At 70.5% G+C, this 111579-nt stretch carries 105 protein-coding genes, 5 tRNA genes, 3 rRNA genes, 1 other RNA gene and 1 pseudogene (2 of these 115 cut by a window edge); 60 read left to right on the top strand and 55 right to left on the bottom strand.

What is annotated here, in order from left to right:
* Positions 1 to 1475, top strand: the 3' portion of a protein-coding gene (locus GA0070604_RS30005) for a carboxypeptidase-like regulatory domain-containing protein (RefSeq protein WP_091126229.1). Its footprint begins 571 nt before the window's first position; 1475 of the gene's 2046 nt are visible here — the last part of the coding sequence; its start codon lies beyond the left edge, outside the window; the stop codon is at positions 1473 to 1475.
* Positions 1476 to 1545: 70 nt separating this feature from the next.
* Here GA0070604_RS30005 and GA0070604_RS32835 read toward each other — a convergent pair whose 3' ends face one another.
* Positions 1546 to 1695 (bottom strand): hypothetical protein, encoded by a 150-nt coding sequence (locus tag GA0070604_RS32835; protein ID WP_167363596.1) that lies wholly within the window; start codon positions 1693 to 1695, stop codon positions 1546 to 1548.
* A gap of 112 nt (positions 1696 to 1807) precedes the next feature.
* Between GA0070604_RS32835 and GA0070604_RS30010 the strand changes: the two genes are divergently transcribed.
* Positions 1808 to 2920 (top strand): calcium:cation antiporter, encoded by a 1113-nt coding sequence (locus tag GA0070604_RS30010; protein ID WP_091126233.1) that lies wholly within the window; start codon positions 1808 to 1810, stop codon positions 2918 to 2920.
* A gap of 72 nt (positions 2921 to 2992) precedes the next feature.
* On the opposite strand, the gene GA0070604_RS30015 is transcribed toward GA0070604_RS30010, so the two are convergent.
* On the bottom strand, positions 2993 to 3466 hold the full coding sequence (locus GA0070604_RS30015) for a hypothetical protein (RefSeq protein WP_208602196.1): 474 nt from the start codon (positions 3464 to 3466) through the stop codon (positions 2993 to 2995).
* 110 nt (positions 3467 to 3576) lie between these two features.
* On the opposite strand from GA0070604_RS30015, the gene GA0070604_RS30020 reads away from it, so the two are divergent.
* Positions 3577 to 4860 carry an MFS transporter gene (locus GA0070604_RS30020; protein WP_091126236.1) on the top strand — a complete coding sequence of 428 codons (1284 nt, stop codon included), beginning with the start codon at positions 3577 to 3579 and terminating at the stop codon, positions 4858 to 4860.
* A 130-nt stretch (positions 4861 to 4990) separates the two neighbouring features.
* On the opposite strand, the gene GA0070604_RS30025 is transcribed toward GA0070604_RS30020, so the two are convergent.
* Entirely contained in the window at positions 4991 to 6733 is a 1743-nt protein-coding gene (locus GA0070604_RS30025) for a bifunctional metallophosphatase/5'-nucleotidase (RefSeq protein ID WP_091126239.1), read from the bottom strand.
* A 281-nt stretch (positions 6734 to 7014) separates the two neighbouring features.
* Here GA0070604_RS30025 and GA0070604_RS30030 point away from each other — a divergent pair, with 281 nt between their 5' ends.
* Positions 7015 to 7818: an alpha/beta fold hydrolase gene (locus GA0070604_RS30030; RefSeq protein ID WP_091126243.1), complete on the top strand. Its 804-nt coding sequence runs from the start codon at positions 7015 to 7017 to the stop codon at positions 7816 to 7818.
* Between the two features lie 50 nt (positions 7819 to 7868).
* Here the strand turns inward: GA0070604_RS30030 and GA0070604_RS30035 are convergent, their stop codons facing one another.
* Positions 7869 to 8648 carry a phosphodiesterase gene (locus tag GA0070604_RS30035; RefSeq protein WP_091126246.1) on the bottom strand — a complete coding sequence of 260 codons (780 nt, stop codon included), beginning with the start codon at positions 8646 to 8648 and terminating at the stop codon, positions 7869 to 7871.
* Between the two features lie 161 nt (positions 8649 to 8809).
* Between GA0070604_RS30035 and GA0070604_RS30040 the strand changes: the two genes are divergently transcribed.
* A complete protein-coding gene (locus GA0070604_RS30040) occupies positions 8810 to 10270 on the top strand; it encodes a sensor domain-containing diguanylate cyclase (protein ID WP_091126248.1) in 1461 nt (486 codons plus the stop codon).
* A gap of 85 nt (positions 10271 to 10355) precedes the next feature.
* Here GA0070604_RS30040 and GA0070604_RS30045 read toward each other — a convergent pair whose 3' ends face one another.
* Positions 10356 to 11414 (bottom strand): aspartate-semialdehyde dehydrogenase, encoded by a 1059-nt coding sequence (locus tag GA0070604_RS30045; RefSeq protein WP_091126253.1) that lies wholly within the window; start codon positions 11412 to 11414, stop codon positions 10356 to 10358.
* Positions 11415 to 11420: 6 nt separating this feature from the next.
* Positions 11421 to 12686, bottom strand: a complete 1266-nt coding sequence (locus GA0070604_RS30050; protein WP_091126257.1) for an aspartate kinase — start codon at positions 12684 to 12686, stop codon at positions 11421 to 11423.
* 249 nt (positions 12687 to 12935) lie between these two features.
* Here GA0070604_RS30050 and GA0070604_RS30055 point away from each other — a divergent pair, with 249 nt between their 5' ends.
* From GA0070604_RS30055 to leuA, 3 genes are all read left to right on the top strand, one after another.
* The gene (locus tag GA0070604_RS30055; protein WP_244162122.1) at positions 12936 to 13718 is read left to right on the top strand and encodes a hypothetical protein; all 783 of its coding nucleotides are present in this window, start codon (positions 12936 to 12938) and stop codon (positions 13716 to 13718) included.
* Between the two features lie 83 nt (positions 13719 to 13801).
* Entirely contained in the window at positions 13802 to 14365 is a 564-nt protein-coding gene (locus GA0070604_RS30060) for a nitroreductase family protein (RefSeq protein WP_091126260.1), read from the top strand.
* A 237-nt stretch (positions 14366 to 14602) separates the two neighbouring features.
* Positions 14603 to 16363 (top strand): 2-isopropylmalate synthase, encoded by a 1761-nt coding sequence (gene leuA / locus GA0070604_RS30065; RefSeq protein ID WP_091126263.1) that lies wholly within the window; start codon positions 14603 to 14605, stop codon positions 16361 to 16363.
* 77 nt (positions 16364 to 16440) lie between these two features.
* Here the strand turns inward: leuA and GA0070604_RS30070 are convergent, their stop codons facing one another.
* Complete coding sequence (locus GA0070604_RS30070; protein WP_091126266.1) at positions 16441 to 17874, bottom strand: MFS transporter; 1434 nt, start codon at positions 17872 to 17874, stop codon at positions 16441 to 16443.
* Positions 17875 to 17982: 108 nt separating this feature from the next.
* On the opposite strand from GA0070604_RS30070, the gene GA0070604_RS30075 reads away from it, so the two are divergent.
* Positions 17983 to 18627 carry an HNH endonuclease family protein gene (locus GA0070604_RS30075; RefSeq protein WP_091126270.1) on the top strand — a complete coding sequence of 215 codons (645 nt, stop codon included), beginning with the start codon at positions 17983 to 17985 and terminating at the stop codon, positions 18625 to 18627.
* A gap of 17 nt (positions 18628 to 18644) precedes the next feature.
* Positions 18645 to 19031: a hypothetical protein gene (locus GA0070604_RS30080; RefSeq protein ID WP_091127515.1), complete on the top strand. Its 387-nt coding sequence runs from the start codon at positions 18645 to 18647 to the stop codon at positions 19029 to 19031.
* A 221-nt stretch (positions 19032 to 19252) separates the two neighbouring features.
* Here the strand turns inward: GA0070604_RS30080 and GA0070604_RS32840 are convergent, their stop codons facing one another.
* Positions 19253 to 19426: a hypothetical protein gene (locus GA0070604_RS32840; protein ID WP_167363375.1), complete on the bottom strand. Its 174-nt coding sequence runs from the start codon at positions 19424 to 19426 to the stop codon at positions 19253 to 19255.
* On the opposite strand from GA0070604_RS32840, the gene GA0070604_RS30085 reads away from it, so the two are divergent.
* Positions 19401 to 19730 carry an RNHCP domain-containing protein gene (locus GA0070604_RS30085; protein ID WP_091127516.1) on the top strand — a complete coding sequence of 110 codons (330 nt, stop codon included), beginning with the start codon at positions 19401 to 19403 and terminating at the stop codon, positions 19728 to 19730. The genes GA0070604_RS32840 and GA0070604_RS30085 overlap by 26 nt on opposite strands.
* A gap of 83 nt (positions 19731 to 19813) precedes the next feature.
* Positions 19814 to 20185 (top strand): RNHCP domain-containing protein, encoded by a 372-nt coding sequence (locus GA0070604_RS30090; RefSeq protein ID WP_279615711.1) that lies wholly within the window; start codon positions 19814 to 19816, stop codon positions 20183 to 20185.
* A gap of 110 nt (positions 20186 to 20295) precedes the next feature.
* Here the strand turns inward: GA0070604_RS30090 and GA0070604_RS30095 are convergent, their stop codons facing one another.
* From GA0070604_RS30095 to ffs, 9 genes are all read right to left on the bottom strand, one after another.
* Positions 20296 to 21393 carry an ABC transporter ATP-binding protein gene (locus GA0070604_RS30095; RefSeq protein WP_091126277.1) on the bottom strand — a complete coding sequence of 366 codons (1098 nt, stop codon included), beginning with the start codon at positions 21391 to 21393 and terminating at the stop codon, positions 20296 to 20298.
* On the bottom strand, positions 21390 to 22376 hold the full coding sequence (locus tag GA0070604_RS30100; protein WP_091126280.1) for an ABC transporter ATP-binding protein: 987 nt from the start codon (positions 22374 to 22376) through the stop codon (positions 21390 to 21392). The genes GA0070604_RS30095 and GA0070604_RS30100 overlap by 4 nt, the downstream gene beginning before the upstream one ends.
* Positions 22377 to 22599: 223 nt before the next feature.
* Entirely contained in the window at positions 22600 to 23640 is a 1041-nt protein-coding gene (locus tag GA0070604_RS30110; protein WP_091126287.1) for an ABC transporter permease, read from the bottom strand.
* A 61-nt stretch (positions 23641 to 23701) separates the two neighbouring features.
* A complete protein-coding gene (locus tag GA0070604_RS30115) occupies positions 23702 to 24709 on the bottom strand; it encodes an ABC transporter permease (protein ID WP_091126290.1) in 1008 nt (335 codons plus the stop codon).
* A gap of 90 nt (positions 24710 to 24799) precedes the next feature.
* Positions 24800 to 26470 (bottom strand): ABC transporter substrate-binding protein, encoded by a 1671-nt coding sequence (locus GA0070604_RS30120; RefSeq protein ID WP_091126291.1) that lies wholly within the window; start codon positions 26468 to 26470, stop codon positions 24800 to 24802.
* Positions 26471 to 26813: 343 nt separating this feature from the next.
* On the bottom strand, positions 26814 to 27407 hold the full coding sequence (recR, locus tag GA0070604_RS30125) for a recombination mediator RecR (RefSeq protein ID WP_091126294.1): 594 nt from the start codon (positions 27405 to 27407) through the stop codon (positions 26814 to 26816).
* An 8-nt stretch (positions 27408 to 27415) separates the two neighbouring features.
* Positions 27416 to 27724, bottom strand: coding sequence for a YbaB/EbfC family nucleoid-associated protein (locus tag GA0070604_RS30130; RefSeq protein ID WP_030502117.1), 309 nt, complete (start codon positions 27722 to 27724; stop codon positions 27416 to 27418).
* A gap of 108 nt (positions 27725 to 27832) precedes the next feature.
* A complete protein-coding gene (locus GA0070604_RS30135; RefSeq protein ID WP_091126296.1) occupies positions 27833 to 30451 on the bottom strand; it encodes a DNA polymerase III subunit gamma and tau in 2619 nt (872 codons plus the stop codon).
* 107 nt (positions 30452 to 30558) lie between these two features.
* An RNA gene (ffs, locus tag GA0070604_RS30140) (signal recognition particle sRNA small type) lies at positions 30559 to 30648 on the bottom strand.
* 82 nt (positions 30649 to 30730) lie between these two features.
* Here ffs and GA0070604_RS30145 point away from each other — a divergent pair.
* A tRNA-Ser gene (locus GA0070604_RS30145) sits at positions 30731 to 30815 on the top strand.
* A gap of 65 nt (positions 30816 to 30880) precedes the next feature.
* On the opposite strand, the gene GA0070604_RS30150 is transcribed toward GA0070604_RS30145, so the two are convergent.
* Positions 30881 to 32194 (bottom strand): right-handed parallel beta-helix repeat-containing protein, encoded by a 1314-nt coding sequence (locus tag GA0070604_RS30150; protein ID WP_091126298.1) that lies wholly within the window; start codon positions 32192 to 32194, stop codon positions 30881 to 30883.
* 176 nt (positions 32195 to 32370) lie between these two features.
* Between GA0070604_RS30150 and GA0070604_RS30155 the strand changes: the two genes are divergently transcribed.
* Entirely contained in the window at positions 32371 to 32985 is a 615-nt protein-coding gene (locus GA0070604_RS30155; RefSeq protein WP_091126301.1) for a hypothetical protein, read from the top strand.
* Positions 32982 to 33512, top strand: coding sequence for a hypothetical protein (locus GA0070604_RS30160; RefSeq protein ID WP_091126304.1), 531 nt, complete (start codon positions 32982 to 32984; stop codon positions 33510 to 33512). Before GA0070604_RS30155 ends, GA0070604_RS30160 begins: the two co-directional genes overlap by 4 nt.
* A gap of 103 nt (positions 33513 to 33615) precedes the next feature.
* On the opposite strand, the gene GA0070604_RS30165 is transcribed toward GA0070604_RS30160, so the two are convergent.
* From GA0070604_RS30165 to GA0070604_RS30180, 4 genes are all read right to left on the bottom strand, one after another.
* Entirely contained in the window at positions 33616 to 34065 is a 450-nt protein-coding gene (locus GA0070604_RS30165) for a pyridoxamine 5'-phosphate oxidase family protein (RefSeq protein WP_091127517.1), read from the bottom strand.
* 127 nt (positions 34066 to 34192) lie between these two features.
* Entirely contained in the window at positions 34193 to 35131 is a 939-nt protein-coding gene (locus tag GA0070604_RS30170) for a hypothetical protein (protein ID WP_091126306.1), read from the bottom strand.
* Positions 35131 to 35445: a PadR family transcriptional regulator gene (locus GA0070604_RS30175; protein ID WP_244162123.1), complete on the bottom strand. Its 315-nt coding sequence runs from the start codon at positions 35443 to 35445 to the stop codon at positions 35131 to 35133. The genes GA0070604_RS30170 and GA0070604_RS30175 overlap by 1 nt, the downstream gene beginning before the upstream one ends.
* A gap of 182 nt (positions 35446 to 35627) precedes the next feature.
* Positions 35628 to 35714: transfer RNA gene (locus GA0070604_RS30180), tRNA-Ser, on the bottom strand.
* Between the two features lie 75 nt (positions 35715 to 35789).
* Between GA0070604_RS30180 and deoD the strand changes: the two genes are divergently transcribed.
* The 3 genes from deoD (at position 35790) to GA0070604_RS30195 (ending at position 37696) form a co-directional block, all read left to right on the top strand.
* Entirely contained in the window at positions 35790 to 36497 is a 708-nt protein-coding gene (gene deoD, locus GA0070604_RS30185) for a purine-nucleoside phosphorylase (protein WP_091126308.1), read from the top strand.
* A 111-nt stretch (positions 36498 to 36608) separates the two neighbouring features.
* Positions 36609 to 37247 (top strand): TetR/AcrR family transcriptional regulator, encoded by a 639-nt coding sequence (locus GA0070604_RS30190; protein WP_091126311.1) that lies wholly within the window; start codon positions 36609 to 36611, stop codon positions 37245 to 37247.
* Positions 37244 to 37696: an acyl-CoA thioesterase gene (locus GA0070604_RS30195; RefSeq protein WP_091126314.1), complete on the top strand. Its 453-nt coding sequence runs from the start codon at positions 37244 to 37246 to the stop codon at positions 37694 to 37696. Before GA0070604_RS30190 ends, GA0070604_RS30195 begins: the two co-directional genes overlap by 4 nt.
* A 64-nt stretch (positions 37697 to 37760) precedes the next feature.
* Here the strand turns inward: GA0070604_RS30195 and GA0070604_RS30200 are convergent, their stop codons facing one another.
* The 4 genes from GA0070604_RS30200 to GA0070604_RS30210 form a co-directional block, all read right to left on the bottom strand.
* Positions 37761 to 38213 (bottom strand): nucleoside deaminase, encoded by a 453-nt coding sequence (locus GA0070604_RS30200; protein WP_208602367.1) that lies wholly within the window; start codon positions 38211 to 38213, stop codon positions 37761 to 37763.
* Between the two features lie 178 nt (positions 38214 to 38391).
* Positions 38392 to 38919: a tRNA adenosine deaminase-associated protein gene (locus GA0070604_RS30205; protein WP_091126320.1), complete on the bottom strand. Its 528-nt coding sequence runs from the start codon at positions 38917 to 38919 to the stop codon at positions 38392 to 38394.
* A 118-nt stretch (positions 38920 to 39037) separates the two neighbouring features.
* Positions 39038 to 39208, bottom strand: a complete 171-nt coding sequence (locus tag GA0070604_RS32845) for a hypothetical protein (protein WP_167363597.1) — start codon at positions 39206 to 39208, stop codon at positions 39038 to 39040.
* A gap of 73 nt (positions 39209 to 39281) precedes the next feature.
* Positions 39282 to 39665, bottom strand: a complete 384-nt coding sequence (locus tag GA0070604_RS30210) for a hypothetical protein (protein WP_091126323.1) — start codon at positions 39663 to 39665, stop codon at positions 39282 to 39284.
* A 123-nt stretch (positions 39666 to 39788) separates the two neighbouring features.
* Here GA0070604_RS30210 and GA0070604_RS30215 point away from each other — a divergent pair, with 123 nt between their 5' ends.
* Together GA0070604_RS30215 and GA0070604_RS30220 are read left to right on the top strand one after the other, a co-directional pair.
* Positions 39789 to 40532 carry a M23 family metallopeptidase gene (locus GA0070604_RS30215; RefSeq protein ID WP_091126325.1) on the top strand — a complete coding sequence of 248 codons (744 nt, stop codon included), beginning with the start codon at positions 39789 to 39791 and terminating at the stop codon, positions 40530 to 40532.
* Positions 40533 to 40601: 69 nt separating this feature from the next.
* A complete protein-coding gene (locus tag GA0070604_RS30220; protein ID WP_091126329.1) occupies positions 40602 to 41672 on the top strand; it encodes a PHP domain-containing protein in 1071 nt (356 codons plus the stop codon).
* Between the two features lie 34 nt (positions 41673 to 41706).
* Here GA0070604_RS30220 and GA0070604_RS30225 read toward each other — a convergent pair whose 3' ends face one another.
* The gene (locus tag GA0070604_RS30225; protein WP_208602197.1) at positions 41707 to 42684 is read right to left on the bottom strand and encodes a DMT family transporter; all 978 of its coding nucleotides are present in this window, start codon (positions 42682 to 42684) and stop codon (positions 41707 to 41709) included.
* A gap of 165 nt (positions 42685 to 42849) precedes the next feature.
* Here GA0070604_RS30225 and GA0070604_RS30230 point away from each other — a divergent pair, with 165 nt between their 5' ends.
* Positions 42850 to 44520: a DUF885 domain-containing protein gene (locus tag GA0070604_RS30230; RefSeq protein ID WP_091126331.1), complete on the top strand. Its 1671-nt coding sequence runs from the start codon at positions 42850 to 42852 to the stop codon at positions 44518 to 44520.
* Positions 44521 to 44587: 67 nt separating this feature from the next.
* Here the strand turns inward: GA0070604_RS30230 and GA0070604_RS34055 are convergent, their stop codons facing one another.
* The 3 genes from GA0070604_RS34055 to nudC form a co-directional block, all read right to left on the bottom strand.
* Positions 44588 to 46138, bottom strand: coding sequence for a DUF6114 domain-containing protein (locus GA0070604_RS34055; RefSeq protein WP_091126334.1), 1551 nt, complete (start codon positions 46136 to 46138; stop codon positions 44588 to 44590).
* Positions 46139 to 46230: 92 nt separating this feature from the next.
* Complete coding sequence (locus tag GA0070604_RS30240) at positions 46231 to 46848, bottom strand: DUF6230 family protein (protein ID WP_244162124.1); 618 nt, start codon at positions 46846 to 46848, stop codon at positions 46231 to 46233.
* Between the two features lie 393 nt (positions 46849 to 47241).
* Positions 47242 to 48165 (bottom strand): NAD(+) diphosphatase, encoded by a 924-nt coding sequence (gene nudC / locus GA0070604_RS30245; RefSeq protein ID WP_091126338.1) that lies wholly within the window; start codon positions 48163 to 48165, stop codon positions 47242 to 47244.
* Positions 48166 to 48364: 199 nt separating this feature from the next.
* Between nudC and GA0070604_RS30250 the strand changes: the two genes are divergently transcribed.
* Positions 48365 to 50182, top strand: a complete 1818-nt coding sequence (locus GA0070604_RS30250; protein WP_091126340.1) for a VanW family protein — start codon at positions 48365 to 48367, stop codon at positions 50180 to 50182.
* Positions 50183 to 50255: 73 nt separating this feature from the next.
* On the opposite strand, the gene GA0070604_RS30255 is transcribed toward GA0070604_RS30250, so the two are convergent.
* The 5 genes from GA0070604_RS30255 to GA0070604_RS30275 form a co-directional block, all read right to left on the bottom strand.
* The gene (locus tag GA0070604_RS30255) at positions 50256 to 50882 is read right to left on the bottom strand and encodes an NADPH-dependent F420 reductase (protein ID WP_091127521.1); all 627 of its coding nucleotides are present in this window, start codon (positions 50880 to 50882) and stop codon (positions 50256 to 50258) included.
* Positions 50883 to 51058: 176 nt separating this feature from the next.
* Positions 51059 to 51175, bottom strand: a 5S ribosomal RNA gene (gene rrf, locus GA0070604_RS30260).
* 94 nt (positions 51176 to 51269) lie between these two features.
* Positions 51270 to 54378 (bottom strand): 23S ribosomal RNA (locus tag GA0070604_RS30265).
* 373 nt (positions 54379 to 54751) lie between these two features.
* Positions 54752 to 56266, bottom strand: a 16S ribosomal RNA gene (locus GA0070604_RS30270).
* The 16S, 23S and 5S rRNA genes sit together here, the layout of an rRNA operon.
* 693 nt (positions 56267 to 56959) lie before the next feature.
* Positions 56960 to 57214 carry an SCO4848 family membrane protein gene (locus GA0070604_RS30275; protein ID WP_091126343.1) on the bottom strand — a complete coding sequence of 85 codons (255 nt, stop codon included), beginning with the start codon at positions 57212 to 57214 and terminating at the stop codon, positions 56960 to 56962.
* 246 nt (positions 57215 to 57460) lie between these two features.
* On the opposite strand from GA0070604_RS30275, the gene GA0070604_RS30280 reads away from it, so the two are divergent.
* From GA0070604_RS30280 to argS, 4 genes are all read left to right on the top strand, one after another.
* Positions 57461 to 57907 carry a PRC-barrel domain-containing protein gene (locus GA0070604_RS30280; RefSeq protein ID WP_091126346.1) on the top strand — a complete coding sequence of 149 codons (447 nt, stop codon included), beginning with the start codon at positions 57461 to 57463 and terminating at the stop codon, positions 57905 to 57907.
* Between the two features lie 60 nt (positions 57908 to 57967).
* Positions 57968 to 58135 (top strand): hypothetical protein, encoded by a 168-nt coding sequence (locus tag GA0070604_RS32850; protein ID WP_167363598.1) that lies wholly within the window; start codon positions 57968 to 57970, stop codon positions 58133 to 58135.
* 89 nt (positions 58136 to 58224) lie between these two features.
* A complete protein-coding gene (gene trpS, locus GA0070604_RS30285; RefSeq protein ID WP_091126348.1) occupies positions 58225 to 59283 on the top strand; it encodes a tryptophan--tRNA ligase in 1059 nt (352 codons plus the stop codon).
* 282 nt (positions 59284 to 59565) lie between these two features.
* On the top strand, positions 59566 to 61284 hold the full coding sequence (argS, locus tag GA0070604_RS30290) for an arginine--tRNA ligase (RefSeq protein WP_091126351.1): 1719 nt from the start codon (positions 59566 to 59568) through the stop codon (positions 61282 to 61284).
* Positions 61285 to 61384: 100 nt separating this feature from the next.
* Here argS and GA0070604_RS30295 read toward each other — a convergent pair whose 3' ends face one another.
* Positions 61385 to 62512: an amidohydrolase family protein gene (locus tag GA0070604_RS30295; RefSeq protein WP_091126355.1), complete on the bottom strand. Its 1128-nt coding sequence runs from the start codon at positions 62510 to 62512 to the stop codon at positions 61385 to 61387.
* 171 nt (positions 62513 to 62683) lie between these two features.
* On the opposite strand from GA0070604_RS30295, the gene sigJ reads away from it, so the two are divergent.
* Complete coding sequence (sigJ, locus tag GA0070604_RS30300) at positions 62684 to 63565, top strand: RNA polymerase sigma factor SigJ (protein ID WP_091126358.1); 882 nt, start codon at positions 62684 to 62686, stop codon at positions 63563 to 63565.
* Between the two features lie 163 nt (positions 63566 to 63728).
* Here sigJ and GA0070604_RS30305 read toward each other — a convergent pair whose 3' ends face one another.
* Positions 63729 to 65582: a S8 family serine peptidase gene (locus GA0070604_RS30305; RefSeq protein WP_167363599.1), complete on the bottom strand. Its 1854-nt coding sequence runs from the start codon at positions 65580 to 65582 to the stop codon at positions 63729 to 63731.
* 618 nt (positions 65583 to 66200) lie between these two features.
* On the opposite strand from GA0070604_RS30305, the gene GA0070604_RS30310 reads away from it, so the two are divergent.
* On the top strand, positions 66201 to 66632 hold the full coding sequence (locus GA0070604_RS30310) for a DUF4190 domain-containing protein (protein ID WP_091126362.1): 432 nt from the start codon (positions 66201 to 66203) through the stop codon (positions 66630 to 66632).
* A gap of 318 nt (positions 66633 to 66950) precedes the next feature.
* Here GA0070604_RS30310 and GA0070604_RS30315 read toward each other — a convergent pair.
* Together GA0070604_RS30315 and GA0070604_RS30320 are read right to left on the bottom strand one after the other, a co-directional pair.
* Positions 66951 to 67023, bottom strand: a tRNA-Arg gene (locus tag GA0070604_RS30315).
* Positions 67024 to 67059: 36 nt separating this feature from the next.
* Positions 67060 to 67150: transfer RNA gene (locus GA0070604_RS30320), tRNA-Ser, on the bottom strand.
* A 920-nt stretch (positions 67151 to 68070) separates the two neighbouring features.
* On the opposite strand from GA0070604_RS30320, the gene GA0070604_RS30325 reads away from it, so the two are divergent.
* Positions 68071 to 68847, top strand: coding sequence for a hypothetical protein (locus GA0070604_RS30325; protein WP_244162125.1), 777 nt, complete (start codon positions 68071 to 68073; stop codon positions 68845 to 68847).
* 66 nt (positions 68848 to 68913) lie between these two features.
* On the opposite strand, the gene GA0070604_RS30330 is transcribed toward GA0070604_RS30325, so the two are convergent.
* Positions 68914 to 69687, bottom strand: coding sequence for a CPBP family intramembrane glutamic endopeptidase (locus GA0070604_RS30330; RefSeq protein ID WP_091126365.1), 774 nt, complete (start codon positions 69685 to 69687; stop codon positions 68914 to 68916).
* Between the two features lie 144 nt (positions 69688 to 69831).
* On the opposite strand from GA0070604_RS30330, the gene GA0070604_RS30335 reads away from it, so the two are divergent.
* Complete coding sequence (locus GA0070604_RS30335; RefSeq protein ID WP_091126368.1) at positions 69832 to 70953, top strand: globin domain-containing protein; 1122 nt, start codon at positions 69832 to 69834, stop codon at positions 70951 to 70953.
* A gap of 135 nt (positions 70954 to 71088) precedes the next feature.
* Here GA0070604_RS30335 and GA0070604_RS30340 read toward each other — a convergent pair whose 3' ends face one another.
* The gene (locus GA0070604_RS30340) at positions 71089 to 72615 is read right to left on the bottom strand and encodes a peptide deformylase (protein ID WP_091126370.1); all 1527 of its coding nucleotides are present in this window, start codon (positions 72613 to 72615) and stop codon (positions 71089 to 71091) included.
* Between the two features lie 327 nt (positions 72616 to 72942).
* On the opposite strand from GA0070604_RS30340, the gene GA0070604_RS30345 reads away from it, so the two are divergent.
* On the top strand, positions 72943 to 73722 hold the full coding sequence (locus GA0070604_RS30345) for a hypothetical protein (RefSeq protein ID WP_091127522.1): 780 nt from the start codon (positions 72943 to 72945) through the stop codon (positions 73720 to 73722).
* A gap of 27 nt (positions 73723 to 73749) precedes the next feature.
* Here the strand turns inward: GA0070604_RS30345 and GA0070604_RS30350 are convergent, their stop codons facing one another.
* Positions 73750 to 75552 (bottom strand): DUF6311 domain-containing protein, encoded by a 1803-nt coding sequence (locus GA0070604_RS30350; RefSeq protein ID WP_091126373.1) that lies wholly within the window; start codon positions 75550 to 75552, stop codon positions 73750 to 73752.
* A gap of 210 nt (positions 75553 to 75762) precedes the next feature.
* Here GA0070604_RS30350 and GA0070604_RS30355 point away from each other — a divergent pair, with 210 nt between their 5' ends.
* Positions 75763 to 76473 carry a class I SAM-dependent methyltransferase gene (locus tag GA0070604_RS30355; RefSeq protein ID WP_091126375.1) on the top strand — a complete coding sequence of 237 codons (711 nt, stop codon included), beginning with the start codon at positions 75763 to 75765 and terminating at the stop codon, positions 76471 to 76473.
* Positions 76474 to 76536: 63 nt separating this feature from the next.
* Here GA0070604_RS30355 and GA0070604_RS30360 read toward each other — a convergent pair whose 3' ends face one another.
* The gene (locus GA0070604_RS30360) at positions 76537 to 77070 is read right to left on the bottom strand and encodes a YbhB/YbcL family Raf kinase inhibitor-like protein (RefSeq protein WP_091126378.1); all 534 of its coding nucleotides are present in this window, start codon (positions 77068 to 77070) and stop codon (positions 76537 to 76539) included.
* Between the two features lie 169 nt (positions 77071 to 77239).
* Here GA0070604_RS30360 and GA0070604_RS30365 point away from each other — a divergent pair, with 169 nt between their 5' ends.
* The 3 genes from GA0070604_RS30365 to GA0070604_RS32175 all read left to right on the top strand — a co-directional run bounded on the left by GA0070604_RS30365 (position 77240) and on the right by GA0070604_RS32175 (position 80049).
* Entirely contained in the window at positions 77240 to 77722 is a 483-nt protein-coding gene (locus tag GA0070604_RS30365) for a hypothetical protein (RefSeq protein ID WP_091126381.1), read from the top strand.
* 446 nt (positions 77723 to 78168) lie between these two features.
* Positions 78169 to 79101 (top strand): SRA domain-containing endonuclease, encoded by a 933-nt coding sequence (locus GA0070604_RS30370; protein WP_091126383.1) that lies wholly within the window; start codon positions 78169 to 78171, stop codon positions 79099 to 79101.
* 126 nt (positions 79102 to 79227) lie between these two features.
* Positions 79228 to 80049, top strand: a complete 822-nt coding sequence (locus tag GA0070604_RS32175; protein ID WP_141721412.1) for a DUF6414 family protein — start codon at positions 79228 to 79230, stop codon at positions 80047 to 80049.
* A 152-nt stretch (positions 80050 to 80201) separates the two neighbouring features.
* Here GA0070604_RS32175 and GA0070604_RS30375 read toward each other — a convergent pair whose 3' ends face one another.
* Both GA0070604_RS30375 and GA0070604_RS30380 read right to left on the bottom strand, forming a co-directional pair.
* Positions 80202 to 81008 (bottom strand): integrase, encoded by an 807-nt coding sequence (locus GA0070604_RS30375; protein WP_141721413.1) that lies wholly within the window; start codon positions 81006 to 81008, stop codon positions 80202 to 80204.
* Between the two features lie 18 nt (positions 81009 to 81026).
* The gene (locus tag GA0070604_RS30380) at positions 81027 to 82235 is read right to left on the bottom strand and encodes a helix-turn-helix domain-containing protein (RefSeq protein ID WP_091126388.1); all 1209 of its coding nucleotides are present in this window, start codon (positions 82233 to 82235) and stop codon (positions 81027 to 81029) included.
* 1119 nt (positions 82236 to 83354) lie between these two features.
* On the opposite strand from GA0070604_RS30380, the gene GA0070604_RS30385 reads away from it, so the two are divergent.
* The 14 genes from GA0070604_RS30385 to GA0070604_RS30445 all read left to right on the top strand — a co-directional run bounded on the left by GA0070604_RS30385 (position 83355) and on the right by GA0070604_RS30445 (position 93827).
* Positions 83355 to 83534 carry a DUF6284 family protein gene (locus GA0070604_RS30385; protein ID WP_244162263.1) on the top strand — a complete coding sequence of 60 codons (180 nt, stop codon included), beginning with the start codon at positions 83355 to 83357 and terminating at the stop codon, positions 83532 to 83534.
* Complete coding sequence (locus GA0070604_RS30390; protein WP_091126394.1) at positions 83534 to 83902, top strand: RRQRL motif-containing zinc-binding protein; 369 nt, start codon at positions 83534 to 83536, stop codon at positions 83900 to 83902. Before GA0070604_RS30385 ends, GA0070604_RS30390 begins: the two co-directional genes overlap by 1 nt.
* 142 nt (positions 83903 to 84044) lie before the next feature.
* A complete protein-coding gene (locus GA0070604_RS30395; protein WP_091127523.1) occupies positions 84045 to 84359 on the top strand; it encodes a hypothetical protein in 315 nt (104 codons plus the stop codon).
* A complete protein-coding gene (locus GA0070604_RS30400) occupies positions 84356 to 85630 on the top strand; it encodes a hypothetical protein (protein ID WP_208602198.1) in 1275 nt (424 codons plus the stop codon). Before GA0070604_RS30395 ends, GA0070604_RS30400 begins: the two co-directional genes overlap by 4 nt.
* Before the next feature lie 90 nt (positions 85631 to 85720).
* The gene (locus GA0070604_RS30405; protein WP_091126397.1) at positions 85721 to 86188 is read left to right on the top strand and encodes a Pycsar system effector family protein; all 468 of its coding nucleotides are present in this window, start codon (positions 85721 to 85723) and stop codon (positions 86186 to 86188) included.
* Positions 86189 to 86208: 20 nt separating this feature from the next.
* A complete protein-coding gene (locus GA0070604_RS30410) occupies positions 86209 to 86589 on the top strand; it encodes a hypothetical protein (RefSeq protein ID WP_091124306.1) in 381 nt (126 codons plus the stop codon).
* Between the two features lie 1334 nt (positions 86590 to 87923).
* Complete coding sequence (locus GA0070604_RS30415) at positions 87924 to 88559, top strand: hypothetical protein (RefSeq protein ID WP_091126399.1); 636 nt, start codon at positions 87924 to 87926, stop codon at positions 88557 to 88559.
* Between the two features lie 179 nt (positions 88560 to 88738).
* Positions 88739 to 88960, top strand: a complete 222-nt coding sequence (locus GA0070604_RS30420; protein ID WP_091126401.1) for a hypothetical protein — start codon at positions 88739 to 88741, stop codon at positions 88958 to 88960.
* A gap of 93 nt (positions 88961 to 89053) precedes the next feature.
* Positions 89054 to 89533 (top strand): DUF6197 family protein, encoded by a 480-nt coding sequence (locus tag GA0070604_RS30425; RefSeq protein WP_141721414.1) that lies wholly within the window; start codon positions 89054 to 89056, stop codon positions 89531 to 89533.
* Positions 89534 to 89635: 102 nt separating this feature from the next.
* Positions 89636 to 90538, top strand: coding sequence for a bifunctional DNA primase/polymerase (locus GA0070604_RS30430; protein ID WP_091126406.1), 903 nt, complete (start codon positions 89636 to 89638; stop codon positions 90536 to 90538).
* Complete coding sequence (locus GA0070604_RS30435) at positions 90535 to 91764, top strand: DUF3631 domain-containing protein (protein ID WP_091126408.1); 1230 nt, start codon at positions 90535 to 90537, stop codon at positions 91762 to 91764. The genes GA0070604_RS30430 and GA0070604_RS30435 overlap by 4 nt, the downstream gene beginning before the upstream one ends.
* Before the next feature lie 280 nt (positions 91765 to 92044).
* Entirely contained in the window at positions 92045 to 92212 is a 168-nt protein-coding gene (locus GA0070604_RS32855) for a hypothetical protein (RefSeq protein ID WP_167363600.1), read from the top strand.
* Positions 92209 to 92418: a helix-turn-helix transcriptional regulator gene (locus GA0070604_RS30440; RefSeq protein ID WP_091126411.1), complete on the top strand. Its 210-nt coding sequence runs from the start codon at positions 92209 to 92211 to the stop codon at positions 92416 to 92418. The genes GA0070604_RS32855 and GA0070604_RS30440 overlap by 4 nt, the downstream gene beginning before the upstream one ends.
* Positions 92415 to 93827: a tyrosine-type recombinase/integrase gene (locus GA0070604_RS30445; protein ID WP_091126413.1), complete on the top strand. Its 1413-nt coding sequence runs from the start codon at positions 92415 to 92417 to the stop codon at positions 93825 to 93827. Before GA0070604_RS30440 ends, GA0070604_RS30445 begins: the two co-directional genes overlap by 4 nt.
* A 121-nt stretch (positions 93828 to 93948) precedes the next feature.
* Here the strand turns inward: GA0070604_RS30445 and GA0070604_RS30450 are convergent.
* Positions 93949 to 94038, bottom strand: a tRNA-Ser gene (locus GA0070604_RS30450).
* A gap of 97 nt (positions 94039 to 94135) precedes the next feature.
* Between GA0070604_RS30450 and GA0070604_RS30455 the strand changes: the two genes are divergently transcribed.
* Entirely contained in the window at positions 94136 to 94675 is a 540-nt protein-coding gene (locus tag GA0070604_RS30455) for an AAA family ATPase (RefSeq protein ID WP_244162126.1), read from the top strand.
* A gap of 9 nt (positions 94676 to 94684) precedes the next feature.
* The gene (locus GA0070604_RS30460; protein ID WP_091126417.1) at positions 94685 to 95659 is read left to right on the top strand and encodes an NAD(P)H-quinone oxidoreductase; all 975 of its coding nucleotides are present in this window, start codon (positions 94685 to 94687) and stop codon (positions 95657 to 95659) included.
* Positions 95660 to 95663: 4 nt separating this feature from the next.
* Here GA0070604_RS30460 and soxR read toward each other — a convergent pair whose 3' ends face one another.
* On the bottom strand, positions 95664 to 96125 hold the full coding sequence (gene soxR / locus GA0070604_RS30465) for a redox-sensitive transcriptional activator SoxR (RefSeq protein WP_091126420.1): 462 nt from the start codon (positions 96123 to 96125) through the stop codon (positions 95664 to 95666).
* 46 nt (positions 96126 to 96171) lie between these two features.
* Here soxR and GA0070604_RS30470 point away from each other — a divergent pair, with 46 nt between their 5' ends.
* Together GA0070604_RS30470 and GA0070604_RS30475 are read left to right on the top strand one after the other, a co-directional pair.
* Entirely contained in the window at positions 96172 to 96864 is a 693-nt protein-coding gene (locus tag GA0070604_RS30470; RefSeq protein WP_091126422.1) for a transketolase, read from the top strand.
* 2 nt (positions 96865 to 96866) lie between these two features.
* The gene (locus GA0070604_RS30475; RefSeq protein WP_091126425.1) at positions 96867 to 97760 is read left to right on the top strand and encodes a transketolase family protein; all 894 of its coding nucleotides are present in this window, start codon (positions 96867 to 96869) and stop codon (positions 97758 to 97760) included.
* Positions 97761 to 97837: 77 nt separating this feature from the next.
* Here GA0070604_RS30475 and GA0070604_RS30480 read toward each other — a convergent pair whose 3' ends face one another.
* Positions 97838 to 98545 (bottom strand): glycosyltransferase family 2 protein, encoded by a 708-nt coding sequence (locus GA0070604_RS30480; protein ID WP_091126428.1) that lies wholly within the window; start codon positions 98543 to 98545, stop codon positions 97838 to 97840.
* A gap of 262 nt (positions 98546 to 98807) precedes the next feature.
* Between GA0070604_RS30480 and GA0070604_RS30485 the strand changes: the two genes are divergently transcribed.
* Positions 98808 to 100406, top strand: a complete 1599-nt coding sequence (locus GA0070604_RS30485; RefSeq protein WP_091126431.1) for a ricin-type beta-trefoil lectin domain protein — start codon at positions 98808 to 98810, stop codon at positions 100404 to 100406.
* 68 nt (positions 100407 to 100474) lie between these two features.
* Here the strand turns inward: GA0070604_RS30485 and GA0070604_RS30490 are convergent, their stop codons facing one another.
* The 3 genes from GA0070604_RS30490 to GA0070604_RS30500 all read right to left on the bottom strand — a co-directional run bounded on the left by GA0070604_RS30490 (position 100475) and on the right by GA0070604_RS30500 (position 102764).
* Positions 100475 to 100906, bottom strand: a complete 432-nt coding sequence (locus tag GA0070604_RS30490) for an ASCH domain-containing protein (protein WP_091126433.1) — start codon at positions 100904 to 100906, stop codon at positions 100475 to 100477.
* A 54-nt stretch (positions 100907 to 100960) separates the two neighbouring features.
* On the bottom strand, positions 100961 to 101473 hold the full coding sequence (locus GA0070604_RS30495; protein ID WP_091126436.1) for a hypothetical protein: 513 nt from the start codon (positions 101471 to 101473) through the stop codon (positions 100961 to 100963).
* Positions 101474 to 101591: 118 nt separating this feature from the next.
* A complete protein-coding gene (locus GA0070604_RS30500; RefSeq protein ID WP_091126439.1) occupies positions 101592 to 102764 on the bottom strand; it encodes a thiolase family protein in 1173 nt (390 codons plus the stop codon).
* Between the two features lie 114 nt (positions 102765 to 102878).
* Between GA0070604_RS30500 and GA0070604_RS32860 the strand changes: the two genes are divergently transcribed.
* On the top strand, positions 102879 to 103313 hold the full coding sequence (locus GA0070604_RS32860; protein ID WP_244162127.1) for a PH domain-containing protein: 435 nt from the start codon (positions 102879 to 102881) through the stop codon (positions 103311 to 103313).
* A gap of 86 nt (positions 103314 to 103399) precedes the next feature.
* Here GA0070604_RS32860 and GA0070604_RS30510 read toward each other — a convergent pair whose 3' ends face one another.
* Together GA0070604_RS30510 and GA0070604_RS30515 are read right to left on the bottom strand one after the other, a co-directional pair.
* Positions 103400 to 104347 (bottom strand): rhomboid family intramembrane serine protease, encoded by a 948-nt coding sequence (locus GA0070604_RS30510; protein WP_091126440.1) that lies wholly within the window; start codon positions 104345 to 104347, stop codon positions 103400 to 103402.
* Positions 104348 to 104372: 25 nt separating this feature from the next.
* Entirely contained in the window at positions 104373 to 104903 is a 531-nt protein-coding gene (locus GA0070604_RS30515; RefSeq protein ID WP_091126443.1) for a peptidylprolyl isomerase, read from the bottom strand.
* Positions 104904 to 104987: 84 nt separating this feature from the next.
* On the opposite strand from GA0070604_RS30515, the pseudogene GA0070604_RS30520 reads away from it, so the two are divergent.
* Positions 104988 to 105789 (top strand): annotated as a pseudogene (locus GA0070604_RS30520) (hypothetical protein).
* Positions 105790 to 105878: 89 nt separating this feature from the next.
* On the opposite strand, the gene corA reads toward GA0070604_RS30520, so the two are convergent.
* Positions 105879 to 107027, bottom strand: coding sequence for a magnesium/cobalt transporter CorA (corA, locus tag GA0070604_RS30525; protein ID WP_091126448.1), 1149 nt, complete (start codon positions 107025 to 107027; stop codon positions 105879 to 105881).
* Between the two features lie 383 nt (positions 107028 to 107410).
* Positions 107411 to 108505: an aminotransferase-like domain-containing protein gene (locus tag GA0070604_RS30530; protein WP_091126451.1), complete on the bottom strand. Its 1095-nt coding sequence runs from the start codon at positions 108503 to 108505 to the stop codon at positions 107411 to 107413.
* A gap of 218 nt (positions 108506 to 108723) precedes the next feature.
* On the opposite strand from GA0070604_RS30530, the gene GA0070604_RS30535 reads away from it, so the two are divergent.
* The 4 genes from GA0070604_RS30535 to GA0070604_RS30550 all read left to right on the top strand — a co-directional run.
* A complete protein-coding gene (locus GA0070604_RS30535) occupies positions 108724 to 109605 on the top strand; it encodes a 3'(2'),5'-bisphosphate nucleotidase CysQ (RefSeq protein ID WP_091126454.1) in 882 nt (293 codons plus the stop codon).
* A 46-nt stretch (positions 109606 to 109651) separates the two neighbouring features.
* Complete coding sequence (locus tag GA0070604_RS30540) at positions 109652 to 110101, top strand: NUDIX hydrolase (protein ID WP_208602199.1); 450 nt, start codon at positions 109652 to 109654, stop codon at positions 110099 to 110101.
* The gene (locus GA0070604_RS30545; RefSeq protein WP_244162128.1) at positions 110098 to 110910 is read left to right on the top strand and encodes a hypothetical protein; all 813 of its coding nucleotides are present in this window, start codon (positions 110098 to 110100) and stop codon (positions 110908 to 110910) included. Before GA0070604_RS30540 ends, GA0070604_RS30545 begins: the two co-directional genes overlap by 4 nt.
* 81 nt (positions 110911 to 110991) lie before the next feature.
* Positions 110992 to 111579 carry the 5' portion of a phosphocholine cytidylyltransferase family protein gene (locus GA0070604_RS30550; RefSeq protein WP_091126456.1) on the top strand. The gene runs 144 nt beyond the window's last position, so 588 of the gene's 732 nt are visible here — the first part of the coding sequence; the start codon lies at positions 110992 to 110994; its stop codon lies beyond the right edge, outside the window.

Here is a 111579-nt window from a genome sequence, read left to right on the forward strand (position 1 = left end):
CGTTGGACAGCGCCGCCGCAGCGGTCTTCGCGGTCACGGCGGGCGGCACGGTGACGGTCAACGACACCCTGGTCGCCACCGGCACCGTGGCGGGCCGATTCACCGACACGTCCGGCGCGCCGCTCTCCGGCGTGGACGTCTACGTCAGCAACGGCCAGTTCTTCGGCAGCGCCGAGACCGACGAGGATGGCCGATACCGGCTCGACGCGGTCCCCGTGGGCACCGGCTACACGGTCCATTTCTACAGCTCGGCGCTGTTCCTGCAGCAGTACGCCTACGGCGCGGTGGACGAGTCGAAGGCGACCCGGTTCGCCGTCACCGAGGGCGGAACCACCACGGTCGACGACCAGCGGTTGCCGACGGGCAGCGTCCGCCTCACCGCGGTGGACTCGCGTACGGGCCAGCCGATCCTGAACTTCACTTCCGGCCTCGGCCTCGACTCGCGTGACTCGAAGAACGGCGAGGTCATCTACCCCACCGTCCCCGTCGGCACCCACGAGATCTGGGCCAACGCCTCGGGCTACTCCTTCGGCGGGGCGTCGGTAACGGTCGTCGCCGGCGAACAGGCCGACGTCAGGCTGGTCATGGAGCCGCTGGCCCGCATCACCGCCACCGTGGTGGACGCCGCGACGGGCGCTCCGCTGCCCGGCGTGTGCATCGTTCCGGTGCTCGTCGACGAGGTCCGGATGCCGGACGGCTGTGACGAGGTGACCGACGCGAACGGCAAGATCACCCAGATGTTCTGGAGGGGCGCGGGTACCTACCAGCTGCTGGCCTGGCCGGAGCGGGCCAAGGGCTACGGCGCCCAGTGGCTCGGTCCGCGCGGTGGCACGGGCGACCTGCGCCGCGCCACGACGTTCACCGTGAAGCCCGGCGAGGCGGTCACGCCGCCGGTCATCCGGATGGATCGCGCGGGGGTCATCACCGGTCAGGTGTTCGGAACGGACGGAGCCGCGCTGTCCCAGGGCAGCGTCCGGATCGCCGGCTCGCACCCCGGCCTGGGCAGCAGCTTCGGTGCCTTCGCCATCGGCGACGGCGGCCGCTACCGGATCGACAAGCTCGGCCCGTACGAGTGGCCGCTGCTGTTCGACGTGTACGGGCAGCAGGCCACGCAGTGGAGTGGCGGCGAGGCCAACCGCGACCGGGCCGACCGGATCGCGGTGGTCGCGGGCGGCACCACCACCTACGACTACCGGCTCGAAGCCGGGGTCAGCGTGACGGTGTCGAGCACCACGCCGTTCCAGGGGTACGTGCTCGCCCGCAACGCCGACACCGGTGACATCGTCGGCACGTGGTGGCTCGACGAACCGAACGTCGGTGCGACCAGGCAGCTCATCGGCGGGCAGCACATCCGGTTCGAATACGACCCGAGCGAGGGCGGCCGCCGGTTCGTCGGCGGTGACAGCTTCGCCTCGGCGACCAAGTACAAGGTCCACAAGCACAAGGACGGGGCGTTCGCGCTCACGCTCGGCTGATCATGTCGACGAGGGCCGGGCACGCTCGCCGTGTCCGGCCCTCGTGTTGTTTCTCGCTCAGTGCCGCGGCTCACACCCGTCGCCGGACCCAGCCGATGATCGCGGTCACGACGAACAGGATCGCCCCGACCACGAAGAGCCAGAACAGGCCCTTTACCACAAGCCCGACGATCACCAGAACCAGCCAGACCAGCAACAGCGTAACGATCAGTGCGATCATGGGACACGGCGTACCCGCAGGTGGGCCGCACAAACCAGGCGGGCTGGGGTTCGACTCGGTCCGGGTGCCGTCTCCCTGGGCAGATGATCAAAATTCCTGGCATCGTTGACAGATGGCCGCGCAGATCCGATCCCGCCTGACCGATTGGACCACCCTCGTACCCCTGATCGCGATCTTGGTACTCGCGGCCTCCTGGGGGCGCGAACTGCCCGCCACGGTGATCGCGGTGGTGGCCGCGCTGCTGGCCGGCGCGGTGCTGGCGGCCGTGCACCACGCCGAGGTGGTGGCCCACAAAGTAGGTGAGCCGTTCGGCTCGCTGCTGCTCGCGGTGGCGGTGACGGTGATCGAAGTCGGACTCATCGTCACGCTCATGATCAACGGCGGGGAGAAGACCCAGTCGCTGGCCCGGGACACCGTCTTCGCCGCCGTGATGATCACGTGCAACGGCATCTTCGGGTTGTCCCTGCTGATCGGCGCACTACGACGACGGGTGGCGGTCTTCAATCCGGAGGGCACCGGCGGAGCCCTGGCCACCGTGGCCACCCTCGCCACCCTCAGCCTGGTGGTGCCCACCTTCACCACCAGCCGGCCGGGTCCGCAGTTCTCCCCCGCACAGCTCACCTTCGCGGCGGCCGCCTCGCTCGCCCTCTACGTGCTCTTCGTGATGGTGCAGACCGGCCGGCACCGCGACTACTTCCTCCCGGTAACCGAGGAGGGCAGCGTGCTGGCCGTCGACGCCGACGGGGACGGCCACGCCGATCCGCCGCCGGCGCGTACCGCGTGGGCCAGCCTGGCGCTGCTGGTCGTGGCCCTGGTCGCGGTGGTCGGCAACGCCAAGCTCATCTCCCCGGCGATCGAGCGCGGCGTCTCGGCGGCGAACCTGCCACAGGCGTTCGTCGGGGTGATCATCGCCCTGCTGGTGCTGCTGCCGGAGACCCTCGCCGCGTCCCGGGCCGCCCGCCGGAACCGCGTGCAGATCAGCCTCAATCTGGCGCTCGGCTCGGCGATGGCCAGCATCGGCCTGACCATTCCGGCCATAGCGCTCGCCTCGATCTGGCTGGAGGGCCCGCTGGTTCTCGGCCTCGGCGGCACCCAGCTGACCCTGCTCGCGCTCACCGCGGTGACCGGCGTGCTCACCGTGGTGCCCGGACGGGCGACCGTGCTCCAGGGCGGCGTCCACCTGGTGCTGCTCGCCGCCTTCGTCTTCCTCGCCGCGAGCCCGTGAGCGGATTCCCCGCCGCGAGCCCGTGAGCGGGCCGAGGACGAAAGGCCGGCCTGGCCCGGGGTCCACGATCCGTCAGTCGTGCAGCTCGGTGCGGGCGACCTCGGCGAACGCGGCGGTCAGGTAGCCCTCCAGGGGTTGTCCGGCCGCCGCCAGCAGGTCGGCGACGAGCAGCGGGGCGTGCCGGGCGATCGCGGCCGGGTCGGGCGGCGCGTCGTCGTCGCCCGGGTCGTAGACGCCGAGGGCGCCGGCCAGCAGGACCAACAGCACGTGCGGGTCGACGTCCGGCCGCCACTGCGCGGCCGACCGCACACAGCGCTCCAGCACCTGGCGTACGTCGTCGCCGGCCAACCCGTCGGGGTGGGTCTCCTCCAGCAGCAGCCGGACCACCCCGCCGAGCACCAGACCGGCCCGGTCGGCGGCGGTGAGCCGGTCGACCGCCGGCCCGTACGCCTCGACGTCCCGGTCGCGGGCGGCGGCGACGGCCTCCGTGGCGGCCCCCGCGATCTCCCGGGCCGAGGCGGGCAGGTGTCGCCAGGTCGTGGTCACCGGGCCAGCATGGCAGACGACGTGTGCTTGCTCACGCGCCGGCTCTGCCCAGCGCAGAACCGGCGGTAATCGGCTCGCGGGTCGTCGTACCCGCCGCACAGAATCCAGCCATGCTGCGCCGCGCCCTGCCCGCCCGCCCGGAAGCCCGTCGAATCATGCTCGGCACCCTGCTGTCGGCCATCGGGCGCGGGCTGACCCTGCCGTTCCTGTTCATCTACCTCACCAACGTACGCGGCCTGACCGACAACCAGGCCGGCCTGGTGATCGGTTGGTTCGGCGCGGTGACCCTGGCCCTGTCCCCGCTGGGCGGGACGCTGATCGACCGGTTCGGCGCCCGCCGGGTGCTGCTGCCCTGCCTGGTGATCGAGGCGATCGGCACCGGCTCGCTGGCGCTGGTCCACTCGGTCGGTTCGGCGTTCGCGGTCAGCACGCTGATCGCGGTGGGCGGTTCGGCCGTCTGGTCCGGGCAGACCACCATCCTCGCCTCGCTCACCGACGACGGCGAGCGGCAACGGGTCTTCGGCCTCCAGTTCGCCCTGCTGAACCTCGGCATCGGGGTGGGCGGCCTGATCTCGGGCGCGGTCATCGACATCGCCCGTCCGGTCACCTTCCAGGCCATCTACCTGCTGGACGCGCTGAGCTACCTGATGCCGTGCCTGATCCTGCTGACCCTGCCGCACGTCGGGCACCGGCTGGCGCAGGCGCCGACGGCGGGCACCAGCCGGTCGAGCGGGGGCTATCTCACCGTGCTGCGGGACCGGCCGTTCCGGCGGCTGGTCATCTTCGGGCTGGTGCTCACCACCTGCGGCTACGCCCAGATCGAGGTGGGTTTCGCCGCGTACTCGGTCCGGGTGGTGGAGGTGACGCCGAGGGTGGTGGCCTGGGCGCTCGCCGCCAACACCATGATGATCGTGTTCTCTCAGCTCCTGGTGATCCGCCGGATGGAGGGACGCAGCCGGACCCGCGGGCTCGCCGCGGTGGGCGCGGTCTTCGCGGCCGCCTGGCTGGTGCTCGGCGCGGCCGGCCTGATCAGCACGAGCAACGCCCTGATCGCGGCGCTCGGCGTGGTGGCCTGCTCGGCGATCTTCGGGTTCGGCGAGACGATGCTCTCGCCGGTGATGCCGGCGTTGACCAACGCGCTCGCCACCGACGAACTGCGCGGACGATACAACGCGATGAGCTCGATGATCTTCGGTATCAGCGGGATCATCGGCCCGGTCACCGCCGGCCCGCTGCTCGGCGTGGCGCACGGCCGGCTCTGGGTGGCGGTCGTGGTGGGCGGCTGCCTGGTCGCGTCGGCGCTGGCCCTGTCGCTGCACCGGCTGCTCACCGCCGCCCAGGACGGCCGCGCCACCGGCACCCCGATCCAGGACCTGGAACCCGTCACCGCCTGAGGGCACCCCTCGGGGTCGCGCTGCCTCCCCGGCGCGACAGCACGCCCAGCCGCCCCCGATCGCTGCCCCCGCGTGACGCGAACGGGCCCCGGAGCCGATGCTCCGGGGCCCGTTCGTCGCAGGGTCCGCGTCAGGCGGCGGAAACCTCCGCGGTGGTCTGGATCCGGTCCAGCGTCGGCGGGGACACCGGCGACTTCTCGGTCAGGTACGCCACGAAGGCGTCCAGGTCGATCATGCCGGTGACCTGGTTCGTGCCGTCGACGAGGACGCTGAAGCCGTCACCGCCGCCGGAGAGGAAGTTGTTCACCGTGACCCGGTAGGTCGCGGTGTCGGTGACCGGGGCACCGCCGATGGTGAGGCTGCCCCGGACCACCCGGGTGCCGCTGCACGGGGCACCGACGGGTGCCGTGGTGCCGTTGGTGTCGACGACGTAGTGCACGGTCGAGGACGCGTACAGCACGCGGGCGGCGGTGAACTGCTGCTCCAGCATGCAGTAGAGCTGCGCGCCGGTCAGATCCAGCGTCACCAGGTTGTTGGCGAACGGCTGGACGGTGAACGCGTCGGAGTAGGTGACCGGGCCGGCGCCGAGGTCGGCGCGGACACCACCGGGGTTCATGAACGCGGCGACCGCGTTCTGCTCGTCGTCGGTGGCGGCGAGCTGGGCGTCGGCGATCAGGTTGCCCAGCGCCGACTCACCGGTCTGGTACGTGGGCTTGCCGTTGGCGTCGACCCCGGTCTGGTACAGGTTCTCCTGGGTACGGGTGATCGCGCCGGTGGTCTCGCCGACCACCCGGTCGGCGACCGGTCCGAGAGCGGTCTTGTAGTGGGTGATCAGGTCGCTCGTGGGACGGTCCGGGGTCACGTCCCGGGTGACCACCACGTTGTTCGCCCTGGCGCTGATCACGTCGCCGCTGCGCCGGTCGATCTTCAGGTCGATGTCGGTGACCAGGCGGCCGAAGGAGCTGGCGCTGGTGACCAGCTTGCCGTTGATGTTGCAGTTGTACGCCTGGTGGGTGTGCCCGCTGACGATCACGTCGATGGACGGGTCCATCCGGTTGGCGATGTCGACGATCGGGCCGCTGAACCCGGTGCAGTCGTTGATGCCGCCGCCGTTCTGCGCGCCACCCTCGTGCACCAGCACGACGATGGCCTCCACGCCCTGGGCGCGCAGGATGCGGGCGTACCTGTTGGCGGTCTCCGCCTCGTCGGCGAAGGACAGGCCGGCGACGCCCTGCTGGCTGACGATCTGCGGGGTGCCCTCCAGGGTCATCCCGATGAAGCCGATGCTGGTCCCCTCGATCTTCTTGATGCCGTACGGCGGCAGCAGCGGCTGGCCGGTCTCGGTCTTGAAGGCGTTCGCGGAGAGGTACTGGAACTTGGCACCCTTGAACGGGGTGCCGTCGGCGCAGCCGTCGACCGGGTGGCATCCGCCGTTCTGCATGCGGAGCAGTTCGGTGGCGCCCTCGTCGAACTCGTGGTTGCCGACGCTGGTGAAGTCGAGCCCGGCGAGGTTCATCGCCTCGATCGTCGGCTCGTCGTGGAAGGCCGCGCTGAGCAGCGGGGAGGCGCCGATCAGGTCACCCGCGGCGACGGTGACCGTGTGGTCCTGCTCCTTCTTGGTCTTGCCGCGCAGCTTGGCGAGCTGGGTGGCCAGGTATTCCGCGCCACCGGCGGTCTGCCCGTCGATGGTGGCGCTGGACCCGGTCGGCGGCTCCAGGTTGCCGTGGAAGTCGTTGATGGCGAGCAGCTTGACGTCGACCGGCTTCGGATCGGCCGTGGCCTGCTCGGGCTGGAGGGCGACCGTGGTGAAGGCGGTCGCGGCGAGCGCGGCCAGGCCGACAGCGGCCCGGCGACGCATCCCGGGGACGGACATGGAACTCCTCGTGAGATTCGGCGCGTACGGTCCGGACGATGGTTCGCCCGGCGACCCTGGTCCGTGCCGTGACGGGGTCGGTCTCGGATGGCGCAGTCGGGGGATGCCACCCGGCGTGGGCAAGCTTCTCATCCACCGGTCGATCAGTCGACCGGGCGGCACATCAGGATGCTGGATACGGACGGCGACCTGCGCCGGTCCGACCGCCGAGTCCGACATGGCGGGCAGGTGAATTTCTTCACCGCCGTTCGGTGTCAGCCGGGTGCGGTAGGAAGGTAGCCATGACGTCGAACGGGATCATCTGGACAACGGACGAGGTGCGGTCCGCCGACGGCACCACGATCGCGTACGAGACGGCCGGTGACGGGCCGCCGATCATCCTCGTCGGCGGTGCCTTCAACGACCGGAGCACCACCCGCCCGCTCGCCACCGAGCTGGCCGCCGACTTCTCCGTCTACGGCTACGACCGGCGCGGCCGTGGCGGCAGCGGCGACACCGCCCCGTACGCGGTGCAGCGGGAGATCGAGGACGTGGCGGCCCTGATCGACCGGGCGGGCGGAGCGGCCTACCTCTACGGCCTCTCCTCCGGCGCGATCCTCGCCGCGTACGTGGCGGCCGAGGGGCTGCCGGTGACCGGGCTGGCACTCTTCGAGCCCCCGTTCCAGGTCGGCCCGCACGACGGCGCCGAGCCGGGGCTGGCCAAGCGGCTGGCCGAGCTGGTCTCGGCGGGCCGGCGCGGGGACGCCGTGGCGCTCTTCCTGACCGAGGCGGTCAGGGTGCCGGCCGAGGCGGTCGCCGGGATGCGCGGCGGGCCGGAGTGGTCCTGGATGGAAGGGCTGGCGCACACCCTGGCGTACGACACCACGGTGACCGGCGAGGCCGGCCTGCCCGCCGCCCGGCTCGCCACGGTCGCCGTCCCGACCGTCGTGGTGGACAGCACGGGCAGCCCGGACCGGTTGCGGGACGCCGCCGCCGCGACGGCCGGGGCGATCCCCCACGCCACCCACCTGAGCCTGCCGGGCGGGTTCCACGAGGTGCCGCCGGAGGTGCTGGCCCCCGCGCTGCGCGACGCCCTGCTCGGCTGAGCCGATTGCGGTGCCGACTCCCCGGGTCCGGGGAGACGGCACCGCGGCGGTCAGAACCAGCAGGTCTGCCCGGCGGCGTGGCTCACCTGGACGGTGTGCGTGACGCAGCCGTCGTCGGCCACCCGGTGCAGCAGAAACGCGGTCGGTTCGGCGACCAGCCCGATCTCCTCGTCCTCGGCCATGGTCAGGCTCGCCTGCACCCAGGTGCTCGGCGCGGTGGTCAGCACCGTGCCGGCGAAGGCGCTGGTCACCGCGCGGTGCAGGTGACCGGCGGTGACGCGTACGACATGGGGGTGGCGCGCGATCACCTCGGCGAACGCGTCGGCGTCGGCGAGCCGGACGGCGTCGGCGGCCGGTACGCCGACCGCGACCGGCGGATGGTGCAGGCACACGACGGCGGGCACGTCCGGCCGTCCGGCGAGCACCCCGTCGAGCCAGCCGAGTTGCTCGTCGCCGAGCCGGCCGCCGCTGCCGCCGGGAGCGAGCGAGTCCAGCACCACGAGCGTGCCGGTCGGGTGGTCGACGTGGTAGTACGCCGAGAAGCCGCCGCCCAGGTAGGGGGTGCCGCCGAAGGTGTCCAGCAGCGACTCCCGGTCGTCGTGGTTGCCGGTGGCGAGGTGGACCGGCAGCGGGAACCGCCCGATGATCTCGCGCAACGCGACGTACTCGTCGGTCCGGCCGTTGCTGACCAGGTCGCCGGTGATCACCACGCAGTCGGGGCGGGGGCGCAGCGCCAGCACCCGGCCGAGGGCCCGGTGCAGGCCGGACGCCTGCTCGGCGGCGAGCGGACCGGTGGTCACGTGCGGGTCGCTGAGCTGGGCGATGAGCATCGACGCCTCCTCGGGACCGGGACCCTCACGCTATCGCCGCCGGCTCCGCCGTACCCACAGGCCGCGTCCACACCCTGTGGATAGCACATGTGTACGAAGGTCGTCGGACCGCCCGCTGAGTACCCTTGATCACGCCCCCGACCCCTCCCAGCAGGAACAACGTGGAACACGAGCAAGTCGTCCGAGACGTCACCGTCCGCCTTCCGATGGCGTCGACCGCCCTGGAGGCGTGCCAGTGGACGGTCACCGCGCTCGCCCGGTACACCCCGGCGGCGATCTCGGTCCTGCTCCGGGTCCACGACCGGCTTCGCTGCGTCGCGGCCACCGGCGCCTGGCAGGTCTTCTCCACCGTGCCGCCGGATGCCGGGTACGAGAGTTCCGGTGCGGCCCGTCGCGCCCTGGAGCGGTCGATCGTCGGCCGGGTGTACGCCTCCGGCGAGCCCGCCGTCATCGCCGACGTGACCGCCGACCCCGACCACCTTCCGGCCCGCGCCGACGTCACCGCTGAACTGTGCGTGCCGGTGCTGGACCCGGCGGGCCGTCCGATCGGCGTGCTCGACCTGCAGTGGAGCGGCCCGGTCGAGCTGGCCCGGTGGCGGGAGACCGCCGAGCGGCTCGCCCGCCGGCTGGGCGCCCGGATCGTGGCGCTCGGCGGGCCGCCCGCCGAGAGCCGCGGCGAGAAGCTGCTCCGGCACGCCGCCGCGATGACCGCTGCCGCCACCGACTGGGACCTGATGGCCGCCGCGATCACCGCCGCCCGGGACGTGTCGGCCCTCTCCGCCGCCGTGCTGATCCTCGCCGAGCAAGAGCCGCGGCTCGGCGCGCCGACCGGCGCCCCCGGCGAGTTGGAGTCCCGGATCCGGGCCGAGTTGACCGAGGCCGGACCGGCCGCGCTGAGCCGGCTGATCGTCCGGGCGCACCGGCACGGCTCGGCGTACACCCTCGGGGAGGCCGGGCACCCGCCGACCGGGGACTACCTGCCGCTGGCCCGGGCCGGGGCCCGCACCCTGGTGGCGGTGCCGGTCGGGCCGCCGGACACCGGCGGGTTGCTGCTGGTCGCCGACGAGCGGCTGCTGCGCCCCGACCCGACCACGGTCAACCTGATGGAGCTGCTGGCCGGGCAGGCGTGGGCCTGCCTGGACCGGCTGCGTACGCTCGCCCGGCTGCGCGAGCAGGCCAGCTCGGACCCGCTCACCGGGCTACGCCACACCGGGCCGTTCGGGCAGCGGATCGCGAGCGCCACGCCGGGGCGTACCGCCCTGCTGGCCATCGACGTGGACGGCTTCAAGGACGTCAACGACACGTACGGCCACCAGGCCGGGGACCGGCTGCTGGTCGGGCTGGCCCGGGCGCTGGAGGGGGCGCTCCGGCAGGGTGACGAGCTGTACCGGACGGGCGGCGACGAGTTCGTCGCGGTGATCGAGGTGAGCCGCCCCGAGGAGGCGGTCCGGATCGCCGAGCGGCTGACCGAGGCGGCCCGGCGTACCGGCCGCACCATCAGCGTCGGGGTCGCCCTGCCCCACCCCGGTGAGTCCGCCGAACGCACCCTTCTCCGCGCCGACCAGGCCCTCTACGCCGTCAAACGCCACGGCCGCGACGGCGTCCACCTCTCCGCCGCCTAACCACCCGCCCCCGGCCGGGTGATCAAGGAGTTTGCGTCAGAATTCGCCGTTGCGGCGACGCGAACTCCTTGATCAACACGGACGGTCAGGGGGTCAGGTCGGCGGCGAGGAGTTCGGCGATCTGGGCGGTGTTGAGGGCGGCGCCCTTGCGGAGGTTGTCGCCCGTCACGAAGAGGTCGAGGGCGCGGGGGTCGTCGACCGCGCGCCGGATGCGGCCGACCCAGGAGGGGTCGGTGCCCACCGCGTCGATCGGCATCGGGAACTCGCCGGCGGCCGGATCGTCGACCAGGATCACGCCCGGGGCGTTACGCAGCGCCTCCCGGGCGCCCTCGGCGTCCACCTCGGTGGCGAAGACCGCGTGTACGGCCACCGAGTGACCGGTCACCACCGGCACCCGTACGCAGGTGGCGGAGACCTTGAGGTCGGGCAACCCGAGAATCTTGCGCGATTCGTTGCGCATCTTCAGTTCCTCGGACGACCAGCCGCCGTCGGCCAGCGAGCCGGCCCAGGGCACCACGTTGAGCGCCAGCGGGGCGGGGAACGGGCCCAGCTCGTCGCCGACCGCCTGCCGGACGTCGCCCGCACGGGAGCCGAGCACCCGATCCCCGGCGATCTTGCCGAGCTGGGCGTGTAGCGCGTCCACGCCGGCCTGACCCGCCCCGGACACCGCCTGGTACGACGCGAGCACCAGCTCACGGAGGCCGTACTCGCGGTGCAGCGGGGCGATCGCCACGATCATCGCCAGCGTGGTGCAGTTGGCGTTGGCGACGATGCCCTTGGGCCGGTTGCGTACCTGCTCCGGGTTGATCTCGGGGACCACCAGCGGAACGTCCCGGTCCATGCGGTATGCGCCGGAATTGTCCACCACCACGGCACCCCGGCTGACGGCGACCGGCGCCCACTCCGCCGAGACCTCGTCGGGCACGTCGAACATCGCGACGTCCACGCCGTCGAACGCCTCGGGAGTGATCGCCCGTACGGTCAGCAGCTCGCCGCGGCACTGCACCTGACGCCCGGCGGAACGCTCGGAGGCGAGCAGTCGGATCTCGCCCCAGACGTTGCGCCGAGAGGAGAGGATCTGGCACATCACCGTGCCGACGGCACCCGTCGCCCCGACCACGGCGAGGGTGGGCAGCGACGACATGTCGCGCTACCGCCCGGTGCCCGCGTAGACCACGGCCTCGGTCTCGCCGCCCAGGTCGAAGGCGTCATGGATGGCGCGGACCGCCTTGTCGAGGTCGGTGTCCCGGCAGACCACGGAAACCCGGATCTCCGAGGTGGAGATCATCTCGATGTTCACCCCGGCCGCGCCGAGCGCGGCGAAGAAGCCGGCCGCGACACCCGGGTGCGAACGCATGCCGGCGCCGATCAGGGAGACCTTGCCGACGTGGTCGTCGTAGAGCAGGCCCTTGAACTTGACCGACTCCTGGATCTTGCTGAGCGCGGCCATGGCGGTCGGGCCGTCGGTCTTGGGCAGGGTGAACGAGATGTCGGTGCGGCCCGTGCCCTCGGTGGACACGTTCTGCACGATCATGTCGATGTTGATCTCAGCCCCGGCCACGGTGTCGAAGATCCGCGCGGCGGCACCCGGCTCGTCGGGCACGCCGACGATGGTGATCTTCGCCTCGCTGCGGTCGTGGGCAACCCCGGTGATCAGTGCCTGTTCCACGGGAAGGTCCTCCATCGATCCGGTGACCATCGTGCCGGTGTTGGTCGAGTATGACGAACGGACGTGGATCGGCAGCCCCGCGCGCCGGGCGTACTCGACGCTGCGCAGGTGCAGCACCTTGGCGCCGCAGGCGGCCAACTCCAGCATCTCCTCGTAGGTGATGGTCTTGATGTGCCGGGCGGTCGGCACGATCCGCGGGTCGGCGCTGAACACGCCGTCCACGTCGGTGTAGATCTCGCAGACGTCCGCGGCGAGCGCGGCGGCGAGCGCCACGGCGGTGGTGTCCGACCCGCCCCGGCCCAGCGTGGTGACGTCCTTGGTGTCCTGCGAGACGCCCTGGAAGCCGGCCACGATGACCACCGCGCCCTCGTCCAGCGCGCCCTTGAGGCGGCCGGGGGTGACGTCCATGATCCGGGCCCTGCCGTGCACCGAGGTGGTGATCACGCCGGCCTGCGAACCGGTGAACGAGCGGGCCTCGTACCCGAGGTTGTGGATGGCCATGGCGAGCAGCGCCATGGAGATCCGCTCCCCGGCGGTGAGCAGCATGTCCAGCTCGCGGCCGGGCGGCAGCGGACTGACCTGGTTGGCCAAATCGAGCAGCTCGTCGGTGGTGTCGCCCATCGCCGAGACCACCACGACCACGTCGTCGCCGGATTTACGGGCGGCCACGATCCGTTCGGCCACCCGCTTGATCCGCTCGGCATTGGCGACGGAGGACCCGCCGTATTTCTGCACCACGAGTGCCACGACGGCGCACTCCCTCCCAGCGACGACCCTGAGCGTGCCGGCGCCGCCGGGTTCCGGCCCGGCGGCGCGCGTCAGACCACCCCAGGTTATCCGCCCGCGTGCATCGCCGTTCCGGGTGATCCCACCATCCGGCCCGGCGTGGGGCGGCTCACCAGGGCCGGACCCGTCGGCCACGGCCCGCGCGACACGCCGGCACACCAGCCGTACGGCGGGCTCCCCGGACCCCTCCGGGCACCGCAGAATGTCCCCGTGCACGCTCATCTCCGCGCGGCCCGGCGGCTGACCGGCGCCCTGGCGATCGCCCTGCCGGCGCTGCTGACCGCCTGCACCGCCGACCCGCCGCCGCGCGCCCCGCTCAGCACCGCCGACCCGCTGCCGACGGGGGCGGACGCGAACGCGGCCCGCGACGAACTGGCCGGGCTGGCGGCCGCCGCCCAGGACCGTCACCTCACCGCCACGTACACGCTGACCACGGCGGACGGCCCGGACCGGAGGATCGCGGTGACCAGCGCGAACGACGGCTCCTGGCGGGTGGACGTGCCCGGCTGGGGTCGGGGCGGCACGGTCGACGTCTCGCTCGCCGCCACCGCCGACGGGCTGTTCCAGTGCGCGCTGCCCTCGGCCGGCCGCACGGAACCACCGAGCTGCGTACGCCTCGGCGACCGCGACGACGCCGTACCCCGGAAGTTGGACCCCCGGGTGGAGCACCCGTTCACCGACTGGCTGGAGGTGCTCACCGACCGGCGGGCCCCGCTCGCGGTCTCGCCGGCCACCCCGCCGGACGGGATCGACGGGCAGTGCTACTCGGTGGATTCGACGTCCGCCTCCCTCAACGCCCCGCTGGACGCCGGCATCTACTGCTACCGGCCGGACGGCACGCCGACCGGGGTCCGGGCCGCCTTCGGCACGCTGAAGCTGGCCGGCGAGCCGGCCGCGGCACCCGCCACGGTGCAGTTGGCCGGGCCGGTCACCGAGGGTGAGCCGGTCGGCCGGGAGGCGCCCACGGAGGGCGCGAGCCCGGAAACGCATTGACCTGCCGTCCGTTACGGGTGCTCTTAGCCACATCTGCCCGACCCGGCAGACGGGATGAAACGCCCATCGGGAACACTCTGCCCATGGCCGACCTCACCCCGCTGCTCGCCTTCCGCTGGAGTCCCCGGTCCTTCGACCCGGACGCGGAACTCGCCGGCGACGAGGCGGACTCCCTGCTCGAAGCCGCCCGCTGGGCGCCCTCCGCCGGTAACGCACAGCCGTGGCGGTTCGCGCTGGGCCACCGACAGGACGACACCTGGAAGCGGATCCTGGTCAGCCTCACGGAAACCGACCAACGCTGGGCGCGGCACGCCTCCGCGCTGGTGGTCGGCGCGCACACCGAAGGCGACCCCGAGCAGGCGGCGTACGACCTGGGCCAGTCGGTCGCCCACCTGACGGTGCAGGCCACCGCGCTCGGCCTGCACGTGCACCAGCTCACCCGCTTCGACCGGGCCGGCCTCACCGCCGAGCTGGGCCTGTCGGCCGGGATCCGGCCGCTGGTGGTGGCCGCCGTCGGCCGGCTCGGCGACCCGTACGCGCTCCCGGCGGAGCTGCGTACCCGGGAGACCGCCCTGCGCCGCCGCCACCCCCTCGCCGCCCTGCTCCTGCACCGACCCACCCCGCGACCGGTGACTCCGGTCCCATAATCCGGGCGTTCCTTCTCGCCCGTCGAATCACAGACGTAGTGTGGCTACGTCATGTGGCAGGCGTACCTTCTCCTTGGCTGCCGCGACGAGGCCTGACCGGCCGGCACCTCGTCGCGGAGTTGAACCGCGCCGTCCAGCACATCCGATCTCTTCTCGGCCCGCCCGGCAACGTCGCCCGGCATCTCGCCGACACCTTCCGATCTGCTGACGCCACATGTTCCCAGGGAGCACTCCGAGATGGCTCAACCTGTCACTGACGCTGAGACCGATCCGACCGATCCGTTCGCCCGGCAGCGCCCCAGCCGGATGCCGGTCCACCGCTACCTGCCCTACCACCAGCAGTTCCAGCTCGACCTGCCGGACCGCACCTGGCCGACGCGTCGCGTCGAGGCCGCCCCGCGCTGGTGCGCGGTGGACCTCCGCGACGGCAACCAGGCGCTGATCGACCCGATGTCGCCGGAGCGCAAGCGCCGGATGTTCCAACTGCTCGTGCAGATGGGCTACAAGGAGATCGAGGTCGGCTTCCCCTCGGCCAGCCAGACCGACTACGACTTCGTCCGGCAGCTCATCGAGCAGGACCTGATCCCCGAGGACGTCACCATCCAGGTGCTCACCCAGTGCCGGGAGCACCTGATCGACCGGACCTTCGAGTCGCTGCGCGGCGCCCGGCGGGCCATCGTGCACTTCTACAACTCCACCTCGACCCTCCAGCGGCGGGTGGTCTTCGGCCTGGACCGGGACGGCATCACCGACATCGCCACCCAGGGCGCCCGGCTCTGCCAAAAGTACGCGGAGATCCACACCCCGGACACCGACATCCACTACGAGTACTCCCCCGAGTCGTACACCGGCACCGAGCTGGACTACGCGCTGGAGGTCTGCGCCAAGGTCATCGAGGTGGTCGACCCGACCCCGGACCGGAAGCTGATCGTGAACCTCCCGGCCACCGTCGAGATGGCCATGCCGAACGTGTACGCCGACTCGATCGAGTGGATGCACCGGCACCTGCCCCGGCGGGACAGCCTGGTGCTGAGCCTGCACCCGCACAACGACCGGGGCACCGGTGTGGCCGCCGCCGAGCTGGGCCTGCTGGCCGGCGCGGACCGGGTCGAGGGCTGCCTGTTCGGCAACGGTGAGCGGACCGGCAACGTCGACCTGGTCACCCTGGGCCTCAACCTGTTCTCCCAGGGCATCGACCCGATGATCGACTTCTCGAACATCGACGAGATCAAGCGGGCGGTCGAATACTGCAACCAGCTCCCGGTGCACGAGCGCCACCCGTACGCGGGCGACCTGGTCTACACCGCGTTCTCCGGCTCCCACCAGGACGCGATCAAGAAGGGCTTCGACGCCCTGCACGCCGATGCCGCGGCGGCCGGCGTGCCGGTCGACGAGTTCACCTGGGCCGTGCCCTACCTGCCGATCGACCCGAAGGACCTGGGCCGCACCTACGAGGCGGTCATCCGGGTCAACTCGCAGTCCGGCAAGGGCGGCGTCGCGTACATCATGAAGACCGAATATCAGCTCGACCTGCCGCGCCGGCTCCAGATCGAGTTCTCCGGCGTGGTCCAGCAGGTCACCGACCACGACGGCGGCGAGGTCGAGCCGGCCGCCATGTGGGAGATCTTCGCCCGCAACTATCTGGTCGACCACCAGGTCGACCCGGCGGTCTCGGTGGCCGACTACACCATCGGCACGGCGGACGGCAAGGTCGAGATCGAGGCCCAGGTCGGCTTCGACGGCCGGTCGCACGCGCTGGCCGCGGTCGGCAACGGCCCGATCGACGCGTACGTCAACGCGCTCCAGTCCCTGGGCGTGTCGGTACGTGTGCTCGACTACCACGAGCACGCCCTCTCCTCCGGCGGGGACGCGCACGCCGCCGCGTACGTCGAGTGCGAGGTGGACGGCCGCACGGTCTGGGGCGTCGGGGTGGACGCGAACATCGTGACCGCCTCGGTGAAGGCGGTCACCAGCGCCGTCAACCGCGCCCGAGCCTGAGCTGAACCTGAGCCGTAAGGAGGGGCCCCCTGTTAACGCCTCGGTGTTAACAGGGGGCCCCTCCTCTACCGGAGACGTTAAGAAGGGGCCCCTCCTTTCGTCGGGCGGTGCACGAGGAGGCCGGCTAGGGCGGCGCCGAGGAGTAGGAGGCCCGCGCACCAGAGCAGCGCCCCGCGAAACGCGCTGGCCAGGGCCGCCTTCTGCTCGTAGCCGGTGCCGGAGAGACCGACCAGCAGCGGCAGCGCGGCCACCGCCAGCAGGCCACCGGCCCGGGAGGCGGCGTTGTTGAAGCCGCTGGCCACCCCGGCGAACCGGTCCGCCACCGCCGCCAGCACCGACGTGGTCAGCGGTGCCACCACCAGGGTCAGGCCCGCGCCGAACAGAACCACCCCGGGCAGCACGTCCACCCAGTAGGACGCCCCCGGCCCGATCCGGCGTAGCAGCAGCAGACCGCCCGCGGCGACCACCGGCCCGACGGTCAGCGGCAGCCGCGGGCCGATCTTGGCCGACAGCGCCCCGGCCCGCGGCGAGCCGACCAGCAGCAGCAGCGTCATCGGCACGGTGGCCAACCCGGTGAGCAGCGCCGACCAGCCGATCCCGTTCTGGAGATAGACGGAGAGGAAGAAGGTGAACCCGCCGAGCGCGGCGTACACCACCACGGTGAAGACGTTCAGCACCGAGAAGAGCCGGCTGCCGAACAGCTTGGTGGGAAGCATGGCGGCCTCGCCGCGCCGCCGCTCGACCAGCACGAAGGCGACCGCGGCGAGCACCCCGACCAGCACCGACACCAGCACCGCCGGGGAGCGCCCGCCGCGCGGCGCGTCGATCAGCGCGTACGTGACCCCGCCGAGGCCCAGCGCGCCGAGCAGCGCGCCGACCACGTCGAACCGCCGCTTCGCCCCGGTACGCGCGGCGGCCACGTCCCGGCTCTCCGGCACCCAGCGCAGCGCGGCGAGCACCACCGCGACGGCCAGCGGCAGGTTGATGAAAAAGATCCACCGCCAGGAGAGCGCGTCGATCAGCCACCCGCCGAGGAGCGGGCCGAGGGCGGTGGAGACCCCGGACAGCCCGGACCAGGTGCCGATCGCCCGCCCCCGGTCGTCGGAGTGGAAGCTGGCCTGGAGCACGGAGAGCGAGCCGGGGGTGAGCAGCGCCCCACCGGCACCCTGGAAGAAGCGGGCCGCGATCAGCCAGCCGGTCCCCTGGGACAGCCCGCAGAGCATGGACGCGGCCGCGAACCAGGCCACGCCGAGCAGGAATATCCGCCGGCGGCCGAACCGGTCGCCGAGCGCGCCCCCGAGCAGCACGAACGCGGCCAGCGTCAGCAGGTATCCGTTCACCGTCCACTGGAGATCGGCGACGTTGGCCTTCAGCTCCGCGCCGAGCCGGGGCAGCGCCACGTTGACCACCGTGGTGTCCAGGAACACCATGCCGGAGGCGAGAATCGCGGCGAGCAGGGTCCCACGTCCGGCGGCGGTGCCCATCCGGAGCGCGGGCGCGGGTGCGGTCATGGCTACAGACTCTGCCCGCACTCCACTGCCGACGCCACGAATCGCGGAAACCGCTCCGGGGTACTGTGCGGACTCGCCTGGAGCACGCAAGCTGGAGAGGTGTCGTCTGTGCGTACGAGATCAGGAGCCCGTGCCGGAGTGACGGCCGCACTCGCCGCGGCGCTCGCCGCCGGCCTGGCCGGCTGCGCGCCGGTGGTCGACGAGCCGGAGCCGGCGACAAGCAGCGCCGGAACCGCCACCAAGCAACTCGGCGAACTGACCGTGGCCGCCGCCGGGTCCATGAAGGGCTACAGCCGGAACCGCTTCCCGCACTGGCGCAGGACCGGCAAGAACTGCGACGTGCGGGACAGCGTGCTGCAGAAGGACGGCAAGGACATCCAGGTCTCCGGGTGCAACGTGGTCGGCGGCAGCTGGGAGAGCGTGTACGACGGGCAGGTCTTCAACGACCCGGCCCAGGTGGACATCGACCACGTGGTGCCGCTGGCCAACGCCTGGCGCTCCGGCGCGGACAAGTGGGACGACTCGAAGCGCGGCGACTTCGCCAACGACCTGACCCGGCCGCAGCTGGTGGCGGTTTCCGCGCGCTCCAACCGGGCAAAGGGTGATCAGGACCCGTCCAAGTGGAAGCCGGCGAACCGGTCGTACTGGTGCCAGTACGCCACGGACTGGGTGACGGTCAAGCACTACTGGCAGCTGACGGTGACCAGTGACGAGAAGGCCGCCCTAACCGACATGTTGGAGAGCTGCACGTGAGCGAACACCAGCAGAACATGAGCGAAGAGGCCGCGACCGGTCCCACGTCGGCCGGGATGGCGGTCGACGGTGCCCCGCCCGCCTCCGCCGAGGTCCCGGGGGCGGGCATGTCCGCCGACACCACCCCGCCCGGCGGCGCCCCCACGGGTACGGGCGCGCAGCAGCGGGTCAGCGACATCACGGCCGGTCCCGGCGGGGTGATGACCGACGAGGTCGGCGTGGTGACCGGCGAGCTGACCCTGTGCACCGAGTACGCCGACGGTCAGGTCACCCTGCGCGTGCAGTACAAGGACGCCGACGAGTGGTACTCGGTGACCGGCGGTCGGGTGCCGCTGGCCGACCCGGCCGGGCTGGACGCCGTGCACGCCATCGCGGTGGCCCTGCTCAACCGGCCGGAGGGCTGACCCGAGCCCGGCACAGCCGGCCCACCCGGCTGTGCCGGGGCGGGTGCGGCCGACCGGGGTACGCGACAAATGGGTTGCGGGTTCGCCCCAGCTCCACGAGCATCGTTCGCGTGGTGAACCCAGGTACCGCCCAACCCACTGGAGAGTGGTGTACGCCCTGGTCAGCGCCGAGCGCACGTTGTCGCCTCGGCGAAGGCTCCTGCCGCTGACCCATCTCTCCACTACCGGCGTTCACCGGCAGTGAGTCTCCCCGCGAGGCCGAGCAGCATCGCTCGGCGCGTTTCCTGACCCTTCTCGGAAACTCTCGCCAGGAGATACCACTTGTCCTCCGACAAAAACGGCTCCCCGCTCCCTGCCTTCTTCAGCTGCATGCGGTGCGGGATCAGCGTTTCCACGAACACCCCTTCGAGTCGGATCCGCAACCACTGCCCCAACTGCCTGACCAGCAGACACACGACGATGCGCGAACCACGCACCACCGACGGTGCATGCGGCGGGCGCATGCAACCGATCTCGGTCGCGGTACTGCGTGGCGGCGACTGGACGCTCATCCAGCGCTGCACCGGCTGCTCGGAGCTCGCCGATGACCACATCGAAACGGATGACAACCAGTTGCTCCTCATCCGCCTCGCGGTCCGGCCGCTCGCCCAGCCACCGTTCCCGCTGGAGCATCTCGGCGCCCTCTGGGCGGCGGGTTGATCAGGGGTTCCGCGATGCCACGCCGGAACAGTCAGCGCCCCGGGCGGCGACAGCCGCACGGCCGGGCGCAACGCCAGAAACGGATGCACGGCAGGAACCGCGACGAGTACGGCGAATCGTTCCGGTGCCTGCACTGCCGCCTCGACGTGTCGATGTCCGCCCCGGGCACGGCACACCGTAACCACTGCCCGAACTGTCTGAGCAGCAAGCACGTCGACCGGTCCTGCCCCGGCGACCGTGCGTCGACCTGCCATGCCCGGATGGAACCCATCGCGATCGCCGTTCGTGGGGACGGGGAATGGGTGATCATCCACCGCTGCGTCGGCTGCGGCGGCCTCGGATCGAACCGGGCCGCTGGGGACGACAACGCCCTGGCGCTGACCAGGTTGGCCGTCACGGTGATCCGCCATCTCGGATCGCCGTTACGGATCCCGCTGGCCGCACCGCTGGAATGACGCGATCGGCGGTTGGGCCCGGACACCGTCCGGGCCCAACCGCCGGTTCGTGGTTCGGCCGGTGGCCGACCCGGGTGGGGGGACGCCGCGTCCGGGCCGGACGACAACCGTCAGGGCGTGGGGATCAGCTCACCCGGGTCGCCCGGCGCGGCGCCCTCGTCCGGGCGGACCAGCTCCGGCTCCACCTCGTGCGGCCGGATCTTGCCGTCGGCGATCTGCTCGGCGTAGTGGCAGGCCACCCGGTGCCCGCCGACCACCTCGCGCAGCGCCGGCCGCTCGTCCGCGCAGCGGGTCGGCTGTGCCCACGGGCAGCGGGTGTGGAACCGGCAGCCGGCCGGCGGGTTGCTCGGCGACGGCAGGTCGCCGGCGAGCAGGATCCGCTCGCGGCGGTCCTCGACCGTCGGGTCCGGCACCGGCACCGCCGACATCAGCGCCTTTGTGTACGGGTGCATCGGCTCCCGGTAGAGGTCGTCGCTGGACGCCTCCTCCACCAGCCCACCGAGGTACATCACCCCGACGGTGTCGGCGATGTGCCGGACCACCGCCAGGTCGTGGGCGATGATCAGGTACGTCAGCCCCCGCTCGTTCTGCAGGTCCTCCAGCAGGTTGAGCACCTGCGCCTGGATCGACACGTCCAGCGCGGACACCGGCTCGTCGGCGACGATCAGGTCCGGGTCGAGCACCAGTGCGCGGGCGATGCCGATGCGCTGCCGCTGGCCGCCGGAGAACTCGTGCGGGTACTTGCTCAGCGCCGAGGCGGGCAGCCCGACGGCGTCCAGGGCCTCCCGGAGCCGCTTGGCGGTGGCCGCCTTGTCGCCGGCCAGCCCGTGCGCCTTCAGCCCCTCGACCAGCAACGATTCCACGGACTGCCGGGGGTCGAGGCTGGACAGCGGGTCCTGGAAGATCATCTGCATCCGGCGGCGTGCCCGGCGCATCGTCTCGCCCTTGAGCGAGCGGACGTCGGTGCCGTCAAAGACGATCTCCCCGTCGGTCGGCTCGACGAGCCGTAGCAGGCCCCGGCCGAGGGTGGACTTGCCGCACCCCGACTCGCCCACCAGGCCGTACGTCTCGCCCTTGTTGATCGACAGCGAGACGCCGTCGACGGCGTAGACGTAGCCGACCGTACGGTCGAAGAGCACGCCGCTCTTGATCGGGAAGTGGACCTTGACGTCGCGCAGTTCGACCAGTGGTCCGGTCCGCTCGGTCACGGCACCGCCACCTCCTCCGAAACGGGGTTGTTGCAGCGCAGGTCGCCGCGGGTAGCGGTGGGTTCGAGTGCGGGTGCGCCCTCCAGGCAGGCGTCCACCACCCGCTCGCAGCGGGGCGCGAACGCGCACCCCTCGACCCACGGGATGTTGTCGGCCACCGAGCCGCGGATGGCGTGCAGCCGCTCGCCCCGCGGCGCGTCCAGCCGCGGCACGGAGTTGAGCAGCCCGTGGGTGTACGGGTGCCGCGGCTGGGCGAACAGCTCGTGCCGGCCGGCCCGCTCGACCACCTTGCCGCCGTAGAGCACGTTGACCGTGTCACAGAGGCCGGCCACCACGCCCAGATCGTGCGTGATCATGATCAGCGCGGTGCCCGTCTCCTCGACGAGCTGCTTGAGCAGGGTGAGGATCTGCGCCTGGATGGTCACGTCCAGCGCCGTGGTCGGCTCGTCGGCGATCAGCAACCGCGGCTTGCAGGCCAGCGCGATGGCGATCAGCGCACGCTGCCGCATACCGCCGGAGATCTGGTGCGGATACTCCTTCAGTCGCCGGGTCGGGTCCGGGATGCCGACCGCGTCGAGCAGCTCCCGGGCCTCCTTCAGCGCCGCCTTGCGCTCCATGCCCCGGTGCCGTTCCAGCACCTCGGCCACCTGGACGCCGATCGGCACGACCGGGTTCAGCGAGGAGAGCGGATCCTGGAAGATCATGCCGATGTCCCGGCCCCGGCGGTCGCGCAGGTCGTTTGGCCGCAGCTGGAGCAGGTCGGTTTCCTCGAACATCACCTGGCCGGTGACCTTGTTGCCCCGCTTGGGCAGCAGACCCATGATCGCCAGGCTGGTCACGCTCTTGCCGCAACCGGACTCGCCGACCAGACCCACGGTCTGGCCCGGCTCCACCGTGAAGCTGACCTTGTCGACCGCGGTGAACGGCCGCTCACCACGACGTTGGAACACCACGCTCAGATCACGTACGTCGAGCAGGCTCATCGGGTCACTTCCTCACGGTACTGGTCTTTCGCTTGCGACTGCGGGGCTCGCAAGCTCACTCCTCGCGCTCGCCGATGCTGGTCTTTCGCTCGCGACTGCGGGGCTCGCAAGCTCACTCCTCGCGCTCGCCGATGCTGGTCGTTCGCTCGCGACTGCGGGGCTCGCAAGCTCACTCCTCGCGCTCGCTGGTCCTTGCTGTTCGCGTTGCTCCGCCGCATCGCCGTCACCGCCGGTTCTTCGGGTCGATCGCCTCGCGCATGCCCTCACCGAGCAGGGTGAAGCCGAGCGCGACCACGATGATCGCCAACGCCGGGTAGTAGGCCAGCTCGGGCCGTACCTCGAAGTAGCGGACGCCGTCCACGCCGAGCATGAGTCCCCACTCGGCCCGGTTGATGTCCGGGTCGCCCAGCCCGAGGAAGGAGAGCGAGGCGGCCTCCAGGATGGCGGTGGAGAGGGTCAGCGTGGCCTGCACGATCACCGCGGTCATCGCGTTGGGCAGCATGTGCCGCAGCACGATGGACCGCTGCTTCACGCCGAGCGCCCGGGCGGCCAGCACGTGGTCGCTCTCCCGCTGAGCCAGCATCGAGCCGCGCAGCAGCCGGGCGAAGATCGGCACGTTGACGATGGCCACCGCCATGATCACCGTCCACTGGCTCGACCGGCTGGCCATGGCGACCAGGCTGATCGCCAGCAGCAGGGCCGGCAGGGCCAGCATCACGTCGGTGACGCGCATCAGGATGTTGTCGACCCAGCCGCCGAAGGCGCCGGCGGCGGCGCCGATCAGCGCGCCGAACGCCAACCCGATCAGCGTCGCGACGACACCGACGAAGAGGGTCTGCCGGCTGCCGTAGATCAGGCGGGAGAGGAAGTCCCGGCCCATCGGGTCGGAGCCGAGCGGAAAGCCGTCGGTGGCTCCGGGAATGTTGTCGACGGTCAGGTTCTTGGTCAACTCGTCGAAACGCTGCACCGGGTCGTGCGGCGCGAGCAGCGGCGCGAAGATCGCCACCAGGACGAACACCGCGACGATGGCCGCACCGAACATGGCGACCGGGTTACGCCGCAGCCGGCGGAACGCGTCCCGGATGAGGCTCACGCCGCCCTGGTCGGCGCTGGCCCGGGCCAGGGCGTCCAGCCGCGCCTTCTTCCGGTCGCCGAGCCGGCCGGTACCCCGCTCGGCCGCGCCCGCAGGCTGTTCTCCGGTGGCGGGTGTGTCCGCGCCGTCGCGGGGGGCGGCCACCCCGGGCCGGGTGATCGGGTCGCTCATGCCGGCACTCCGCTTCGCTCGGCGGCAGCATGAGGCTCCGCCTGCCTGATGATTCGCTCGCTCATCGCACCCGCACCCTCGGGTCGATGACGGCGTAGGAGAGGTCGACCAGAAGGTTGACCACCACGAAGACCAGCGCGGCGAGCAGGATCAGCGCCTGTAGCACCGGGTAGTCACGGCCGCCGCTGATCGAGCCGGTGATCAGCGTGCCCAGGCCGCCCCAGTTGTAGACCTTCTCGGTCAGCACCGCGCCGGAGAGCAACGCGCCGGTCTGGAGGCCGATTGTGGTGACCACGGGCAGCAGCGCGTTGCGCAGGATGTGCCGGCCCCGGATGGTCTTGTGCCGCAGGCCCTTCGCCTCCGCCGTACGGACGAAGTCCTCGTTGAGCACGTCCAGCACGCTGGCCCGGGTCATCCGGACGATCACCGCCAGCGGGATGGTGGCCAGGGTCACCGCCGGCAGGATCAGGTGCCACAGCGCGTCGGCGGCGGCGTCGAACTCCCGGGTGAGCAGTCCGTCGAGGACGAAGAACCCGGTGACGTCGGTGTGGTCCAGGCCGGTGCTGAGCCGCCCGGAGGGCGGGAACCAGTGGATGTTCTGGGTGAAGACATCCTTGAGCAGGTAGCCCAGGAAGAAAATCGGGATCGAGATGCCGAGCAGGGTGCCGGCGATACTCAGGTTGTCGAGCAGTCGGCCCTTGTACCGGGCAGCGAGGTAGCCGAGCGGCACGCCCAGCCCGATCGCGATGATCATGGCGGCCAGGGCCAGCTCGATGGTGGCCGGGAAAGCGCGGCCGATCACCTCGGTGACCGGGTCGCCGGTCCGGATCGAGTTGCCCAGGTCGCCGGTCACCACCCGCTGCATGAACTTGGCGTACTGCACCAGGATCGGCTGGTCATAGCCGAGCGCCTTGGTCAGCAGCGCTCGGCGCTCCGGGGTGGCCCGCTCACCGAGCAGCGCCTCGACCGGTCCGCCGGGCAGATTCCGCAGCCAAATGAAGATCAGCGCCGACAGCGCTATCAGGGTCACCACCAGCTGGAGCAGGCGGCGGACTATGACTCGCAACATCTCTCACACCAGATTCTCGGTAACTGCGGGTCGGCCCGGGCCGGGGAAGCCCGGCCCGGGCCGATTCCGCGTACGGCGTCAGTGGCGGTGTCAGCCGACGCTGACCGTGTCGAACCGCTCGTCGGTCAGCGGGCTGGCCACCAGGCCCTTGACGTCCTTGGTGACCACGATGGCCGGCGGGGCGTGCCAGACCGGCACGGCCGGCAGCCACTTGGCGGCGATGTCGCGGTTGACCTGCTCCCAGGCGGCCTTCTTGCCGGCCTCGTCGACCGTGCCGTCGGCCTTGGTGATGGCCTCGAACATGTCGGTCATCGCCGCGTCACCGAACTCGGTCTTGGCCCGACCGAAGAACGTGCCCACGAAGTTGCCCGGGTCGTTGTAGTCACCGGTCCAGCCGAGGATGTGCAGGTCGTGCTTGCCGAACTGCTGCACGTCGTCCTTGTAGCCACCGTTCCACGGGCGGGCCACACCGTTGACCTTGAAGCCGACGGCCTGCAGGTCGTTGGCGAGGACGGTGAAGATCTCCTGCGGGTTCGGCATGTACGGCCGGGTGACGTCGGTCGGGTAGTAGAAGTTGAGGGTCATCCCCTCGGCCCCGGCCTCCTTGAGCAGCTGCTTGGCCTTGTCCGGGTTGTACTCGTACTTCTGCACGTCCGGGGCGTAGCCGAGCACGGTGTCCGGCATGAACTCGTCGGCGACCTTGGTGCCACCCGGGCCCTTGGTCTGGACGAGCTGCTGACGGTTGAGGGCGTAGGCGATGGCCTGCCGCACCCGCAGGTCCTTCAGCTTCGGGTTCTTCTGGTTGATGCCGAGGTAGAGGATGTTGAACGCCGGGCGGTTGATGACGTTGAAGCCGTCAGCCTCCAGCGCCTTCCGGTCCGCCGGGGCCGGGAAGTCGATGCCCTGGACGGTGCCCGCCTTCAGCTCCTGCTTGCGGGTGTTCTCGTCCTCGATGACCTTGATGATCACCTTGTCGAGCTTGGCCTTCTCGCCCCAGTAGTCGGGGTTCCGGTTCAGGGTGATCTCGTTCCTCGCCTTGTCCCAGCCGCCGAAGGTGAACGGGCCGGTGCCGACCGGGTGCTCGTTGGCGAAGGCGCTGTACTCGAAGGAGTCGCCGTTCTGCTTGACCGTGTCGGCGTCGTACTTCTTCAGCGCCTCGGGGCTGGCGATCGAGAGCGAGGTGAGCGCGAAGGCGCCGGGGAAGGCACCCTTGTAGTGGTTGAGGGTGATGACCGCGGTGTTCTCGTCCGGGGCCTCGCACTTGTTGTAGAGCGGGTCGGCGGCGCCCTCGGCCTCGTTCTTCGCGAAGCCGCCGAAGACGTCCATGTAGTAGATCATCTGCGCCTGGGCCGCGGCGCCCTTCATGTTGTACCAGCGGTCGAAGTTGAAGCAGACCGCGGCGCCGTTGAAGGCGGTGCCGTCGTGGAACTTCACGCCCTTGCGGAGGTGGAAGGTCCAGACCTTGCCCTCGGGGTCGTGCTCCCAGCTCTCCGCCAGGTCCCCCTGCAGGTCCGCCGTGCCGGGCTTGTGCGAGATCAGGGTCTCGTACATCTGCCGGACCGGCCGGAACGTCTCGCCGTCGTCGTTGAAGATCGGGTCGAAGTTCTTCGGGTTACCGGCACCCGCGAAGACGAAGGTGCCGCCAGTCTTGGCCCCACCGCTGTCCCCGTCACGCTCGCTCTTGGCGCAGCCGGACGCACCGACCGCCAGAGCGGCTGCGGCCGCGAGGGCCACGGCTGCTTTACGCCTGCTCGCCTGCATCTCTCACCTCTGTCATGCGCCTGTCCACGCCGAAGTTGTGGCTCAGTCTGTGTGCGGGAGGCTATGACACGACACACGGAAGCGGAACGTCCGTTAGGCAATCGCTATCAAGCCGACACCAAGCCGCGGGTCTGACAGGGACTGATCTAGCGACAAACAGGACTGTCACAGCGGTGAGCAGATGCCGGGATTGGACAAACCCCGCAAAAGCGCTCGACCTTCGAGTCGATCTCCCGACCCGTGGCGAACCGCACTCGTCCCACATTCCGGTTACGGAAGCGCCGGCCCCGGCACGGGAGAGGCGTCGCGGTACGGCGCACCTCCCCGTGCCCGGTACGGGCGCTCAGATCGCCCGGCGGCCCTCGAACGCCCGACCCAGGGTGATCTCGTCGGCGTACTCGAGGTCGCCGCCGACCGGCAGTCCGCTGGCCAGCCGGGTCACCGCGATCCCCATCGGCTTGACCAGCAGGGCCAGGTAGGTCGCGGTCGCCTCGCCCTCGGTGTTCGGGTCGGTGGCGAGGATCAGCTCGCGGACCGCGCCACCGCCCAGCCGGGTCATCAGCTCCCGGATCCGCAGATTGTCCGGCCCGATCCCCTCCAGCGGGTTGATCGCGCCGCCGAGCACGTGGTAGCGGCCGCGGAACTCACCGGTCCGCTCGATCGCCACCACATCCTTCGGCTCCTCGACCACGCAGAGCACCTCGTCCGTACGCCGCGGGTCGCGGCAGATCCGGCACTGCTCCGACTCGGCCACGTTGAAGCAACTGGTGCAGAAGCGCACCAGCTCCTTGACCTTGCGCAGCGCGCCGGCCAGCCGGTTCACGTCGGCCGGATCCGCCGACAGGACGTGGAAGGCGATCCGCTGGGCGCTCTTCGGGCCCACGCCGGGCAGCCGGCCCAGCTCGTCGATCAGATCCTGGATGGCACCCTCGTACATCTGCCGGCTCAGAACCCGGGCAGGCCGAGGCCGCCCATCCCGCCCGCGACAGGGCCCATCTTCTTCTCGGTCAGCTCCCGGGCCGCCTCGGCGGCGTTGTGCACGGCCGCGACGACCAGGTCCTCCAGGGTCTCCACGTCCTCCGGGTCGACCGCCTTCGGGTCGATCTTGATCGCCTTCAGCTCACCGGTGCCGGCGACGGTGGCGGTGACCAGGCCACCGCCCGCGGTGCCGGTCAGCTCCGCCTCGGCCAGCTCGGCCTGAGCCTTGGCGATCTGCTGCTGCATCTTCTGCGCCTGCTTCAGCATCTGCTGCATGTTCGGCTGTCCACCTGGGCGCACGGATGGCTCCTTCTCGCACTCGTCTGATCGGCCGCGCCCAGCCTAGTCGGGCGGCGGCACCGGTCCTCCACGGTCGACGCGCGCTCAGCGCGCGTCCACCTCATCGATCTTCTCCGCCCCGAACGCCTCCCGGAGCAGCCGCACCGCCTGCTCCTCGCTGGACTGCCGGGCGGTCCGCTCGTCAATCACGTCGTCCAGCGGCTCGTCGCCCGGGTCGAAGCCCTCGTAGACGGGAGTCGCCTTCCCGGCGCCGGCCGGGACCGGCCCGTCGTAGTCCGGATCGTAGGGCGGCTCACCGGCCCACTCGGCGTCCGCGGTCTGCCGCGCCTGGGCTGCGCGCGGCCCCTTGCCGGGCCCACCGGCCGTGGCGGCCGCCGCAGCCGCCCGGGCCGCCGCGATCGCGCTGCTCACCGGCGCGCCGCCGGTCCCGCCCGCCGCCGGCCGCGCGGTCGCCGTCGACCCCGCGGTCGAGCTCGGCGCGGTGGGGCCAGCCGGAGCGGGTACGGCAGGAGCCGCCGTCACGGTCGCCGTGGCACCGCCCGGCCGGGCCGGCTCCGGCCAGTCCGCCGAGCCGGTCGCGGCACCGCCGGGGCGGGCCGGCTCCGGCCAGTCCCCACCGCCACCGGCACTGCCACCCGGTCGGGCCGGTTCGGGCCACTCCTCGTCCTCGGTCTGGGCGTCGGCCCCACCGCCTCCGGCCGCCCGAGCGGAAGGGCCACCCGTACGCGCCGAACCGTTCGAGGAGCCGGCCACGTCCGTCCGGGTGTGACCGGGCGCGACGGAACGGGCCGAGGCGCCACCCCCGCCGCCCGGACCCGCCGACTCACCGGCCGAGCTGGTAGCGGGCGCGGTGGCGGCCGGCCGGGGCGGGCTGGCGGAGCGGGCCGGGCCACCGAGCGTCGCGGCACCCCGCTCGCCGGCCACCTCGCACCGGATCTGCCAGCGGCCGCCCAGCTCCTCGTAGAGCGCGTCGGTCAGCACCGCGGCGTGGTCGGCCATCATCTTGGCCAGCACCGTCGACTTCACGGTCAGCACCAGCGTGTCGCCGTCCAGGTCACGGACCACCGCGTCGCGCATCAGCGCGGCGATCCGCTTGTTGCTGCGGTTGACCTTGCCGACCACCTCGGGCCAGACCCGGCGTACGGCGACGGCGTCCAACGCGCCCGCCGGGGCCGAGCCAGGACGTGGCGGCTCCGGGGTGGCCGCATCGGGCATCACCGCCGACGGCGGCACAGGACGGCGGCCAGGGGCATCGGACACCGGGCTGGCGGGGGGCGCGTCGGCTGGCACCGGAGCAGCCGGCGCGGCCTGGATACCGGCGGCCGGCCCCGAGGTGGCCGGGGCCGGACGGGCACCGGCGGCCGCGGCAGCGGCTCGCGCGGCGGCCACGCCGGTCGGGGCACCGGCAGCCGCCGGCGTGCCGGCGGTCTCCGGGTGGGGCGCGGCGGCAGCCGCGGCCGGGGCGGGAGACCCTGGGCGTACCTCGGGGGCGGGGGCGACCGGCGCGGAGCCGGCGGCGGCCGGCGGCAGCTCGGCACCACCCACGGTGAGCCGGCGTTCCATCCGTTCCAGGCGCTGAAGGAGGCCGCCGGTCGAATCGTCCACGCCGGGCAGCAGCATCCGGGCGCAGATCAGCTCCAGCAGCAGCCGGGGCGCGGTGGTGCCACGCATCTCGACCAGGCCGTTGTGCACGATGTCGGCGCACCGGGACAGGGTGGCCGGGCCGAGCCGCTCGGCCTGGGCGGCCATCCGCTCGATCTGATCCGAGGGACCGTCGATCAGGCCCTTGGCGGCGGCGTCCGGCACCTGCTGCATGATGATCAGGTCGCGCAGCCGCTCCAGCAGGTCCGAGGCGAACCGGCGCGTGTCGTGGCCGGCCTCGGCGACCCGGTCGACGGTGGCGTACGCGGCCGCGCCGTCGCCGGCGGCGAGCGCGTCGCACATCTCGTCGATCAACGCGGAGTCGGTGACGCCGAGCAGCGCGGCGGCCCGGGCGTAGCTGACCCCCTCCGGGCCGGCGCCCGCGATGAGCTGGTCGAGCACGGAGAGGCTGTCCCGCATGCTGCCCCCACCGGCGCGCACCACCAGGGGGAAGACCGCCGGGTCGACCTGAACCCCCTCGGCCTCGCAGAGCTGCTCAAGGTACGGCCGGAGCACCTTCGGCGGGAACAGCCGGAACGGGTAGTGGTGGGTCCGCGACTTGATCGTGCCGAGGACCTTCTCCGGCTCGGTGGTGGCGAAGATGAACTTGACGAACTCCGGGGGCTCCTCGACCAGCTTGAGCAGGGCGTTGAAGCCGGCCGACGAGACCATGTGCGCCTCGTCGATGATATAGATCTTGAAGCGGCTGCGGGCCGGCGCGAAGAACGCCTTCTCGCGCAGATCCCGGGCGTCGTCGACGCCGCCGTGGCTGGCCGCGTCGATCTCGATGACGTCGATCGAGCCGGTGCCGTCGTTGGCCAGCGAGCGACAGGACTCACACTGCCCGCAGGGCTCCGGGGTGGGCCCCTGCTCGCAGTTGAGCGAGCGGGCCAGGATCCGGGCGCTGGAGGTCTTGCCGCAGCCCCGGGGGCCGGAGAAGAGGTAGGCGTGGTTCAGCCGCCCGCTGCGCAGCGCCTGCGACAGCGGCTCGGTGACGTGCTCCTGGCCGATGACCTCAGCGAACGTACGGGGCCGGTACTTGCGGTAAAGGGCCAGTGCCACCCGTCCCGCCTCCTCTCGACCGAGCCATTCTGCGCCGGTCGGGCGCGGGTGACCACCCACCACCCCGTGACCTGACCCGCAGGGACGTTACCGGCACCCGGAGACAGAAAGGCCTCCCGTGCACCCGGCAGAGCTCGCTTATCCTTGCTGCCTTCCGGCCCTGGGGAGGTTCACGAGATACCGCCGCACGGGAGGTGACACCAAGCCTACCCGACCCCGCGTCGATCTTCAGGGGGTGGTGGGGTGGCCCACTCGACGGAGACCTGTATCCTGGCTCGCGGAGGATTCGCCTAGAGGCCTAGGGCGCACGCTTGGAAAGCGTGTTGGGTTCACACCCTCACGAGTTCGAATCTCGTATCCTCCGCCGTTGACACAAGGGCCGGCCCCACGGGGCCGGCCCTTCGTCGTGGCTGTCGTCTGGGGCGAATGTCAGCCGATGACCGAAACCGAGGAGTTGGCACCGACGGTGCCGGTGATCAACCGCTGGAACGGCGTCTCCCGGGCCGGGCCGCTGACCAGCCGCACCGAGACATAGTCAACGCCGCTGGCCAGGTACAGCGCGGTCCGCATGCCGGCGCCGGTGATGAGCCACGTCCCGCCGCCGCCGGCCCGTTGGAAGGAACCGCCCTCCAGGCTCACCGCCGACACACCCACGTAGAAACCCGCCGAGTTCTGGTCGGTGCCACTGCTGCCGATCCCCGTCGAGTCGGCGGTGCAGCCGGAGACCGTGGAGTTCCGGCCAAGGATCTCGAAGCCGTTGCCGGCGGTGTCCTGGGCCTCGCAGCCCACCACGGTGGCCCGGGCGGAGGCGAGCCGGAACGCGGGCGCCGGGGCGGTCGCGCTGCCGACGCCGTACGCCTTGCAGCCCCAGGCCTTGGTGTTGCCGCCGCCGAGCAGGTAGCCGCCGCCCACACATCCCTGGACCGAGCAGCCGCTGACGAAGCCGTCGGAGGACTGGATGTTGTAACCCCAGCCGCCCGCGCTCTCGACCCGGCAGTCGGTCAGCTTGAACTCGCGTTGCCCGCCCGAGTACGTCCCGCCGAGGTAGATGCCGTCGCCGGTGGTCTTGGTGACGAAGACCCGGGTCAGCCACGGAGCCGGGTCCGGCCCGTACGTGGCCGGCTTGGCGTTCATCTGGAAGTTGACCCCGTTGGCCACGACGCCCGCCCCGTCGAGTCCGATGTCGCTCACGCACTGCCGGGACGCGCCGACGAAGTCTCCGGACCACGGGTTGACGACCAGGGCCGAGCCGCTGAAGGCCGAATCGGCGCGCAGCATCGTGACCAGCGGACCGGCCCCGATCAGGGCCTGCTTGTCGTGCAGCACCACCGGGGCCTTCACCTTGTAGGTGCCGGGTGCCACGAAGACGGCCCGCTGGGCGTCGGTGCCCAGCGCCGCGTTGATGGCGGCCTGGGCGCCGACGGCCGGGTCCACCTCGTACGTGGCACCGGAGCCGGCGGGACCGACCCACGGGATGGCGCCGGTGGACGCGAGCACGGCGGCCTGGGCGGGCGTGATGCCACCCAACGCCGGGGCGGCGACGACGGCGCCCGCGGTAAAGGCTGCGGCCCGGAGCAGGTGGCGGCGGTCGGAACGGTTGTCCTGCAACACTTCCTCCTGACGGATGGCTGGCCCGGCCCGGGACGGACGGGGCACGGCGGGCGGGGTCCGCCGGCAGCCCGAGGAGGTGGAGACAAGGTCAAGCAGCCCCGCGTACGCCGGGCTGTGGGCAGTTCTCTCCATCTGTGGCGATCCCCGTGACCGCGACGGCACCACGCCGCATCGGGGATCATCATTGCATCCGGCGAGGGATTCGGCTGCCCGCGAAAGCGTCGGACCGACTCAGGGCTGCGGCACGTCCCCGGCCGAGCCGTCGTACACATGTTCCATCCACAGCCTGTGGACACCGAGAGGATCGGATGAGTTACCAGCTCAGCGCGGTCGTCGCCGACGTCGAACTGCTCCGCGAGCAGACCGTCGATCTGGACCACGCGGTCCTCGCCGCGCTCCGCCAGGACTTCGCGCTACTGCCGGTCACCCCGCAGTTCGTCGAGGAGCTGACCGGCCGCCTGCCCGACTTCCGCGCCGACGAGCCGTCCGCCGAGCACCCGTTCCAGCTCGTCCTCTCGTCAGGCCTGGCAGAGTTGCTGGCTCGCTGGTCGCGGCAGGGGCCGGTGGCGTACCTGGAGGCGGAGTTCGCCGGCGGGCTGGGCCACCAGTCGGCGGTGGTCTGGCTGGGCGGCGAGGTGAGCTGGGGGCCGCGCTTCGACGGCGCGCTGGACCGGCCGCGTGCCGAATGGCCGATCAACGACGCGCTCGCCCGACTGGGCGTCGAGCCGGGCTCCTGGATCGACCCGTTCGCCGAGTTGGGCCTGCACCTGGAGCGCGACACGGCCGGCTGGCTGGCCCACGGCCAGCGCGGCCTCTCGGCCGACTACTGGGACGAGCTGGCCGAGGAATGGGAACTACGACATTCCGCCCTGCACCAGCAACCTCATCGCCTCGGTCCCGTTGGTGACTGGGGGAGTGCATGAGACTGCGACAATTCGGATTCATCGCCACGCTGACGGTGGCCGCCTCGATCGCCGGCAGCGGCGTCCGTCCACAGGGGCCGGACATACCGGCCCGGCCCGTCGGGGCCGCAGAGGTGGTCGGGCTCGACGGGCTGCACAACGCCGAGTTCGGCGCCACCGAGGCGGAGTTGACCCGGCGCGGGGTGCTGCGTACCGAGCAGGACGCGTGCGGCCCGACGCTGGCCGGGCACGGGTCGGTCAGCCCGATCTTCGTCGACGAACGCCTCGTCCTGCTCTGGTTCGACGACCCGATGACAACGCCCGAGGGGATCAGCGTGGGCACCCCGCTCACCGAGGTGCGCGACGCCTACCCGTCGGTGGTCGAACTGGCCGCTCCACAGGGGACGCACCGGTTCGACGGGCTGCTCGCCCGCGACGGCGACCGGGCGTACCTCTTCCTGCACGACCGGACCGCCGTTCGCAAGATCATCGCCGGGTACGCGGAGTGGGCCCGGCGCCTCTTCGACGAGGGCTACGGCCCCTGCTGAGTCGGTGACGTCAGGGCCCGCTTGGGCAGGCGAACGCGGGACCCCGCACTGAACTCTCCGCCGACGAGATCACGGGGAAGTCCCCCTACTCCCAGGGCGCGGCTCACCTGCGTCGGAAGGTCTTCACAGCCTGGCCAGGTCGCCAGAGCCTGACGACCAGTTCGTCGCCGTCAACCGACGTGAACACCGCTTCCTCAAGGTCGAGCCGAAAGGCGTGGAAGCCACCCGGTGGCTCGCTTCCGGTGATGTAGGCCTCCTTCTCCCTACCGGTTACCTCGATCGCGATCCCGGCAACCTTGGCGTCGCCGCCTTCGGCCGGGTGCGCGTGGATCGCACACCGGCCGTCCCGTTGAAGATCGCGCGCCTTGACCGCGTCGAGCATCGATCCGAACGACAGATCCGGTCCCTGGAAGTCGACCTCCGACCCGCTGACGCGTGGCGACCCGTCCTTCCGCAGCGTTGCGAGGACGTGTGTCTCAGCCGCTTCGAATCGCTCCCGGATCAGCTTCGCGAGCTCGGCCGCCTCACTCTCGAACTGCTTCCAAGTGGCCATGGCCGCCAGTGTGACAGCACGCACCGACACACCCGGCGCCGTTCCTCGGCCGAGGCCCGCCGACCTGGTCGTACGCTCTGGAGCCGACGGCGATTCCGTTGACGACGGCGGCGGGCGTGGAACCGCCTCAGCCCTGCTCGACGGCGATGCGGGCCGGGCCGGGGGTGGACGGTGCGACGACCGTAGCGAGTCTGGCAGCCGATCCGGAGCGGCTGATCGTTCCCATCAGCGACAGCGCGAACACGGTGCACACGCTCAGTACGACGGACAGCGACCCCACCGTGCCGGCAAGGTGGCCACTGCCTCGACCCAGGTCGAACTCGCTCCCGGAGATCGCGGCCGGGTACCAGAGCAGCGCGTACTGCCGTGGCGCGTCCTGCGCGTCCAGCAGGCTGAGGACGTGCAGGACGGTGCTGACCTCCAGTACCGCGAGCGCGCCGACCACTGCGACGACGAACGCGACCTGGTGACGCCCCCGCTTTCGCAGCGCCGCCATGGCCACCGCCAGAGCGATCAAGCCGACGCACCACGACAACACGGCCAGCGCCCCGGGAACCCCGTCCGACCGCGACGACGACGTGACGAGGCCGTAGAAGTCGTGGTTCGGGGCGACGGTCAGCAACGCGAGGAAGACACTCGCCAAGGCCACGGGCACCATGACGTTGAGCGCGGCGACCGAACGTACCCGGCGCAGCTGCCGCCCCCACGCGAAGGCCAGGAACGCCATCGGAACCAGCATGACCGCATTCGTGATCAGGTGCACGACTTCGTGACGACCGCCGGATCCGCGGTTGAGAAGAACCATGAGGGCGAGCAACACCGTGAAATAGGCCGCGGTGAAGACGACCGGCGCGGCCAGCAACGTGACCAGGGCCAAATCCCGTACGCGTAGCCGGGGCACAGTGAGAAACTCCCTTCGGTCGGCGAGCGCGCACCAGGCCACGTCGGCGAGGTCACGCACGGGTCGGGGTGAATTGGCGAGCATCTCGGCGATCTCGTCGCCGTAGCGGTTCCGCACCGCATGGGGGTAGACCGCCAGTACGGCGCGGACGACTCGGGACGGCATCAGGCCACCGCCAGCCGACGGAGGCCCGCGTCCGCCGTGGCGCGCATGCGTCTCAGTTCCACGCCGAGCACCGCACGGCCGGTGTCCGTGAGCCGGTACGGCTTGCGCCGGTCCTGTTCGGGCAGGGCCTCGATGTACTGCCGCTCCTCCAGGCGCCGGATCGCGCCGTACAGCGTGCCGGGCCCGGGCCGTTGGCCGGCCAGCTCGGCGATGTCGTCCTGCATGGCGTAGCCGTGCTTCGGCCCCGCCGCGAGGCTGATCATGATGAGCACCGCCGGCTCGGAGAACCTGCCCAGCTCGGAAAGTCCAGACAATCGACGCCTCCTTACTACGTCCCGCGTAGTATCACAGTACGTAGCAAGGTGCCGTCAAGAGCACTGGGAGTGTTCTGCGAAGCAACCACCGGGCGGGGCCGGAACCGGAGCACCACGGGGACCAAAAGCAGAACGCCCGGCCGATCCGTCAGGATCGACCGGGCGTTCTCGCATTTCACGAGCGGTGGCGGCGGGATTTGAACCCGCGGAGGGCGTAAACCCTCACACGCTTTCGAGGCGTGCTCCTTAGGCCACTCGGACACACCACCGCCGAGAAGGGTACAGGACCATCGGTCCGGACGCCGAACCGGTATCCCCCCGGCCAACCTGGCAGGATCTTTGCCATGAGTACGCACATCGGCGCTGAGCCGGGAGAGATCGCCGAGCGGGTCCTGATGCCGGGCGACCCGCTGCGGGCCAAGTGGATCGCGGAGACCTACCTCGAAGACGCCCGCTGCTACACGACGGTCCGCGGCATGCTGGGCTTCACCGGCCGCTGGAAGGGCGTCGAGGTCTCGGTCCAGGGCTCCGGCATGGGCATGCCCTCCGCCTCCATCTACGCGCACGAGCTGATCAACGAGTACGGTGTGAAGACCCTGATCCGGGTCGGCTCCTGCGGCGCCCTCCGCGAGGACCTCCAGCTGCGGGACGTGATCGCCGCGATCGGCTCGTCCACCGACTCGAACATGAACCGGATGCGCTTCGACGGGCTGATCGACTACGCCCCGGTGGCCGACTTCGGGCTGCTGCGTACCTCGGTCGAGGTCGCGGAGCGGGCCGGCATCACCATGCACGTCGGCCCGATCCTGGCGGCGGACGCCTTCTACACCGACCGCCCCGACCTCTACGACACCCTGGCCGACTACGGCGTGCTCGCGGTGGAGATGGAGTCCGCCGCGCTCTACACGATCGCGGCCCGGTTCAAGGCCCGCGCGCTGACCATCCTGACCGTCAGCGACCACATCAAGACCGGCGAGAAGACCACCGCCGCCGAGCGCGAGCAGACCTTCAGCCAGATGGTCGAGGTCGCCCTCGACACCGTCATCGCCTGACCGTTCCGCACCTTTCGCCGCCCCGCCGCCGTCACCGGTGGTGGGGCGGCGGCGTTTCAGGTCACAAAAAACAATACGACCGGTCGTGCTTTTTTCGGTTACGCTGCCCGCATGTCCTCCGACGGCCGCGTCGCCCGCGGCGAGCGCACCCGCAGCGCGGCCCTGGACGCCGCCGTGGCCCTGGCCACCGAGGCCGGCCTGCACGGGCTCTCCCTCGCGCAGCTCGCGGACGCCCTCGGGGTCAGCAAGTCCGGCCTGTTCGCGCACTGGCGCTCCAAGGAGGCGCTCCAGCTCGCCACCGTCGACCGGGCCGTCGCGCAGTGGCAGGAGCGGATCGTCCACCCCGGCCTGCGCGCCCCACGGGGCGTCCGGCGACTGCGGGCCCTGCACGAGGCCCGGATCGACTTCTACGCCGCCCGGGTGCTCCCCGGGGGCTGCTTCTTCGCGAACACGGAGTTCGAGTACAACGCCCGCCCTGGCCCGGTCCGGGACCGGCTCGCAGAGGCGTTCGGCCAGTGGGCCGCCTTCCTCGAACGCCTCGTCCAGGAGGCCGTCGACGTCGGCGAACTCCCCGCCGACGTGGACGTCCCGCAGCTGGCGTACGAGATCGACTCGCTCGGGATCAGCGCCGTGATGCGCTCCCGGCTGCTCGACCCGGACACCGCCTACCGGCACGCCCGTCAGTGCCTGCTCAACCGGCTACGGGCGCTGTGCCCCGATCCGACCCTGCTACCGGAAGGTCTGTCATGAGCCACGCCACCGTCGACCGCCCCGCCGTCGAGTTCGGCCACGTCGAGCACGTTCCGGTGCACTTCGACGACCTCGACGCCATGGGCATCCTGCACAACGCCCGGTACGCGGTGCTGCTGGAACGGGCCCTGGCGCCGTACTGGGCCGAGCGCGGCATCGCCTTCCGCGGCGGGCGGCGCAGCGCCCCGGACGCGTTCCACGCGGTACGCGAGTTCACCATCAGCTACCGGGCGCCGGTCAGCGGCGCCGGGCCGGTGGCAGTGCACTTCTGGCTCGACCACTTCGGCACCAGCAGCGCCCGGTACGCCTTCGAGTTCCGCTCGGTGGACGGCGGCACCCTGCACGCCGACGGCACCCGGTCGATCGTCCGGCTCGACCCGGCGACCATGCGCCCGACCGCGTGGACCGAGGCCGCCCAAGCCGTCGCCGCCACTCTCCTGCGCCCGTAACCGGGACGGACGGTGTTAACAGGGGGCCCCTGCTCTACGTGAGGCGTTAACAGGGGGCCCCTCCTTACCGGAAGAAGGCGCGTAGCAGGGTGGCGCTCTCCGTCTCCAGGACGCCGGCGTAGACCTCGGGGCGGTGGGTGAGGCGACGGTCGCGCAGCACGTCCCAGAGCGACCCCACCGCGCCCGTCTTCGGCTCCCACGCGCCGAAGACCACGGTGGAGATCCGGGCCAGGGAGATCGCGCCCGCGCACATCGTGCACGGTTCCAGCGTCACCACCAGGGTGCAGTCCGCCAACCGCCACCGCCCCAGGCGCTCGGCGGCCCGGCGCAGCGCCAGCACCTCGGCGTGGGCGGTCGGGTCTCCGGTCAGCTCCCGCTCGTTGCGCCCGATGGCCAGCTCGGCGCCGTCCGGACCGTAGACGACCGCACCGACGGGGACGTCCTCCACCGCGGCCTCGCCGTCCGTCGCCGGGCCGCTGTCCGGGCCGGTCACCGCGACCTCCAGCGCCCGGCGCATCCACAGCTCGTGCCGCTGCCGGCGGCCCACACCGCCGGGGTCGGCCAGCCCCTCGTCGGCCCCGGGACCGACCCGGCCCACCGCGCCCGGAGTGGGCTGCCCCGGGCGCACGGTCTCCAGCGCCGGATCGGTGACGTCGGCCGGCTCCCCGCCGCCGGACGGCACCGCTCCGGACGGCTCAGACCTCACGTAGCTCCTCGACCTCGTCCGCGCAGCCGAGCACCTGGCAGATCTCGGCGATGACGTCGGCCGGCATCATCCCCTCGTGTGCGCAGAGAGCCAGCAGCTTCTGCGGCGAGATGCCCAGGTCAGCGAGGATGTCCGCGTCGCCCACCGGGTCGGCCTCCGGGTCGACCGCCGGCTGTTCGGTCTCGTCGTCGGCACCGGCGGCCGGACGCGGCTCGTCGGTGTCCTCCAGGCCGGTGACCGGGGCCTTCAGGTCACCGACCAGCAGCGCGCCCAGCCGGGACTCGTCCGCGTACGCCGAGTCGGAGCCGAAGACCCGCAGGTCCTCCCCCTCGTCCAGGCGCAGGATCACCAGGTACGTGTCGTCGGCCTCGACGAAGAGCAGGGACAGGTCGGCGTTCGGCTCGACGTCGCGCAGCCGGTCGGCGACCTCGTCGACGTCGGTGGCGCCCCGCAGGTTCACCTCGTCGGCGGTCCAGCCGCCGTCAACGCGCGCCACGGCAGCAGCGAAGTACGACACGGTCCCCCCAAATTGACCTCGGCAGCACGCCGACTCGTCACGCGTGCACGTTAACCGGTCGGGTCGGCAGGCGACCGGTCAACGCCCCGAAGGGCCGGCCGTTCCTGGAGATAGTTGGTCAGCCCGCGACGCGCCGGCGGGTGGCGATGAGCTGGCGCAGCCGCTCGGTGCGTGCCCGCTGCGGCCGCTCGCGCTGACGTACCGCGCGGGCACCGGCCAACTCGGCGAGGAGTTGCAGGCGGCGACGGCTCCGCTCGGGGTCGAGCCGCGGCGGGGTGGTCCAGGCCATACCGCCGAGCGTGACCCGTCACCGCGCGTACGTCAAGCCGGCCTTCACTGCGCCGCGACACCGTCACGCGATGTCACCAGAGCGGCCAGTCCCCGCTCTGCGCCCAGCGCAGCGCGACGACGGCCGCCGCGATGCTCCAGCCGCCGGCGGTGACGATCGCAACCCCGGTGGCCACCCCCCGGTCGCCGTACCTCACCAGCACGCCGGAGGCCAGCCAGGCCAGCCCGCCGGCGAGCACCGTCCACCACGCGTAACTGCGCACGTCGTGGCCGAGCAGGCCGAACAGGAGCAGCCAGACGAAGGCGACCGCGGCGCCGGCCGCGACGCCGCCGCCGGTGACCCGGTACGGCTCGCGCCAGGTCGGCCGGGGTGGCGCCCCGGCGGGAAAGAGCCCCGACGGGGTGTACGGCAGCGACCGCGGACCGGTCTCGCCGGGCCCGGCGTACCACCCGTTCATCGCCCCTGCTCCCTTCACCGACGGTGGACGTACCGTGATCACGCAGAGCTACCGTGCCCGGTCCGGACCGGCGGGACGGTCTCGGCGTTCGTCCCTACGGTAGTGGTCTGTCAGGATGACCGGATGCGCTCGCGATCGACCGGACGCCGCGCGTGCGCGGCGTACCCGGTTCTGTTGCTGCTCCTACCGGCCCTGGCCGCCGGGTGCGCCCCCGCCGACCGGCCCGGAGCCACCTCGGGCAACGTGTGGCAGAGCCCGAGAGCCCCGGCCACCGCCGCGCAGCCCGCCAGGACAGCCGCGCCGTCGGACTCCCCCTCCCCGACGCGGGCGGCCCCACAGCACGTCTTCCCGGTACGCGCGAACAACGTCGCCTACCACCCGACGCACTCGGCGTACCCGGGGACGGACATCTTCGCCAACTGCGGCACCCCGTTCGTCGCGGTCACCGACGGCCGGATCCTCGAGGTGAGCCGGGTGGACCGGTTCGACAAGCGGGGCCCGCTCGGGCCCAACAACGGGGGCCTGTCGGTGTCCCTGCTGGGCGACGACGGGGTCCGCTACTACGGGTCGCACCTGAGCGCCATCGCCACCGGCATCGACCCGGACGTACGCGTCCACGCCGGCCAGCCGCTCGGCAAGGTCGGCCGCACCGGCAACGCCAACAACGTCTGTCACCTGCACTTCGGCATCTCCCCGGAGTGTCAGGGGCACGACGACTGGTGGATCCGCCGGGGTGTGATCTGGCCGGCGAAATACCTGGACTCATGGCGGAAGCAGGGCAACCGCGGACCGGCCGCCGAGGTGACCGGCTGGCAGCGCGACCACGGCTGCCCGAAGGCCCCGGCGAAGCCCGGCGGCGGGGGCTGACGGTCGTCCACTCCCGACACCCAGCACGACAACCGGCGCCCGGCGGCCGGTACGCGTAGGTTGCTGGACATGACTGCCCGGGATCCCATCGTCGACCTGCGTCGGATCGCGTTCCTGTTGGAGAAGGCGAACGAGGCCACCTACCGGGTCCGGGCGTTCCGGTCGGCGGCCAACGCGCTCGCCGCGCTGCCCGCCGGGGAGGTGACCGAGCGGGCGCGCACCGGCAAGCTGACCGAGTTGGCCGGGGTCGGTGACGTCACCGCCCGCTGCGTGGTCGAGTCGCTGGCCGGCGAGGAGCCGGTCTACCTGCGCCGGCTGGTCGCCACCGAGGGCACCGACCTGGACGCGGCCGCCGCGGCGCTGCGGGACGCGCTGCGCGGCGACTGCCACACCCACTCCGACTGGTCGGACGGCGGCTCGCCGATCGAGGAGATGGCCCTGGCGGCGGTCGAGCTGGGGCACGAGTATCTGGTGCTGACCGACCACTCGCCCCGGCTAAAGGTGGCCCGGGGGCTGACCGCGGAGCGGCTGCGCAAGCAGCTCGACCACGTGGCCGCGGTGAACGACGCGCTGCCGAAGGGTTTCCGCATCCTCACCGGCATCGAGGTGGACATCCTCGCCGACGGGTCGCTGGACCAGGATGAGGAGCTGCTGGCCCGGCTCGACGTGGTGGTCGGCTCGGTGCACAGCGGCCTGAACGACGACCGGGCGAAGATGACCCGGCGGATGCTCACCGCCGTCGCCAACCCGCACCTGGACATCCTCGGCCACTGCACCGGCCGGATGGTGTCGTCCCGGCCGGCCGGGGTGACGGGGCCGGGCGACCGGGGGCACCGGGCGCGCACCCGCGCCGAGAGCGACTTCGACGCGGACGCCGTCTTCGCGGCCTGTGCCGAACACGGGGTGGCGGTCGAGATCAACTCCCGCCCGGAGCGGCAGGACCCGCCGAAGCGGCTGATCCGCCGCGCCCTGGAGGCCGGCTGCCGGTTCGCCATCAACACCGACGCGCACGCCCCCGGCCAGTTGGACTGGCAGCGCTTCGGCTGCCAACGCGCGGCGCTCTGCGGCGTACCGGCGAACCGGGTGGTCAACACCTGGAAAGCGGATCGCCTGGTCAGGTGGGCCCGCACCCGCCGCTGAGCCGCACCGACCGGCGGCCCCACGACCGCCCGGCTCAGCCCCTTACGGCCGGCTCCGTGACCGCTGCGGCAGGAGTGCCGAGCGCGGGACGCGACCGGCGCCGGCCGAGCACCCCCTGCGCGACCGCCACGCCGAGCAGCACGATCAGCGCGCCCACCGGTTGGTGCCAGTTCATCCGCTCGCCGAGCACCACCGCGCCGACCAGCACCGCGAAGACCGGGATCAGGTACGTGGCGGTGGAGGCGGTGCTCGCCCCGACCACCCGGATGTTGCGCAGGTTGATCACGAAGGCCAGTCCGGTGCCGAGCGCGCCGAGCGCCAGCACGCTGGCGACCACCCGCCCGGAGAGGCCGGACGGCACCGGCGGCGCCCCGGCCACCAGCGGCGCGATCACCGCGAGCTGTGCCGCCGCGACCAGCACCTGCGCCGCCGACAGTGACAGGCCGGAGTGGGCGCTGCCCGCGATGAACTTCGTCTGGTACGGAATGGCGACGCCGTAGCAGGCCGCCGCTGCCAGGCACAGCAACTGGCCGGTGAAGTGCGACCCGCCGACGCCCTCCCAGACGCCGAGCACCACCAGCACACCGGTGAAGCCCAGCCCCAGCCCGACCGCCCGCCGCACGGTCAGCCGCTCGGTACGGAACACCAGCACCGCCAGCGGCAGCACGATCAGTGGCGTGGTGGCGTTCCAGATGCCGGCGAGCATCGACTCCACCCGCTGCTCGCCGAAGCCGAAGAGGGTGAACGGCAGGGACACGCCGAAGGCGGCGACCACCAGCAGGTGCGCCCAGATCCGGGGCTCGCGGGGCAGCCGGTCACGCAGCACGGCCAGCACCACCAGCAGGGTCGCCGCGCCGGTGGCGACCCGGTAGAGGGTGAGGTGCAGCGGGTGCAGCTCGGTCACCCCGACCTTGATGAAGAGGAAGCTGGAGCCCCAGATCACGCCGAGCGCGAGAAAACCGGGCAACCAGCTACGCAGCGCCGCCCGGTCAGGAGTCAAGTCCTTAGTCACTCCTGACACCTTGCCGCAGGGGTACGACGATGTCGCGCGAAAATCGGACCTGGCGTCGACCACCACAACACCCGTCGTTTCGGGCGATGTCGATCCGGCTGCAAGGTGCCTGAACACGGCAAACGCGATCGACAACAGGGTGGCCCGGTCGCGTAGGGTCACATCGTGGGACGAATCGATGACCTCGCCAACCGGTACGTGGCCGACTGGGCCACGCTGAGCCCGACCGGTGCCACCTACGTCGGCATCGCCGGCTACGACAACCAGCTCGACGACCTTTCCCCGGACGGATACGCGGCCCGTACGGACCTGGTTCGACGCACCCTGACCGACCTCGACGCGACCGAGCCGGACTCGGAGGCCGAGCGGACCGCCAAGGAGGCGATGCAGGAGCGCCTCGGCCTGGAGCTCGCCCGGCACGATGCCGGCGAGACCACCAGCGAGGTCAACGTCATCGCCAGCGCGCTGCACAACATCCGCATGGTCTTCGACCTCATGCCGGCCGAGAGCGACGACGCCAAGGCCAATATCGCCGCCCGGCTCAACGGCTTCGCCGGCGCCCTGGAGGGCTACAAGCGCACCCTGCGTGAGTCGGCCGCCGCCGGCAAAATCAGCTCGCAGGTGCAGCTCGTCGAGGTCGCCAAACAGTGCGACATCTGGACCGACCCGAACGGCGACAACTTCTTCCACGGCCTGGCCGAGCGGCTCGGGGCCGACGGCACGCTCGGCGCCGAGCTGCGTAAGGGCGCCGCCGCCGCGACCGCGGCCACCGCCGAGTTCGGGCAGTTCCTCCGCACCGAACTGGCCCCGCACGGCCGGCAGAAGCAGGCCGCCGGGCGGGAGCGGTACGAGCTGGCCTCGCAGTACTTCCTCGGCGCCAAGGTCGACCTCGACGAGACGTACGCCTGGGGTTTCGCGGAGCTGGCCCGCCTGGAGAGCGAGATGCGGGCGGTGGCCGCCCGGATCGTCGGGCCGGGCGCGACCATCGACGACGCCGTGACCGCGCTGGACGCCGACCCGGCCCGCACCATTCAGGGCAAGGAGGCGTTCCGGGACTGGATGCAGGCGCTCGCCGACAAGGCGATCAGCGAGCTGCACGGCACCCACTTCGACATCCCCGAGCAGGTCCGCCGGATCGAGTGCTGCCTCGCACCGACCAGTGACGGGGCGATCTACTACACCGGCCCGAGCGAGGACTTCTCCCGGCCCGGTCGGATGTGGTGGGCGGTGCCGCAGGGCGTCACCGACTTCTCCACCTGGCGCGAGGTGACCACGGTCTACCACGAGGGTGTGCCGGGCCACCACCTCCAGGTCGCCCAGACCGCGGTCCGTGCCGGCCTGCTCAACCGCTGGCAGCGGCTGCTCTGCTGGGTCTCCGGGCACGGTGAGGGCTGGGCGCTCTACTCCGAGCGGCTGATGGACGAGCTGGGCTACCTGGAGGACCCGGGCGACAAGCTCGGCATGCTCGACGGGCAGGCGTTCCGTGCCGCCCGGGTGATCGTCGACATCGGCATGCACCTGGAGCTGGAGATCCCCCGGGACAACCCGTTCGGCTTCCACCCGGGCGAGCGCTGGACGCCGGAGCTGGGCTGGGAGTTCATGCGGGCGCACTGCCGGGTGCCGGACGAGAACCTGCGCTTCGAGCTGAACCGCTACCTGGGCTGGCCGGGGCAGGCCCCGTCGTACAAGGTGGGCGAGCGGATCTGGTTGCAGGCGCGGGAGGAGGCGAAGGCGCGCAAGGGCGCCGACTTCGACCTCAAGGAGTTCCACCGCCAGGCGCTCGACCTGGGCTCGCTGGGGCTCGACCCGCTGCGCCGGGCGCTGAGCCGGCTCTAGCGACGACAGACGGCCGGGAGTCGGAGGTGACCTCCGGCTCCCGGCCGTTTCACGTACCCGGTGTGGATCAGCCCAGGTCGAGCTTGAGCGCCGGCTTGGCGGTGAGCGTGTTGGAGTCGACGAACGCGAGATCGATCACCGGCTCGGTGAAGGTGATCTTCAGCGGCAAGGTGATCGGGATGCCGTCCGGGAGCGGCAGGTCCGGGGTCAGCGTGACCTTGATGCCCTCGAACCGCGCGACGAACCGGGTGGTGTAGAAGGCGACGTCGCCTTCGACGGTGAGCTGGTCGGTGACGTACCGCTGGGTCCGGCCGGCCGGGCCGTCGGCCTGGAGGACGAAGTCGTCCGTCACGGCCTTCGCCATGGTGAACTTCAGGCACTTGAGCGGGCCGTTCTCGGTGGGCAGCTCGGTGATGCCCTCGAACCGCAGCCCGGTCATGGCCAACTTGGAACCGGTGAGCTTGGCGGGCTTCACGGCGACCTGGGGCTGGTCCGGGTCAGCGGCGATCCGGGGCAGCGGTTTCCCCGGTTCGACCGGCTTCGGCTTGGTCGGCGCCGGGCTGGCACAGGGGTCGGCGCCCGGCTTGTCCGGCGTGGTGGGCTTCGCCGACGAGCTGGCGCTCGGCTCCGGCTCCGCGCTGGTCGGGGTGGTGCCGGTCTCGGTCGGCTCGGCGGCGACCGCAGGGGCGGCCGGGCCGTTGGACTCGGGCGAAGACGAGGTGTGGTCACCGGTGAGCAGGCCGGTGATCCCATCGACGATGTCGGTCAGCAGGTTGCCGTCCGAGCCCGTCTCCACCGGGGCCGGAGCCGGGCTGGCCGAGACGGACGCGGCCGGGCTCGGGTCGGCCGCGCCGGGGGTCGGGGCGGCCGGGCCGTGGGTCGGGCAGGTCGCGGGAGCGGCGAGCGCGTGTTCCTCGCCGCGGAGCGCGAACAGACCGGCCAGGGACATGGCGACCGCCAGCAGGATCGCGTACGACTTCGGGCCCCGGTGGGCCGGGTCAGGGCCGACGGACGGCAGGCTCTGGGTGGAGTCGGCAGCCTCCGCCGGGGGCACCTCGCGCAGCGGGTTACGCGACTCGGGCAGTATGTCGGTGAGGACGCCGGTGGTCTCCTCCTCCCGCTGCCGGGGCAGCAGCTCGTCGACGAGGGCCAGTTCCTGCTCGACCTCGTCGTCCTGCTGCGGCCCTTCGTCGACGGCGGGTACGGGCTGCTCGCCGGTGCTCGCCGGTCGGCCGGGCATCCAGGCGAAGCCGAGCCCCGCGCCCACGATGCCCAGCAGCATGCCGAGGAAGAAGCCGCCGAGGTTGACCCCGATCAGCGAGTAGACCGCCGTCACCGCCGCGATGACCGAGTAGAAGATCCGGTGCTGCGGGGTGAACCAGAGAAGCAGACCGCAGACCACCAGGATGGTGGGGATCAGCCAGGCGAGGAAGCCGGTCGGACCCATCTTCAGCGTGAGGCCGGCCAGGGTCGCCTGGGTGGTGCCGAAGATCTCCGCTCCGGCGAGCACGGCGAACAGGCCGCCCCAGAATGGCCGGCTCCGCCGCCAACGCCGGAAACCACGCCAGGCCCGGGTGAACCCGCCGGGTCGGGCGTGCTGCGCGTCCGCGGTTGTCACGGACTCCTCCTAGGAAGGGTGCGGTGATGGTGAGGGTTGCCGAACACGACGGGAGGTCCGCGAAGGGCGCCCTCCGCGGACCTCCGGTCAGCTCAGAAGCACTGCTTGCCGGCGGCGTCGCCGAACGCGTGCACCTTCAGCTTCAGGCCCTTCAGGTTGAAGGTGCCGGCCGTGGTGTAGCGGGCGACCTGCTGGAGCCCGTTGATGGTCACGTGGTCGGCGCTCTGACCGAACGTGCCGGCCTTCGCCGCGGCGCTCAGGTCGCTGGCGTCCTGGCCGATCTTGATGTTGGTGAACTTCGCGTCGCCCGCGAGGGACTCCATCGCGATCAGCATGCCGTCCGCGGTGGCGGGCTCCTTGCCACCGCCGGCCTCGATCCGCAGCACCACGGGCATGCCGGGCAGGCTCGCGTCGACCGACTGGCAGAGCTTGTAGAGGTCCGCGTGGCCGATCTCGGAGATCGCGATCGGCACCGGCGTCGGGTTGTCCTTCTCGTACACGACGCCGCCGTACTGCGTGAATTTGTCGCCCTCAAGCCGCTCGGCACCCACCTTGAACGCGGTGCCGGAGACGGTGATGTTGGCAGCGATGGCACCGTTGGCCATGCCGAACATGATGCCGCCGGCGGCGGCCGCGGCGGGAATCGCCATCGCGGCGAAGCGACGCCAGCGGGTGCCGCCACGCAGCTGGCGGTCTTCCGATTCACTCACGAGGTCCTCCTCGAAGGGGGTGTCAGCACCGATCGCGGGTTGCGGCTCGGGACGGGGGAGAGCGTGGGCGCTTGCGGGTGCCGTTGTGCCGACGGGCCGCGCAGTACGCGAATTGGATGCTCTCGCGATGCGACACACCTCACAAGCCCCGAGCTACTGACCGGTAATAGGCTCGGACCATCAAGATCGCCGATGGTTACCAACGGTTAACAACCAGGCGACCAGCCGCCCCGGGCAAACCACCCCGATTACGACAGGAAGGCCAGCGGGTTTCACCTGCGGTAGGCGCGGCGCACTTTCGTCACAGTTCGGTAACGGAGAGCTGACAAACCGCTGGGGATGACAAAGCGATCACCCGTCCGGCGGGGCCGACTGGCCGTACGGCGCCTCGGTTCAGCTCGCCCGGTCCAGCCACGACTCCAACAAGTGGTGATCGATCGAGTCGATCCGGCCCAACGGGCGCCCGTCGGCCACCCGCGCCCGCAACTCGTCCCGGGTGAACCAGCGCGCGTCCACCAACTCCGCGCCGTCCACCCGTACCTCCGTCGACGCCGCCGTCGCCCGGAAACCGGCCATCAGCCCCGCCGGGAACGGCCACGCCTGCGACCCCTGGTACGACACCTCGACGACGGTCACCCCGGCCTCCTCGGCCAACTCCCGGCGTACCGCGTCCTCCAGGCTCTCGCCGACCTCGACGAACCCGGCCAGCGTCGACCACGACCCCTCCGGCGCGCCCCGGTGCCGGGCCAGCAGGCAGCGCTCCGGCTCGCCCGGTGCCTCGACCAGCACGATGACCGCCGGCTCGATCCGGGGAAACAGGAGCCGCCCGCAATCGGCGCCGGTACACGAACGGGTGTGCCCGCCGTCCCGCGCCGCCGTCGGCGCCCCACAGCCGCCGCAGTATCGCTGCCCCCGATGCCAGTGCAGCAACCCCTTGGCGTACGCCTGCACGGCCGCCTCGGCCGGCGTCAGGCCGCCCACCAGGGCCCGTACGTCCACCGGTTCGGCCGCACCGGCCAGCGCCAGCGCGTCCCGTTCGGGCCGCCCGGAGAGATCCGCGGCGAAGACCGCCCGACCCGCGTCCAGCCCGAGGAAGACCGTCTCGTCGGCTGCGGCGAGCAGCCCCGCGGCGTCGACGGCCGCCAAGCACACCGGTGCCCGGTCCGCCGAGACCAGGCAACGGTCCCGCCAGAGCGGCAGCAGCACGCTCTCCCGGTCGGTCAGCCGCGCGGCGATCCACCCCGGGTCGGTGCGCAGCCCTGCCGCCCGGTCCAGCCACCCGCCGCCGTACGCCAAGCCCCGCTCATCCGTCCGCACCCGAACACCGTCCCACGGCCGCCGACAGCGTGGGACACCAGGCCCGGGTGATCATTGCGGGACGCACGCCGGCCGGGCGAAACGCTGCCTCCGGCGGTCGCCCCACCGGAGACTCCCGGCCAGCTCCGGCGTTGGTTACCGTAGGTGTCTTCCGGGTGGGGAAAGTGGTCCCCCCGTGGTACTCCCGATCGAGGTTGCTGTGACGCTGTACGGCGAAAAAGTGCCGCCCGCCGACGACCGGCCCACCGTGCAGGTGACGGCGGTGAGCTGGCCGGACGACGACCCGGCACCCGCCGTCGCACCGGCACCGGCCCAGCCGGCCCGGGCATGGTTCAAGCGCCGGCGGGTGCTGCTCGCCGGCGGGATCGCCGCGGCCGTGCTCGCCGCGGCCGCCGGGGCCGGCACCTACGCGTACGCGGGGGACGTGCCCCGGGGCACCACCGTGCTCGGTGCCGAGCTGGGCGGCCGGAGCCGGGCCGACGCCGCCCATGCGCTGCGTGCCGAACTGGACCGGCGGTCGGCGGCGCTGACCGCCCCGATCGCCGTCACCGTCGGCAAGAAGAGTGTCGAGGTGAAGCCGGCCGACGTCGGCCTCGCGATCGACGTGGACGCCACCGTGGCGGCGGCTGCCGCCGCCGAGGCGCACCCGGTGAGCCGCCTCGTCGGTTCCCGTACGGTCCACCCGGTGGTCACCGTCGACACCGCCCGACTGGACGCCGCCCTGAACCGCGCACTGGGCGACCAGGGCCGGGAGATGACCATGCCGGCCATCATCTTCACCGGCACCACCCCGAAGCCGGTCTACCCGAAGCCGGCCCTGACGGTGGACCCGACCGGCGCGGCCGAGGCGGTCAAGGCGGGCTGGCTCGCCGGCCGGCCGGTCACCGTGCCGCTGGTCGAGAAGTGGCCGGCGACCAGCCAGGCGGACGTGGACCGGCTCATCGCCGAGCTGGCCAAGCCGGCGGTGGCGGCTCCCGTCACCCTCTCCACCGATCACGGCTCGGTCACCATCCCACCCACCGCGATCGCCCGCGGCCTGCGCTTCTCCGTCGATGACGCGGGCACGCTCACCCCCCGGGTGGACGTGAAGCGGCTGCGTACCGCCCTGGGCGACCGGCTGGCGAAGATCGAGGTCGAGCCGAAGAACGCGGGCCTGACCATCGCGGGCGGCAAGCCGAAGGTGGTGCCCGGCCGGGCCGGCCGGCAGGTCGACGCGACCGCGCTGAGCCGCGACCTGCTCGCCGTGCTGCCGAAGGCGGACGGTCGCACGGTGACCGCCTCGCTGAAGACGGCCGAGCCGGAGCTGACCGAGTCGAAGCTGACCACGCTCGGCATCAAGGAGCAGGTCTCCACCTTCACCACCCGGTTCCCCGGCGGTCTCTCCTCGCCCCGCAGCCAGAACATCGTGCAGGCCGCCAAGGACGTGGACGGCACGATCGTGAAGCCGGGCGAGACGTTCTCGCTCAACGCCCACACCGGCGAACGCGGCTACGACCAGGGCTACCAGGACGCGCCGACGATCGTCAACGGCAAGCTGGTGCCGGGCGTGGGCGGCGGCGTCTCCCAGTTCACCACGACGCTGTTCAACGCGACCTACTACGCCGGCCTTGAGGACGTCGAGCACAAGCCGCACTCGTTCTACTTCAGCCGCTACCCCGCGGTGATCGAGTCGACGATCTACTGGCCGCAGCTGGACTTCAAGTTCCGCAACAACACCCCGTACGGCGTTCTGATCGACACGTCCTACACGTCCAGCACCATCACCGTGTCGATCTGGAGCACCAAGATCTACGACAGCGTCAAGACCGAGTACGGCCCCCGCCGGAACATCACCCAGCCGAAGACGGTCTACCTGGAGCCCGGCCCCAGGTGCATCTCGGCCGAGGGCAGCGTGGGCTTCGCCCAGGACGCCTACCGGGTCATCACCAAGAACGGCAAGGTGGTCAAGCGGGAGAAGTTCAGCTGGCGCTACGACCCCGAACCGCGTTTCATCTGCGCCCCCAAGCCGCAGGACTGACGTCCGTCGAGGTCAGGCACCGAGAAGCCCCGCCGGCCGTGTCGCCGGCGGGGCTTCCTCGTCTCGTACGCCCTCAGGGCCGCGCCTCGGCCAGCCCCTGCCGTACGCCGTCCGCGTCGCGGTCGGCGCCGTAGACCGGGGTGCCCGGCTGCTGCCGCCAGCTCCCGTCGAGGGTGCCACCGTCCACCGGATCGAAGCCCAGCTCGTCGACCAGTTCCATCACCACCCGCTTGGCGGCGGAATCGTCGCCGGCCACCGGCAGGGCGATCCGGTCGGGTGCGCCGGCCGGCCGCCCGTTGTCCATCAGGTGCGGTGCCCGGATGGTGTTGAAGACCTTCACCACCTGAGCGCCCTTGAGGTGCTCGGCGGTCCAGCGGCTGGAGCTGAGGCTGCGATCGAGCAGCTCGGGAATGTCGCCATCCCGCTCGGGGTAGTAGTTGTCCGCGTCGACGACCAGCTTGCCGTCGAACAGGGCCGCCGGCAGGTCCGGCACCGCCCGGACCGGGACCGCGACGATCACCAGCTCCGCCCCCTGCACGGTCTCCTCAAGCGTGCCGGCCGTGGCGCCGGTCTCCGCCGCCAGGTCGGTCAGGCTCTGCGGGCCGCGCGAGTTGGTCACGGTCACGTCGTGGCCCAGCGCGCACAGCCGACGGGTGAGCGTGCCACCGATGTGGCCCGACCCGATGATTCCGATCTTCATGACCACTCCTGCCTCCGCCAGCACGGCCGGGGCGCCCGAGGCGGCCCCGCACCGACCGTACGAGACCCGCCAGGCGATGGGCGGGGATTCGCGAAGCTCGGACCGCCGGGCAGCAGGAAAGGTCCGCACAAACGCAGTCAGGGTCACCCCGAAGGGTGACCCTGACTGGAAAGATTGTCCGGCGGTGTCCTACTCTCCCACACCCTCCCGAGTGCAGTACCATCGGCGCTGGAGGGCTTAGCTTCCGGGTTCGGAATGTGACCGGGCGTTTCCCCTCCGCCATGACCGCCGTAACTCTATCGACATATCAAACAACCAACCAACCCAAACCTTGTTGGGGGTGTTGTTCGTTTGTCGGGAGTTGCACAGTGGACGCGTAGCAGCTTAGTAGTCAAGTCCTCGGCCTATTAGTACCGGTCAACTGAACCCGTTACCGGGCTTACATTTCCGGCCTATCAACCCAGTCGTCTAGCTGGGGGCCTTACCCCACCAAGGTGGGTGGGATACCTCATCTTGAAGCGAGCTTCCCGCTTAGATGCTTTCAGCGGTTATCCCTTCCGAACGTAGCTAACCAGCCGTGCCCCTGGCGGGACAACTGGCACACCAGAGGTTCGTCCGTCCCGGTCCTCTCGTACTAGGGACAGCCCTTCTCAAGTATCCTACGCGCACGGCGGATAGGGACCGAACTGTCTCACGACGTTCTAAACCCAGCTCGCGTACCGCTTTAATGGGCGAACAGCCCAACCCTTGGGACCTGCTACAGCCCCAGGATGCGACGAGCCGACATCGAGGTGCCAAACCATCCCGTCGATATGGACTCTTGGGGAAGATCAGCCTGTTATCCCCGGGGTACCTTTTATCCGTTGAGCGACACCGCTTCCACATGCCAGTGCCGGATCACTAGTCCCGACTTTCGTCCCTGCTCGACCCGTCAGTCTCACAGTCAAGCTCCCTTGTGCACTTGCACTCAACACCTGATTGCCAACCAGGCTGAGGGAACCTTTGGGCGCCTCCGTTACCCTTTAGGAGGCAACCGCCCCAGTTAAACTACCCACCAGACACTGTCCCTGAACCGGATAACGGTCCGAAGTTAGATACCCAAACCAACCAGAGTGGTATTTCAAGATTGCCTCCACCCATACTGGCGTATGGACTTCACCGGCTCCCACCTATCCTACACAAGCTAATTCGGATACCAATGTCAAGCTATAGTAAAGGTCCCGGGGTCTTTCCGTCCTGCCGCGCGTAACGAGCATCTTTACTCGTAGTGCAATTTCGCCGGGCCTGTGGTTGAGACAGTGGGGAAGTCGTTACGCCATTCGTGCAGGTCGGAACTTACCCGACAAGGAATTTCGCTACCTTAGGATGGTTATAGTTACCACCGCCGTTTACTGGCGCTTAAGTTCTCCGCTTCGCCCCGAAGAGCTAACAGGTCCCCTTAACGTTCCAGCACCGGGCAGGCGTCAGTCCATATACATCGAATTACTTCTTCGCATGGACCTGTGTTTTTAGTAAACAGTCGCTTCCCCCTGCTCTCTGCGGCCATACAACGCTCCACCCGCGCGGGGCTTCACGTCTCCGGCCCCCCTTCTCCCTAAGTTACGGGGGCAATTTGCCGAGTTCCTTAACCACAGTTCGCCCGATCGCCTCGGTATTCTCTACCTGACCACCTGTGTCGGTTTGGGGTACGGGCCGCTAAGAACTCGCTAGAGGCTTTTCTCGGCAGCATAGGATCACTGACTTCACCTGAATCGGCTCGGCATCACGTCTCAGCCTACATGTGCTGCGGATTTGCCTACAGCACGGCCTACACGCTTACCCCGGCACAACCACCGGCCGGGCTCAGCTACCTTCCTGCGTCACCCCATCGCTTGACTACTACCCGCCAGGTTCCCACGCTCCCCGTGTTTGGTCCGAAGACCGCCCACAGTTCGGGTGGTTAGCACAACGAGGTTCGTCAGGGTCGCTCTTTCGCGGGTACGGGAATATCAACCCGTTGTCCATCGACTACGCCTCTCGGCCTCGCCTTAGGTCCCGACTCACCCAGGGCGGAATAACCTGGCCCTGGAACCCTTGGTCATCCGGCGGAAGGGTTTCTCACCCTTCTTTCGCTACTCATGCCTGCATTCTCACTCGTGCCGCGTCCACAACTAGGTCACCCCGTTGCTTCACCCCCGGCACGACGCTCCCCTACCCACCCACACACCTGCACCAGATATCAAGACCTGGCGAAGTCATTGTGTGAGTGCCACAGCTTCGGCGGTGTGCTTGAGCCCCGCTACATTGTCGGCGCGGAACCACTTGACCAGTGAGCTATTACGCACTCTTTAAAGGGTGGCTGCTTCTAAGCCAACCTCCTGGTTGTCTATGCGACCCCACATCCTTTTCCACTTAGCACACGCTTAGGGGCCTTAGCTGGTGATCTGGGCTGTTTCCCTCTCGACTACGAAGCTTATCCCCCGCAGTCTCACTGCCGCGCTCTCACTTACCGGCATTCGGAGTTTGGCTGATTTCGGTAAGCTTGTAGGCCCCCTAGACCATCCAGTGCTCTACCTCCGGCAAGAAACACGCGACGCTGCACCTAAATGCATTTCGGGGAGAACCAGCTATCACGGAGTTTGATTGGCCTTTCACCCCTAACCACAGGTCATCCCCCAACTTTTCAACGTTGGTGGGTTCGGCCCTCCACGCGGTCTTACCCGCGCTTCAGCCTGCCCATGGCTAGATCACTCCGCTTCGGGTCTAGAGCATGCGACTCAAACGCCCTATTCAGACTCGCTTTCGCTACGGCTCCCCCACACGGGTTAACCTCGCCACATGCCACTAACTCGCAGGCTCATTCTTCAAAAGGCACGCCGTCACCCCGCAAGGCTCCGACGGATTGTAGGCGAACGGTTTCAGGTACTATTTCACTCCCCTCCCGGGGTACTTTTCACCATTCCCTCACGGTACTCGTCCGCTATCGGTCACCAGGAAGTATTTAGGCTTACCAGGTGGTCCTGGCAGATTCACGGCAGATTACAGGAGTCCGCCGCTACTCGGGAACACCCACAGAAGACCAGCCACTTTCACCTACCGGACTGTCACCGTCTACGGTCGGCCTTTCCAGACCATTCGACTAGCAACTGGCTTTGTAACTCCTTGAGCGCGTGTCAGCACACTCAGCAGGGTCCCACAACCCCGACCACGCAACCCCTGACAGGTATCACACGCAGCCGGTTTAGCCTCAATCCGCTTTCGCTCGCCACTACTCACGGAATCACTATTTGTTTTCTCTTCCTACGGGTACTGAGATGTTTCACTTCCCCGCGTTCCCTCCACACACCCTATGTGTTCAGGTGTGGGTGACTGGACATGACTCCAGCCGGGTTCCCCCATTCGGACACCCTGGGATCACAGCTTGGTTGACAGCTCCCCCAGGCCTATCGCGGCCTCCCACGTCCTTCATCGGCTCCTGGTGCCAAGGCATCCACCGTTCGCCCTTGACAACTTGACCACAAAGATGCTCGCGTCCACTGTGCAATTCTCAACAAACGACCAACCCACAACCCGAACCGCCCCACACCAGACCCGGCCACCGCCGGCGGTATATGGAACCAGGCCGTGCCTGGCGCTCGACAAGCGTCGTCCGCTCGTCCAAGCCACTGAAAGACAACCCATGGTTGTTCTTTCAGGACCCAACAGGGTGCCTGTCACCGATACCCAGCCGCACCATCCGCTCGTTCCCCACCACCCCGAAGGGATGGCCGTACTAGAACATCAGGCCGTTGCCGGAACCGACTCGCCAGTGTCTCCGCCAATGAGCACCCCGACCCGACATTCGCGGGCCGCGGGCTCCATACCGTCCTTCGACGGATGGTGCTCCTTAGAAAGGAGGTGATCCAGCCGCACCTTCCGGTACGGCTACCTTGTTACGACTTCGTCCCAATCGCCAGCCCCACCTTCGACGGCTCCCTCCACAAGGGTTGGGCCACCGGCTTCGGGTGTTGCCGACTTTCGTGACGTGACGGGCGGTGTGTACAAGGCCCGGGAACGTATTCACCGCAGCGTTGCTGATCTGCGATTACTAGCGACTCCGACTTCACGGGGTCGAGTTGCAGACCCCGATCCGAACTGAGACCGGCTTTTTGGGATTCGCTCCACCTCACGGTATCGCAGCCCATTGTACCGGCCATTGTAGCATGCGTGAAGCCCTGGACATAAGGGGCATGATGACTTGACGTCATCCCCACCTTCCTCCGAGTTGACCCCGGCAGTCTTCGATGAGTCCCCGCCATAACGCGCTGGCAACATCGAACGAGGGTTGCGCTCGTTGCGGGACTTAACCCAACATCTCACGACACGAGCTGACGACAGCCATGCACCACCTGTGACCGCCCCCGAAGGACCCCACATCTCTGCAGGTTTTGCGGCCATGTCAAACCCAGGTAAGGTTCTTCGCGTTGCATCGAATTAATCCGCATGCTCCGCCGCTTGTGCGGGCCCCCGTCAATTCCTTTGAGTTTTAGCCTTGCGGCCGTACTCCCCAGGCGGGGCGCTTAATGCGTTAGCTGCGGCACAGGGAACCGGAGAGGCCCCCCACACCTAGCGCCCAACGTTTACAGCGTGGACTACCAGGGTATCTAATCCTGTTCGCTCCCCACGCTTTCGCTCCTCAGCGTCAGTATCGGCCCAGAGACCCGCCTTCGCCACCGGTGTTCCTCCTGATATCTGCGCATTTCACCGCTACACCAGGAATTCCAGTCTCCCCTACCGAACTCTAGCCTGCCCGTATCGACTGCAGGCCCGCGGTTGAGCCGCGGGTTTTCACAGTCGACGCGACAAGCCGCCTACGAGCTCTTTACGCCCAATAAATCCGGACAACGCTCGCGCCCTACGTCTTACCGCGGCTGCTGGCACGTAGTTGGCCGGCGCTTCTTCTGCAGGTACCGTCACTTACGCTTCGTCCCTGCTGAAAGAGGTTTACAACCCGAAGGCCGTCATCCCTCACGCGGCGTCGCTGCATCAGGCTTCCGCCCATTGTGCAATATTCCCCACTGCTGCCTCCCGTAGGAGTCTGGGCCGTGTCTCAGTCCCAGTGTGGCCGGTCGCCCTCTCAGGCCGGCTACCCGTCGTCGCCTTGGTAGGCCATCACCCCACCAACAAGCTGATAGGCCGCGAGCCCATCCCAGGCCGAAAAACTTTCCACCCCCCACCATGCGACAGGAGGTCCTATTCGGTATTAGCCCCGGTTTCCCGGGGTTATCCCAAAGCCTAGGGCAGGTTGCTCACGTGTTACTCACCCGTTCGCCGCTCGAGTACCCCGAAGGGCCTTTCCGCTCGACTTGCATGTGTTAAGCACGCCGCCAGCGTTCGTCCTGAGCCAGGATCAAACTCTCCAACAAAAACTTGTTGAACAATCCATCCCGGCAACAAAAGTGTTGCCAAAGGAATCCCAACCAGACAGACCCAAAAGCCTGACCAGTCCGGGGTATCAAACAATTTGGCACTGGCTTATCAAGCACCCTGTTGAGTTCTCAAAGAACAACCACACACCATCCGAAAGCCCCGCACCGCAGGACCCCCATCCGGGGCATTTCGTTCACTCACCCGCCGCTCTCGCGCCGGGCACTTTTACTACGTTACCTCCCCGTCTCCGCCGTGTCAAACCGTGTGTTCCGGTCTGTCGTGCTTCGTACGGGTTGGCGTCCGCTGAGCTCGCGCAGCAGCGTACCGCTGCGCTTGATCATCGGATTTGGCAGGCCGGCCGCCGCAGAATTCCGCGAACGCGCCCGGTGCCCTGCCGGTCGACAACCTTACCCGGTCGGTTCCGCTCCGCCAAATCCGCCCTGCGGCGTTCCGGCGGGCTCCGCCCGGTCCGTGTCACTCAGGAGCTGTGCCCCTAGGCGACCCGGTGCCAAACTCGGTTCCGAACTCCCGGGCTTTCGTCCCGTTTGCCCCGTTCCGCGCTGGCAGAGAGAAAGTTACGCGGCTTTGGGTTTGATCGTCAAATCCGGGGCGAGCGTCCCGCGTCACACCATCATTGCTGGACTATCTTGCCTGCTCAGCGGCGTGGAGCCCGGTCGCCGGCCGGTGGCTCAGGCGCGGGGGCGGCGACGGACCGCGAGCCAACCCCTGATCCCGAGCACCCCGACAGCGGTGCCGATCGCCAGCGAGGCAGCGATCAGCAGCGCGTGCACCCAGAGGAAGCTGGTGGGGGCACCCTCGCCGACCGTGCCGGTCAACCAGGAGCGCGGGTCGTTCCAGATGGCGACGGCGAACCTCGGCCAGATCACCCAGGTCCAGACTCCGACCCCGATCAGGAAGAGCGACCAGCCACGCGACAGCACCATGGGTCGCCAGTATGCCAGCGGAACCCGCGGCGAGCGCCTCGGCCGACACGTCGCCGCAGGTCAGCGCGGCCGCGGCGCCCGGCGCCGCGCGGCGAGCGCGACGGCGGCCAGCCCGGCCGGGACCGAGGCGGCTAGCTCGATCATGAGATCGCTCGCGGAAACGGATGCGGATGAGCTTCGGAGTTTCCGTCGTCCGGCGGGCGGGCACTGTCTCCGACGTCCCGACCAAGGCATCGGAGGTGGGTCATGCAGCCGTTCGACCCATGGATCTGGCGCGATCCGTCCGCCCTCGCCGGCGGCTACGAGCAGAGCACGCCGGAAGACGTACCCCGGCAGCGGCCGGACGGCGACGGCGGCGGCGGCCCGGACGCGCCCGGCCCGGGTACCCCCATCGACCTGGCCGGTTACCGGGTGGAGGCGACCGACGGCCGGATCGGATCGATAGACCGGGCGAGCCAGGACGCCGGTGCCCGGTACCTCGTGGTGGACACCGGGCCGTGGATCTTCGGGAAGCGGGTGCTGCTGCCGGCCGGCACGGTGGCCCGGGTCGACCACCTGGAACGCGCGGTGTACGTGGACCGCACCCGGGACCAGGTGAAGGACTCGCCGGCCTTCGACCCGGAAGAGTTCGGCCGGCCCGACTACCGGGAGCAGGTCGGCGACTACTACACGGAGAGCTACCGACAGGGCTGAGCGGCAGGCCAGGACAGCGGGTGGCCGCTGCGGCGCCGATGAGCGGCTACCCTGTCAGGCATGGTCCGGCCGAGCACCTGCGCCCCGGAGACCCTCGACGGGCTCCCGGCGGCTGCCGCTCCGGTTCTCCCGGCCCGTGTCGACAACGGTCGGGAGCAGAACCTCGACGTACTCCGTGCCGACGGGTTGCGGTTCCGCGCCGGCGGGCGATGGCGGTTCGCGCTCTGAGTAGCCGATCCCACTGATCCGGGCACACCCCGGGTCTGTTTCCGCGCGCCGCGCGTCCTCCACCTGTTCTGCACGAAAGGCGTACGACCATGTCCACAGCACGGATGCTCACCGGCGACCGCCCGACCGGGCGGCTGCACCTGGGCCACTATGTCGGCAGCATCGCCAACCGGGTGCGGCTCCACCAGCGGTACGAGAGCTTCTTCATCATCGCCGACCTGCACATGCTCACCACGAGGAACACCCGCGAGGACATCGAGCAGGTCTCGCGCAACGCCCGCGAGATGGTCACCGACATCCTCGCCGCCGGCGTCGAGCCGGACCGGGCCACGTTCTACCTCCAGTCGGCGATCCCCGAGGTCGGCGACCTGAACACGCTCTTCCAGAACCTGGTCACCGTGCCCCGGCTGGAACGCGTCCCGTCGCTCAAGGAGATGAGCCGGGACGCCGGCAAGGAGGAGATGCCGTACGGCCTGCTCGGCTATCCCGTCCTCCAGGCCGCCGACATCCTCTGCGTGAAGGGGCAGGTCGTCCCGGTGGGGAAGGACAACGCCGCGCACGTCGAGGTGACCCGGGAGATCGCGCGCCGCTTCAACCACCTCTACGGCGAGGTCTTCCCGGTGCCCGAGATGATCATGTCGGAGACACCGACCCTGATCGGCACGGACGGCTCGGGGAAGATGAGCAAGAGCAGGGGGAACGCCATCGCGCTCTCCGACGACCCGGCGTCCGTGCGCCGCAAGGTGATGGGGATGTACACCGACCCGAACCGGGTGCGCGCCGACGTGCCCGGGACGGTCGAGGGGAACCCGGTCTTCGCGTACCACGACGTGTTCAACCCCGACCGCGCGAAGGTCGAGGAGTTGAAGGCCCGCTACCGGGCCGGCCGGGTCGGTGACGTCGAGGTCAAGGAAGAGCTGGCGGTCGCGCTCAACCGGTTCCTCGACCCGATCCGCGAGCGGCGGGCCCGGTTCGAGGCGGCGAGCGGCCTGGTCGACGAGCTGATCTTCGAGGGCACCGAACGCACCCGGGCCGAGGTGCGCCGCACCCTGGTCGAGGTCCGCCGGGCGATGGGCCTGACCAGCGCGTACACCCAGGTGCGGCGGCGGGCCGAGCGTTACCGCAAGGCCGTCGCCACGCCGGCCTGAATCTTCGGGTACGACCGGACACCGGCCCGGTGACGGCTTGCGCCGCCCCCGGGCCGGCCGGTTAGGCTGGCCGTATGACCTGTGCCCGCACCCTCGTGCCGACGTCCTGCGACGTGTCGGTCGGTGCGGAGCGACGCCGGCGGTCCCGCGACCGCCTGCGCTGAGCACCCTTCTCTTGCGACCGGCGGATCGAGCCGCCGGTCATCGCCGATCGTCCTCGGTCCGTCCGCATCCCAACCCGGAGATCCGCGCGAGGCGGATCCGAGCGAGATCGGCGTACCCATGGATCTGGAGAGACTGCTGACCGACCGGCTGGCGCCGGCGTTCGAGACGGTGGCCGGCGTACCGGTGGACCCGGTCGTGCGGCGCTCACAGCGCGCGGACTTCCAGTCCGACGCGGCGCTGGCGCTGGCCCGGCGGCTCGGCCGGCCGCCGCGGGCGATCGCGGCGGAGGTGCTGGACCGCGCGAGGATCGGTGACCTGTGCGCGGCGGCGGAGGTGTCCGGGCCGGGTTTCATCAACCTGACCGTCGCCGACTCGGCCCTGGGCGGGCTGCTCTCCGCGCTGGCCGCCGACCCACGGCTCGGCGTGCCGCCGGCGGCCGAGCCGGAGACCGTGGTGGTCGACTACTCGGCGCCGAACGTGGCGAAGGAGATGCACGTCGGGCACCTGCGGTCGACGGTGATCGGCGACGCGGCGGCCCGGCTGCTGGAGTGGCTGGGCCACCGGGTGATCCGGGCCAACCACCTCGGTGACTGGGGGACGCCGTTCGGCATGCTGATCGAACACCTGGTCGACCTGGGCGAGGCCGAGGCCGCGCAGGAGCTCTCCATGGGGGACCTGGACGCGTTCTACAAGGCGGCCCGGGCCAAGTTCGACGCGGACGAGGCGTTCCAGGAACGGTCACGGCACCGGGTGGTGGCGTTGCAGGGCGGCGACGAGGCGACGCTGCGGCTGTGGCGGCTGCTGGTCGAGCAGTCCGAACGCTACTTCCTCACCGTGTACGACCTGCTCGACGTGACCCTGACCGAGGGCGACTTCCGGGGCGAGAGCAGCTACAACGGCCTGCTCGCCCCGGTGGTGGACGACCTGGACCGGCTCGGGTTGCTGCGGTGCAGCGACGGGGCCGCGTGCGTGTTCCCGCCCGGTTCGGTCGGCCGCGACGGCGAGCCACTGCCGCTGATCGTGCGCAAGTCCGACGGCGGATACGGCTACCCGGCCACCGACCTGGCGGCAATCCGGCACCGGACCGGGACGCTGGGCGCGACCCGGCTGCTCTATGTGGTGGGGCTGCCGCAGCAACGGCACTTCGAGATGGTGTACGCGGCGGCGGCGCAGGCCGGCTGGCTGGTCCCACCGGCACGGGCCGAGCACGTCGGGTTCGGCTCGATCCTCGGGCCGGACGGGCGGATGCTGCGCAGCCGGGCCGGCGGGTCGGTGAAACTGGTCGCCCTGCTGGAGGAGGCCGTGGCCCGGGCCACCGCGCTGGCCCGGCAGCGCAACCCGGAACTGGGCGAGGCGGAGGCGGCCGAGGTGGGCCGGGCGGTCGGCATCGGCGCGGTCAAGTACGCCGACCTGTCCAGCGATCGGCACAAGGACTACGTGCTGGACTGGGAGCGGATGCTGTCGCTGGACGGCAACACCGCCCCCTACCTCCAGTACGCGTACTCCCGGATCCGGTCGATCTTCCGGCGGGCGGGAGAGGCGGCCCGGCCGGACGCGGGGATCTCGCTGGCCGAGCCGGCCGAACGGGCACTCGCCGTGGAACTGCTCGGCTTCGGCGGGGTGGTCGCCGAGGTGGAGCGCAGCCTGGAGTTTCACCACCTGGCCAGCTACCTCCACCGGCTCGCGGCCGCGTTCAGCGCCTTCTACGAGCGCTGCCCGGTGCTGCGGGCCGACGGTCCGGTACGGGAGAGCCGGTTGGTGCTCTGCGACCTGACCGCCCGGGTGCTGCGGCAGGGCCTGCACCTGCTCGGCATCCGCACACCCGAACGGCTGTGACGCGGTCGGTTCACCGCACCTGACGTAACGCGGGCGGCCACGAGCTCGGCGCTCGTGGCCGTTCGCATGAAACGTCTTCCCGCTGCCGGTCCGCGTACGGTCAACGGGCCTGGCGGACGCCGCGCCGCCAGACGTCGACGATCGCGCCGGTCGCGGTGATGTCGCGGGTGGGGTCGCCGTCGACCAGCACCAGATCGGCGCGTAGGCCCGGGGCGATCCGGCCGCGGTCGGTCAGCCCGAAATGGCGGGCGGGCATGCTCGTCGCCGCGGCCAGCGCCTGCTCGGCGCTCAGCCCGGCCTCGGTCAGCAGCACCATTTCGCGGTGCATGGCGGCGCCGTGGGCGGGCGCGAACGGCGTGGCGTCCGTGCCGGCGAGCAGCGGCACGCCGGCTCGCTGCAGGGCCTGTGCCGTGTGCACGGCGTGGATCCCGCTGTGGGCGGACGCGTGGTCGACCGCGCCGGCCCCCGGCTGGCCGATCACCTCGAAGTACACGAGGGTGCTGACCACGTAGAGACCTTGCGCGGCGATCCGTGCGACGAGTTCCGGGGTGCGGGGCCCGGGATCGATCCACACGTGCGCGAGGCCGTCCACGCCCGCGTCGAGCGCGACCTCCACCTCGGCTGCGGTGATCGCGTGGGAGATGACCGTCAGTCCGTTGGCATGGGCGGCGTCGACGAGGGCGGCCACGACGTCGGGCGCGAGCACCGGCAGGTCCGTGCCGTGGACCGTACCGTCGTCGATCACGACCTTCAGGTAGTCGACGCCCTCGGCGAGCCGCGCGTCGACGAAGGCGCGGGCCTGGTCGGCGGTGGCGACAGTGTCGAACGGGCCGACGGCGTCGCCGAAGGCGGCCGCGTCCCCGAGCGCGGCCATAAGCTGACTCGGGTGGCCTCCGGGCGCGGTCGCGAGCATGCCGGCGCTGCGGATGTCGGCCATGTCGTCCCGCTCGGCCGCCGATGCCCGCTGCCGGGCCAGGTTGGCGGGTAGGCAGAACATGTCCAGTTCGGTGGTGACGCCGAACGTCAGCGCCTGCGCGAGGCTGCCGTCGAAGACATGGGTGTGCGCGTCGATCAGCCCGGGCAGCAGCGTCTTGCCCGTCCCGTCCACCACGACCTCCGCCGGGCGGTCGTCGTGGGCGGCGATCCGGTCGCCATCGATCAGCACGCTGGTGCATCGCGTCGTGCGCTCGCCGTCGAACACGTCGACGTCACGGATCAGGGTTCGCATCGTGGTCTCCCGGGGTATCGCGGTTCGGGAATCTCCCGCCCTGCGCCAACCGAGAGCCGGCCGGAGGCGGCGGATGTGACCTGGCGAGACATGGACCACAGCCGCGGCCCGCGTGTCACACATCGCGCACCGGGGCCACTCTGAGTCCTGCGACAGGGATCGGAGGCGCCCATGGACCAGGACACCGCCACGCAGGCGTTCGTCGACTACCGCGAGCTGCTGTTCTCCATCGTGTACAACATGTCGGGCAGCGTCGCCGACACCGAGGACGTACTACAGGAGACGTGGTTGTCGTGGGCAGCCGCGGACCGGGGCCAGGTCGAAAACCCGCGCGCCTACCTGGTGCGTATCGCGGTCAACCAGGCACTCGCCCGTCGCGCGTCGCTGAGCCGGCGGCGGGAGACCTACGTCGGCCAGTGGCTGCCCGAACCGGTGGTGACCGACGCGATCGACCCGGTCACGCGTGCCGAGTCGTCCTCGGTGGCGTTGCTGGTGGTGCTGGAGACGCTGAGCCCGGCGGAGCGCGCCGTGTTCGTGCTGCACGAGGCGTTCGGCTATCCGCACCGGGACATCGCCGAGATGCTCGGCCGCAGGCCCGAGACGATACGTCAGCTCGCTCACCGTGCCCGGGAGCACGTGCGGGCACGGCGGCCCCGGTACCGCGTCGACGCTCGGGTACAGCAGGCGGTGACGGAACGCTTCGTGGACGCCGCGCTCGGCGGCGACCTGCAGGAGCTGCTGCGGATCCTCGCCCCTGACGTGACCCTGTGGACGGACGGCGGTGGCAAGGGGCCGGCGACGAGTCTTCGGCCGGTGCACGGCAGCGTCGCCGTCGCGAAACTGCTCGTGGCAGTCGCCGCGAACGTCCCCGAGTCTGCCGTGGTCCGGTACCGCCGGGTCAACGGCGACCCGTCCGCGCTGGTGTTCACCGGCGACTCGCCGCTGGCCGTACTGGTCCTCGACCTCACCCCCGACGGCCACCGGGTGCGCGGCGTCTACTCGGTCACCAACCCCGACAAGCTGGCGCGAATCCCACGCGACTCGGTGCCGTGACGCCCGGGCCACCCACTCGCTGTCGAGCACTGCGGGACGGTCGGGCGATCGAAGTGGACCAGCCGGACCAGGGCCGCGCGGTACGCGGTCCCGGCCCGGCTGGCGGGTGTGGTCGGGTCGAGCCCGCGCCCGATGATTTCCGGAACGCCGACCCGTCGATCCGCTACGTGCAGGTCACGCCGTTGACCGTGATCGGCGCCGGCGTCGGCGTGCTGCCCGAGTGGGTGCCCTCGAAGCCCAACGAGACCGAGCCACCCGGAGCAATCACCTGGTTCCAGCCGAGGTTCACGGCGGTCACCCGGGTGCCCGTCTGGCTCCACGTCGCGTTGTAGCCGGTGGTCAGGTGCTCACCCGCGGCGAAGTCCCAGGCCAGCGTCCAGCCGTTGACGGCGACCGTGCCGGTGTTCACCAGCGTCACGTTCACCGCGAAGCCGGGATTCCAGCTGCTGCTGACCTGGTAGGTCACGGCGCAGGCCAGGCCCGAAGGGGCCTGAGTGGTGACGGTGACCGTCGGCGAGGAGTCGGACACGTTGCCGGCGGCGTCCCGGGCCCGCACCGAGAACGTGTACGTGGTCGACGGCGACAGGCCGGTGATCGACGCGGACGTGGTGGTCGACTGCGCCGCCAGGGTGCTGCCACGATAGACGTCATATCCGACCACGCCGACGTTGTCGGTCGACGCCGGCCAGGACAGTTGGACGGAGTTGCTCGTCACGTTGCTGGCGATCGGCTGTCCCGGCGCGGTCGGTGCGGTGGGGTCGACGGTGATGGTGTCGTTCGGGTCGGCGTAGAGCAGCCGGTTCGGCGAATTCGGCCCCGGATCGATGACGACGTTCTTGGTGGTCGCCGCGATCAGGTCGGCCTTGGCCTGCGCCATGGTGGCGGTCGGGTGCAACTGCCGGTACCGCGCCAACCAGCCGGTCACGTGCGGTGCGGCCATGGAGGTACCCGACCACCCGGACGCGGACCCGGTGTCCGACGCGTTACTGGCGGACGTGATGCCGACGCCCGGTGCGAACAGATCGACGCACGCGCCGTAGCTGGAGAACGAGGCGCGGGTGTCGGTGATGTCGGTGGCGGCGACCGTGACGCCGCGCGACGACCGAGGCCCGTTGTCGCAGGCGTTGCCGTTGAAGTTGTTCGCGATGAAGACCGTGAACACGCCCGCATCGAGCAGGTTCTCGATCGCCTCATTCGGGGAGGTGCCGTAGCCCTGGAGGCTGAAGTTGGCCACCGAAACCGGGTCGTGGTTGTCGACGAGCCAGTCGACGCCCTCGATCAGGTCAGATATGTAGCCGCTGTTGTCGCACTGCAACACCCGGATCGCCTTGATGGTGGCTGCCTTGGCGACGCCGTACGTCGCGCCCGCGACCGTACCGGCGACGTGTGTGCCGTGGCCGTGGCAGTCGTTGGTGCCGTTGCCGTCCCCGACCGCGTCGTAGACCCCGCTGGCCCGGCCGCCGAAGTCGACGTGCGTGGCCCGGATGCCGGAGTCCAGGATGTAGGCGGTGACACCGACGCCGGTGGAGGTGTAGCTGAAGTTGTTGTCCAGTGGCAGCGAGCGCTGGTTGATGCGGTCCAGCCCCCAGGACGGCGGGTTCGGCTGGTCGGTCTGAGGCACGGCGCCGCCGGCCCCTTCGCCTTGGATCACCGAGTCCCGTTCCACGTACTTCACCGCGGGATCGGCGCGGACCTTGGCCAGTGCGCTCGGCGGCAGGTACGCCGCGTACCCGTCCAGGGCGTGCCCGTACCTGGCCAGTACGGTGCCTCCGGACTGCTCAGCGGTGGCGGCGGCGGCCACGGACCGTCCGGCGCGAGCCGCTCGGCTGACACCGGATGGCGCGTCCTTGAGCACCACGATGTACTGGTCGGCAACAGTCTTCGGCCCGCCGGGCCGCAGCGGCGCGAGCGTGGGCCCGTCCGGCTGTGCCGCCGCGGCGGGCGCCGCGACGGTGGTGACGATCGCACCGGCGATCAGTGCGACCAGTGCGGATCGGCGCGCGGACCTGCCATTCACCTTTCGCAACCTTTATCCTCCCATAACCTTGCATTCCGGTCGCAACGGTCAGTGGGCGGGCGCGTCGTTGCGCCGATAGGGGAGTGTCGGTAGTGGACGACGGCATACGGCGACCCATGCCGTAGCCGGTGAGCATTCCATCGCCTACGCCCCCGTTGCGTGTGCTCCATGAGCGACCGCCGCCCACTTTGGTAGCTAAAAGCTCGACGCGAAATATCCGATCGGCCAGGGACACAGGCCCGATGGAGTCTTGACGGGGGCCATTCGGATGAAATTTGGGGCTGCGCCTGCGGCCCTGAGCTGGGCAGATCCGGCAAGACCAAGCCCCATGTGTTGACTGTCACCCACGGCAATCTGTCGTGCTCGTTCAGTGATGCCGAGATCCGTAGATGGCGCCGTTGAGGCTGACGCTGGCCGGCAGGTGCCGTTCGCGGTGCAGCCGACGGTCACCGAGGCACCCGTCGCGAGCGCCGGTGCCGCCGCGGGCGCTGCGTCCGCCGAGAAGATTGCCCGCGGAAGCAACCTTCAGAGGCGTCGGTCGGGTAGTAGCCGGTGACCCCATTCGAAGGAGAGCCGGTGGCATTAAGCGACGTCCTTTCCTTGCCCGCATGATCCATCATGGTGTATCCATTCATGATCCTCGGACGGGCGGGCCTCGTGGATACGCCGCAGCCGGAGCATCCGAGCGGCGAGGAGAAGGTGGGGCGTGCCATGACCAGTCAGCTCTCTGAGAATCAGCGAAGGTACAACCTTCTGGCGATCATGGCCTGCTGCATGGGCCTGGTTCCGCTGCTGTACGTCAGCGCGGGCCTGGCTGAGCTGACAGACCTGCTGATCGAAGTTCTACTCCCTGTGCTGCTGCTCGGCGGAGGCGCGGTTGCCGTAGGCGTCGTGGGATTGAAGCAGATCAAGACGACTGGGCAACGTGGTCGCGGTCTGGCGATTGCCGGGTGCGTGGCTGGCGCAGCCGTATTTGCGGTCCTGGCTTTTCTCCTCGTGGCTCTGATGGTGAAGGGCACGTGCGGCCTGCCCGACGGCTGCGAAGGGTGACTCAGGTCGACCCAGGAGTTTGAGCTCGCCGCCGCGAGAGGGCGTTGCGGGGCAACGGCGGTCGGGATCTCCTCGTCGGGCAGTCGTAGACCGTCCAGCCTCCCCGGACGGGGACCAGGTGGAGCGCCCTACCGGACGAACGACCTGGACCCCGTCCGGGGAGGCTGGTAGCCCTTGTGGTGCCCGGCGAGGGATCCGCGCGGCTGATGGACCGGCTCGGCTTCCTGTTCGACGCGTAGGCGTGGAGGTCAGCCGTGGGGGGGCCAACACGATCAAGGGCCGGTCTCCCGTGACAGGAAACCGGCCCTTGACCTGCTGCGCGCCCGAAGGGACTCGAACCCCTAACCTTCTGATCCGTAGTCAGATGCTCTATCCGTTGAGCTACGGGCGCTTGGTGCTCGGCCAGTCTACACACCTGGCTTTCGCGCGGAGACTCCGGGATTCGAACCCGGGAGGGGCTTTAAAACCCCAACCGCATTAGCAGTGCGGCGCCATAGACCAGACTAGGCGAAGTCTCCCCGGTGGCCCGGAGACCACCGCGCCCGAGGATACAGGTCCTCCCCCGCTCCGAGCAAAGCGACTACCGGGGGAGGGCTCGTCGGCCGAGTTTCCCCCGTGTGCGACGTCACGCCCGGGACTAGGCTTCATCGATATGCAGGAGCAGCCGCCGAGCGATCCACCCCATCGCGAGCCCGCCGCCGATGCCCGGCGGAGCCGCTCCCCGAAGCCGACCTTCACCCCGCCACCGACCCCCGAACCGCCCACCCCGCCAGCGGGCCGGGCCGACGCCGGTGATCGGACTCCGACCCGCCCCCGGCGTGCCGGAGCCGCCCCCAGCGTGCTCTTCCAGCCGCCCGACCCGGCGGCGCTCGTGCCCCGCCCCACCGTGCCCGGTGAGCGGCAGGCTGCACCCGCCGGACCCGAACTGTCACAGGACTCGCCGTCCGCTGCCGCGCCTCGCCCCCGCCCGCCCGCAGAGGCCACCTCGCCCCCCGCGGAGGCCGTCCCGCCGGCCGCCACGCCGGACAGCGCCGCCTCCGACAGACCGGACGGCCCGCCGGACCAACGGAGGGCCGACGCGGCCGACGCCGGGCCGGTGAGGGAGACGACCCCGGAGCCGACTGGCAGCGCCACGGCCAGGAAGACGGCCCCGGCGAAGCGGGCCGCGCCAGTGGCGAAGAAGGCCACCACCGCGAAGAAGGCCACCGCGAAAGCGGCAACTACGGCTAAAGAGGCAAAGGCGGCGAAGAGCACCCCCACCAGTAAGACCAGTCCCGCCAAAAAGAGCACCCCCGCCAGGAAGACCACCCCGGCAGAGACGAGCGCCACAGCAACGGAGACCGCCACAGCCAAGAAGGCCACCACAGCGACGGAGACCACCCGGTCCGAGAGGACCACGCCGAGGAGGAAGGCCGCCTCGGCCGGGAGGACCACCGCAGTGACGGGAACCACCCGGGCGGAGACGGACCCCGCCACCGCCGCTCGCGAGCCGGCGACGGCCGGTCCGCTCGCGCCGGCCGGCCAGGAACAGGAGTCGGGGCGTACCCCTGGGGAGGGTTGGCGGGCGGTGACCGCCCGCCTGCTCGACCACCCGGGGTACGCGCCGGAGCTGCTGGCCCTCGCCGCCGTGGACGTGCTCGGGCCGAGCGCCCGGGACTGGGTCGAGCGGACCCGGGGGGTGTACCCCGACGCGGGCGCTGACGGGCTGGCCCGGTTGGCGACCCGCCGGTTCGTCCGGCTGGCCGGTACGGGTGCGGCGTTCGCGGCGGGTACCGGGCTCCTCGCGCCGGTGACGGAGCTGGCGGCGGTGCTGTGGACGCAGGCCAGCCTGGTGCTGCGCCTGGCGGCGATCTACGGCCGGGATCCCGGGCATCCGGACCGGGCGGCGGAGCTGCTGGTGCTGACCCGCGTGCACCCGGACACCGCGACCGCCCGCGCGGCGCTGGACGCGGTCCGCGCGGCGGGCGCGCCGGTGGACGGACCGTGGCACCGGGCGGCCGAGGCGGCCTGGCGGTTGGCGATGCCGCTGGCCGCGCAGGCCGGTGGCTGGCTGGGGCTGCGGCTGGTGTCGCGGCTGCTGCCGGGGGCGGCGGTGCTCGCCGCCGCTGCGAGCGACTCAGCCGCAGCGGAACGGCTGGCCGCCCGGGCCGTCGCCCGCTACCGGCCGGCGCGGGTCCGCCCGACCGGTGACGAACGCCGGACCCCGCCTGCGTGATCCACTCGCGCTGTCCCTGACCGGTGACAGCACGAGCTGCCGCAAACCGGGCACGTCAGCCGCCGGTCAGAGCCAGCCGAACCACGACTTCGGCAGCAGCGCGTAGCCGACGAAGGCGACCACGTCGAGCAGGGTGTGCGCGACGATCAGCGGGGCCACCCGCCGGGTGCGCAGGAAGACGAGGCTGAACACCACACCCATCACCGCGTTGCCGACGAAGGCGCCGAAGCCCTGATAGAGGTGGTAGGAGCCGCGGAGGACGGCGCTGGCGGCGATCACCGCGCCGAGCCGCCAGCCGAGCTGCCGCAGCCGGGTGACCAGGTAGCCGACCACGATCACCTCCTCCAGCACGGCGTTCTGCACGGCGGCCAGGATCAGCACCGGCACCGCCCACCAGAGGTGCGGTAGGGCGGCCGGGACCAGGGTGGCGTTCACGCCGAGGTGCGCCGCCGCCCAGAACAGCGCCAGCCCGGGCAGGCCGATCAGCGCCGCCAGGCCCGCGCCCCGGGCCAGGTCCGATCCGGGCCGGGTCAGGTCCACCCCGAGGGTCCGCGCCGGCTGGCCGGGGTCGCGCGCCAACAGGTGTACGGCGAGCAGCACCGGCACCAGCACGAAGAAGATCCCGAGGAGCTGGTACGTCAGGTCGAGGTACGGCCGGGCCGACGCGGAGGTGTTCAGCGCGGCGGTCTGCTTCGCCAGTCCGCCCGTGGCGGTCAGCTTGGCGACCAGCGAAACCAGCGCGTACACCGCGGACTGGCCGAGGGAGAGGCCGAGCACCAGCAGTGTCTCGGTGCCCAGGGTCCGCTGGGACACCGGGCGGGTGAGCTCGTCAACCGTCACCGGACCACTGTGCCGTATGCGGGGTCCGGTCGGCACCACTCCGGCGGCTCGGCTGAGCCGGTCGCACATTCTGTGCGACCGGCCGGCACGCTCTGTGGAGATTCTGGGTGGGCCCGATCCGCCGTCAGGAAGGAGCGTGCCCCCGTGGAGAACTTCGCGCGGCTGCTGAAGGAGAGCTGGGCCCTGGTCGAGGAGCACCGGGAACGGCTGAGCGGTCACTTCTACGCCCGGCTGTTCCTCCTCGACCCGGAGCTGCGCAAGCTCTTCCCGGTGCAGATGAGCGGGCAGGGCGACCGGATCCTGGATGCGATCGTCACCGCCACCCAGACGGTGGGTGATCCGGAGAGCTTCGACGAGTACCTGCGCGCGCTGGGCCGGGATCACCGGAAGTACCACGTCGACGCCGCGCACTACGAGACGATGGGCGTCGCCCTGCTGGACGCGCTGCGCAGCACCGTCGGGGACGGCTGGAACCTGGAGTACGACCAGGCGTGGCGGGAGGCGTACGCGAGCATCTGCGAGCGGATGCTGGCCGGGGCGGCGGCCGACGGGAATCCGCCGTACTGGCACGCGGAGGTGCTCACCCACGAGCGGTACGGCGCGGACACCGCCGTGCTGACCGTACGGGCCCTCCAGCATCCGCTGCCCTGGCGGGCCGGCCAGTACGTCAGCATCGAAGCCCCCCGCCACCATCCTCGGGTGTGGCGGACGTACTCGGTGGCGAACGCCCCGAACGACGACAACGTGCTGGAGTTCCACGTACGTACGCCGGCCGGGGCGGCGGGCTGGGTGTCCGGGGCGCTGGTCCGCCGTACGAAGCCGGGGGACCTGCTGCGGGTGGCCGCGCCGATGGGGTCGATGACGCTGGACCGCTCCTCGGACCGGGACATCCTCTGCGTGGCCGGCGGGGTCGGGCTGGCCCCGATCAAGGCGCTGGTGGAGGAGCTGACCCAGGTCAACCGGACCCGCTGGGTGCACGTCTTCTACGGGGTCCGCCGGCCCGAGGAGCTGTACGGCCTGCCGGGCCTGGAAGGGCTGGTGGCCGCCCACCCGTGGCTGTCGGTGACCCCGGCGTGCAGCGAGGACCCGGACTTCGACGGCGAACTGGGCGACATCTCCGAGGTGGTCACCCGGTACGGCCCGTGGACGACGCACGACTGCTATGTCTCCGGCTCCGCGCCGATGGTCCGGGCCACCCTGCGCGCGCTGGCCGCCGACGACGTCCCGCCGGATCACATCCGGTACGACACCTTCGGCAACCTGTAGACCTTCCTCCCCCGAGCCGGGTCGCGTGCCCCCGCCCCCTGGGGCACGCGACCCGGCCCCCCGGACGCCGGTGCGCGGGCCGGGCCGGCAACCGGCCCGCGCACCGGAATCCCGGCGGTTCAGCCCGCACGGGCCCTAGTAGCGCCACGGGTTGCCGGTCTCCCGGTATTCCTCGACGGGCACCAGCGGCACGCCGGGGGCCATCCGGTCGACGTACAGCCGCGCCTCCAGGTGGTCGATCTCGTGGGCGACCAGCCGGGCCATCGCGTACTCGAAGGATGTGATGATCCGGTTGCCGTCCCAGTGGGCGTGCTCCACGTCGATGCGCAGCGGCCGGGGCACCAGCCCGCGATGGTCGAAGAAGGAGAGGCAGCCCTCGTACTGCTCGTCCGTCTCGGACGCGGTGTCGACCACTCGGGGGTTGAGCAGCACGACCGGTTCGGCGGCCCGGTCGGCGGGGCGGACCAGGGCGGCGGCCCAGCCGAGCCCGAGCTGCGGGGCGGCGATGCCGACGCCCTTGTTGAACGGGTGCAGCTCGTCGAGGCGGGCCAGGGTGGCGGAGAGCCGGTCGACGACGTCCCGGGCGACGGGTTCCTCGCGGGGCAGGTCGAAGTGGCGGGCGGGCTGCCGGAGCAGGTCCTCGCCGCGTTGCACGATGCCGATGGCGCGCATCCGGTCGCTGGCCCGTACCCGGCCGCGCGGGCCGGGACCGTCGGGCTCGAGATCCGGGGGCTGGCTGCGGAACCGCCACTGCATCCGGTAGCGGGCGTTCAGCGGCGGGTCGTCGGTGGCCCAGTCGAAGATCGACCGGTCGCCCTCGTCGCGCCGCTGGAGCGGGGTACGCAGCGGGCCCTCCTCCGCGGAGAGGGACGTCTCCAGCCCCCACACCTTCGGGTCGAGGTCGGCGGGCAGGTCGAGTCGGACGGCGAGGTGCCGGGTGGGCAGGCGTACGGCACGCTGGAACCAGGGGCCCCACTTGTCCCGCCCGACCTGGTACGCGTACTCGATGGTGACCCGGTCTCCCGGGTAGAGCGGGAAGCGGCCCTCGTCGTTCTCGAAGAGCAGCCAGATCTCCTTGAACGCGTCCCGGTCGTGCTTGGCCCGCCAGTGCATCGGCTCCCGCGCGCCGCCGTCGTCCCGGTACGCCGCCAGCCGCAGCTCGGCGAAGGTGAGCGGGTGTTCCCGGTGGTGCCGGTTGGACCGGCCCGGGTCGTTGGGGTAACGGTCGACGGCGACCCGGACCAGGTAGCGGGTGACCGGTTCGGTGCCGGCGTTGTAGAGCTCACGCCGGATCGCGCAGTGGTAGCCCTCGTCGGTGTGGGTGAGGGTGGCGGTCTCCCGCTCGACCACCAGGCCGGTGCCGGGCGGCAGCCACTGGCCGGGGACGGGCGGGTCCCGGTGCGTCCCGCCGGAGCGGCTGTGCCGCAGTTCGTCGTACTCCCGGAAGCGCTGCCAGATCGCGCCGCTGGCCTCCAGGACGGCCTCTGCCCGGCGGGCGAAGTCCTCGGTGGGGCGGTGCCGGCGCCCCTCGACGTGGCTGACGTACGACGGGTCGAAACCCATCAGGGTGGCCAACTGCTTCTTGGACAGCCCGCGGCCGGTCCGGTGGCGGGCGAGTTCGGCGGCGAAGGAGTCGGCGGCACGCTCGATGGGTGAGGTCATCGGCTTCCTCGTACGCGGGGAGGTCCAGTCTCACGTTGGGTGGCCAGACGTGTACGGAAACTGCCTCGTATTCGACACTCACCTTGACAACTCAGCGGCACTCGTCGATGCTCACGCGGCCCGCCGGCCGGTCGCCGGCGTTTCCGCCCACCCTGACGGGTAGACCGTGGCACGCGCCGCGGGCCGGCGGAGTGACGGGGACCTCCCCCTCCACCCCTCGACGCGACTTCCCCCGAACCGGAGCTGTGGTTAGGCTAGCCTTAGTTTGAGCCGACGAGACGCGCCGGCCCAACCCGACCAGACAGGGGCGGATCAGTGACAGCGGTGATGCCGAGGCGGGACACCGCCACGCCGCTCGCCCCGGTGACCGCGGCCCTGCGCGCCATGTTCGGCACCGACGACCTGCCCGGGCTCGCGCCCGGCCTGCTGGTCACCGACGAGGCCCGCTGGGCCCCGGCGACCAGGCTGGTCGACGGCACCCTGCTGCCCGAGTTCCTGGGCGCAGCGGCCCGGCGCTGGGGCGGCACCCCGCACGCCTGCGCCGCACTGGCCTGGAAGTCGTACAGCTACTGGACCGCCCTGCCGGTGGTGCTCGGCTGGGCCTCGGCCCGGCGGGTGCCGCTGCTCGACCCGGCCGACGTGCTGATCCACTTCGCGGATCGCGACCAACTGCTCACCCTGGGCCTGCGCAGCTCGACCACGGTCGCGGTGCTGCCCGGCGACCCGCTGGCGCTGACCGGTGACCCGGGCGTACGGGTGGTGGCCGGCGAGGCCGCATTGCTCGACGCGCTGCGCGCCACGCTGCTCGACGCCCATTTCGCCCCGCTGATCGCCGCCATCCAGGCCGAGGTCCGGATCGGCACGCGTACGCTGCTGGGCTCGGTGGCGTCCGGCATCGCGCACGGCGTCCTGCGCGCCTCCGACGCGCTGCCCGGCTCCTCCACGGAGAGCATCGGCACGCTGCTCGACGCGCTCGATCTCGGCGACCTGGTGGAGTTGGTGCCCGGCCCGGCCGGCGAGCCGACCGTACGCCGGCACACCTGCTGCCTGGCCTTCACCCTGCCGCAGCCGAAGATCTGCCGGGGCTGCTGCGTACGCCCGTCCTGACCCGCGCGCCGACGGCCGGACGCCCGGTCAGTCGACCAGCGGGCGGACGTCCCAGAGCCACACCCCGCCGGTGAACACCGGCTCGATCCCGGTCAGCGCGGTCATCCCCCGCCCCAACGCGTCGGCCTGCCGCAGCCGCGGGTCGAGGATCACCGCCCCGGCCCGCCAGTAGCGCAGGTCGGTCACCGCGGCCACCTGGTCCTGCGGCGTGATCGGCGGCACCCCGCCAGTACGCCGGATGGTGATGAAGAAGCTGCTGGTGGGGCGGGGCGGGGCGGTGAACAGCGCCACCCGACCACGCCCGGGCCGGGTGTCCGGATAGAGGAAGTAGCCGCGGGCCAGCGGCATGCCCAGCCGGGTCTCGGCGGCCCAGCGCAGCGGGTCGGCGTAGTCGGTGTCCGGCAGCGGCAGGGTCACGATGCTGTGCCCACCGGCCACGTACGGCCGCCACGCGCCGGAGGTGACGAACGCGGGTGTCTGGTCGAGGCGTACCGAGGGCAGCGGCGTGGGCAGCAGCGGCAGGAGCGCCATGGCCAGCACGGTGGCGGTGGCGAACCGGATCTGCCGGCGGGCGGCGGGATGGCGCCGGGCCAGTGTCCGGGTGTGGTCCGCGCCGAGCGCGAGCAGGATGCCGACGATCGGGGTGAGCGCGAGCGACCACCGGGTGGGCACCACCGAGTGCAGCAGCGGCAGCTTCTCCAGCACGGCCCACGGGCCCGGAATCCCGGTGTCCCGTCCGTCGAACCGGATCTCCCGGCCGAGGGAGAACACCGCGAAGACGACGCCGGCCGCGGCCAGGCCGAGAACGACGACGTTGCGGCGCAGCCACCAGGTCAGTGCGACCACCAGAACGGCGAGCGGCCAGCCGAAGAAGGCGTTCTCCTCGGTGGGATTCTTGACGAGGTGGGCGCTGGTGCGGGCGTCGCCGGCGAGCGATTCCCGGGACCAGGCCACGAACGAGGCGAGGTCGGTGCGGTAACCGCGGATCAACCGGGACAGCCCCTGGTAGGCGCCGGGTCCGAAGAGCTGCACGTACAGCGGGTACGCCAGCAGCGCCCCGGCCACGACGGCGGCCACCCCGAGCCCGGCGCCGAAGTGCCGGGCCGCCGGGCGCAGCTCCGGCCGCCCGATGGCGAGGGCGAGGATCACCACGCCGAGCCCGATCGCCGCCATCAGCAGGATCTCCAGGTTGAGGAACGCCTGCCAGACGATCACCAGGCCGAGCAGTACGCCGTTGCGCAGCCAACGTCCCGGCTCGGTCAGGCGCAGGGTCCGCCAGATGATCAGTGGCACCACGAACTGGCTGACGATGTTGGGGTGCGCGTTGGCGTGCGAGACCATCGCCGGGGCGAAGGCACAGAAGCCGGCCCCGAGCCAGGCCGGTCCCCGGGCGCGGATCAGCACCCGGGAGAGCAGGAAATACCAGGCCACGCCGGTGGCGACCATTCCGGCGGTGAGGAATACCAGAAATGCGGCGCGTGGACCGAACAACACGGTGACGGGCGTCATTGGCAGCGAAACAGACAATACCGAGGTGTTTGCCATCAAATTGACGCCGTCCGGCACATTCATCCGATCCGAGGCAAACGGATAGGCGAAATCGGTCACCACTCGCGCACCGTGCGCCATCATCCACTCGAACTGCGCCTGGTCGGTGCGGTTGTCCCGTACGCCGTGCCCGGGGTGCAGCCAGAACCGAGCGGTCACCCAGAAGGCGAGCAGCACGAAACTGAGCACGGCGACCGCGTCGACCCACCTTCCCCGCACCGGTGACCCACTCTCGTCGAGCCGGCCCCCGGCGCCATGGGCGCCCGATTCAGGAGTAGTCATGACAATTCAGAGGGTAGTCAGACTATGGCGGTGCCGTGCATGTTTCTGAGGACTGTCGTACTATGTGCCGAGTTCGCCGAATGCCGATAACGCGCCCACCCCCAACCGCAATTCGGCCACCCCCCGGTGCCCCGATTTCCCCGGCATCCATGTGGATGGTTGACTCTGTCGGTCCAGGGGCGGGTCAGTCATATCGTGAGGAATCGACGCATGCCACAGATCACTGGGGATCAGCGCGTCCAGTCGGAGGTGCTGGAAGGCCTGGCGACGGCAGTCAACCACCGCACATGGTTCGTCGAGTTGGCGGTGCCCTACCTCGGTGACAACCCGATCGAGATCGGCAGCGGCCTGGGGGACTACGCGCTGGCCTGGTCGGAGCGAGTGCCCCGATTCACCGCCACGGAGGCGGACCCGGACCGGCTGGTCCGGCTCAAGGAACGGCTGGCCGACCATCCCACCATCGAGGTCCGGCAGATGCTGCTGCCGCACTCCGATCGCGGCGACCACAGCGCGGCCGTGTCGTACAACGTGCTGGAGCACATCGAGGACCACGTGAGCGCCCTGCGCAGCATGCGTGACCTGGTCCGGCCCGGCGGGGCAGTGATCATCATCGTGCCGGCGTTCCAGTTCGCGATGAGCCCGGCGGACATCGCCACGGGGCACGTCCGGCGCTACACGAAGCGGAGCCTCGCCGCCGCGATGACCGAGGCCGGCCTCACCGTGGAGAAGATCCACTACGCCAACGCGCTGGGTCTGATCGGCTACTTCATGGCCACCAAGGTCTTCCGGCTGATGCCGAAGGAGGGCCCCATGGTCAAGATCTACGACACCCTGGTCCTGCCCGCCACCAAGGCGGCCGAGCAGCGCCTGCGCCCGCCGTTCGGCCAGTCCGTCTTCGCGGTCGCCCGCGTCCCGTCCTGAGGTGTAAGGAGGGGTCCCTTGTTATCGCCTGGCGATAACAAGGGACCCCTCCTTACCGCAGGTTCAGCCCTGGACCTGGTACGTCGGGCGGATGACCGCCCGGGCCAGGGTGTGGAACGCCAGGTTGAAGCCGACGTAGGCCGGGCTGGCACCCGGGTCGATGTCGAGGCGCTCCACGTCCAGCGCGTGCACCGCGAAGACGTAGCGGTGCGGACGGTCGCCGGCCGGCGGCGCCGCCCCGCCGTAGCCGGTGTCGCCGTAGTCGTTGCGGACGCTGAAGGCGCCGCCGAGGTCGCCTTCCTTCACCCCGCGAGGCAGCTCGGTCACCGACGCGGGGACGTTCACCAGCACCCAGTGCCAGAAGCCGCTGCCGGTCGGGGCGTCCGGGTCGAAGCAGGTCACCACGAAGCTCCTGGTCTCCTCCGGGTAGCCCGACCAGGACAGCTGCGGGGAGACGTTCTCGCCACCGGCGCTGCCGTGCGCGTACGGCGCGTCCATCGGCTCGCCGTTGCGTACGTCATCGCTGGTCAGTGCGAACGACGGCACCGTCGGCAGCAGCTCGTACGGGTCCGGGGCGATCGGTCGTTCCAGGGTCATCGAGAGGGTCCTTCCGGGTGCGCGAGATTTCCTGCGCCTCTTCATACCCCGCCGAAGCCCGCCACGCCTCGTGGACGCGGCGACCCATCTACCGTCGCCCATGATCAGAAAGTAGCCTCGCTCCATGATCGAGGTTTCTGCCCCCACGCGGTCGTGGCGTACCTTTGCCGTGGCCGCCGCCGTCATCGTCGTCGCATTGGTCTGCCTCGGCCGGCCCGCGTGGCGGGCGGTGGTGGGGACGGTCGAGGCAGTGCGCGGCGAGACCACTCCGATCGCGGTCGCCAACGCCTACCTGGAAGCCGTGTTCGAATCCGGCGATGATCTCGGAATCGACCGATGCCTGTGCACCGAGGGCCGGGACGACCTGCTCCGAGAGGCCCGGGACCTACGCGAACAGGTCAAGCGACAGGCCGTCTTCGACATCAAGATCGAGTCATCCGACTGGCGAACAACCGACTCGGACGGCACGGTCTCCGCGCTGGTGAACCTCCAGTTCACGCAGATCGATCCCACGACGGGAAACGTCGTCCTCGTCGAGGGCTCCCCACATGAGTGGCGATTCCACACGAGGCAGGAGCGACGCGTAGGCGGCGGATGGAAGGTCTGCCGCGTCGACGCGCCACCACTGTGCGGGACCTATCTCCGCTGCTGAGCCAGGGCGACGGCGGCGGCTCGGCGTCCGAGGGCCGTCCGAGGGCCGTGACCAGCGCGGAAGCGCGCGTACGGGACATGTCCTGGTCCGTCCGGCGCGGCACGCGCTCCCGGTTCGGGACGGCCGGCGGTCAACGAGCGAATGTCCGGAACAGTATCGACCACTCTGAATCATTGTCGACTCCGGTGCGCGTCGTACGGCCGGTCGAGGTGGTCGGCGCATCGTTCCTGCTGACCATCGAAGCGGAGGGTGTGGGATTCGAACCCACGAAGACATCGCTGCCTTACCGGTTTTCAAGACCACGAAGCCCACGGCGCTGACCTGCTGCTATGCGAGTCGTCGCCGACCCGGCGACACTGATACGGCACGAGCTTGGCGACATGGGCGGATGGGCAAGTGCCCGAGGCTCACTGACGACGTCATAGGCGGCTCGTAGTCTGCCTCGCGTGGGAAGCATCGGACTGAAGCCCGGAGACATCAGGTCCCGAGAGGACATCAAGCGCGACTGGGGCGGAGGCATCCAGGGCGGCATTATCCCGTCCGACACGACGCCCAACGTCTTCATCTACTCCGACCCGGCGGAAGCTGCACGGTATGGCTACCACTGGGACGGCCCGTCGAAGGACATGAACGGCGCCCCTCTCTTCCTCTATACCGGCACCGGGAATTACGGGGATCAGGTCATCACTGGGAGGAACGGTTCCGTGCTGCACCACAAAGAGCAGGGCCGGAGCCTGCACCTGTTCCTGTTCCATAGCGACCGGCCACAGGGCGGCAAGCTCCACACCTATGTTGGAGAGTACGAGGTAGACTCAATTCTCCCCTACGTTCGAGAGGATGGCCTGGACCGCGCGCATGAGCAGCGATCGGCGGTTGTCTTCCGGCTGAGGCCAGTTGGTCCCGTACTGCTCGATACCCCAGACGAGCATTCGGCCGAAGACGTGTCCGCCGGCGAGAGCAGACTCGTTCCGGTAGAGAACGTCAACGTCACGGGATTCGACCGCGACCCCACCCAAGGTGGCACTGCTCAGCGTCGAGAAGCAGAGCTCTCCGATAGGTACTTGAAGTACCTCGTAGGGCTTGGCCACGATGTCAAGAACTGCGTAGTCCGACCGCCAGGTGTACTGCGGGACCTTCGCACCGACTTGTTCGACGTCACCGCCAACGAGCTATACGAGGCCAAGGGGACGGCAACCCGTAACGCTGTACGGCTGGCGATCGGGCAACTCTTCGACTACCGGCGCCTCATCAAGTCGAAGGACGCCACACTCGCAGTACTCCTGCCCGAACGACCAGCTGAAGACCTGATCGCGCTATTGCGCTCCTGCAACATAACGTGCGTGTACGAGAGCGGCAGAGGCAACTTCGTCCGGGAGTAGCAACCAAACAGCCGGAGCACCTCCGGGCGTCGGCCACCGCCGCATGCAAGAGGCTGATGGGTGGTCAGCAGGACCTATATTGCTGGGGTAAGACCACCACGATCCCCCACACGAAGGGCTAGACCTGTGAGCGTCTTCCGTTCACCCTTGTACCTTGACACCGAGACTCTGGTGCCATTAGCCAATTACTACGACATCCAGGTAATGGTCGATGTTGCCGTTACACAACGCGATCTCGGCCAACGCTCCGGTAAGGCTGGCTTTAATGCGGCAGTCCCCATCCCGGGCTCACCTGGCATTGAGCTTGGAGGGTCGAAGGGGTCGGAGTCTGAGGTAACACAGGCGCGCACCATCAAGGACCATCCAACCAATGCTCTTAATCGCCTACTCGATGCACTCACGCTGAATGGAGACGTAGCAACAGATCTATCCGGCGGTGCGGTGACCCGCCGCCAACTTGTTGAGGTTGATGCGGATTGGATCATTTCACCGGCGACCGATGCCGGGGCCTTTCTTACGATGATGGCGACTTTCTTCGCCCAGAACCCGTCTGCGAGGAATAGCACGGAGCCACCTCCAGAGTTCTTCTCACTGATGACCTCAGGGCCGATCCCTGGATCCATGGTGCTTGACGCAACGCTAGAAGACGCCGACGAGACGCACGTTCTCGTGCTCTTAGACGCAGGCCACCTCGCAGGACGGGCCGGCCCTGACGACCTCGAAGGGGAGCGTACAATTTTCGGTCAAGTTGACGCTCTGGTTGCCGAAGGCACCAATTATTCCTTAGATAAGTTTTTTCTCTCAGGGTTCAGCCGAGCAATTCGCCGAACCCTTCCACTGGAAGAACTCCTCAAGAACATGCCAATGCCCTCCGAGAAGCCAGTGACTATTGATAATCTCAAGATCGGGGGGCCGCTCGTCGTCGTCAAGGCAATCGCTATTTACTAATCCCCACCTGAACCCAATCGTCACCCCGACGCCCCTATGGATGTCAAGCCCCGTCGGCCATCATCCCGCCGACAGGGCTTGACTCCTTCACCCCGAAAAAGTTATCGCTCGTCGATGAGCTGGGCGCTCATAGCGTCTCGCGGATATACGTATTACAGCGGCAAAAACTGTGCCAGCGACGCGTCATCGTGGCGCTTGGTTCGGGGGTATCGATCCCCGTGCGGATCGTCCGACTCAATCGATCGGACGTGTGCGATCAGTCCGGCCGGTCCCACCTTGTCGAGCAGATCGAGGTATTCCGGCCAGCCGTAGATCTCCATCTGGTCGACTGGCCGTGTAGCGCCGTCCGAGAGCACGGCGGCCCGCCGCATCGCGTCGGCCGGGTAGCTGGCGACTCGGGCGTACTGAGCTGCGTTTGGGTCAGCAGCGGCCACCCACCAGCCGCCCGGACGATTCCGGGTGGCGGTCTGTCGGGCAACCAGCGCTGCCAGGGCTCCCGAGTGTTCCGGTGTACCGAACCGCATCCCCGCCACGGCGGCCGGCTCGGTGCCGCTGATCTCTTCGATCGACAGGTCACAGGTGACTTCCGGCCCGGTGTCGAGGTCGACCACCACGCTCACGTCGGACAGCGTCAAGGCGTCGACCTGTTCCGATCCGATTCTCAGGATGCCGATCGCAGCGCATGGCGTGCCCGGGTTCGTCAGGTCGCAGGTGTCGCCATGTAGCCCGGCCACGGACGCGATGCCCTCGGCCAGACCGTCCGCGAGAGGGATATCGGCTGAGGCGGCCAGCGCAGCGACGGTGCGAACGCCAAGCTGTCGGGCGTACCAGGCGACGCCGTGGTGGCAGCCTCCAAACGGAATGCCCGCCCCGTCAACGACCACCGCCAGGTCAGCGGAGGCAATAACGAAATCCTCGTTGGGGCGTCCGGGCGCGGCATCAGTTGCGAGCGAGAACAACGGCGACTGCCTCTCTGGTCAGACGGCGGTGGCTAGCAGGCCACGAAGCTTCACCACAGCCTGGGACGACGCCCAGGGCCGTAGTTGGCCAAGCAGGTTCCGCAGGTCGTTAAGGGTGCGAGACGATCCGGTCGTGACCGCGATGGCGAAGGACTCTTCCGCACATGCACACGCCTCTTCCGGGCTCCCGGCGAGCACGTACGCCTGGGCGAGTCGGGAGAGGTACTGGCCACGGTCGCGATGGTAGTCCGGAGGGAGGTTGTCGAGCACGGCTGTGAAGGCGGAAACCGCGGCCGATGCCCGGCCGAGTTCAAGGTGGCACTTGGCCCGTGAAATCTTCAGGTACAACCGCAGGTCGCAGTACCGGCCGTCGGACGGGTCGCCTTCCGCTGGCGACGCCGCGCCGCCGTCATCGAGCAGCATCTCTGCTACGTCCAGGGCCCGATCAGCCTCGCTCCCCACTCCGTGGACAGCATGTCCAAGCGCTTCAGTCTGGGCGGCGATGGCGCGAATCCGGATCGTCTCTGCCCCCCGATCCCGCTGAGCCGCGTTGGCCAGCCGTGCCGCGTGGGCACCGTTCCGCACGCCTATCGCCTGAACCGCCCGCCGGGTCAGCACGAAAGCTGCCATTCGGTCATCCTGGCTGGCTTCCGCCCATTCCAATGCCCGCCGGTACCAAGCCGTAGCGGCTTCCGCATCGCCCGCATCCTGATGAAGCCAACCAGCAAACTCGGCGTACCCGGCACCAACTTGTAGGAGGTCGTCTAGCGACTGTCCAGAGGCATCGCGCGCCAATTGCTCGATGGTGTCGGCGTGGGCAGTGATGGCCGGAAGCAGGACGCGCGGACCGAGCAGGTTATCGGCCGTGTAGTGGTCGCGCAGAGCGCGGCGGAGGAAGCGGAGCAGGTCAGGCGTCACACGCCGGGGCAAGTTGACGCTCGCCGGGAGTGGTGCCGGAATCGCCGGTTCCTCCCGGGCGGTTGTGGGCGTAGCAGGTTCCTGCACGAACTGGCCAAACCTGGCTCTGGCGTCGTCGTCCGCCCGCTTCAACGCCACGTCTAGGAGCTGCTGCGTACGCATCGCCAGCTCGACGTCTGGCTGTGCTTCCCATTTCGTCACGCCTCTGGTCGACACGCCTAGGTGTGCGGCAAAGTCATCAAACGTCATGCGCAGCGCCAACCGGAGCGCCTTCGCGGTCTGGCCGGTCCACGTTGCGACCACGTGCATGCGCTGAGCCTCCTCCCCGTGACCGGCTCCTTGCGGGGAGTGTAGCGGCGAACCTCAATCCATGAAGACACCCGAGTGCCAACCCGGTGCTAGATCAGTTCCATCTCGGTGCATGGAGAGTCACCGATTTTCGGCGTTGACTAGACCCATCAAACCGATCGAGGGAACCGGGAGGTAGTCGATGTGATTGCGCCCTGAGCTAGCGCACGGAGCGCTTCGGCCCCGGCGGCGCCGGTGGGATCTGATGCTCTCGGGCAAGCTTCCGAACGTAGGCACCACTAAAAGGCGAAAGCCGCTCAACGTCAGTAGGACTGAGGCCGGCTCGCAAGGCGGCAACGACCGCCATGACCACCGCCTCCCTCGCGGCGTCGTGAGCCGCCTCGGTGCGGCGATACCGCCTCGTAGCTGCTGAAAGTTCCTCGCGCGCGTCAGTCACGCCCACAAGATTACCGCTACCCACTTGCGCAACAGACCCGCGTATCGCTACCTTGTTGCGCAACAGAGTTTCGCAACCTGATTGCTGGCGACTCCACAGCCGGCGGAGGTGGCTTCGGCTGCGCCGCTCGTGAATCTGCTGGACCGCCTGGCGCATGGCTCCACTTGACAACTGCACAGAGGTCCGGGACGCAGGGAGATCCGTCTCCCCGATTGAGTCCCGACGCATGCGACCTAGGGGTGGCAAGCGAGCGTCGGCCGTTGACGTGTCCGGCCGCAAGACTTGTCCGCTTTCAGGGGTTAGGCCCCTTGCTTGCCCAACCGAGGGTCGCCCGCGTGCCTGTGCGGCACGCCTGTGGTGATTGCCGGGGGGAAGCCTCCCGGCTGTTCGTCCGACCTGATTCGAGCTGGGGAGAGGTGACCTGTCATGACCGTGAGCATCGCCGCCGCCGTGCGGATTACGACCAAGAGCAGCGCCGTGTGGCGCGACTGCGAACGCTGCGGTCGCCTCGCCCCGCTGGCCCCTGATCAGGACCGCTGCCGGGACTGCCGGCGGTCGAGTGTTTCCCGTCGCCGTTCGGTGGCGGGTTCCCGTCGTTCTGGAAGGAACTCGAAGTGAGCTACGACCTGTTCTCGGACCTGGAGGGTCCGAGCGTCGATGACCTGGCCGAGATCGAGCAGGAGATGCCGCTGATTGAGGCCGAGGTTCTACTCCTGGATGCGCAGATCACGGTCCTGTCCGCCGAGCCTGCCCCGTCAGATCTGGACTGGCAGCGGGTACGTCGGGCGCAGCGTCGGGTGCTGCGGGAGGCCCGCGCCCTGCTGGCCGCCCGCGCGGCCGGCCCGACCGTTTCAGCGGCCTGATGGCCCGCGTCCGGGCCGCCTACCACGATCCGGACGGGACGAGGTACGGCATCCCCACCTACTGGTGGCGCGGTGCCCCGCCCGGGTACGCCACCCGCCGCCAGTTGCGCGCCGCTGGGCTGCGGCCCGGTGGTCAACCGATCGCCGCACAAATCCTCTGGCGCGGTGTCGGTGGCACGCGCGCCGCCTACCTCTACCGGGTCGACCTGGCCCGCCCGAAGCGCACCGCCACCCCCGCCCAACTCCGCGCGGTCCGCGCCGCGCTGACTGCCCGCCGCACGTGCCCGACCTGCCGGCAGGTGCGGCCCTACTGCATCCCGCGCTCGCTGGGCGAGTGCATCGACTGCCACGAAGGAGGCACCGCGTGATCTGGCTTCTGCTCCTGATCCTGCTGGGCGGGCCGCTGGTGATGCTCGCCCCGTTCGCCATCGGCCACGCCCTCAACAGCGAGGTCCCGACCGTGAAGGAGACGCTCCGATGACCACCCCCGCCAAGAACCGACGGGCGGTGATGGCCGAGCTGCTGTTGCTGGCCAACCCGACCGCTATCCGTGTCCGCAGTGACGGCACCTCGCTGGACGTGGATTTCGACAGCATTGCCGAGCTGCGGTCGTGGCTGCACCTGGCTGGCCTGGACGGCCCGGACGTGCTGGTCGGCAAGGAGCACCAGGGCACCGACAGCGACGACCGCCCCTACCGGGCGGTGAGCGCCTACCCAACCTTGTACGGCTGGAAGGTCTACGCCCACGCCACCGACTACACCGACCCCGCGCCGCTTGACTCGGCCACCACTGACCGGCTCGCCGCCCTGGCGGTGTCCGGATGACCGCCCCGACGATCAACGGCACCGCCTACGCTCGCCGTGGCCGGCTGCTGGTCCCGGCGGATGCCGTGCCGGACGTGCGGCCGGAGACGCCGGAGGAGATCTCTGCCCCGGCAGTGGCCGACACGGCATCTGGGCAGGTTGATGGCCCAGAGGTGCCAGCGGAGACGCAGCCCCGGCGACGCCCCCGGGATGACCAGGAAACGGCGGAAGGCCTGCGGGAGCGGCTGGCCGCCGGCCGGGCGCGGGTCGACGTGCAGCGGGAGGATGCACGGGACCGCCGCCGGCAGGAGATACGGCATCGGATCGCGCTGGCCGAGGTCGAAGACGAGGAGGCCGCGCAGCGGCAGGCCCGCCGGGAACAGGCCGAGGAGGCCCGGGAGACGGCTAAGCTGACCCGCTACTACCGGCAGGCCGCGAGCCGGGGCACCCGGGCTCGTATCCGGGCGGACATCGACCGGTCCGCCGAGATGCGGACGCTGCGGGTCGCGCGGGTCCGCACCGCCACCCTCGCGATCGGTATCTCGGCCTTGACCGCGTTCGGGGCATGGTCGACGGCAGGTGTGCAGGCGGGTATGGCGCGGCTGCTGGACCTGGACCGATGGTCGGCCGGGTGGTGGGCCGCGTGGCTCGTAGAGCCGGCCTTGCTCGCGGTGGTGGCGCTGATCATCGTCAGCCGGGCCGTGCTGGAATCGGCCGGCGGACGCACCGACGAGCGGGCCGACCGGGTGGAGTGGACGGCGTTGACCGTGTCGATCCTGCTCAACCTGGCCGGTGGCTGGCACGCCGAATGGTCGCTGTCCGCCCTGGGTGGTCTGGCCGCGCACTCGATCGGCCCGGTCGGCGCGGCTGGCGTCGCCTACCTCATCAGCCTGCTACTCGGGTATGTGGCGTCGGCCCGGCCGTGGCAGGGAGCCCCCCGCCTCGATGACCTGAACCTGACCGTCCCCCATGCCGGACAGCCCTCCGACACCGCCCCGAAGACTCCTCCGGAGGTCATCAACCTGCGCAAACTCCCGACAACCGCCACCGTGCTAGAGGCAGGTTCGGAGGCGTCCGGAGGCCTGTCGGAGACAGACCGGGAACTGCTGTACCGGGTACTCGGGGCCATCGAGTCCCGGCTGCTCGGGCCGGACCCGTCCGGCTGGCAGATCTACCAGCGAGTGATGTCCGCCCGAGGAGACAAAGCACGCGCATACCGCGTGGCCGACCTCGTACGCGGCTGGCGACCCGGAGGGCCAGTCCCGCCCATCAGTGGCGCCAGCGCGGCTTAGCCCCGCCCGGCGGCACAGCCCCTGGCTCGCAACCTGTGCTGTGCCGCCGGTCCGGTCACCCAACCCCTACAAGGAAGGAGGGCATCTCTGATGGTGCCAGTACCCGATCCGGACTGGTTCACCGCCCGGCAGGCGGAGGTACGCGCCGAACTGGTCCGGGTTGATGGCAAGGCGTCCACCCTGATGGCCATCGCGGGCGCCGCGCTGACCGTCGGCGTCGCCGTCCTGGCCCGCGCCGACCTGCCCACGGTGGCCACGACCGCCGGGGTGGTGACGGCCGTTCTGGTCGGAACTGCGGTCGGTCTGCTGGCTGGCGCGGTCCGCCCGTCCCTGGCCGGTGGTCACGGCCTGGTCCGCTACGCCGCTGCTGTGCCGGGTGACCTGATGACCGAGGCCAGCATGCCGGCTATGGCCGCCGCCGCTGATCAGGCCCGTCATCTGGTGTGGCTGTCCCGTACTGCTGTGCGTAAGTACCGGCGGGTGCGTGCCGCCGTGGATCTGCTGCTGGCCGCTCTGGTCGGCACCGCTGTTACCGCTCTGCTCGCTGTCCTCGCCTGATCCTGCGAAGGAGACATCCTGTGTCGAACACCAATCAGCCCTCGGGCCGCACGCTGTTCGCCGGTGCGGACTCGTTGACCGACAACCACGCGCTGATCGAGTGGTGCGAGACCACCCGCCGGATCCTGCACGCCGCCGCCCTGGAGTTGGGCATCACCGCTAGTGAGTTGGACGCCCGGCTGCGGCGTGTCGGTGGTGGTGCGGTCGTGGTGGGTGGTCTGTCCGCGCGGGCGCGTGCCCGTCAGGTCGCCAAGCCCATCCAGCAGGCCAGTGAGGCCCTGGTGGTGGCGAGTCAGTACATCATCACCGCGAACAACCGGTTCGTGACCGCCTATATGCCGGAGTTGGAGCAGGTCGGCTACCGGGGCAGCCGCCGCCCGGACTTCAAGTTCAAGGCCTGACCAGGAAAGGAGGGGAGTCGAGATGGCGAAGACACGGATGCCGAAGAACGGCGGCTTGACCACGGACGGGTCGGGAGAGGCCAGCGTGCACACGGTCAAGGTGCCGCTGTGGCCGTATCTGGTCACCCCGACCAGCTCGCTCGGGTTGGCGGTGGCTACCGGGCTGGCGCACTGGCGGTGGGCCGACAGCCCCGGCTCGATGGGCGCGGCTGCCGCCGGACTGACCCTCGCCGGCACCGCCTTGACCGCGCTGACGTGGCGGGCGTCCGCTGCCCGGGACATCGTCCGCCGGGCGGTGGCCACCACCACCTGCCTCGCCGGTTCGGTGTGGGCGATCGGCGCGACCATCGCCGCCCCCTGGTCGACGCCATGGCTGGACATGTGGCTCATCGGTGCCCCAACCGCGTCCATCGCCATGGGCGTAGTACGGGTGCTGCGCAACAGGGGCGGAGACGCGGCGGCCGGTGGCGGGCTGGCCGATGCGGTCAAGAGCCTGCGTAACGCGGCCGTTGCCCGGCCCACGATCAAGGGCGCGAAAGCGACAGCCGCCGTCACCCTGGAAGCAGGCACGTCGGTGAAGGAACTCGCCAGTGACCGGGGCGCCCTCGCCTCCGCGCTGGACGTGCCGGAAACGGCGGTGCGGGTCATCCCCAACCCCGACTCGGCGCGGCGCGGGCGGGTGGAGGTCGTGCCGGTCGACCAGCTCCGGGACATGATCCCGTGGCCTGGTTTGTCCGCCCCGGGCCGGTCGATCGCGGAGCCGATCGTGCTCGGCGTGATGGAGGACGGAGAGCCGCTGATGCTGTGGCTGCCCGGCGACCACGCGGCGGGGCGCAACGCGGCGCACTTCCTGATCGTGGGCATGTCCGGCGCGGGCAAAACCGAGGTCATCCTCAACATCGCTGCTGAGGTCATCTCCCGCCGGGATGCGGAACTGTGGCTGGCTGACCCGCGTAAGGGAGACCAACTCCCCACCTGGGCGCGTAACGGTGCGGTCCGGGTGGCGTTGACCGAGGACGACACCAACGAGATGTTGGAAGACGTCGCCATCGACATCACCGGCCGCGCACGGCAGATCGGCGCCCACGGCCACAAGCAGTGGACTCCCGGCTGCCGGCAGTGCCCCCGCTATCGGGTGGTGATCGTGGACGAAGCCGCCCAGATCGCCGCCGGCAACCCCCTCGTCACCGAGCTGACCGAAGCCGCCCGTTCCGCGGGTATCTCGCTGCTGTTCGGATTGCAGCGGGCCAGCCACGATCGGTTCCCGACCAGCGCCAGGGCGAACATTCCCGGGCAGCATCTGCCTCGGTGTCGACAAGGACGTCGACGCGGGTATGGCGCTGTCCGAGGCGACCCTGGACGCCGGGGCGATGCCGTGGGCGTGGAAGAACACCAAGCCCGGCTACCTCTACGCCGAGATTCCCGGCACCGACACCACCCGTTGGACGATGCCCTGCCGGTCGTTCGTGGCCGACGAAGACCACCGGGCGGCGGCCATCGCCCCCTACATCGGTGGGCAGCCGGCCACCGGCCCCACCACCCCGCAGCCGGAGCCGGCACGCCCGGCACCCCGCCCCCGCTCTCGTCAGGAGCTGGACATGGACGACGAGCACGACGACGAGCCGAACGAGCCGAACCGGGCCATCAACCCCAACGACCCGCCCGACGACGTCGACCCCGCCCAGCCGATCCGCATCCCGCCCGGCCTGCCCCGCATCCCCCTCGGCCTCCGGCAGCCGCCCATGGCCAGCGAGCAGGCATACGAGCACCTGCGCGGGCACCTGATCGACCTGTACGACGCCGGCGTTGATGTCGTGCGTCCCGGCGACCTCGGGGACGTCATCTCCGCCACCGGCCTGTCCGGCGACTGGGTACGCAAGGCACTCGGACGGCTGTCCACCGGCCCCGACGCCATGCTCCGCAAGACCGACCGAGGCACCTACAAGATCCGCATCCCCGAACCGGCATAACCCACCGTCACCACACTGCGGCCCGTCCGGACGGTCCGGACCGTCCGGACGAGCCAGCCCGGGTCCAAGTAGATAGCCGTCCGGACGGGGCTGTCCGGACCGTCCGGACGGCCACCCGCATCCCACACCGTCACAGCCCGTATCCGGCGCTGCCCGCGCCGTTCCGCATCGGGAGAACCATGAAGTTGACCATCACCGCGCTCGCCCTGGGCGTGCTACTCGGTCTGATCCTCGGCGTTCCACTCGGCCGCCGCGTCGAGCGGGTCACCTGGTACGCCGACGCCACCCTCGCCCGCGCCCGCGTCACCGGCTGGCTGATCCGCGACCTCTCCGGCTGGCTCCTGACCGGCGCTATCGCCGTCGCCGTCGCCGTGTTCGTCGTCTGGGCGCTCACCCGCTAGAAAGGCGCGCTTCGCGCCCTCACCACCCAATGGCCAGTGCCCGTCCGGCGCTGGCCATTCCTGTGCCACATCAGGAAGGAGCGCACCCAACCGATGACCGCTGACCTTCCCCGATCTCCGGCCCAGGCGCTACGCGCTGCTGCGGCCTACCTGCGCCGCTACGACTGGCACCCTGGCCCCGGCCTCTACGACCCGCACAACGGATGCACCCACAGCAAATGCCGTGTCGTTCGGTCCGGAATGTACCCGGCCACCATCTACGGCTCGCTCCGCGTGGCTTTGCTCGGCCGTCCGGCATGGTTCGCCATCACCGACCCGGCCACGGCCGCCGCGTATGCGGCCACCGTTGATCATTTCGCTCATCACCTGGGCACGCGGGGAGCCGCTGGCATGCGGGCCGCGATCCTGCCCTGGGAACACGCGCCCGGCCGCACCCGGCAGCACGTCATGACGGCCCTACTTGCCGCCGCTGACACTGCCTCAACCGCGCCGTTCCCGCCGGTCCGGCTCGCCCCGGTCATTCCGCTGCCCGTGCGCCCGTCGGAAACCGGCCGGCCACGTCGCATCGCCTGACCACAACCACCAAACGGCGCGCTTCGTGCCCTCACGCTCATGGTGGCCAGCGCCCGCCTGACCTGGCCTTTTCACCGTCTCAGCCGAGAAAGGAGCCTTCCCATGCCCGACACATCCCGGCTGGTCATCCCCGCGCTGACCTACGCCGGACGCGGGTGGCCGGTGTTCATGCTCGCCCGCTCTAAACGGCCCATCGCCAACTGCCCCGACTGTCCGAAGGCAGAAGAGGACCCCGCTCACAACCGGGAAGCGTGCGACTGCCTGACCTGCCACGGCTTCTACGCAGCCACCACCAACCCGAGCCGGGTGGCCGCGATCGTGAACGCCGTGCCGACCGGGCAACTCGCCCTGCGTACCGGCGCAGCCTCAGCAACGGTGGTCGTCGACGTCGACCCGCGCCACGGCGGCCACCACACCATGAACGAACTCATCCGCCGGGGCCTGCTGCCACCCACCGCCTACGTCATCACCGGCTCCGGTGGGCTGCACCTCTACTACCGGCACCCCGGCACCCCGGTCCCGTGCAGCCAGGGCAAACCCGGACAGGGACTCGGCCCCGGCATCGACGTCAAAGGCGACGGCGGATACGTCGTGCTCCCACCCTCAGTTCACCCACGCACCGGACGCCCGTACCGATGGGCACCCCGCAACGGGTGCCAGGTAGAGGAGATGCCTCCCGCGCTGGTCACCGCCTGCCAACCGGCCGCGCCGGCACCGGTCACGCCGCACACCACGACCAGCACACGCCCGGCGGGAGGCATCTCCTTCCCTGACCGGCTCCTTGCCGCACACCTCCACGCGGTCACCACCGCCCCGGAAGGCGCCCGCCGCACCACCCTCTACGGCGCAGCACGCGGCGTCGCCCGCATGGTCAAAGCCGACGCCATCAGCCGAGACGACGCCATCGCAGCCCTCACCGACGCCGGACGCCAAGCCGAGCAAACCGACCGGGACATCCGTGCCGCCATCCGAGGCGGCTTCCGAGACGAAGGGCTCGCCGCATGAACCAGCCGACCAGCACCGACCAGACCACGGACGGCGCGGCGATCCTCGACACCCTGCACGCCTGCATCACCAAGTACGTGATCCTGCCCTCGGCCGAAGCCGTCGACGCCGTAGCGCTATGGATCGCCGCCACCCACGCGCAAGCCGCGTGGGCGCACGCACCCCGCCTCGTCATCCGCGCACCCGAAAAGCGGTGCGGGAAGTCACGGCTGTTGGACGTCGTGGAAGGCACCTGCCATGACCCGCTCATCACGGTCAACGCGAGCCCGGCTGCCGTGTACCGGGCCATCGGCACCGGACAGCCGCCCACCCTGCTTGTCGACGAAGCCGACACCCTGTTCGGCGGAAAGAACGCCGACGCCAACGAGGACCTACGCGGCCTGCTCAACGCCGGTCACCAGCGCAACCGGCCCGCGATCCGCTGGGACGCGTCCGCGCAGAAGCTGGAGAAGATCCCCACCTTCGCTATGGCCGCCCTGGCGGGTATCGGCGCGATGCCCGACACCATCGAAGACCGCGCCGTCGTGGTCCGCATGCGCCGCCGCGCACCCGGGGAGAAGGTCGCACCGTACCGGCACAAGCGTGATGGACCCGCCCTCCGGCACATCGCCCAGCAGCTTGCCGGGTGGGTACGCGCCAACCTGACCACACTGGAAGCTGCCGAACCGCCCATGCCGGTCGAAGACCGAGCCGCCGACACGTGGGAACCCCTGGTAGCCGTCGCCGACCTGGCCGGGGGCACCTGGCCGGCACGCGCCCGCAAGGCCGTCACCACGCTGACCGCTGAGGCTGACGAAGCCGGCAACGTCTCCCACCGCATCCGACTCCTGACCGACATCCGCGCCGCATTCGAGACGCTCGGCAGCCCTCCCGCCGCACCCACCGCCGACCTGCTCGCCGCGCTCAACGGCGACCCCGAAGCACCCTGGGCAGACAGCGGACCCAACGGACTCACCGGCAAAAAACTCGGAGACCTGCTCCGCGAATTCGACATCCGATCCGACACGATCCGCTTCCCCGTCGGCCAAGCCAAGGGCTACACCCGCGACGCCTTCACCGACGCTTGGCGCCGCTACTGCCCCGCACCCGAAAACCCTTCCACCGAGGTATCCGTACCATCCGTACCAACCTCGTTTCCGCAGGTCATCCCCGGTACGGATCACCCCTCTGGTACGGATCGATCCGTACCACAACCACCCCGCACCAGCGCCCCCGGTACGCATTAATCCGTACCAGCGACCAATCCGTACCGCCCCTGAACAGGCAAAACGAGCTTGGTACGGATGGTACGGATACCCCACCCGCCGAAGGGCACCCCGCGCCGGTCACGGCAGCCCAGTAGAGCGGCCCGCCGAGAAGCCCTCACCCGCAACGGCCCAACGCCTCACCCCGGGAACCCCCGGATCTTGGCTCTACGGCGCTCTCAGCGGGCCATTCTAAGCCCCTCTGCGGTGAAACATCCGGCTTCCTCCCTGAACGGCACCAACCGCCCGAAAGGCGCTCTGCATGCGAATCAGGCTGCACGGCATACCCGCTGAAACAGCCGCCACCCTCACCGCACTCACCCAAGTCCTCACCATCCAACGCGTCAGCCGGCCCTACCCCGACCGGCCCCCGGCCACCCGGCACCGCATCTACCTCGACGCCACCCCGAGGGAGGACACCCACCGATGACCACCCGACCGCAGCGCACCACCCCCACCGGCAACCTGCTCACCCTCGCGGAAGTCCTGGACGAACTCCGGGTGCCCCGATCGACCTTCTTCCGCTGGAAGGCCACCGGCCGCGCCCCCAAAACCATCAAGTACCCGAACGGCAGCCTGTACGTCCGCCGCCGCGACCTGGACAACTGGCTCAACGACCATGAGGAGGCTGCTTGAGCAGCTACGACGTACGGGTGCACGCGATTCTGACCAATGAATTGTCCGGCAAGAAGAAGTCGTACACGGTTCGGTGGAAGGTTACCAACAAGCCTTTTCGAGGAACGTTCGCCACCCGGGCGCTGGCCGAGAGCTTCCGGTCAAAACTGGTGGTGGCGCAACGCGAGGGAACGGCTTTCGATGAGAAGTCCGGGCTCCCCGAACCGATGGCCCGGGAGTTGAACAGCCGCACGTGGTACGACCTGGCTGTGGCGTTCGTTGACATGAAATGGCCACGTGCCGCAGCGACCCAGCGCAAGAGCATCGCGGACGCGCTCACCACCGTCACGCCTGCCCTGCTCACCACGACGCGCGGAATGCCCGAGGAAGCGGAGATCCGGCACGCGCTCTACACGTGGACCTTCAACAAGTTGCAGCGCGACCGGGACAAGGGCGAGCCATCGGATTCCCTCGCCACGGCCGTCCGATGGCTCAAGGCAAACACCATGCCGCTAACGGAGGTGGCGAACCCGGCCACCATTCGAAAAGCGCTCGACCTGCTGACGACGCGGATCGACGGCGGCCCTGCCGCAGCAAATACCGTCGCCCGCAAGCGTGCCGTTTTTTACAGCGCCTTGAAGTACGCCGTGGAGCTTCGCTACCTCGACGCTCACCCGATGGATTTCATCCAGTGGCGAGCGCCGAAGAACACTGATCAGGTCGACCGAAAGGTGGTGGTCAACCCCAACCAGGCCCGTTCGTTGCTCGCGGCGGTACGGAAACGCGACCCGCACCTGGAAGGCTTCTTCGCCTGCATGTACTTCTCCGCGCTGCGGCCGTCCGAGGTCATCCATCTACGGGCCGACGAGTGCGAGCTTCCCGAGAAGGGTTGGGGCTGGCTGCACCTCAGCGGCTCGACGCAACAGGTCGGGGAGGACTGGAGCGACAGCGGCACATCGCTGGAAGATCGGGAGTTGAAGCATCGGGCGAAGAAGGCGACCCGCGACGTGCCGGCCTGTCCTGAGCTGGTCCGCATCCTGCGGCACCACCTCGTGACGTACTGCCGGAACACGAACGGGCGGATGTTCAACGCTGCTGGCGCTCGGCCGGCCCCGGTGTCGAAGAGCACCTACCTGCGTGCCTGGCGGCAGGCACGCGAAACCGCCCTGACTCCGGCTCAGCAGCGCTCACCGCTGGCGCACCGGCCGTACGACTTGCGACACGCCGCCGTGTCGCTCTGGCTCAACGCCGGGGTTCCGGCTACCCAGGTCGCCCAATGGGCCGGGCACAGCGTTCACGTGTTGCTGAAGGTCTACGCGTCGTGCATCGACGGCCAGGACGAGGCCGCGCGAAAGCGAATCGAGGGTGCGTTGGGCACGGAAGCGGAGCCGGGGCCGACCGAGGACGGCCCGGAGAGCGCCGACACGTAAACGACACAACCAGTGAGACGCGGCGGCCCCCAGCGGGACGAAGTGAGACCGACTTACGGTCTACAGACGCGCCCCCTGACCGGCGTTCGCGCTGGTCAGGGGGCGTTTCTGCTGTTCCGAGTGGCGGAGGGTGTGGGATTCGAACCCACGAAGACATCGCTGCCTTACCGGTTTTCAAGACCAGCGCCATCGGCCACTAGGCGAACCCTCCCGGACGCGTCCCGGCGGGGTACGCGACCGTGCCTAGTCTGCCACGGACCGGATAACGGGCGAGCCACCGTCCCACCCTCGCTGACAAGATGTCGTGCGTGTGGAACAACCCTGGGGTGGTCCTGATCACCGGAATCATGGCGGCCGGCAAGTCCACTGTGGCCGAGCTGCTGGCCCAGCGGCTGTCCCGGTCGGTGCACCTGCGCGGTGACGTCTTCCGGCGGATGATCGTCAGCGGGCAGGCCGCGATGACGGCGGAGCTCTCGGACGAGGCATGGCGGCAGCTCCGGCTCCGCTACGACCTGGCCGCCACGGTGGCCGACCGGTACGCCGCCGAGGGCTTCACCGTCGTCCTCCAGGACATCGTGATCGGCGCCGAGCTGCCAGCCATGGTCGAGCGGATCCGGCACCGGCCGCTCGCGGTGGTGGTACTCGCGCCCCGCGCCGAGGTGGTCGCCGTCCGCGAGCGGGACCGACCCAAGCAGGGGTACGGGGACTGGCCGGTGGCCGACTTCGACGCCGGGTTCCGCGCCGACACGCCCCGGATCGGGCTCTGGCTGGACACCTCGGCACAGACACCCGAGGAGACGGTGGACGAGATCCTGAGCCGGGCGTGGACGGCGGGACGGATCGGGTAAGACTGGGCCATGCGCGCGATCACGATCCCGGAACCCGGCGGACCCGAGGCCCTCGTCTGGGCGGAGGTGCCCGACCCCGAGCCCGGCCCCGACGAGGTGCTGATCGACGTACGGGCCAGCGCGGTGAACCGGGCGGACCTGCTGCAACGACAGGGGCACTATCCGCCGCCGCCGGGTGCGCCGGCGTACCCGGGGTTGGAGTGCTCCGGGGTGATCGCCGCGGTCGGCGCCGAGGTGACCACCTGGGCGGTCGGGCAGGCGGTCTGCGCGCTGCTGTCCGGCGGCGGGTACGCGGAGCGGGTGGCCGTGCCGGCCGCGCAGGTGCTGCCGGTGCCGGCCGGGGTGACCGTGGTCGACGCGGCGGCGCTGCCGGAGGTGGCCTGCACGGTCTGGTCGAACGTGGTCCGGCTCGCCGGGCTGGCGAAGGGCGAGACGCTGCTGGTGCACGGTGGGGGCAGCGGGATCGGCACGTTCGCCGTCCAGCTCGGCGAGGCCCTCGGCGCGACGGTCGTGGTGACCGCCCGGACGGCGAAGCACGCGCGGCTGCGTGAGCTGGGTGCCGCGCACACCATCGACTACCGGGAGCAGGACTTCGTCGAGGAGGTACGCCGGGTCACCGACGGCCGGGGCGCGGACGTCGTCCTGGACATCATGGGTGCCGCGTACCTGCCCCGGAACGTGGCGGCGCTGGCCACCGGCGGGCGGCTCGTGGTCATCGGCATGCAGGGCGGCCGGAAGGGCGAGCTGGACCTGGGCGTGCTGCTGGCGAAGCGAGCCTCGGTGCACGCCACGGCGTTGCGCTCCCGCCCGCCGGAGGAGAAGGCGGAGATCGTCCGGGGCGTACGCGAGCAGGTGTGGCCGTTGGTCGAGGCGGGGCGGATCCGGCCGATCGTGGACCGCCGGGTGCCGATGACCGAGGCGGCCGAGGCGCACCGCGTGGTGGAGACGAACCAGCACGTCGGCAAGGTGCTGCTGGTCCGGTGACCGGTCAGGCCGGCGCCGGGGCGCCGTCGGGGCGGGGCAGCACCAGCCGGGCGCCGGGGCCCTCGGCGGACAGCGAGTCGTCCGGGTTGTAGAGGGTGCAGCGCTGCAACGACAGGCAGCCGCAGCCGATGCAACCGTCCAGGTCGTCGCGGAGCTTGCCGAGCAGCCGGATCTTCTCGTTCAGCCGGTCCCGCCAGGCGCGGGAGAGCGCCGCCCAGTCCTCCGGGGTGGGCGTACGCGCGGACGGCAGCGAGTCCAGCGCCTCCCGGATCTCCTCCAGGGAGACGCCGACCTGCTGGGAGATCCGGACGAACGCCACCCGGCGCAGCTCGGTGCGGGCGTACCGGCGCTGGTTGCCGCCGGTCCGGTGGGACCGGATCAGTCCGAGCCGCTCGTAGTAGCGCAGCGCGGAGGGGGCCACCCCGCTGCGCGCGGAGAGCTGTCCGATGGTGAGTGCTTCGTGCATCACAGAGCCTTGAGTTGAAGTGCGCTTCAACTTCGAGGCTATCCGTATGACGACGACGACCGCCACCGACCCCGCCGTACTGCGGGCGCTGCTCGACCGGGTACGCGCCGGGCGCGAGTTCGGCGCGAACGTGTACTCGACGCTGGACGTGCTCCAGGTGCTCTACGACCGGGTGCTCCGGATCACCCCGGCGACCGTGGAGGACCCCGACCGGGACCGCTTCCTGCTCTCCAAGGGGCACGCGGTCGCCGGCTACTACGCCCTGCTCGCCGCCAAGGGCTTCGTGCCGGTGGAGTGGCTGGACGACCAGGGTGGCCCGGACAGCCGCCTCGGCGACCATCCGGACCACCTGCTGGTGCCCGGGGTGGAGATCGGCTCCGGGTCGCTCGGCCACGGCCTGGGTCTGGGCGTGGGCACCGCGCTCGGGCTGCGGGCCCAGGGCCGGTTCGACCCGCGCGTGTACGTGCTGCTCGGCGACGCCGAGTTGGACGAGGGCTCCAACCACGAGGCGATCGCGTACGCCGGGGCGACCGGGCTGGCCAGCCTGACCGCGATCGTGCTGGACAACAGGTCGGCCAGTCACGGCTGGCCGGGCGGCGTGGCCAGCCGGTTCACCGCCAACGGGTGGACCGCCGCGACCGTCGACGGCCGGGACCACGAGGCCCTGCACACCGCCCTCACCGGACACGACAACCACCGGCCGCACGTCGTCGTCGCGGTCGTCACGGACGGAGAATGAGCATGCGCGAGACCTTCGTGGCGGCGGCCACCGACTTCCTGGACGACCCCCGGACCACCATCGTCCTGGCCGACATCTCCGCCGCGGCGTTCGCCCCGGCCGCCGAGCGCCACCCGGACCGGGTCATCAACGTCGGCATCCGGGAGCAGCTCATGATGGGCGTGGCGGGTGGGCTCGCGCTGACCGGGCAGCGCCCGATCGTGCACAGCTACGCTCCGTTCCTCGTCGAGCGGGCGTACGAGCAGATCAAGCTGGATCTCGACCACCAAGGGGTCGGGGCGGTGCTGGTCAGCGTCGGCGCGTCGTACGACCGGGCGGCGGCGGGCCGCACCCATCTCAGCCCGGCCGACGTGGCGCTGATCGACACCCTGCACGACTGGACGGTGCACGTGCCCGGCCACCGGGACGAGGTGCCCGGGCTGCTGCGGAACGTGGTGTGCGGGCAGGGCTCTGCGTACGTGCGGTTGTCCACGCGGAGCAACACGCAGGCGTACCCGGACGCGGGTGACCTGCGGGTGGTCCGCGACGCCGGCCCGGGAGCGCCGCTGCTGGTGGCGGTCGGTCCGGTGCTGGACCAGGCGCTCGCGGCGGTCACCGACCGGCCGGTCACCGTGGCGTACACCCATCGGCCGCGGCCGTTCGACGTGGCCGGTCTGCGGGCCCTCGCGGGCACCGAGGTGATCCTGGTCGAGCCGTATCTGGCGGGCACCTCGGCCCGGGTGGTCGCCGCGGCGCTGGCCGACCGGCCGCACCGGCTGCTCGCCCTCGGCGTGGGCCGGTCGGAGCTGCGCCGCTACGGCACGCCCGAGGACCACGACCGCTGGCACGGCCTGGACGCGGCCGGGCTACGCCGCTCGATCGACGCGTTCCTCACCCCGGCCCCGGCCATCGCCTGAACCACTCTCGATCGCGCAATGGCGGCATCCCGTCCTGGGATGCCGCCATTGCTTGATCGGGGGCGCGCCGTGCGGCGTCAGTTCGCGGCGACGCTGGCCGAGCGACGCCGGGCGCGCTCGCGGGCGAGGATCCAGATGGCCTCGACGCCGTCCTTCCAGGTGATCTTCTTGCCCTCTTCGCGACCCCGGGCCCGGTAGCTGATCGGCACCTCGTAGGGGCGGATGCGCTGGCGGAGCAGCTTGCCGGTGACCTCGGCCTCCATGCCGAAGCCACGGGACCGGACCTGGAGCGAACGGTACAGCTCCAGCGGCATCAGCTTGAAGCAGGTCTCCAGGTCGCCGATGTACGAGTTGAACAGCACGTTCGCCGCCATCGTGACGCCTTTGTTGCCAATCACGTACCAGAAGCTGTAGGCACTGTGACTGCCGAAGGTCCGGTTGCCGTAGACCACCGTCGCCCGCCCGTCGAGCACCGGTTCGAGCAGCCGCGGGATGTCCTGCGGGTCGTATTCGAGGTCGGCGTCGAGGATGACCATGTATTCACCCTCGGCGTTGTCCACGGCGGTTCTGATCGCCGCGCCCTTGCCGGCGTTGCGTGGGTGGGTGATCACCCGCAGCCGCGCGTCGTCCATCCGGCCGAGCACCTCACCGGTGCCGTCCCGGCTCCCGTCGTCCACCACGACGAGCTCGATCTCGCACGGGTAATCCACCGCCAATGCCTGCTTAAGGGCATCCGCGATGCGTTCCTCCTCGTTGAAGACCGGCATGAGGATCGAGAGCTTCACGGGTTCTCCACGGTGGCAACGGTAAGTCGGCCTCAGCGTAACCCGGTTGGTCGTCGCGGCAGCGGAGCATGTCCCAGAGTGGGACGGCATCTTGACCGCTCGCCCCGAGTTCGCCACCCATCCGGCCCGCCCGATGTGTCGGAAAAGTTCCCTTCCACAGTCGGCCGCAAGGCCGACGAGACGTATTCACATACCGCCTCCACCCGGTTACCGTCGGGTAACTCAATCGACGTCCCGCGATTGAGTGGAAAGGAGTGCGTCGATGCTTGGCACCCCCACCAGGCGCGAACGGACGACCCGGCGGCGGGCCGTGGCCGTCCTGTCCGCCGCCGCTCTCGCCCTACCGATGCTGGTCGGACCGGCCGCCCCCGCGGCCGCCGCAGACCGGCCCGCCGTCCAGCCGCTCCCCACGGCCCTCGAATCCGTCCGCGCCGCCGAGGCCACCGCCCTCTACGGCTCACCCGAACTCCGGCCGCTGGAACAACGGCGGACCGCCCTGGTCACCATGGGCGACAGCGAGATCTCCGGCGAGGGAGTCGGCAACTACGTGCCCGGCACCCACCAGGACGGCAACTGGTGCGACCGCTCGTACGACCAGGCGGTCTTCCGTACCGGGATCCCGGCCGACGAGAAGTACAACCTGGCCTGCTCGGGCGCCACCCCGTGGAACCTGATCGCCGGCGGCCCGACCCAGCACAACGAGCTGAACCAGGGCGACTACCTGGCGATCAAGGCGCGCAACACGCACATCAAGCTGATCTGGGTGGTCGTCGGCGCGAACGGCGACGGCACCATCCAGTTCGGGCCCGTCGCCACCGACTGCGCGATCCGCCGGGTCTTCCTCCAGGGAGCGTGCTGGCCGACGTACACCGACCAGTGGACGATCCGCACCGACGGCAGCCGCGCCGCCGTCGAGGACGCGCTCAACTCCATCCGGCAGACCATGACCTCCGCCGGCTACCTGCGCTCCGACTACGAGCTGGTGCTGATGTCGTACCCGAGCCCGGGCAGCCCGGACGTGGAGGACAACCCGAACTTCCCCGGCTGGTACTCCGGCGGCTGCCTGCTCTACCTCGCCGACGCGGCGTTCGCCCGGAACAAGGCCGTACCGCTGTTCGAGTCCGCCCTGCGGGCGGCGGCGACCAACACCGGCACCCGCTACCTGGACGCCAGCCGGCTCTTCCACGGCCACGAGGTGTGCACCGACAACACCTCGGTCCGCGGTCTCTACATCGAGATCGGCATCTGGGACGAGAACGCCGCCCGGCAGTCGTTCCACCCCAACTACCGTGGGCACGGCATGTTCGCCCAGTGCATGACGCAGTTCTGGAACTCGGGCCAGGCGCGGGCGACCTGCGTCGACCCGGCCAGCACCGGGCAGGGCGCGCTGATCAACGGGCTGCTGGAGTTCAAGCAGCTACGCAACGTCGCCACCGGCACCTGCGTGGACGGCAAGGGGTACGACTCCCGTAACAACACGGTCCAGCAGTCGTACGGCTGCCACGGCGGGCGCAACCAGGGCTTCTGGTACGACCCGGCGCGACAGTCGCTGCACTCCGAGCTGTCCCACGACCGCTGCCTGGACGTGACCGGCGGCTCGTTGACCGCAAACACCACGGTCAACACCTACGACTGCAACGGCGGGCTCAACCAGAAGTTCGTCTTCGCCGGCAACCAGCTCAAGCCGGCCGGTGCGACCAACCTCTGTGTCGGCTTCGACAGCCCGTTGCTGGGCACCCCACGGCTGCGGCTGGCCACCTGCTCCACCAGCACCCGCCAGCAGTGGTCCTTCGAGTCCCGCTCGTACGCCAACCCGGTCGGCTACGGCCACTCCGACTTCATCGGCTCCCGGGTCTACTGAGCAGATCGCCGGGGCCGGCTGGATGCTGGCCGACCCCGGCGATCCGCCTCACCGCTGGCGGGTGCGGGTCACGGAGTACGCGCGTCGCCGGGCTCGACCACACGGAAGCGCTCGGCGACGACGAGGGTGTCGTCATCGATGGCCGGGGTCCGGCCCAGGAACTCGCGCACGCCCTCGCTCTGGAAGAACTCCTCGTGGGCCGCCCGCCACGCTGCCACGTCAGCGTAGCCACGCCCCTCGGCTCGCGCGAAGTCGTCGTCGATCTCCTTCATCGGAACGACGCGCACGTCGACGAGCTCGATCGTGACCGCCGGACGCCCCTCCGAATCAAGCACCGAGAATCGCTGACCGGTCGCCGGCACCGCCTCTCCGGCGTGCTCGTAAATCTCCAGCAGGCCCGTGAGCGCGGTCTTCTGACCACTCAGGATCGCCGCCACCCCACGGTCACGTTCCGGACCGGGAAAGGCGAGTTCAAGGGTCGGAAGCTCTTCATGTCCCATCGGGCGAGGGTACCGACACGCCCGCACCGGTGGTCATTCGCAAGATCGCATCGTCTAGCGCACCGGCGCGGGGCGGAACGCGAACGGCCGGGCACCGACCGGCGGCTCGCCGATGGTGGCGACCAGCCGCTCCGCAGGCTTCCGGAGTCGGGTCCGGAAGGCGTGGTTGAGCAGGGTGTCGACCTGCCATACCTGCTTCGGGTGGTGGGTACGGATGAGGAACCGCTCGCGGACCCCGTCGATGGCGGTCGCCGCCAGCTCGACGCTCTGCGACCGGGGGTCGGGGCTCCAGGTGACGTTGCTCAGCTCACCCAGTTCGGTGTTGAGGTGCAGGCGCAGCCGGTGCAGCACCCGGGTCTGCCGGGTGACCACCAGCCGGCGGTGGGTGAGGAGCATGAGGTAGTCGCCGCCGATCGGTTGATCGGGGCGGCTACAGCGGGTGACCAGGATCGGGGCGTCTCCGGAGCCGACGCACCGGCGGAAGATCGGTATGTGACGGCTGACGGTCTGGGTCGCCAGGCCGGTCTCGGCGGCGGCCGGAAGGAACGTTCGTGAGAACACGTCCATGCAAGATGCAACGAGCATATGCGCAGGGGTGATATGGGTCACTCCCGATTTCTGGAACTTCCACTCCCGCAATCGCACCCGCTGTCCGACAGCGAGCCCGACGACGAGGCCGAACGCCTCAGAGCAGCTCGACGATGGTGGCGTTGGCCATGCCGCCGCCCTCACACATGGTCTGCAGGCCGTAGCGGATCCCGTTGTCCCGCATGTGCTGGAGCATGGTGGTCATGATCCGCGCGCCGGACCCGCCGAGCGGATGCCCCAGGGCGATCGCCCCGCCGCGCGGGTTCAGCCGCTCCGGGTCCGCCTCGGTCTCGGCCAGCCAGGCCAGCGGCACCGGGGCGAACGCCTCGTTCACCTCGTACACCCCGATCTCCTCGATGCCCAGCCCCGCGCGGCGCAGCGCCTTCGCGGTGGCCGGGATGGGTGCGGTGAGCATGGTGACCGGGTCGTCGGCGGCGACCACTGCGGTGTGCACCCGGGCCAGCGGGCGCAGGCCGTGCCGGCTGGCCCACTCGCTGGTGGTGACGGCGAGCGCCGCCGCGCCGTCGGAGATCTGCGACGCGGACCCGGCGGTGACCACGCCGTCGGCCTTGAACGGGGTGGCCAGCTCGCCGAGCTTGGCCAGCGTGGTGTCCCGCCGGATGCCCTCGTCTGCGGTGAACTTGCCACCGTCGGCCAGCGGCACCGGGGCCAGCTCGGGATCGAACGCGCCCGCGTCCTGCGCGGCGGCCGCCTTCTCGTGGCTGGCCAGCGCGTACTCGTCGAGCTGCGCGCGGGAGAAGCGCCACCGCTGGGCGATCAGCTCGGCGCCGACGCCCTGGTTGAACGGGAGCGGGTTGTCCTCGGCGACGCCCTCGACGCCCCGATAGCGGTCCAGGATCGCCCCGCTGAACGGCATCCCGCCGGCCACGCTGGAGCCCATCGGCACCCGGGTCATCGACTCCACCCCACCGGCGACCACGAGATCGGCCTGGCCGGACACGACGGTGGCGGCAGCGAAGTGCAGCGCCTGCTGGCTCGACCCGCACTGCCGGTCGAGGGTGGTGCCGGGGACCGACTCGGGCCAGCCGGCGGCGAGCACGGCGTTGCGCGCGACGTTCCAGGACTGCTCGCCGACCTGGGACACGCAGCCCCAGACCACGTCGTCGACCTGACCGGGGTCGATCCCGGTCCGCTCGGCGAGGGCCCGCAGCACGTGCGCCGAGAGGTCGACCGGATGGACGCCGGCGAGGCTGCCCTTGCGCCGCCCGACCGGGGTGCGTACCGCACCGACGATGACCGCGTCACTCATGTCTACTCCCCGGTAACCTGGCTTGCCCCGATCCTACGTGCTGACCCGGCCGGCCGTCCTCCCCCGTTTCCGGGCCGTCCCGACGGGCGCTCGGGCGGCTGGCATGCTGGGGCGGTGATTCCACCGTCGCCCCCGGCCCGGCAGTGGCGGGTGCCGGGCGCCCTGCCAGCGGCCAAGCTGCTCGGAGTGGTCGTCCTGGTCGCCCTGGGTCTGCTCTTCACCGACGGTGACCGGGTCCGGCTCGTGCTCGCCGGGCTGGCCGCCGCCGGGCTCGCCGGCTGGGCCCTGCGTGACCTGGTCGCGCCGGTCCGGCTGGCCGTCGACGCCGAGGGGATCGCCGTGCGCCAGGGCTTCGCCGGCTGGCGGCGGCTGCCCTGGCCGGCCGTGGAGGCGGTCCGGGTGGAACGGCGTACCCGGCGCGGGCTCACCGCCGAGACGCTGGAGATCGACGCGGGCGACTCGCTGCACCTGTTCGGCCGGTACGACCTGGACGCGCCGCTGGAGGAGGTCGCCGACGCGCTGCACGCCGCCCGTTCCACCGCCGGCTGACGGTCACGACGCCGGGCCAGCGGGCCGGCGGGTGGCGCCGGCGCCGGTCGGCCGGCCAGGGGACCCGGCCGCCTCGACCCCACCGCTCAGCCGAGCAGCATCCCGGTCCGGACCAGGACCAGCCCGAGCAGCGCCACCACCAGGATCGCCCCGCCCGCCGCCTGGAACATGGTCCGCCGCATCCGCGGGGCGTACGCCAGGACCAGAGCCATCAACGCGCCGACGGCCAGGCCGCCCAGGTGGCCGGCGACGGAGATGCGCGGCACGGTGAAGGTGAAGATCAGGTTGATCACCAGGATCGGCACGATCGCCGAGGTGTCCCGGCCCAGCCGGCGCATGATCACGAAGATCGCGGCGAACAGGCCGAAGATGGCGGTCGACGCTCCGGCCGAGGTCTGGTTAGGCGCGCTGAACAGGTAGACCGCGACGTTGCCGCCGATTCCGGCGATCAGATAGAGCGCGAGAAAGCGCAGCGGCCCGAGCACCGACTCCAGGCTCCGACCGAGCACCCAGAGCGCCCACATGTTGAGCAGCAGGTGTACCAGGCCGAAGTGCAGGAACATCGCGGTGACGAGTCGATACCACTCGCCGGCGGCGACGCCGTGGGCCGGCCCGAAGGGGACGTACGAGGCGTAGCCGAGCACCCCGCCCCATCGGGTCAGCGGGGTGGAGTCGCCGAGCAGGCCGCCCAGGCCAGAGCCGCCGGCGACCGCGGTCCCACTCCGGGCCGAGGCGAGGGAGAGGACCATCACCAGCACGTTCAGCGCGATCAGGGTCTTTGTGACGTAGCCCTCGCGGCCGGCGGCACCGCCACCGAAGGCGGTACGCGCCGGCCGCACGCTACGGCGTCCCTCGTTGACGCACTCCGGGCACTGGTGCCCGACCGAGGCGTCCCGCATGCACTCAGGGCAGATCGGCCGGTCGCAACGGGTGCACCGGACGTACGTCTCCCGGTCGGGGTGCCGGTAGCAGACCGGAGTGGTCGGCACCGGCCCGCCGGTGGCGTCACCTGCCTGCCCGGAGCGCTCAGTCATGCGAGCAAAGGTACCCGCCGCTCGCTCACGCCTGCTTCTGCTCGATCTCGACGCGCTCGATGACCACGTCCTGGAGCGGCCGGTCGCTCGGGCCGGTGGGGGTGTTCGCGATCGAGTCGACCACCTTCGCGGACTCCTCGTCGGCCACCTGGCCGAAGATCGTGTGCCGGTTGTTCAGGTGCGGGGTCGGCGAGACCGTGATGAAGAACTGCGAACCGTTGGTGCCCGGCCCGGCGTTCGCCATGGCCAGCAGGTACGGCCGGTCGAAGCGCAGGTCCGGGTGGAACTCGTCGGCGAACTTGTAGCCCGGGCCGCCGCGGCCGGTGCCGGTCGGGTCACCCATCTGGATCATGAAGCCGCTGATCACGCGGTGCGAGATGGTGCCGTCGTAGTACGGCCCGCTGCCCGGCTGGCCGGTGCGCGGGTCGATGTATTCCCGGGTGCCCTCGGCCAGCTCGACAAAGTTCCGGACGGTCTTGGGCGCGTGGTTCGGGAAGAGCTCCAGCCGGATCGGGCCGGCGTTGGTGTGCAAGGTGGCGTAGACAGCCTCGGCCACGGGTACTCCTCACTTGTCGGTCAGTTCCATGCGGATCCTCCCATGTGCCCGATCTGGCCATGCGAAGGCATCCGAAGGTGGAGGATGACGAAGGAACAACTCGCCAGGAGGTGGGACCGTGTTTGGAATCGGGCGGCGTAGAACCCAGGGGCAGCTCGCGAAGGCGGAGCTGAACCAGGGCATCGGTCACCTGAGGCAGGCCGCGACGCATGCGGCGAAGGGTGCCGGCGCCACGGTCGGCCCGCGGGTCCAGGCAGCCCGGGGTGCCGTTGCGCCCACCGCGATCATGGTCCGGGATCGGGCGTCGAGCGGGCTCGCCTCGGGGGTCGCGGCGCTCGCGCCGCTGATCCTGGCCATGCGCGAGGCCCAGGCCGAGGCCGCGGGCAAATCGACGACCGCCGGCCGGAAGGCCGCCGCGAAACAGGCAGCGGTGAGCCGGAAGGCGAAGGCCAGGAACCTCAAGGCCGCCAGGAAGAAGCAGAAGCGGAACTCGGCGGGCCGGATGGTCGGCCTGCTGGCCGCCGGCACCGTCGCCGGGCTGGCCGGTGCGGTGGCCATGCGCCGCCGCCGCGAGCAGCAGGAGTGGGCCGAGTACGACCCGACCGGCCGGCTGGCGCCGATGCACGAGGACGTCGACACCATCGTGGTGGAGACGCCAGACCCGAGCGCGAAGGTGACCCAGGCCACCGGCGCCGGCAGCTCGGCGGTGGCCGGGGGCGGCAGCGCCGCCACCGCCACGTCCGGCAGCCAACCGGTGATCAAGCCGACGGACAAGGTGCCCTCGGTCGCCGAGGGTGCCCGGGACACCTCCGGCCGCCCGGCGGTCGACGTCAGCAAGGCGCTGAACAACGGGAAGAACACCACCAAGACCAGCGGTCGCCGCTGAGGCCACCGGGCCCGGAAAGCGCCGGCACGTGGGAATGCCCCCACGGCCGGCGCTCCCGTTTGGCGAGCACGCGCCGCCAGGAACGACGGCTACAGCCAGCCGTTGCGCCGGAACCACCGGTAGAGGGCCAGTGAGATGGCGAGCATGACCGCCAGCACGACCGGATAGCCGTACGTCATCTTCGTCTCGGGCATGATGTCGAAGTTCATGCCGTAGATGCCGGCGATCGCGGTCCACACCGCGCCGATCGCGGCCCACGCGGCGATCTTGCGCATGTCGTTGTTCTGGTCGACGGTGACCTGGGCCAGCCGCGCCTGCAGGATCGAGTTGAGCAGGTCGTCGTACGAGTTGACCTGCTCGACGGTCCGGCTCAGGTGGTCCTGCACGTCCCGGAAGTAGCGCCGTACCTCCTGCGGCACCTCCCGGTTGACCTGCGAGGTGAGGGTGAGCAGCGGGCGCTGAAGGGGTGCCACCGCCCGCTTGAACTCGACCAGCTCCCGCTTCATCTGGTAGATCCGCTGGATCCGGCCGCTGCCCTGCCGGTCGAAGACGTCGGCCTCCAGCACGTCGAGGTCGTCCTCCAGCCGGTCGGCGACCTCCAGGTAGAGGTCCACCACCCGGTCGGTGATCGCGTACGCGACCGCCCACGGGCCGTGCCCCAGCAGCTCCCGCTTCGCCTCCAGGTCGGCCCGGACCGGCGAGAGCCGGCAGGCGTCCCCGTGCCGGACGCTGATCAGGAAGTTCGGCCCGATGAAGAGCATCACCTGACCGGTCTCCACCACCTCGGAGTTCTCGGTCAGCTCGGTGTGCTCGCAGTAGCGGGCGGTCCGGAGCACCAGGAAGGCCACGTCCCCGAAGCGCTCCAGCTTGGGTCGCTGCTCGGCCTTGACCGCGTCCTCCACGGCCAGCTCGTGCAGGCCGAAGGTGGCGGCGATCTCGGTCATCTCGTCCAGCCCCGGCTCGTGCAGACCGAGCCAGACGAAGGCGTTCCGCCGCCGGCCGGCCGCCGCCAGGGCGTCGGCGTAGTGCCACTCGCCGGACTGGCGCTCGCCGTCGACGTACAGGCCGCAGTCGACGACCCCGCTCCGGCCGGGGCCGGTCGGCTCGGGCGTACCCGGGGAGCCGTCGGCGTTGAGGATGCGGGACATGGCGCGTACCGGTGCCGCCCAGGCCCGTGGCCTGAGCACCCGGCTGCCGTTCTGCCCAACGGTGCGATCGCGTGCCACCCGGTCCGTCATCTCGCCCCCTCCCCACGATGCTGCGGCTTGCAGGTTACGCCGATCGGGGCGAATCGCAGCGCGAGCGAGCGGCGGAAGACGGCGGCGCGGACGACATCCGTACGGGCGACGGCGGCACGGCCACCACCCGTCCGGGCGGCGTACGGGGTGGCGCCGGGCGGGCCGGCCGCGTCAGGGGGGTGAGGGGCGACACGGCCCACCCGGCACCATTTGGGGGCGGGAATTGTGCTGCGCGCGCCGGCGGCCCCGCCGGGGGCTCCCCGGACGGCGGACTCCGTCACCAGGGAGGCGAACGGCGCTCGCAGCATTGTGAGCCGCCGGCCGGCCCAGCGGGAGAGCTAAGCCGGCCGGCATCGCACTACTGTCGGAAATCCGACAGAAATCTAGCCCCGAACGGCGGCCATCGCCTCGGCCAGCCGCCGGACGCCCTCGTCGATCCGGTCCGCGGTCACCGCGGAGAACGCCAGCCGCAGCGCGTGCCGGCCGCCGTCCACCAGGAAGTCGCTGCCCTTGACCACCGCGACGCCACGCTCCGCGGCGGCCGGGGCGAGCCGGTCCACCTCGACGTCCTCCGGCAGCTCCACCCAGAGGAAGTAGCCACCGTCCGGCTCGACGAACCGGGCCTCGGGGATGTGCCGGCGCAGCGACTCGGCGAGCACCGCGGCCCGCTCGCCGAGGGCGGTACGCACGGTGTGGATGGACCGCTCGATGTCCCCGGAGACACAGAACTGGTGCACGATCGCCTCGGAGACCATGCCGGGCGAGATGTAGAGGCTGGTCGCCTTCTTGGCGATCGCGGCGATCAACTCGGCCGGACCGACCAGGTAGCCGACCCGGACGCCCGGGCAGACCGTCTTGGTGAAGCTGGAGGCGTGCACCACCACACCCCGGGTGTCCATCGACAGCATCGACGGCAGCGGCTCACCCCGGAACCGGATGTCCGCGTACGGGTCGTCCTCGAAGATGGTGAAGCCGTACTCGGCCGCGAGGTCGAGCAGCTCCCGGCGCTTCTCCAGGGACAGGGTCACGCCGGCCGGGTTCTGGTAGTTCGGGATGACGTGGGCCAGCCGCGGCCGGACCCCCGACTCCAGCAGCTTGCGCAGCTCGGCGGTGTCCAGACCGTCCGGCTGGATCGTCACGCCGTGGATCTCACCGCCCATCTGCTGGAGGTTGAGCAGGGTCCGGTCGTACGTCGGGCGCTCGACCACCACCGCGTCGCCCCGACGGACCAGGTGATCGAAGAGGAAGGCGTCGGCCTGGAGGGAACCGTTGGTGATCAGCACCTGGTCGGCCTCGACACCGTGCTTCTCCGCGATCCACCTACGCAGGGGCGGGTAGCCGACGGCGGTGCCGTACGCCGTGATCCCGGTGGGATCGGCATCGAAGGCGCGGACGGCGGCGGCCTTGAGCCCCTCGACATCGACGATGTCCAGCGAGGGAGCGCCACGGGCGAAGGAGATCAGCTGCTCGGCGGTCATGCGCACGAGCCTAGGGCCTGGTCCGGCCGGTCCGACCAACATACACGCGAAGTTCAACATGCGGGCGGTCGATCCGCCCAACCGGGCCCACGGAGATCCACCGATGATCCACCTTCCGCCCGCCGGCTGTCCGCCTTCCGACGGATGCTGGCGCCGCGAACACCGGCCGCCGAAGGATTACGGGTCGCGGGGGACCCAGCAGACAGGTGGTGAGGCACATGGCCCAGGACCGGACCAGCCAGCCTGACGACCAGGCCTTCGCGGAGTGGCTGGCCGGACGCGCGGGCGCGGCGCTGACCGCGCTGCGGGACCAGCAGGGCTTCGCCGACCCGGCCGCGCTCAAGGACGCCGGCGACCGCCGGTCGCACCACCTGCTCACGACCGCGCTGGCCCGCTGGCGGCCGGCGGACGCGGTCCTCTCCGAGGAGCAGGTCGACGCGCGGCGGGCCTGGTCGGCCGGGGAACGCGCGGCCCGACTCGACGCGGAACGGGTCTGGATCATCGATCCGCTCGACGGCACCCGGGAGTTCTCCGAGGCCGGCCGGACGGACTGGGCGGTGCACGTGGCGCTCTGGCGACGCTCGGCCGGCCCGGACGGTGCTCTGGTCGCGGGCGCGGTCGGCCTGCCGGCTCGCACCACACTGGACGGCGGCCAGCTCGTCCTCGGCACCGGCTGCCCGCCCCCGCCGGCGGCGGACGGCCCGATCCGGATCGCGGTCAGTCGCAGCCGCCCGCCGGCCTTCGTCGGCGAACTGGTCCGGCTGCTCGGCGCCCAGGCGGTGCCGATGGGTTCCGCCGGGGTGAAGGTGTGCGCGGTGGTGACCGGCGAGGTCGACGCGTACGTCCACGCGGGCGGCCAGTACGAGTGGGACAGTGCCGCCCCGGTCGCGGTGGCCCTGGGCGCCGGGATGTACGCCTCCCGGATCGACGGCTCGCCGCTGCGCTACAACCGGTCCGACCCGCGCCTGCCCGACCTGCTGGTCTGCCGCCCGGACCTGGCCGACCAACTGCTCCACGCCATCTCCCGGACCGGAGTCGAGATGCCCGCTCCGGCCGTCGCCGACAGCCCTGGCCAGCCGTTCGGCCGAGTGTCACGGTGAGCACCACCCGCTGCCGGAAACCGCTTCGGCTCGCTACTGTCGTGGCGTGCCCACCGAGCCCCTCCGCTGCGCCGGCGCGCTGATCGTGGACGACGACGGCCGCCTCTTCTTCCAGCGCCGGTCCCCCGAGCGGCGCCTCTTCCCGAACTGCTGGGACATCGTCGGCGGCCACCTCGAACCGGGCGAGGGGGTCGAGGACGCGCTGCGCCGCGAGGTCACCGAGGAGACCGGCTGGACCGTCTCGCACGTGCTCGGCCAGGTCGGTGAATACCGATACACCGGCGACGACGGGCTGGACCGGGTGGAGACCGACTTCCTGGTCCGGGTCGACGGCGACCTCGCCCGACCTCGGCTGGAGGCGGGCAAGCACACCGAGTTCCGCTGGCTCGGCGAGGAGGACGTGGCGCTGCTGGACGAGCACCGCGACGTCAACAACGGGCTGATCCGGCGGATCGCCGAGGAGGCCTTCGCCGCCCTGCACTCGATCGGTCGGTGAGCGATCCGGCCGTTCCGGGTCGCGGCGCGGCCGCCGACGTGCCGAGCCGGAATGTCGAACGGGTCGAGCTGCCGCCGCACCGGTTCGCCGGGCTGGTCGCCCCGGCGGTCGACCGGGCCTTCGCCGCCGGCATGCTCGCCGGCCGGGACGACGCCGCCGAACTGAGTTCACGGTACGGCGGCCCGGCGGCCAGCGGTTTCCTGGTGGAGTTCCGCACCCGGCTCGCCACCCCGGGCGGGACGGTGAGCGGTCCCGGCCTCGCCGCGTTGACCCGCTACCGGGACCCGGCCACCTGTCAACGCACCCTCGACAAGCAGGTCGCGTACGGGATGCTCCAGCGCGTGCCCGACGGCGGCTGCTGCGCCACCGATCGCGGGCTCGCCTTCCTCGGCGAGCTCTGGCAGGTGCACGCCAGGGCGACCGAGGAGCTGTGGGCCGGGCACGACGACCGGGTGACCCGGCTGGTTTCGGCGCTCGGCCGGGTGCTGGCGTACGCCCTGGTGCTGGCCGAGTCGGACGAGCCCGGCGCGTTCGCCGCGATGGCCCCGCCACACGAGCCGGAGGGCAGCCCGCCCGGCGTGCTGCTGCTCAACCGGCTGGACACGTTGCGCCACCACCGGGCGGACGCGCACGCGGCGGCGTGGACCGCCGCGGGGCACACCGCGACCAGCGTCGCCGCGCTGCCTCCCGGGCCGGAACGGCTGGCCATCGAGCAGGAGACCGACCGGCGGGCCGCCGGCCCGTACGCGGTGCTGAGCGCCGAGGAGCGGCTGGTGATGCTGGCGGACCTCGCCGCCCTGCCGGGCTGAACGAAGGTTGGCGGCGGTCGGTCGGCCGCGCGGAGCTATCCTCCCCGGATGAACTCGGGTCGAACGAAGGATGATGGCCGCATGATCGGTATGGTGCTCGCCGCCGGCGCCGGGCGACGGCTGCGTCCCTACACCGACACCCTGCCCAAGGCCCTGGTGCCGGTCGACGGGGAGACCACCATCCTCGATATCGCGCTGCGCAACCTCGCCGAGGTCGGGCTGACCGAGATCGTCATCGTGGTCGGCTACGCCGCGGACGCGGTCCGGCAGCGCCAGGCGACGCTGGAGCGGAAGTACGGCGTCACGATCACCCTGGTGCACAACGACCGGGCCGAGGAGTGGAACAACGCGTACTCGCTCTGGCTGGCCCGGGAGTACTTCTCCCGCGGGGTGCTGCTGGTCAACGGCGACACCGTGCACCCGGTGAGCGTGGAGAAGACGCTGCTGGCCGAGCGCGGCCCGGGCATCCTGCTGGCCATCGACAACATCAAGCCGCTGGCCGAGGAGGAGATGAAGACCACCTTCGACGCCGCCGGCCAGCTCACCCGGATCACCAAGCTGATGGACCCGGGCGAGGCGTACGGGGAGTACATCGGCGCGACGCTGATCGAGCCGCAGGTGGCCGACGCGCTCGCCGACGCGCTGGAGACGACCTGGCGGCGCGACCCG

The organism is Micromonospora eburnea, assembly GCF_900090225.1.
Taxonomy (GTDB): Bacteria; Actinomycetota; Actinomycetes; order Mycobacteriales; family Micromonosporaceae; genus Micromonospora; species Micromonospora eburnea.

Excerpts from the sequence above, each read along its gene's own strand:
- argS (WP_091126351.1), top strand. The coding sequence starts at position 59,566 with ATGGATCTGGAGAGACTGCTGACCGACCGGCTGGCGCCGGCGTTCGAG.
- GA0070604_RS30160 (WP_091126304.1), top strand. The coding sequence starts at position 32,982 with ATGAGACTGCGACAATTCGGATTCATCGCCACGCTGACGGTGGCCGCC.
- GA0070604_RS30340 (WP_091126370.1), bottom strand. The coding sequence starts at position 72,615 with ATGACCTCACCCATCGAGCGTGCCGCCGACTCCTTCGCCGCCGAACTC.
- GA0070604_RS30295 (WP_091126355.1), bottom strand. The coding sequence starts at position 62,512 with ATGCGAACCCTGATCCGTGACGTCGACGTGTTCGACGGCGAGCGCACG.
- GA0070604_RS30470 (WP_091126422.1), top strand. The coding sequence starts at position 96,172 with ATGACGACGACGACCGCCACCGACCCCGCCGTACTGCGGGCGCTGCTC.
- GA0070604_RS30030 (WP_091126243.1), top strand. The coding sequence starts at position 7,015 with ATGACGTCGAACGGGATCATCTGGACAACGGACGAGGTGCGGTCCGCC.
- GA0070604_RS30195 (WP_091126314.1), top strand. The coding sequence starts at position 37,244 with ATGAGCCACGCCACCGTCGACCGCCCCGCCGTCGAGTTCGGCCACGTC.
- GA0070604_RS30395 (WP_091127523.1), top strand. The coding sequence starts at position 84,045 with ATGGCCGAGCTGCTGTTGCTGGCCAACCCGACCGCTATCCGTGTCCGC.
- GA0070604_RS30380 (WP_091126388.1), bottom strand. The coding sequence starts at position 82,235 with ATGCACGTGGTCGCAACGTGGACCGGCCAGACCGCGAAGGCGCTCCGG.
- GA0070604_RS30490 (WP_091126433.1), bottom strand. The coding sequence starts at position 100,906 with ATGGGACATGAAGAGCTTCCGACCCTTGAACTCGCCTTTCCCGGTCCG.
- soxR (WP_091126420.1), bottom strand. The coding sequence starts at position 96,125 with ATGCACGAAGCACTCACCATCGGACAGCTCTCCGCGCGCAGCGGGGTG.
- GA0070604_RS30070 (WP_091126266.1), bottom strand. The coding sequence starts at position 17,874 with ATGACCGCACCCGCGCCCGCGCTCCGGATGGGCACCGCCGCCGGACGT.
- corA (WP_091126448.1), bottom strand. The coding sequence starts at position 107,027 with ATGACGGACCGGGTGGCACGCGATCGCACCGTTGGGCAGAACGGCAGC.
- GA0070604_RS30350 (WP_091126373.1), bottom strand. The coding sequence starts at position 75,552 with ATGACTACTCCTGAATCGGGCGCCCATGGCGCCGGGGGCCGGCTCGAC.
- GA0070604_RS30360 (WP_091126378.1), bottom strand. The coding sequence starts at position 77,070 with ATGACCCTGGAACGACCGATCGCCCCGGACCCGTACGAGCTGCTGCCG.
- GA0070604_RS30415 (WP_091126399.1), top strand. The coding sequence starts at position 87,924 with ATGGCGCTGTCCGAGGCGACCCTGGACGCCGGGGCGATGCCGTGGGCG.
- GA0070604_RS30390 (WP_091126394.1), top strand. The coding sequence starts at position 83,534 with ATGGCCCGCGTCCGGGCCGCCTACCACGATCCGGACGGGACGAGGTAC.
- GA0070604_RS30080 (WP_091127515.1), top strand. The coding sequence starts at position 18,645 with ATGAGCGAAGAGGCCGCGACCGGTCCCACGTCGGCCGGGATGGCGGTC.
- GA0070604_RS30115 (WP_091126290.1), bottom strand. The coding sequence starts at position 24,709 with ATGTTGCGAGTCATAGTCCGCCGCCTGCTCCAGCTGGTGGTGACCCTG.
- GA0070604_RS32835 (WP_167363596.1), bottom strand. The coding sequence starts at position 1,695 with ATGATCGCACTGATCGTTACGCTGTTGCTGGTCTGGCTGGTTCTGGTG.
- GA0070604_RS30150 (WP_091126298.1), bottom strand. The coding sequence starts at position 32,194 with ATGGAGAGAACTGCCCACAGCCCGGCGTACGCGGGGCTGCTTGACCTT.
- GA0070604_RS30085 (WP_091127516.1), top strand. The coding sequence starts at position 19,401 with ATGCGGTGCGGGATCAGCGTTTCCACGAACACCCCTTCGAGTCGGATC.
- GA0070604_RS30440 (WP_091126411.1), top strand. The coding sequence starts at position 92,209 with ATGACCACCCGACCGCAGCGCACCACCCCCACCGGCAACCTGCTCACC.
- sigJ (WP_091126358.1), top strand. The coding sequence starts at position 62,684 with ATGGACCAGGACACCGCCACGCAGGCGTTCGTCGACTACCGCGAGCTG.
- GA0070604_RS30170 (WP_091126306.1), bottom strand. The coding sequence starts at position 35,131 with ATGCCGTCCCGAGTCGTCCGCGCCGTACTGGCGGTCTACCCCCATGCG.
- GA0070604_RS30475 (WP_091126425.1), top strand. The coding sequence starts at position 96,867 with ATGCGCGAGACCTTCGTGGCGGCGGCCACCGACTTCCTGGACGACCCC.
- GA0070604_RS30530 (WP_091126451.1), bottom strand. The coding sequence starts at position 108,505 with ATGACCGCCGAGCAGCTGATCTCCTTCGCCCGTGGCGCTCCCTCGCTG.
- GA0070604_RS30400 (WP_208602198.1), top strand. The coding sequence starts at position 84,356 with ATGACCGCCCCGACGATCAACGGCACCGCCTACGCTCGCCGTGGCCGG.
- GA0070604_RS30385 (WP_244162263.1), top strand. The coding sequence starts at position 83,355 with ATGCCGCTGATTGAGGCCGAGGTTCTACTCCTGGATGCGCAGATCACG.
- GA0070604_RS30155 (WP_091126301.1), top strand. The coding sequence starts at position 32,371 with ATGAGTTACCAGCTCAGCGCGGTCGTCGCCGACGTCGAACTGCTCCGC.
- GA0070604_RS32855 (WP_167363600.1), top strand. The coding sequence starts at position 92,045 with ATGCGAATCAGGCTGCACGGCATACCCGCTGAAACAGCCGCCACCCTC.
- GA0070604_RS30405 (WP_091126397.1), top strand. The coding sequence starts at position 85,721 with ATGGTGCCAGTACCCGATCCGGACTGGTTCACCGCCCGGCAGGCGGAG.
- GA0070604_RS30510 (WP_091126440.1), bottom strand. The coding sequence starts at position 104,347 with ATGACTGAGCGCTCCGGGCAGGCAGGTGACGCCACCGGCGGGCCGGTG.
- GA0070604_RS30100 (WP_091126280.1), bottom strand. The coding sequence starts at position 22,376 with ATGAGCCTGCTCGACGTACGTGATCTGAGCGTGGTGTTCCAACGTCGT.
- GA0070604_RS30010 (WP_091126233.1), top strand. The coding sequence starts at position 1,808 with ATGGCCGCGCAGATCCGATCCCGCCTGACCGATTGGACCACCCTCGTA.
- GA0070604_RS30460 (WP_091126417.1), top strand. The coding sequence starts at position 94,685 with ATGCGCGCGATCACGATCCCGGAACCCGGCGGACCCGAGGCCCTCGTC.
- GA0070604_RS30495 (WP_091126436.1), bottom strand. The coding sequence starts at position 101,473 with ATGGACGTGTTCTCACGAACGTTCCTTCCGGCCGCCGCCGAGACCGGC.
- GA0070604_RS30430 (WP_091126406.1), top strand. The coding sequence starts at position 89,636 with ATGCCCGACACATCCCGGCTGGTCATCCCCGCGCTGACCTACGCCGGA.
- GA0070604_RS30435 (WP_091126408.1), top strand. The coding sequence starts at position 90,535 with ATGAACCAGCCGACCAGCACCGACCAGACCACGGACGGCGCGGCGATC.
- leuA (WP_091126263.1), top strand. The coding sequence starts at position 14,603 with ATGGCTCAACCTGTCACTGACGCTGAGACCGATCCGACCGATCCGTTC.
- GA0070604_RS30035 (WP_091126246.1), bottom strand. The coding sequence starts at position 8,648 with ATGCTCATCGCCCAGCTCAGCGACCCGCACGTGACCACCGGTCCGCTC.
- GA0070604_RS30255 (WP_091127521.1), bottom strand. The coding sequence starts at position 50,882 with ATGAAGATCGGAATCATCGGGTCGGGCCACATCGGTGGCACGCTCACC.
- GA0070604_RS30420 (WP_091126401.1), top strand. The coding sequence starts at position 88,739 with ATGAAGTTGACCATCACCGCGCTCGCCCTGGGCGTGCTACTCGGTCTG.
- GA0070604_RS30045 (WP_091126253.1), bottom strand. The coding sequence starts at position 11,414 with ATGTCGTCGCTGCCCACCCTCGCCGTGGTCGGGGCGACGGGTGCCGTC.
- GA0070604_RS30355 (WP_091126375.1), top strand. The coding sequence starts at position 75,763 with ATGCCACAGATCACTGGGGATCAGCGCGTCCAGTCGGAGGTGCTGGAA.
- GA0070604_RS30120 (WP_091126291.1), bottom strand. The coding sequence starts at position 26,470 with ATGCAGGCGAGCAGGCGTAAAGCAGCCGTGGCCCTCGCGGCCGCAGCC.
- GA0070604_RS30025 (WP_091126239.1), bottom strand. The coding sequence starts at position 6,733 with ATGTCCGTCCCCGGGATGCGTCGCCGGGCCGCTGTCGGCCTGGCCGCG.
- recR (WP_091126294.1), bottom strand. The coding sequence starts at position 27,407 with ATGTACGAGGGTGCCATCCAGGATCTGATCGACGAGCTGGGCCGGCTG.
- GA0070604_RS30535 (WP_091126454.1), top strand. The coding sequence starts at position 108,724 with ATGGCCCAGGACCGGACCAGCCAGCCTGACGACCAGGCCTTCGCGGAG.
- GA0070604_RS30425 (WP_141721414.1), top strand. The coding sequence starts at position 89,054 with ATGACCGCTGACCTTCCCCGATCTCCGGCCCAGGCGCTACGCGCTGCT.
- GA0070604_RS30190 (WP_091126311.1), top strand. The coding sequence starts at position 36,609 with ATGTCCTCCGACGGCCGCGTCGCCCGCGGCGAGCGCACCCGCAGCGCG.
- GA0070604_RS30275 (WP_091126343.1), bottom strand. The coding sequence starts at position 57,214 with ATGGTGCTGTCGCGTGGCTGGTCGCTCTTCCTGATCGGGGTCGGAGTC.
- GA0070604_RS30200 (WP_208602367.1), bottom strand. The coding sequence starts at position 38,213 with ATGCGCCGGGCGCTGGAGGTCGCGGTGACCGGCCCGGACAGCGGCCCG.
- trpS (WP_091126348.1), top strand. The coding sequence starts at position 58,225 with ATGTCCACAGCACGGATGCTCACCGGCGACCGCCCGACCGGGCGGCTG.
- GA0070604_RS32850 (WP_167363598.1), top strand. The coding sequence starts at position 57,968 with ATGGTCCGGCCGAGCACCTGCGCCCCGGAGACCCTCGACGGGCTCCCG.
- GA0070604_RS30210 (WP_091126323.1), bottom strand. The coding sequence starts at position 39,665 with ATGAACGGGTGGTACGCCGGGCCCGGCGAGACCGGTCCGCGGTCGCTG.
- GA0070604_RS30130 (WP_030502117.1), bottom strand. The coding sequence starts at position 27,724 with ATGCAGCAGATGCTGAAGCAGGCGCAGAAGATGCAGCAGCAGATCGCC.
- GA0070604_RS30020 (WP_091126236.1), top strand. The coding sequence starts at position 3,577 with ATGCTGCGCCGCGCCCTGCCCGCCCGCCCGGAAGCCCGTCGAATCATG.
- GA0070604_RS30110 (WP_091126287.1), bottom strand. The coding sequence starts at position 23,640 with ATGAGCGACCCGATCACCCGGCCCGGGGTGGCCGCCCCCCGCGACGGC.
- GA0070604_RS30500 (WP_091126439.1), bottom strand. The coding sequence starts at position 102,764 with ATGAGTGACGCGGTCATCGTCGGTGCGGTACGCACCCCGGTCGGGCGG.
- GA0070604_RS30485 (WP_091126431.1), top strand. The coding sequence starts at position 98,808 with ATGCTTGGCACCCCCACCAGGCGCGAACGGACGACCCGGCGGCGGGCC.
- GA0070604_RS30310 (WP_091126362.1), top strand. The coding sequence starts at position 66,201 with ATGGTGTATCCATTCATGATCCTCGGACGGGCGGGCCTCGTGGATACG.
- GA0070604_RS32845 (WP_167363597.1), bottom strand. The coding sequence starts at position 39,208 with ATGGCCTGGACCACCCCGCCGCGGCTCGACCCCGAGCGGAGCCGTCGC.
- GA0070604_RS30060 (WP_091126260.1), top strand. The coding sequence starts at position 13,802 with ATGGCCGACCTCACCCCGCTGCTCGCCTTCCGCTGGAGTCCCCGGTCC.
- deoD (WP_091126308.1), top strand. The coding sequence starts at position 35,790 with ATGAGTACGCACATCGGCGCTGAGCCGGGAGAGATCGCCGAGCGGGTC.
- GA0070604_RS30220 (WP_091126329.1), top strand. The coding sequence starts at position 40,602 with ATGACTGCCCGGGATCCCATCGTCGACCTGCGTCGGATCGCGTTCCTG.
- GA0070604_RS30345 (WP_091127522.1), top strand. The coding sequence starts at position 72,943 with ATGCCGAGGCGGGACACCGCCACGCCGCTCGCCCCGGTGACCGCGGCC.
- GA0070604_RS30090 (WP_279615711.1), top strand. The coding sequence starts at position 19,814 with ATGCACGGCAGGAACCGCGACGAGTACGGCGAATCGTTCCGGTGCCTG.
- GA0070604_RS30280 (WP_091126346.1), top strand. The coding sequence starts at position 57,461 with ATGCAGCCGTTCGACCCATGGATCTGGCGCGATCCGTCCGCCCTCGCC.
- GA0070604_RS30215 (WP_091126325.1), top strand. The coding sequence starts at position 39,789 with ATGCGCTCGCGATCGACCGGACGCCGCGCGTGCGCGGCGTACCCGGTT.
- GA0070604_RS30165 (WP_091127517.1), bottom strand. The coding sequence starts at position 34,065 with ATGGCCACTTGGAAGCAGTTCGAGAGTGAGGCGGCCGAGCTCGCGAAG.